General features: G+C 73.3%; 109 protein-coding genes, 1 pseudogene and 1 riboswitch (2 of these 111 running past the window's edge). Of the genes and pseudogenes, 48 read left to right on the top strand and 62 right to left on the bottom strand.

What is annotated here, in order from left to right; genetic code table 11:
- From GA0070623_RS15505 to GA0070623_RS15525, 5 genes are all read right to left on the bottom strand, one after another.
- A protein-coding gene (locus GA0070623_RS15505; protein WP_067315245.1) for a hypothetical protein crosses the window boundary here: on the bottom strand, positions 1-509 show its 5' portion. It extends 10 nt beyond the left edge of the window; only the first 509 of its 519 coding nucleotides appear in the window; its start codon is at positions 507-509; the stop codon falls past the left edge of the window.
- 132 nt (positions 510-641) lie between these two features.
- Positions 642-815, bottom strand: coding sequence for a CsbD family protein (locus GA0070623_RS15510; RefSeq protein WP_067315243.1), 174 nt, complete (start codon positions 813-815; stop codon positions 642-644).
- 166 nt (positions 816-981) lie between these two features.
- Positions 982-3,243 (bottom strand): heavy metal translocating P-type ATPase, encoded by a 2,262-nt coding sequence (locus GA0070623_RS15515; RefSeq protein ID WP_067315241.1) that lies wholly within the window; start codon positions 3,241-3,243, stop codon positions 982-984.
- On the bottom strand, positions 3,240-3,467 hold the full coding sequence (locus GA0070623_RS15520) for a hypothetical protein (RefSeq protein ID WP_067315238.1): 228 nt from the start codon (positions 3,465-3,467) through the stop codon (positions 3,240-3,242). Before GA0070623_RS15520 ends, GA0070623_RS15515 begins: the two co-directional genes overlap by 4 nt.
- 34 nt (positions 3,468-3,501) lie before the next feature.
- Positions 3,502-3,708: a heavy-metal-associated domain-containing protein gene (locus GA0070623_RS15525; RefSeq protein ID WP_067315236.1), complete on the bottom strand. Its 207-nt coding sequence runs from the start codon at positions 3,706-3,708 to the stop codon at positions 3,502-3,504.
- Between the two features lie 94 nt (positions 3,709-3,802).
- Here GA0070623_RS15525 and GA0070623_RS15530 point away from each other — a divergent pair, with 94 nt between their 5' ends.
- The 3 genes from GA0070623_RS15530 (at position 3,803) to GA0070623_RS15540 (ending at position 6,941) form a co-directional block, all read left to right on the top strand.
- Positions 3,803-4,102, top strand: coding sequence for a metal-sensitive transcriptional regulator (locus GA0070623_RS15530; RefSeq protein ID WP_067315248.1), 300 nt, complete (start codon positions 3,803-3,805; stop codon positions 4,100-4,102).
- A gap of 168 nt (positions 4,103-4,270) precedes the next feature.
- Positions 4,271-5,614, top strand: coding sequence for a YibE/F family protein (locus tag GA0070623_RS15535; RefSeq protein WP_089004077.1), 1,344 nt, complete (start codon positions 4,271-4,273; stop codon positions 5,612-5,614).
- 166 nt (positions 5,615-5,780) lie between these two features.
- Positions 5,781-5,912, top strand: a riboswitch (cyclic di-AMP (ydaO/yuaA leader).
- Between the two features lie 3 nt (positions 5,913-5,915).
- Entirely contained in the window at positions 5,916-6,941 is a 1,026-nt protein-coding gene (locus GA0070623_RS15540; protein WP_067311335.1) for a coiled-coil domain-containing protein, read from the top strand.
- Positions 6,942-7,119: 178 nt separating this feature from the next.
- On the opposite strand, the gene GA0070623_RS15545 is transcribed toward GA0070623_RS15540, so the two are convergent.
- The gene (locus tag GA0070623_RS15545) at positions 7,120-7,809 is read right to left on the bottom strand and encodes a carbonic anhydrase (protein WP_067311332.1); all 690 of its coding nucleotides are present in this window, start codon (positions 7,807-7,809) and stop codon (positions 7,120-7,122) included.
- A gap of 211 nt (positions 7,810-8,020) precedes the next feature.
- On the opposite strand from GA0070623_RS15545, the gene GA0070623_RS15550 reads away from it, so the two are divergent.
- Entirely contained in the window at positions 8,021-8,353 is a 333-nt protein-coding gene (locus GA0070623_RS15550; protein ID WP_067311324.1) for a helix-turn-helix transcriptional regulator, read from the top strand.
- Between the two features lie 200 nt (positions 8,354-8,553).
- Here GA0070623_RS15550 and GA0070623_RS15555 read toward each other — a convergent pair whose 3' ends face one another.
- The gene (locus GA0070623_RS15555) at positions 8,554-9,174 is read right to left on the bottom strand and encodes a lipocalin family protein (protein WP_067311322.1); all 621 of its coding nucleotides are present in this window, start codon (positions 9,172-9,174) and stop codon (positions 8,554-8,556) included.
- Positions 9,175-9,416: 242 nt separating this feature from the next.
- On the opposite strand from GA0070623_RS15555, the gene GA0070623_RS15560 reads away from it, so the two are divergent.
- The 5 genes from GA0070623_RS15560 to GA0070623_RS15580 all read left to right on the top strand — a co-directional run bounded on the left by GA0070623_RS15560 (position 9,417) and on the right by GA0070623_RS15580 (position 12,632).
- Complete coding sequence (locus GA0070623_RS15560) at positions 9,417-9,794, top strand: hypothetical protein (protein ID WP_067311319.1); 378 nt, start codon at positions 9,417-9,419, stop codon at positions 9,792-9,794.
- Positions 9,795-10,058: 264 nt separating this feature from the next.
- Positions 10,059-10,880 (top strand): hypothetical protein, encoded by an 822-nt coding sequence (locus tag GA0070623_RS15565; protein ID WP_084261436.1) that lies wholly within the window; start codon positions 10,059-10,061, stop codon positions 10,878-10,880.
- Positions 10,881-10,989: 109 nt separating this feature from the next.
- Entirely contained in the window at positions 10,990-11,355 is a 366-nt protein-coding gene (locus tag GA0070623_RS15570) for a YkvA family protein (RefSeq protein ID WP_067311316.1), read from the top strand.
- Positions 11,356-11,401: 46 nt separating this feature from the next.
- Positions 11,402-11,827 carry a pyridoxamine 5'-phosphate oxidase family protein gene (locus GA0070623_RS15575; protein WP_067311313.1) on the top strand — a complete coding sequence of 142 codons (426 nt, stop codon included), beginning with the start codon at positions 11,402-11,404 and terminating at the stop codon, positions 11,825-11,827.
- 178 nt (positions 11,828-12,005) lie between these two features.
- Entirely contained in the window at positions 12,006-12,632 is a 627-nt protein-coding gene (locus tag GA0070623_RS15580; protein WP_067311310.1) for a hemerythrin domain-containing protein, read from the top strand.
- Positions 12,633-12,682: 50 nt separating this feature from the next.
- On the opposite strand, the gene GA0070623_RS15585 is transcribed toward GA0070623_RS15580, so the two are convergent.
- Positions 12,683-12,913 (bottom strand): ferredoxin, encoded by a 231-nt coding sequence (locus GA0070623_RS15585; RefSeq protein WP_067311307.1) that lies wholly within the window; start codon positions 12,911-12,913, stop codon positions 12,683-12,685.
- Positions 12,914-12,932: 19 nt separating this feature from the next.
- Positions 12,933-14,141 carry a cytochrome P450 gene (locus GA0070623_RS15590; RefSeq protein ID WP_067311303.1) on the bottom strand — a complete coding sequence of 403 codons (1,209 nt, stop codon included), beginning with the start codon at positions 14,139-14,141 and terminating at the stop codon, positions 12,933-12,935.
- Positions 14,142-14,431: 290 nt separating this feature from the next.
- Between GA0070623_RS15590 and GA0070623_RS15595 the strand changes: the two genes are divergently transcribed.
- Positions 14,432-15,598, top strand: coding sequence for an AI-2E family transporter (locus GA0070623_RS15595; RefSeq protein ID WP_067311300.1), 1,167 nt, complete (start codon positions 14,432-14,434; stop codon positions 15,596-15,598).
- Between the two features lie 96 nt (positions 15,599-15,694).
- Here GA0070623_RS15595 and GA0070623_RS15600 read toward each other — a convergent pair whose 3' ends face one another.
- Positions 15,695-16,351, bottom strand: coding sequence for a dienelactone hydrolase family protein (locus GA0070623_RS15600; protein WP_067311298.1), 657 nt, complete (start codon positions 16,349-16,351; stop codon positions 15,695-15,697).
- Positions 16,352-16,475: 124 nt separating this feature from the next.
- On the opposite strand from GA0070623_RS15600, the gene GA0070623_RS15605 reads away from it, so the two are divergent.
- From GA0070623_RS15605 to GA0070623_RS15615, 3 genes are all read left to right on the top strand, one after another.
- Positions 16,476-16,868, top strand: a complete 393-nt coding sequence (locus GA0070623_RS15605) for a MerR family transcriptional regulator (protein WP_067311295.1) — start codon at positions 16,476-16,478, stop codon at positions 16,866-16,868.
- Entirely contained in the window at positions 16,838-17,185 is a 348-nt protein-coding gene (locus GA0070623_RS15610; RefSeq protein ID WP_067311291.1) for a thioredoxin family protein, read from the top strand. The genes GA0070623_RS15605 and GA0070623_RS15610 overlap by 31 nt, the downstream gene beginning before the upstream one ends.
- 88 nt (positions 17,186-17,273) lie before the next feature.
- Positions 17,274-17,453 (top strand): hypothetical protein, encoded by a 180-nt coding sequence (locus GA0070623_RS15615; protein ID WP_067311287.1) that lies wholly within the window; start codon positions 17,274-17,276, stop codon positions 17,451-17,453.
- A 139-nt stretch (positions 17,454-17,592) separates the two neighbouring features.
- On the opposite strand, the gene GA0070623_RS15620 is transcribed toward GA0070623_RS15615, so the two are convergent.
- From GA0070623_RS15620 to GA0070623_RS15665, 10 genes are all read right to left on the bottom strand, one after another.
- Positions 17,593-19,965: a glycoside hydrolase family 65 protein gene (locus GA0070623_RS15620; protein WP_067311284.1), complete on the bottom strand. Its 2,373-nt coding sequence runs from the start codon at positions 19,963-19,965 to the stop codon at positions 17,593-17,595.
- Positions 19,962-20,711 carry a beta-phosphoglucomutase family hydrolase gene (locus tag GA0070623_RS15625; protein WP_067311281.1) on the bottom strand — a complete coding sequence of 250 codons (750 nt, stop codon included), beginning with the start codon at positions 20,709-20,711 and terminating at the stop codon, positions 19,962-19,964. Before GA0070623_RS15625 ends, GA0070623_RS15620 begins: the two co-directional genes overlap by 4 nt.
- Before the next feature lie 49 nt (positions 20,712-20,760).
- Positions 20,761-21,228, bottom strand: coding sequence for a DUF4442 domain-containing protein (locus GA0070623_RS15630; protein ID WP_067311279.1), 468 nt, complete (start codon positions 21,226-21,228; stop codon positions 20,761-20,763).
- A 136-nt stretch (positions 21,229-21,364) separates the two neighbouring features.
- Positions 21,365-21,667: a hypothetical protein gene (locus tag GA0070623_RS15635; RefSeq protein ID WP_067311276.1), complete on the bottom strand. Its 303-nt coding sequence runs from the start codon at positions 21,665-21,667 to the stop codon at positions 21,365-21,367.
- A 149-nt stretch (positions 21,668-21,816) separates the two neighbouring features.
- Positions 21,817-23,124 carry an ABC transporter ATP-binding protein gene (locus GA0070623_RS15640; RefSeq protein WP_067311273.1) on the bottom strand — a complete coding sequence of 436 codons (1,308 nt, stop codon included), beginning with the start codon at positions 23,122-23,124 and terminating at the stop codon, positions 21,817-21,819.
- 131 nt (positions 23,125-23,255) lie between these two features.
- Positions 23,256-25,430: a bifunctional glycosyltransferase/CDP-glycerol:glycerophosphate glycerophosphotransferase gene (locus tag GA0070623_RS15645; RefSeq protein ID WP_089004078.1), complete on the bottom strand. Its 2,175-nt coding sequence runs from the start codon at positions 25,428-25,430 to the stop codon at positions 23,256-23,258.
- Between the two features lie 15 nt (positions 25,431-25,445).
- Positions 25,446-27,551, bottom strand: a complete 2,106-nt coding sequence (locus GA0070623_RS15650; protein ID WP_172898406.1) for a DUF5941 domain-containing protein — start codon at positions 27,549-27,551, stop codon at positions 25,446-25,448.
- Positions 27,548-28,291, bottom strand: coding sequence for an ABC transporter ATP-binding protein (locus GA0070623_RS15655; RefSeq protein ID WP_067315695.1), 744 nt, complete (start codon positions 28,289-28,291; stop codon positions 27,548-27,550). Before GA0070623_RS15655 ends, GA0070623_RS15650 begins: the two co-directional genes overlap by 4 nt.
- Positions 28,292-29,119 carry an ABC transporter permease gene (locus GA0070623_RS15660; RefSeq protein WP_067315698.1) on the bottom strand — a complete coding sequence of 276 codons (828 nt, stop codon included), beginning with the start codon at positions 29,117-29,119 and terminating at the stop codon, positions 28,292-28,294.
- A gap of 59 nt (positions 29,120-29,178) precedes the next feature.
- Complete coding sequence (locus tag GA0070623_RS15665; protein ID WP_067315701.1) at positions 29,179-30,549, bottom strand: L-serine ammonia-lyase; 1,371 nt, start codon at positions 30,547-30,549, stop codon at positions 29,179-29,181.
- Positions 30,550-31,422: 873 nt separating this feature from the next.
- On the opposite strand from GA0070623_RS15665, the gene GA0070623_RS15670 reads away from it, so the two are divergent.
- Positions 31,423-31,629, top strand: coding sequence for a PspC domain-containing protein (locus GA0070623_RS15670; RefSeq protein ID WP_089004079.1), 207 nt, complete (start codon positions 31,423-31,425; stop codon positions 31,627-31,629).
- Between the two features lie 492 nt (positions 31,630-32,121).
- On the opposite strand, the gene GA0070623_RS15675 is transcribed toward GA0070623_RS15670, so the two are convergent.
- The 7 genes from GA0070623_RS15675 to pdxH all read right to left on the bottom strand — a co-directional run bounded on the left by GA0070623_RS15675 (position 32,122) and on the right by pdxH (position 38,251).
- On the bottom strand, positions 32,122-32,889 hold the full coding sequence (locus tag GA0070623_RS15675) for a DUF4230 domain-containing protein (protein WP_067312542.1): 768 nt from the start codon (positions 32,887-32,889) through the stop codon (positions 32,122-32,124).
- A 100-nt stretch (positions 32,890-32,989) separates the two neighbouring features.
- On the bottom strand, positions 32,990-34,153 hold the full coding sequence (locus GA0070623_RS15680; RefSeq protein ID WP_067312540.1) for an acyl-CoA dehydrogenase family protein: 1,164 nt from the start codon (positions 34,151-34,153) through the stop codon (positions 32,990-32,992).
- Positions 34,154-34,174: 21 nt separating this feature from the next.
- Positions 34,175-34,489, bottom strand: coding sequence for a type II toxin-antitoxin system VapB family antitoxin (locus GA0070623_RS15685; RefSeq protein ID WP_067312538.1), 315 nt, complete (start codon positions 34,487-34,489; stop codon positions 34,175-34,177).
- A gap of 179 nt (positions 34,490-34,668) precedes the next feature.
- Positions 34,669-35,271, bottom strand: coding sequence for a nitroreductase family protein (locus tag GA0070623_RS15690; RefSeq protein WP_067312536.1), 603 nt, complete (start codon positions 35,269-35,271; stop codon positions 34,669-34,671).
- A gap of 2 nt (positions 35,272-35,273) precedes the next feature.
- Positions 35,274-36,203: an aldose 1-epimerase family protein gene (locus GA0070623_RS15695; RefSeq protein WP_067312533.1), complete on the bottom strand. Its 930-nt coding sequence runs from the start codon at positions 36,201-36,203 to the stop codon at positions 35,274-35,276.
- Positions 36,204-36,269: 66 nt separating this feature from the next.
- Positions 36,270-37,565, bottom strand: coding sequence for an MFS transporter (locus tag GA0070623_RS15700; RefSeq protein ID WP_067312531.1), 1,296 nt, complete (start codon positions 37,563-37,565; stop codon positions 36,270-36,272).
- Positions 37,562-38,251 carry a pyridoxamine 5'-phosphate oxidase gene (pdxH, locus tag GA0070623_RS15705; protein WP_067312529.1) on the bottom strand — a complete coding sequence of 230 codons (690 nt, stop codon included), beginning with the start codon at positions 38,249-38,251 and terminating at the stop codon, positions 37,562-37,564. Before pdxH ends, GA0070623_RS15700 begins: the two co-directional genes overlap by 4 nt.
- 211 nt (positions 38,252-38,462) lie before the next feature.
- On the opposite strand from pdxH, the gene GA0070623_RS15710 reads away from it, so the two are divergent.
- The 4 genes from GA0070623_RS15710 (at position 38,463) to GA0070623_RS15725 (ending at position 43,297) form a co-directional block, all read left to right on the top strand.
- Positions 38,463-39,569, top strand: coding sequence for a citrate synthase 2 (locus tag GA0070623_RS15710; protein WP_089004080.1), 1,107 nt, complete (start codon positions 38,463-38,465; stop codon positions 39,567-39,569).
- A 285-nt stretch (positions 39,570-39,854) separates the two neighbouring features.
- The gene (gene serC / locus GA0070623_RS15715) at positions 39,855-40,982 is read left to right on the top strand and encodes a phosphoserine transaminase (protein ID WP_067312524.1); all 1,128 of its coding nucleotides are present in this window, start codon (positions 39,855-39,857) and stop codon (positions 40,980-40,982) included.
- A 189-nt stretch (positions 40,983-41,171) separates the two neighbouring features.
- A complete protein-coding gene (gene sepH, locus GA0070623_RS15720; protein WP_067312522.1) occupies positions 41,172-42,251 on the top strand; it encodes a septation protein SepH in 1,080 nt (359 codons plus the stop codon).
- Positions 42,252-42,310: 59 nt separating this feature from the next.
- The gene (locus GA0070623_RS15725; protein ID WP_067312520.1) at positions 42,311-43,297 is read left to right on the top strand and encodes an aldo/keto reductase; all 987 of its coding nucleotides are present in this window, start codon (positions 42,311-42,313) and stop codon (positions 43,295-43,297) included.
- A 35-nt stretch (positions 43,298-43,332) separates the two neighbouring features.
- On the opposite strand, the gene thpR is transcribed toward GA0070623_RS15725, so the two are convergent.
- From thpR to GA0070623_RS15750, 5 genes are all read right to left on the bottom strand, one after another.
- Positions 43,333-43,905 carry an RNA 2',3'-cyclic phosphodiesterase gene (thpR, locus tag GA0070623_RS15730; RefSeq protein ID WP_067312517.1) on the bottom strand — a complete coding sequence of 191 codons (573 nt, stop codon included), beginning with the start codon at positions 43,903-43,905 and terminating at the stop codon, positions 43,333-43,335.
- Entirely contained in the window at positions 43,902-44,417 is a 516-nt protein-coding gene (locus tag GA0070623_RS15735; protein ID WP_089004081.1) for a hypothetical protein, read from the bottom strand. The genes thpR and GA0070623_RS15735 overlap by 4 nt, the downstream gene beginning before the upstream one ends.
- A 164-nt stretch (positions 44,418-44,581) precedes the next feature.
- The gene (locus GA0070623_RS15740; protein WP_067312515.1) at positions 44,582-45,886 is read right to left on the bottom strand and encodes an MFS transporter; all 1,305 of its coding nucleotides are present in this window, start codon (positions 45,884-45,886) and stop codon (positions 44,582-44,584) included.
- 66 nt (positions 45,887-45,952) lie between these two features.
- Complete coding sequence (locus tag GA0070623_RS15745; protein ID WP_172898407.1) at positions 45,953-46,402, bottom strand: MarR family winged helix-turn-helix transcriptional regulator; 450 nt, start codon at positions 46,400-46,402, stop codon at positions 45,953-45,955.
- A gap of 125 nt (positions 46,403-46,527) precedes the next feature.
- A complete protein-coding gene (locus tag GA0070623_RS15750; RefSeq protein ID WP_067312513.1) occupies positions 46,528-48,006 on the bottom strand; it encodes an NCS2 family permease in 1,479 nt (492 codons plus the stop codon).
- An 89-nt stretch (positions 48,007-48,095) separates the two neighbouring features.
- Between GA0070623_RS15750 and GA0070623_RS15755 the strand changes: the two genes are divergently transcribed.
- The gene (locus GA0070623_RS15755; protein WP_067312511.1) at positions 48,096-48,353 is read left to right on the top strand and encodes a DUF2530 domain-containing protein; all 258 of its coding nucleotides are present in this window, start codon (positions 48,096-48,098) and stop codon (positions 48,351-48,353) included.
- A gap of 64 nt (positions 48,354-48,417) precedes the next feature.
- On the opposite strand, the gene GA0070623_RS15760 is transcribed toward GA0070623_RS15755, so the two are convergent.
- Positions 48,418-49,380 carry a DUF3027 domain-containing protein gene (locus GA0070623_RS15760; RefSeq protein ID WP_172898408.1) on the bottom strand — a complete coding sequence of 321 codons (963 nt, stop codon included), beginning with the start codon at positions 49,378-49,380 and terminating at the stop codon, positions 48,418-48,420.
- On the opposite strand from GA0070623_RS15760, the gene GA0070623_RS15765 reads away from it, so the two are divergent.
- Both GA0070623_RS15765 and GA0070623_RS15770 read left to right on the top strand, forming a co-directional pair.
- Positions 49,379-51,082, top strand: coding sequence for an MFS transporter (locus GA0070623_RS15765; protein WP_089004327.1), 1,704 nt, complete (start codon positions 49,379-49,381; stop codon positions 51,080-51,082). The genes GA0070623_RS15760 and GA0070623_RS15765 overlap by 2 nt on opposite strands.
- Complete coding sequence (locus GA0070623_RS15770; RefSeq protein ID WP_067300226.1) at positions 51,079-51,729, top strand: futalosine hydrolase; 651 nt, start codon at positions 51,079-51,081, stop codon at positions 51,727-51,729. The genes GA0070623_RS15765 and GA0070623_RS15770 overlap by 4 nt, the downstream gene beginning before the upstream one ends.
- A 108-nt stretch (positions 51,730-51,837) precedes the next feature.
- On the opposite strand, the gene GA0070623_RS15775 is transcribed toward GA0070623_RS15770, so the two are convergent.
- On the bottom strand, positions 51,838-53,073 hold the full coding sequence (locus GA0070623_RS15775) for a chymotrypsin family serine protease (RefSeq protein WP_157517411.1): 1,236 nt from the start codon (positions 53,071-53,073) through the stop codon (positions 51,838-51,840).
- Positions 53,074-53,366: 293 nt separating this feature from the next.
- On the opposite strand from GA0070623_RS15775, the gene GA0070623_RS15780 reads away from it, so the two are divergent.
- On the top strand, positions 53,367-54,203 hold the full coding sequence (locus GA0070623_RS15780; protein ID WP_067300228.1) for a 1,4-dihydroxy-6-naphthoate synthase: 837 nt from the start codon (positions 53,367-53,369) through the stop codon (positions 54,201-54,203).
- Here the strand turns inward: GA0070623_RS15780 and GA0070623_RS15785 are convergent.
- Together GA0070623_RS15785 and GA0070623_RS15790 are read right to left on the bottom strand one after the other, a co-directional pair.
- Complete coding sequence (locus GA0070623_RS15785; protein WP_067300229.1) at positions 54,164-54,550, bottom strand: cold-shock protein; 387 nt, start codon at positions 54,548-54,550, stop codon at positions 54,164-54,166. The two genes, GA0070623_RS15780 and GA0070623_RS15785, sit on opposite strands and share 40 nt — an antisense overlap.
- Before the next feature lie 28 nt (positions 54,551-54,578).
- Positions 54,579-55,202, bottom strand: a complete 624-nt coding sequence (locus GA0070623_RS15790) for an HAD family hydrolase (RefSeq protein WP_067300231.1) — start codon at positions 55,200-55,202, stop codon at positions 54,579-54,581.
- An 84-nt stretch (positions 55,203-55,286) separates the two neighbouring features.
- On the opposite strand from GA0070623_RS15790, the gene GA0070623_RS15795 reads away from it, so the two are divergent.
- Positions 55,287-57,752, top strand: a complete 2,466-nt coding sequence (locus GA0070623_RS15795; RefSeq protein ID WP_089004082.1) for a helicase-associated domain-containing protein — start codon at positions 55,287-55,289, stop codon at positions 57,750-57,752.
- A 70-nt stretch (positions 57,753-57,822) separates the two neighbouring features.
- On the opposite strand, the gene GA0070623_RS15800 is transcribed toward GA0070623_RS15795, so the two are convergent.
- The gene (locus tag GA0070623_RS15800) at positions 57,823-58,071 is read right to left on the bottom strand and encodes a hypothetical protein (RefSeq protein WP_084260973.1); all 249 of its coding nucleotides are present in this window, start codon (positions 58,069-58,071) and stop codon (positions 57,823-57,825) included.
- Between the two features lie 142 nt (positions 58,072-58,213).
- Positions 58,214-59,116, bottom strand: coding sequence for a L,D-transpeptidase family protein (locus GA0070623_RS15805; protein WP_067300606.1), 903 nt, complete (start codon positions 59,114-59,116; stop codon positions 58,214-58,216).
- A 167-nt stretch (positions 59,117-59,283) separates the two neighbouring features.
- On the opposite strand from GA0070623_RS15805, the gene GA0070623_RS15810 reads away from it, so the two are divergent.
- Both GA0070623_RS15810 and GA0070623_RS15815 read left to right on the top strand, forming a co-directional pair.
- Positions 59,284-60,963 carry a DNA repair helicase XPB gene (locus GA0070623_RS15810; protein WP_067300233.1) on the top strand — a complete coding sequence of 560 codons (1,680 nt, stop codon included), beginning with the start codon at positions 59,284-59,286 and terminating at the stop codon, positions 60,961-60,963.
- Positions 60,964-61,159: 196 nt separating this feature from the next.
- Positions 61,160-61,456 carry a hypothetical protein gene (locus GA0070623_RS15815; protein ID WP_067300234.1) on the top strand — a complete coding sequence of 99 codons (297 nt, stop codon included), beginning with the start codon at positions 61,160-61,162 and terminating at the stop codon, positions 61,454-61,456.
- Positions 61,457-61,551: 95 nt separating this feature from the next.
- On the opposite strand, the gene GA0070623_RS15820 is transcribed toward GA0070623_RS15815, so the two are convergent.
- From GA0070623_RS15820 to GA0070623_RS15830, 3 genes are read right to left on the bottom strand one after another with little or no spacing between them, the layout of a single operon-like run.
- Positions 61,552-62,265, bottom strand: coding sequence for a PaeR7I family type II restriction endonuclease (locus GA0070623_RS15820; protein ID WP_067300237.1), 714 nt, complete (start codon positions 62,263-62,265; stop codon positions 61,552-61,554).
- Positions 62,231-64,003, bottom strand: a complete 1,773-nt coding sequence (locus GA0070623_RS15825) for an Eco57I restriction-modification methylase domain-containing protein (protein WP_231932384.1) — start codon at positions 64,001-64,003, stop codon at positions 62,231-62,233. Before GA0070623_RS15825 ends, GA0070623_RS15820 begins: the two co-directional genes overlap by 35 nt.
- Before the next feature lie 35 nt (positions 64,004-64,038).
- Positions 64,039-64,248, bottom strand: a complete 210-nt coding sequence (locus GA0070623_RS15830) for a winged helix-turn-helix domain-containing protein (RefSeq protein ID WP_067300238.1) — start codon at positions 64,246-64,248, stop codon at positions 64,039-64,041.
- A 539-nt stretch (positions 64,249-64,787) separates the two neighbouring features.
- On the opposite strand from GA0070623_RS15830, the gene GA0070623_RS15835 reads away from it, so the two are divergent.
- A complete protein-coding gene (locus tag GA0070623_RS15835; protein WP_407937934.1) occupies positions 64,788-65,063 on the top strand; it encodes a DivIVA domain-containing protein in 276 nt (91 codons plus the stop codon).
- Positions 65,060-65,317 carry a hypothetical protein gene (locus GA0070623_RS15840; protein WP_067300239.1) on the top strand — a complete coding sequence of 86 codons (258 nt, stop codon included), beginning with the start codon at positions 65,060-65,062 and terminating at the stop codon, positions 65,315-65,317. Before GA0070623_RS15835 ends, GA0070623_RS15840 begins: the two co-directional genes overlap by 4 nt.
- Positions 65,318-65,501: 184 nt before the next feature.
- Here GA0070623_RS15840 and GA0070623_RS15845 read toward each other — a convergent pair whose 3' ends face one another.
- The gene (locus GA0070623_RS15845) at positions 65,502-66,257 is read right to left on the bottom strand and encodes a TIGR03089 family protein (protein ID WP_067300241.1); all 756 of its coding nucleotides are present in this window, start codon (positions 66,255-66,257) and stop codon (positions 65,502-65,504) included.
- A 233-nt stretch (positions 66,258-66,490) separates the two neighbouring features.
- Here GA0070623_RS15845 and GA0070623_RS15850 point away from each other — a divergent pair, with 233 nt between their 5' ends.
- Positions 66,491-66,772, top strand: a complete 282-nt coding sequence (locus GA0070623_RS15850; protein WP_172898409.1) for an SCO0607 family lipoprotein — start codon at positions 66,491-66,493, stop codon at positions 66,770-66,772.
- Between the two features lie 355 nt (positions 66,773-67,127).
- Here GA0070623_RS15850 and ligD (GA0070623_RS15855) read toward each other — a convergent pair whose 3' ends face one another.
- Together ligD (GA0070623_RS15855) and ligD (GA0070623_RS15860) are read right to left on the bottom strand one after the other, a co-directional pair.
- A complete protein-coding gene (ligD, locus tag GA0070623_RS15855) occupies positions 67,128-68,039 on the bottom strand; it encodes a non-homologous end-joining DNA ligase (protein ID WP_067300243.1) in 912 nt (303 codons plus the stop codon).
- Positions 68,032-68,970 carry a non-homologous end-joining DNA ligase gene (gene ligD, locus GA0070623_RS15860; RefSeq protein WP_067300245.1) on the bottom strand — a complete coding sequence of 313 codons (939 nt, stop codon included), beginning with the start codon at positions 68,968-68,970 and terminating at the stop codon, positions 68,032-68,034. Before ligD (GA0070623_RS15860) ends, ligD (GA0070623_RS15855) begins: the two co-directional genes overlap by 8 nt.
- Before the next feature lie 83 nt (positions 68,971-69,053).
- On the opposite strand from ligD (GA0070623_RS15860), the gene ku reads away from it, so the two are divergent.
- Complete coding sequence (gene ku / locus GA0070623_RS15865) at positions 69,054-70,070, top strand: non-homologous end joining protein Ku (protein WP_067300247.1); 1,017 nt, start codon at positions 69,054-69,056, stop codon at positions 70,068-70,070.
- A 66-nt stretch (positions 70,071-70,136) separates the two neighbouring features.
- On the opposite strand, the gene GA0070623_RS15870 is transcribed toward ku, so the two are convergent.
- Entirely contained in the window at positions 70,137-70,529 is a 393-nt protein-coding gene (locus GA0070623_RS15870) for a PPOX class F420-dependent oxidoreductase (protein ID WP_067300249.1), read from the bottom strand.
- Positions 70,530-70,719: 190 nt separating this feature from the next.
- On the opposite strand from GA0070623_RS15870, the gene GA0070623_RS15875 reads away from it, so the two are divergent.
- The 7 genes from GA0070623_RS15875 to GA0070623_RS15910 all read left to right on the top strand — a co-directional run bounded on the left by GA0070623_RS15875 (position 70,720) and on the right by GA0070623_RS15910 (position 82,640).
- Positions 70,720-71,367, top strand: coding sequence for an FKBP-type peptidyl-prolyl cis-trans isomerase (locus GA0070623_RS15875; protein ID WP_067300252.1), 648 nt, complete (start codon positions 70,720-70,722; stop codon positions 71,365-71,367).
- A 140-nt stretch (positions 71,368-71,507) separates the two neighbouring features.
- A complete protein-coding gene (locus GA0070623_RS15880; RefSeq protein WP_067300618.1) occupies positions 71,508-72,332 on the top strand; it encodes an SCO6745 family protein in 825 nt (274 codons plus the stop codon).
- 312 nt (positions 72,333-72,644) lie between these two features.
- Entirely contained in the window at positions 72,645-74,420 is a 1,776-nt protein-coding gene (locus GA0070623_RS30380) for a hypothetical protein (protein ID WP_172898410.1), read from the top strand.
- Positions 74,417-77,905 carry an AMP-binding protein gene (locus GA0070623_RS15895; RefSeq protein WP_067300256.1) on the top strand — a complete coding sequence of 1,163 codons (3,489 nt, stop codon included), beginning with the start codon at positions 74,417-74,419 and terminating at the stop codon, positions 77,903-77,905. Before GA0070623_RS30380 ends, GA0070623_RS15895 begins: the two co-directional genes overlap by 4 nt.
- 28 nt (positions 77,906-77,933) lie before the next feature.
- The gene (locus GA0070623_RS15900; RefSeq protein WP_067300258.1) at positions 77,934-78,908 is read left to right on the top strand and encodes a hypothetical protein; all 975 of its coding nucleotides are present in this window, start codon (positions 77,934-77,936) and stop codon (positions 78,906-78,908) included.
- Positions 78,909-78,913: 5 nt separating this feature from the next.
- On the top strand, positions 78,914-80,848 hold the full coding sequence (locus tag GA0070623_RS15905) for an ABC transporter ATP-binding protein (RefSeq protein ID WP_067300260.1): 1,935 nt from the start codon (positions 78,914-78,916) through the stop codon (positions 80,846-80,848).
- 4 nt (positions 80,849-80,852) lie between these two features.
- A complete protein-coding gene (locus GA0070623_RS15910) occupies positions 80,853-82,640 on the top strand; it encodes an ABC transporter ATP-binding protein (protein ID WP_067300262.1) in 1,788 nt (595 codons plus the stop codon).
- Here GA0070623_RS15910 and GA0070623_RS15915 read toward each other — a convergent pair.
- Both GA0070623_RS15915 and GA0070623_RS30005 read right to left on the bottom strand, forming a co-directional pair.
- Positions 82,631-82,915 carry a hypothetical protein gene (locus GA0070623_RS15915; RefSeq protein ID WP_067300263.1) on the bottom strand — a complete coding sequence of 95 codons (285 nt, stop codon included), beginning with the start codon at positions 82,913-82,915 and terminating at the stop codon, positions 82,631-82,633. The genes GA0070623_RS15910 and GA0070623_RS15915 overlap by 10 nt on opposite strands.
- A 387-nt stretch (positions 82,916-83,302) precedes the next feature.
- Positions 83,303-83,473, bottom strand: coding sequence for a hypothetical protein (locus GA0070623_RS30005; RefSeq protein WP_157517412.1), 171 nt, complete (start codon positions 83,471-83,473; stop codon positions 83,303-83,305).
- Between the two features lie 174 nt (positions 83,474-83,647).
- Between GA0070623_RS30005 and GA0070623_RS15925 the strand changes: the two genes are divergently transcribed.
- The 4 genes from GA0070623_RS15925 (at position 83,648) to GA0070623_RS15945 (ending at position 87,014) form a co-directional block, all read left to right on the top strand.
- Positions 83,648-83,866: a helix-turn-helix transcriptional regulator gene (locus tag GA0070623_RS15925; RefSeq protein WP_231932387.1), complete on the top strand. Its 219-nt coding sequence runs from the start codon at positions 83,648-83,650 to the stop codon at positions 83,864-83,866.
- Positions 83,867-84,154: 288 nt separating this feature from the next.
- A complete protein-coding gene (locus GA0070623_RS15935) occupies positions 84,155-84,811 on the top strand; it encodes an HAD family hydrolase (protein WP_067300264.1) in 657 nt (218 codons plus the stop codon).
- Between the two features lie 42 nt (positions 84,812-84,853).
- On the top strand, positions 84,854-85,990 hold the full coding sequence (locus GA0070623_RS15940) for a glutathione-independent formaldehyde dehydrogenase (protein ID WP_067300265.1): 1,137 nt from the start codon (positions 84,854-84,856) through the stop codon (positions 85,988-85,990).
- Positions 85,991-86,000: 10 nt separating this feature from the next.
- Positions 86,001-87,014 carry an NADPH:quinone reductase gene (locus GA0070623_RS15945; RefSeq protein WP_067300268.1) on the top strand — a complete coding sequence of 338 codons (1,014 nt, stop codon included), beginning with the start codon at positions 86,001-86,003 and terminating at the stop codon, positions 87,012-87,014.
- A gap of 201 nt (positions 87,015-87,215) precedes the next feature.
- On the opposite strand, the gene GA0070623_RS15950 is transcribed toward GA0070623_RS15945, so the two are convergent.
- Complete coding sequence (locus GA0070623_RS15950; protein ID WP_067300270.1) at positions 87,216-88,865, bottom strand: fatty acid--CoA ligase; 1,650 nt, start codon at positions 88,863-88,865, stop codon at positions 87,216-87,218.
- 84 nt (positions 88,866-88,949) lie between these two features.
- Here GA0070623_RS15950 and GA0070623_RS15955 point away from each other — a divergent pair, with 84 nt between their 5' ends.
- Positions 88,950-89,441, top strand: coding sequence for an NUDIX domain-containing protein (locus GA0070623_RS15955; RefSeq protein ID WP_067300273.1), 492 nt, complete (start codon positions 88,950-88,952; stop codon positions 89,439-89,441).
- 316 nt (positions 89,442-89,757) lie between these two features.
- Here GA0070623_RS15955 and GA0070623_RS15960 read toward each other — a convergent pair whose 3' ends face one another.
- Together GA0070623_RS15960 and GA0070623_RS15965 are read right to left on the bottom strand one after the other, a co-directional pair.
- Positions 89,758-91,434, bottom strand: coding sequence for an MDR family MFS transporter (locus tag GA0070623_RS15960; protein ID WP_067300278.1), 1,677 nt, complete (start codon positions 91,432-91,434; stop codon positions 89,758-89,760).
- 211 nt (positions 91,435-91,645) lie between these two features.
- Positions 91,646-92,194 carry a type 1 glutamine amidotransferase domain-containing protein gene (locus tag GA0070623_RS15965; RefSeq protein WP_067300281.1) on the bottom strand — a complete coding sequence of 183 codons (549 nt, stop codon included), beginning with the start codon at positions 92,192-92,194 and terminating at the stop codon, positions 91,646-91,648.
- A 160-nt stretch (positions 92,195-92,354) separates the two neighbouring features.
- Between GA0070623_RS15965 and rfaE2 the strand changes: the two genes are divergently transcribed.
- Both rfaE2 and GA0070623_RS15975 read left to right on the top strand, forming a co-directional pair.
- Positions 92,355-94,193 carry a D-glycero-beta-D-manno-heptose 1-phosphate adenylyltransferase gene (rfaE2, locus tag GA0070623_RS15970; RefSeq protein WP_067300624.1) on the top strand — a complete coding sequence of 613 codons (1,839 nt, stop codon included), beginning with the start codon at positions 92,355-92,357 and terminating at the stop codon, positions 94,191-94,193.
- A pseudogene (locus GA0070623_RS15975) lies at positions 94,190-95,035 on the top strand (glycosyltransferase); the annotation flags it as partial. The gene rfaE2 and the pseudogene GA0070623_RS15975, both read left to right, overlap by 4 nt.
- Before the next feature lie 184 nt (positions 95,036-95,219).
- On the opposite strand, the gene GA0070623_RS15980 reads toward GA0070623_RS15975, so the two are convergent.
- Genes GA0070623_RS15980 through GA0070623_RS15990 form a run of 3 tightly spaced genes read right to left on the bottom strand, consistent with a single transcriptional unit; the run spans position 95,220 to position 97,387 of the window.
- The gene (locus GA0070623_RS15980) at positions 95,220-96,350 is read right to left on the bottom strand and encodes a glycosyltransferase family 9 protein (protein WP_067300286.1); all 1,131 of its coding nucleotides are present in this window, start codon (positions 96,348-96,350) and stop codon (positions 95,220-95,222) included.
- 6 nt (positions 96,351-96,356) lie between these two features.
- Positions 96,357-96,884: an Hsp20/alpha crystallin family protein gene (locus tag GA0070623_RS15985; RefSeq protein WP_067300289.1), complete on the bottom strand. Its 528-nt coding sequence runs from the start codon at positions 96,882-96,884 to the stop codon at positions 96,357-96,359.
- Positions 96,881-97,387 carry a DUF2231 domain-containing protein gene (locus GA0070623_RS15990; RefSeq protein WP_067300290.1) on the bottom strand — a complete coding sequence of 169 codons (507 nt, stop codon included), beginning with the start codon at positions 97,385-97,387 and terminating at the stop codon, positions 96,881-96,883. The genes GA0070623_RS15985 and GA0070623_RS15990 overlap by 4 nt, the downstream gene beginning before the upstream one ends.
- A 145-nt stretch (positions 97,388-97,532) precedes the next feature.
- Here GA0070623_RS15990 and GA0070623_RS15995 point away from each other — a divergent pair, with 145 nt between their 5' ends.
- The 3 genes from GA0070623_RS15995 to GA0070623_RS16000 all read left to right on the top strand — a co-directional run bounded on the left by GA0070623_RS15995 (position 97,533) and on the right by GA0070623_RS16000 (position 100,879).
- The gene (locus GA0070623_RS15995) at positions 97,533-98,153 is read left to right on the top strand and encodes a pyridoxamine 5'-phosphate oxidase family protein (RefSeq protein ID WP_067300291.1); all 621 of its coding nucleotides are present in this window, start codon (positions 97,533-97,535) and stop codon (positions 98,151-98,153) included.
- Positions 98,154-98,237: 84 nt separating this feature from the next.
- Positions 98,238-98,627, top strand: a complete 390-nt coding sequence (locus GA0070623_RS30385; protein ID WP_172898411.1) for a hypothetical protein — start codon at positions 98,238-98,240, stop codon at positions 98,625-98,627.
- Positions 98,624-100,879 (top strand): protein kinase domain-containing protein, encoded by a 2,256-nt coding sequence (locus GA0070623_RS16000; protein WP_067300294.1) that lies wholly within the window; start codon positions 98,624-98,626, stop codon positions 100,877-100,879. The genes GA0070623_RS30385 and GA0070623_RS16000 overlap by 4 nt, the downstream gene beginning before the upstream one ends.
- 54 nt (positions 100,880-100,933) lie before the next feature.
- Here GA0070623_RS16000 and GA0070623_RS16005 read toward each other — a convergent pair whose 3' ends face one another.
- Both GA0070623_RS16005 and GA0070623_RS16010 read right to left on the bottom strand, forming a co-directional pair.
- Positions 100,934-101,521: an HAD family hydrolase gene (locus GA0070623_RS16005; RefSeq protein ID WP_269458960.1), complete on the bottom strand. Its 588-nt coding sequence runs from the start codon at positions 101,519-101,521 to the stop codon at positions 100,934-100,936.
- A gap of 52 nt (positions 101,522-101,573) precedes the next feature.
- Complete coding sequence (locus tag GA0070623_RS16010) at positions 101,574-102,218, bottom strand: TetR/AcrR family transcriptional regulator (RefSeq protein ID WP_067300295.1); 645 nt, start codon at positions 102,216-102,218, stop codon at positions 101,574-101,576.
- Positions 102,219-102,337: 119 nt separating this feature from the next.
- Between GA0070623_RS16010 and GA0070623_RS16015 the strand changes: the two genes are divergently transcribed.
- Complete coding sequence (locus GA0070623_RS16015; protein WP_067300297.1) at positions 102,338-102,901, top strand: SRPBCC family protein; 564 nt, start codon at positions 102,338-102,340, stop codon at positions 102,899-102,901.
- On the opposite strand, the gene GA0070623_RS16020 is transcribed toward GA0070623_RS16015, so the two are convergent.
- From GA0070623_RS16020 to GA0070623_RS16045, 6 genes are all read right to left on the bottom strand, one after another.
- Positions 102,837-103,061, bottom strand: a complete 225-nt coding sequence (locus GA0070623_RS16020) for a DUF4926 domain-containing protein (protein WP_084260965.1) — start codon at positions 103,059-103,061, stop codon at positions 102,837-102,839. The genes GA0070623_RS16015 and GA0070623_RS16020 overlap by 65 nt on opposite strands.
- Positions 103,062-103,070: 9 nt before the next feature.
- Entirely contained in the window at positions 103,071-103,553 is a 483-nt protein-coding gene (locus tag GA0070623_RS16025; RefSeq protein ID WP_157517413.1) for a DUF6883 domain-containing protein, read from the bottom strand.
- Between the two features lie 172 nt (positions 103,554-103,725).
- Positions 103,726-103,944: a hypothetical protein gene (locus GA0070623_RS16030; RefSeq protein ID WP_067300301.1), complete on the bottom strand. Its 219-nt coding sequence runs from the start codon at positions 103,942-103,944 to the stop codon at positions 103,726-103,728.
- Between the two features lie 11 nt (positions 103,945-103,955).
- On the bottom strand, positions 103,956-105,206 hold the full coding sequence (locus GA0070623_RS16035; RefSeq protein WP_089004084.1) for a hypothetical protein: 1,251 nt from the start codon (positions 105,204-105,206) through the stop codon (positions 103,956-103,958).
- 48 nt (positions 105,207-105,254) lie between these two features.
- Positions 105,255-108,113: an ATP-binding protein gene (locus GA0070623_RS16040; protein ID WP_157517414.1), complete on the bottom strand. Its 2,859-nt coding sequence runs from the start codon at positions 108,111-108,113 to the stop codon at positions 105,255-105,257.
- Positions 108,110-110,125, bottom strand: a complete 2,016-nt coding sequence (locus GA0070623_RS16045; RefSeq protein ID WP_157517415.1) for a hypothetical protein — start codon at positions 110,123-110,125, stop codon at positions 108,110-108,112. Before GA0070623_RS16045 ends, GA0070623_RS16040 begins: the two co-directional genes overlap by 4 nt.
- A 241-nt stretch (positions 110,126-110,366) precedes the next feature.
- Here GA0070623_RS16045 and GA0070623_RS16050 point away from each other — a divergent pair, with 241 nt between their 5' ends.
- Positions 110,367-110,717, top strand: coding sequence for a hypothetical protein (locus tag GA0070623_RS16050; protein WP_067300309.1), 351 nt, complete (start codon positions 110,367-110,369; stop codon positions 110,715-110,717).
- A 110-nt stretch (positions 110,718-110,827) separates the two neighbouring features.
- Here the strand turns inward: GA0070623_RS16050 and GA0070623_RS16055 are convergent, their stop codons facing one another.
- Positions 110,828-111,117, bottom strand: partial view of a hypothetical protein gene (locus GA0070623_RS16055; protein WP_067300310.1) — the 3' portion only. It continues 208 nt past the right edge of the window; only the last 290 of its 498 coding nucleotides appear in the window; its start codon lies beyond the right edge, outside the window; its stop codon occupies positions 110,828-110,830.

The raw sequence follows: 111,117 nt of genomic DNA on the forward strand, positions 1-111,117 counted from the left end.
CAGTCGCGGGTGAGCCGGGGCGGGATGTCGACGAACTCCTTGCCCATCCAGCTCGCCGGGCTCTTGGCGGCCGCCCCGTCGTCGATCTTCGCGGCGGTGTCGTCGATCAGCTTCTTGATCCGGGCGTCCTGGGCCCGGCGGGCCTGCCCGCGCACGTCGTCGGCGAGCCGGCTCAACCGCCCCTTGAGTTTGCCGTTGAGCTGTTCCGGGGTGAGTTCCTCACGGGTTGCCGCGGTCGAGTCGGCGACGATCTGCCGACTACCGTCGATGATCAACTGGTCGACCGCGCGACAGACCTGTGTGGTGTTCAGGGCGCTGCCCGTGGTCGGGCTGGCGGTGGCGGTGGTGGGGACCACCGCGTCGGGCGTGGCCTCCCCGGTGGCGGTGACGGTGGCCGACGGACCGGGCGCGGCGTCGGTGTCGGTGTCGGTGTCGGTGTCGTCGGCACAGCCGGCGGCGAGGACGACGAGGACGGCGAGGGTGAACGCGGTGGCGGAGCTGCGGTGCATCGACTTCCCCGTTTCGATGTGGCGGCGGTACCCCGGACACGATGCCGTACGACCCGGCGGGCCGACGGCGCACCCCCGACGCGCCGCACGCCGGACCGACGGCTGTCGGTCCGGCGTGCGGAAGGGCGTGGGTCAGCTCTTGAAGGCGTCCTTGACCTTCTCGGCGGCCTGCTTGAGGCTGGACTTGGCCTGGTCGTTGCGACCCTCGGCCTCCAGGCGCTCGTTGTCGGTCGCCCGGCCCACACCCTCCTTGATCTTGCCGGCGGTGTTCTCGGTCGTGTTTTCGATCTTGTCGTCGAATCCCATGAGAGCCTCCCGTACGAGCATGTCTTCCAACACCACCTGAACTACCCCCGACCCCCACCCCCAAAACTCCCGACCCACCGTCTTGCCGGGTCGATCAGGAGGTCTGCGTCACCCACCGCGGACCGTGGGCGGCCGTGGACCGCCCGATCCGACACCGGCGGCCGGATCACCGCAGAACGGTCGCCGGGAACCGGCGGAGGCGGAGGCTGTTGGCGACCACGAAGACCGACGAGAAGGCCATCGCCGCCCCGGCGATCATCGGGTTGAGCAGTCCGGCGGCGGCCAGCGGCAGGGCGGCCACGTTGTAGGCGAACGCCCAGAACAGGTTTCCCTTGATCACGGCGAGCGTGCGCCGGGAGAGCCGGATCGCGTCCACCGCGGCGACCAGGTCGCCCCGGACCAGGGTGAGGTCGGACGCCTCGATCGCCACGTCGGTGCCGGTGCCCATGGCCAGCCCCAGGTCGGCCCGGGCCAGCGCGGCGGCGTCGTTGATCCCGTCGCCGACCATGGCGACCGTACGACCCTGCTCCTGGAGCCGGCGCACCTCGTCGACCTTGTCGGCCGGCAGCACCCCGGCGGTCACCCGGTCGATGCCCACCTCGGCGGCCACCGCCCGCGCGACGGTCGCGTTGTCCCCGGTGAGCAGCACCGGAGTGAGGCCCAGGTCGCGCAGCGCGCCGATCGCCGCCCGGCTGGTGGGCCGGACCACGTCGGCGACCGCGAGGACGCCCCGGGCCTGCCCGGCCCAACCCGCCACCACCGCCGTCCGACCGGCGGCCTCCGCCTCGGTCACCGCCCGGACCACCTCGTCCGGTACGTCCAGACCGCGCTCGCGGAGCAGCCTCGGCCGCCCGACGACCAGGTCGTGGCCGTCGACGGTGCCGGTGACGCCGAGCCCCTCGGCGGCGGCGAACCCGGTGACCGGCGGCAGTTCACCGGCCTCGGCGGCAGCGGTCGCCACCGCACGGGCGATCGGGTGCTCCGAGCCGGCCTCCACCGCCCCGGTGAGCCGGAGCAGTTCGGCCCGGTCCTGCCCCTCGGCGGGACGGACGTCGACCAGGGTCATCCGCCCGGTGGTGACCGTGCCGGTCTTGTCCAGCACCACCGTGTCGACCTGCCGGGTCGACTCCAGCACCTCCGGCCCCTTGATCAGGATGCCGAGCTGGGCACCCCGCCCGGTGCCCACCAGCAGCGCGGTCGGGGTGGCCAGGCCGAGCGCGCACGGGCAGGCGATGATCAGCACCGCCACGGCGGCGGTGAAGGCGGCGGTCGGGCCGGCGCCGGTCCCCAGCCACCAGCCCAGCGTGCCGACGGCCAACGCGATCACCACCGGCACGAACACCCCGGAGATCCGGTCGGCCAGCCGCTGCACGGCCGCCTTGCCGGTCTGCGCCGCCTCCACCAGCCGGGCCATCTGGGCGAGCTGGGTGTCCGCACCGACCCGGGTGGCGGTGACCACCAGCCGGCCGCCCGCGTTCACGGTGGCACCGGCCACCACGTCGCCGGGGCCGACCTCGACCGGGACCGACTCGCCGGTGAGCATGCTGGCGTCGACCGCCGAGGTGCCCTCCTCGACCCGCCCGTCGGTGGCGATCTTCTCCCCGGGCCGGACCACGAACCGGTCGCCCACCACGAGCTGGTCGACCGGGATCCGGGCTTCCACCCCACCGCGCAGCACGGCGACGTCCCGCGCGCCGAGTTCGAGCAGGGCACGCAGGGCCGCCCCGGCGGTCCGCTTGGACCGGGCCTCGAAGTAGCGGCCGGCGAGGAGGAACACGGTCACCCCGGCGGCGGTCTCCAGGTAGATGTTGCCGGTGCCGTCGGTGCGGGTCACGTCCAGCCGGAAGGGGTGGGTCATCCCGGGCGTCCCGGCGTCGCCGAGGAAGAGTGCCCACAGCGACCAGCCGAACGCGGCGAGGGTGCCGAGCGACACCAGGGTGTCCATGGTCGCCGCGCCGTGCCGCAGGTTGGTCCAGGCCGCCCGGTGGAACGGCAGTCCGCCGTACGCCACCACCGGGGCGGCCAGGGTCAGCGACAGCCACTGCCAGTAGGTGAACTGCCAGGCCGGCACCATCGCCAGCACGATCACCGGCACGGTCAGCACGGCCGACACCCGCAGCCGGGTACGCAGGGCGGCCAGCGCGTCCACCGGTTCGCCGGCCGGTTCCGCCCCGGCCGGGGCGGGCGGCGGCGGCACGACGGCGGTGTAGCCGGTCTTCTCGACGGTGGCGATCAGGTCGTCCGGGGTGATCCGGTCGGCGTACCGGACGGTGGCCTTCTCGGTGGCGTAGTTGACGCTCGCCTCGACCCCGTCCATCCGGTTGAGCTTCTTCTCGATCCGGGCGGCGCAGGACGCGCAGGTCATGCCGCCGATGGCGAGTTCGATCAGGTGCGGGGCGGTGGGCGGGTTGCTCGTGGTGGGGGTCATCGCGGCGCCTCCGGTCGACCGTGCGGGTGCCCGGGGCCGTCGGTGCCGGTCGGCGTCGGGCGGGGGACGTCGGTGACGGTGGGGGACGCCGGGGTGTGCGCGGGGTCGTGGCGGGTGTCGGCGGGTGGCGCGACGGGGCCGGCCAGCTGACCGCCCCCGTACGCCGCGCCGAACACCGCCGCGAGCAGGAGGGCGAAGCCGCCCAGCCTGGTCGCCGTGTTCATCGGTCCACCCCGGTCTCCCGCCGCGACCGCCCGGTCACGCCTCGACGAGGTCGTAGCCGGCCTCGTCGACGGCGGCCCGCACGTCACCGGTGTCCAACGGACCGGCGCTGGTGACGGTCACCCGGCCGGAGGCCAGGTCCACCTGCACCTCGGTCACCCCGTCCAGCGCGGCCAGTTCGGCGCTCACCGCACTGACGCAGTGCCCGCAGGTCATGCCCTTCACCTGGTAGTTCGTGATCATGGCGTGCTCCCTCCCTCTCCTCCAATATACCCCCCAGGGGTACCCTGCCCGACGACCGTAACATACCCCCCGGGGGTAGGCTATCGTGGTGGCCATGACCACACCGAGCAACCCCGTCCGGGGCTACACCGCCAGCAAGGACCAGCTGCTCGCGCGGCTGCGCCGCGTGGAGGGGCAGGTCCGGGGCATCGAGAAGATGGTCGACGACGACCGGTACTGCATCGACGTGCTCACCCAGATCTCCGCCGTCCAGGCCGCCCTGGACAAGGTCGCCCTCGGCCTGCTCGACGGCCACGCCCGGCACTGCATGCACGAGGGGGCCGCCGAGGGCCGGGCCGACGAGATGGCCGCCGAGATGATGGCCGCCGTCGGCCGGCTGATGAAGCGCGGCTGACCCGCCGCGGCCGGGGGTGAACGCACCCCTCGGCATACCGTGGGCAGGGCTAACCCGGCGGGCCGGGGTGGTGGCTACCATCGTCCGACGACGACCGCCGCCCGCGGGATGAACCGGTCGGCCGGCCGACCGGTATCCCGTCCCGGACCGTTGGGAGAACTCGCACGCATGGGCGCCGACCACACCCGTACCGCTCCGTCCACCCCGCCCCGGGTGCGGCGGATACTCGTCCTGACGGTGGTTCCGCTCATCGTCGTCACGGTGGTCGCCACGCTGCTGCTCTGGCCGGGCGAGACCCGGCGGATCGACCAGGGCGAGCAGGTGCCCCGCCACCACGGCACGGTGACCCGGGTGGTGACCGAACCCTGCCCGCCCGCGCCGGAGACCCCCGACGGGCCGTCCGGGGCGGACGCCGGCCCGTGCGGCACGGTGACGGTCGCCGTCGAGCAGGGGCCGGACAGCGGTGAGCAGGTCGAGACGCCGGTCCCGTCCGGGCCGGGGGCACCGACGGTGGCCGTCGGTGACGAGGTGGTGCTGGTCGCGCTGACCGACCCGACCGACCCGGTGGCGGTCAGCTACCACATCGCCGAGCACCAGCGGGGTACGCCGCTGCTCTGGCTGGTCGCCCTGTTCGCGGCGGCGATCGTGGCGTTCGGCCGGCTCCGTGGGCTGGCCGCCCTGGCCGGTCTCGGCGCCAGCTTCGCCATCCTGCTGACCTTCGTGGTGCCGGGCATCTCCGCCGGGGGCGCACCGCTGCCCATCGCGATCACCGGCGCCGCGCTGATCATGTTCGTGGTGCTGTACCTGACCCACGGGATCACCGCGCAGACCTCGGTGGCGGTCCTCGGCACCCTGGGCAGCCTGGTGCTGACCGGGGTCCTGGGCACGCTGGCCACCGCCGCCACCCACCTGACCGGGTACGGCAGCGAGGAGGCCACCACGCTGTCGATGTACCAGCGCGACGTGGACCTGCACGGCCTGCTGCTGGCCGGGATCATCATCGGCTCGCTCGGCGTGCTGGACGACGTGACCGTCACCCAGGCGGCCACCGTCACCGAGTTGGCCCACGCCAATCCCGGGCTCTCCCGGTTGCAGCTCTACCGGGCCGCCACCCGGGTCGGCCGGGCGCACATCGCCTCCACGGTGAACACCATCGTGCTGGCGTACGCGGGGGCTTCGCTGCCGCTGCTGCTCCTGCTCACCGCCGACAGCCGGCCGCTGGGGCAGATCCTCACCAGCGAGTTCCTGGCCCAGGAGATCGTCCGGAGCGCGGTGGCCACCCTCGGGCTGGTGGCGGCGGTGCCGCTGACGACCGGGCTGGCCGCGCTGGTCACCACCGCCGGCCGCGGCCCCGCCGACGCCGCCGCGGCCGGGCCGCCGCCCACCCCGCGCCCGGCTCCCGACCGGGCCGAGGCGTGGCAGGCGCTGGGCGCGCCCCGACCCGGCGGACCGTCCACCCCGGCCCCCGCCCGGTGGGCGGATCCGGAGGGGAACACGGAAGCGGCATGGTGACACTCCGCTTCGTGACCGGAGGCGGGGTCACCACTGTCGATCCCGCCGCTGGTCACCGGCCGCTATCGGGAAAATACGTATTTCGCCGGGTTGTGGCCGTAGATTCCTGCTACGACTCTCGGGTAACCTCGCTGCCGGTCACCGCCGAAGGCGCCCACCGGCGCCAGCGGGGCCACCGCCCAATCGCCGTACGGCGAGCCGGGGAACCGAGCACCTGGGGTGAATCCGCGCCAGCGGTAGGGGCCACTTCCGTCCCGAACCCGTCAGCTAACCCGGTCGGCGGTCGACGGAAGGGAAAACTGTGACGGCACCCCTACGCCGCTGGCTGACGCCGGCAGTGGCCGTGCTCGCCGCCCTGGCGATCGTCGCCGGGCCCACCGCCGCCCCCGCGACGGCGGCACCCAACGCACCCTCCCCCTCGGGCCACGAGGAGGACGAGGAGCCGAAGCTGCTCACCGACGTCATCGAGGCCACCAACCGGGAGTACTCGGCGGCGAAGAACCGGCTGGAGAAGTCCAAGAAGCGCCAGCTCGAGTACGCCATCGAGGTGGAGAAGGCCGAGCAGGAGCTGACCGCGCTGGCCCCGCAGGTCAACGAGATCGCCGCCCAGTCGTACCGGACGGGTCGGGTCGGCGCGGTCGCCGCCCTGCTGGAGAGCGACGCCCCGGACGCCTTCGTCCGGCGGGCCGCCGCCCTGGACGAGCTGAACATGGTCAACGCCGGCAAGCTGGCCGAGGTCAACGAGGTGAGGACCCGGGCCGAGAAGGCCAAGCTCGCCGTCGACGCCGAGGTCCGTGAGCAGCAGAAGCAGACCAACCTGATGGCCAAGAAGAAGACCGAGGCGGACAAGGCACTGGCCCTGGTCGGTGGCCGGGGCTTCACCGGCGGCCTGGTCGACGCCACCTCGCCGGTGGCCCGCATCGCGCCGGGCCAGACGGCCGACGGCGACTGGCGTGCCGAGTCGTGCAGCGAGAACGACCCGACCACGTCCGGTTGCATCACCCCGCGCACGTTGCACATGTACAAGGAGGTCAAGCGGGCCGGCTTCAACCGGTTCGTCGGCTGCTACCGTCCCGGTGGTCCCTGGGAGCACCCCAAGGGCAAGGCGTGTGACTGGTCGTTGCAGAAGAGCGGCTTCAGCCCGTGGCACAACAACGACACCCGGATGTACGGCAACAACCTCGCCGCGTTCCTGCTCCGCAACGCGGACCGGCTGGGCATCTACTACGTGATCTGGAACCGGCAGATCTGGTTCCCGGCCAACGGATGGAGTTCCTACTCCGGCCCGTCCAACCACACCGACCACGTACACGTGTCCCTGTTGTAGCGACGCGACGACGCGGCATCCGAATCCCGGACACCGCGTCCTCGACCCGGTGGGTCGAGCGAGCACTCACGGCGGAGGCCGCCCGGTCGAACCGGGCGGCCTCCGCCGTGAGCGGGTCTCGGCCGGACGGCCGTCGACGGGCGTGCCCCAGCCGGCGACGGCCGGCGACGGGCGTGCCTCAGCCGGCGACGGCCGCCGGAGCGGCGTCGGCACCCGCCGGCACCACGGCAGGCCCGGGGACGGCGGCGGTGAGGGCGGCCGGAGCGTGCGCCGGGGCCACCTGGCGGACCTCACCGGCGGCGAGCCGGTAGGACATGCCGACCACCGCGCACCGCCCGGCGGCCACCTCGGCGGCGATCACCGGCGAGTTGCCGAGCAGCACCTCGACGGTCTGCGCGATGTGGATGTCGACGATCCCGTCGATGTCGTGCACCCCCTGCTGGGCCGCCCGGCGCAGGCTCGGCCCGACGGCGGCGACCACCGAGTAGAGGTGCCCCGGGGGCTGGGTGCCGGTGCGGGCCGCCTCCCGGGCGGCCTGTACCGCACCGCAGGAGTCGTGCCCGAGCACCACCACCAGCGGCGTGCCCAGGACGGTCACCGCGTACTCGACGCTGCCGAGCACCTCGGGGCCGGCGGTGTGCCCGGCGGTCCGGACCACGAAGAGGTCACCCAGACCCCGGTCGAAGATGATCTCGGCGGCGAGCCGGGAGTCGGAGCAGCCGACGATGACCGCGAAGGGGTGCTGGCCGTCGGCGACGGCCGCCCGGTGGACCGCGCCCTGGTTGGGGTGGCGGGGCTCACCGGCGACGAAACGCCGGTTGCCGGCCTGCAACTCGGCCAGCGCCTGGGTCGGAGTGATCGGGCCCATTGCCTCACCTCGGTCCGGAATCGTGCCTGCTCACGCCGGCCGGCGGCACCGACGGCCGTGTTCCCACGGTCACACGCAGCTAAAGGTACGTCAAGATTTCGTGATACACGTTTCAGGCTTTGGTCGCAGCGATGTCGGCGGCGGGTCGACAGCCGGCCGGGACGGACGCGAACGCCGGCCGACGGCGGGTTCCCCGCGCTCGGGCCATACGATGACCGGTATGGCGAAGACCACGGACAGCGCCGGGAGCGCCCGCAACTGGACGTTCCTCACCAACCACGGTCACGTGCTGCTGGCCATCGCCCGCAACCCCACCGCCCGGCTCCGGGACGTCGCCGAGGAGGTCGGGGTGACCGAACGGGCCGCCCAGGCCATCGTCGCGGACCTGGAGTCCGGCGGCTACCTGCGGCGGACCCGGGTCGGTCGGCGCAACGAATACACCATCGACCCGAGCGGGCACTTCCGGCACCCCGCCGAGGCCGACCGTCAGGTCGGTGACCTGCTCGCCCTCTTCACCCCCGACCACGCCGACCAGGACGGCTGACCCGACGGCCCACCCCGCCCCGGGCATGCCCGGGCCGCCAGGGAGCCCGGCGGCCCACCGCGCCACCCGACCGGGTCGAGCCACCGGACCGAGCCGGTCCGGGACACCACACCGGGTCGAGGCACCGCATGCGGTCGGGCCGGGCCACCGCACGGGGCGGCGACCCGGCCCTGCGGACGACCGCCGGGTCGGCGGCCCGCTCAGCAGAAGCTGCCGGCCTGCCCGCCGCCGTCCTGCCGGGTGGTGCGGAAGTCGCAGAGGTCGTAGCCGTTGGCGGTGAGCGCCGCCTTCGCCGCCGTCGTCTGCGCCCCGGTCAGCGCGGGCTCGCGGGACAGGACGAAGCCGGTGCTGCGGTCCGGGTCACCGACGACCGCCCACCGGTAGTCGGGGTCGAGCCCGATCACCACGTAGTTCGGACCGCCCAGGTAGATCCAGCGGCTGCCGAGCTTGAGGAACGACACGGTCAGCGCCGAGTCGGCCGGCGGGTTCTCGCTGCGCGCCCGACCGGTCACCGCGCTGGTGGTGCCGACGATGGTCTGGCAGGTGTTGCGCACCCCGACGGTTCCGTCGGGCTGTACGTCGTAGCGGGCCCGGACGTTCTTGTAGCACTGGATCTCGAAGATCGCCGGAACGGCGGCGACCTGGTACCAGTCACCCGCGTACCGCTCGACGTCGACCTCGGCGACCGGGGTGAGCGGTCCGGTGTCGACGGTGGTCGGCGCGGCCTGCGCGGGTACGGCGGTGGCCAGCACCGTCGTGGTGGCGACGGCGGTGGCCAGCACCTTCGCGGTGGCGACGGCGGCCTGACGACGTACTCCCATTGGATGGTCTCCTCCGGTCTGTCGGTCCCGGCGCGGCGGGGCGTCGCGCCGTCGGGGAAGTTCCCGGACCGAGCGGGGGGAAACTGTCGGCCTTGTCATCCCTGTCGATGCATCCAGGAGCAGGTCGGCGTACGTATCCCGGGTGGGAACGGTCCGTCCACAGGGCACACCGTGGCCCGGGTCACCTGGCCGACCGGGTCGCCGACGCTGCGCGGACGGTCAGGTAGGGATAGGTTGGACGGGTGATCCGCGTAGCCTCCACCCGGCCCGTCTGGGTGTCGAGGCTGCGCGACCTGACCCGGCTGGCGGTCACCGCGCTGGTGCTCGCCGTCGGCCTCGGCGGCCTGTTCGCCGCCACCACCGACGGCCCGGCCGCCGCTGCCACCCGCCCGCCCGTGGTGACCTCCCGGGTGGCTGCGCTACCCACCGACACCCGGCCCGGTGACGACCGACCCGTGGACACCCGTCCCGGGTCCGGGCGGCCCGCCCCCGATCCCATCCGGCCGCTGCCGGCCGGGTCCGCCGCCGAGCCCACGGTCCGACCCGCCGCGCGGGTGGACGTGGCGACGCCGGACCCGCTCCGGGACGCCACCGGCCGGCGCGGCCCGCCCCGGAGCTGAGCGGGGCGGCACCCCTCGGCACCCCCGTGCCCGTCCGACCGGCGCGCCCGGACCGACCCGACCGCGCCCGGGTCCGAGCCCGAGCCTGAGCCGAGTCCGGCCCTGAGCCAGGTCCCGAGCCAGGTACGGGTCAGGCACCGGTCCGAGCCGGTCGAACCCGGCCCGAGCCCGATCCGGACCGGGCTGGACCGGGTCCGGTCCGCTCAGGACACGCCGCCCGCAGCTCCCGCCCCTACCGGCCAGGTTCCCCTTCCGTCCACGTCGATGTCCCACCGTGAGGTGCTGGTGATGCAGACCGTCTTCTCCGCCGTCCTACCCGACGTCCCCGCCGCCGCCGGAATCTGGCTGATCCTGCTCGCCGTCGCGGCCGTCGCCGTCGCGGTCCTGGTGGTCCGCCCCGACCGGTTCCGGCCGGCGGTGGGCGGCCGGTTCCGGGCCGCCGCCCTGCCCACCGACCCCGAGCGCGCCGAGCAGCTCCGGGAGCACACCCGGTACGCCGAGGAGGTCGCCGTGGCGGCCGAGCGGGCGGGCACCACCGCCGACCGGCTGCGCGCCGAGTGGCTGACCGCCCAGGAGGAGGTCGAGTCGGCCTGGACGGCGCTGGAGGGGGCCGAGGCGCACCTGCGCCGGCTCGCCGCCGCCGCGGTCATGCCGCTGCCGCACACCGGCCAGACCCCGGCCGAGTACGCCGACCGGGAGCGCTGGCTGCACCGGGCCGCCGTGGACGCGCACCGTCGGGGCGAGCTGTCGGACGCGCAGCTCGACGACGTCTTCGCGCACCGCGCCGGCTGGGATCCGCGCCGGCACCCGGTGGAGCAGGAGCTGGTGCTGCGTCGCGCGACGCGGGACCACCTGGCGGCCCGGCACCGGACGGCGGTCGCCCGGGAGCAGGCGGCCTGGCGGGCCGCCGACCTGGCCGGCGCGGCGGCCCGCAGCCTGCGGGACGAGGCGTTCGCCGCGCGCGACCGCCGACCGGAGCGGGCCGAGTCGGTGCTGCCGATGTCGGAGAGCCCGCGCCCGTCGGCGGAAACCACCCGGGAGAATCCCACCGTGGCCCGCGGCCGGGCCGCCGTGGCCGCCTACTGAACCGACCCGCCGTAGGCCCGCCCGCCGTAGGCTCACCGGTCATAGGCCCGCCCGTCGCATCGACCACGGACGGCGGCGCGGTGCCCGGTGCTCGGCTAGCGTTGCGGGCATGTCCGGGGAGATGTGGGCGCTCGTGGTGGTCGGTGGCGTCCTGGCGCTGGCGACGTTGGTCGGTGCGGTGCTGCTGGCGGTACGGGTGGTCCGCACCCGACGGTTGCTGGGCACGCTCGGCGTGGGCGGCAGGGTGGCCTTCTACGGCGCGTTGATCTACACGGTCCTCCCCGTCGACGTGTTGCCCGACCCGATCTACCTGGACGACATGGGTGTGCTGGCCGGCGCGCTGTTCTACCTGACCCGGCTGGTCCACCGGCGCCGGACGGCCGACCGCCGGGTGCCCGGCCAGCCGGACACCGCGCTCCCGGGCCGCTCCGGTGTCCCGCCAGAGCCGGGCCAGGCCCGCCGGATCGTGTCATGATCAGAGCCGAGCCGGGGCGACGTCGGCCACGAGACGGGGAACGGACATGGCCGGTAGGCATCGGTTGGACCGCTACGACGAGCGGGTTCTCGCGTTCTGCCGGGAACGGCACCTGGCCACGCTGACCACGCTGCGCGCCGACGGCACACCGCACGTGGTACCGGTCGGGGTGACCTACGACCCGGCGGCCGGGCTGGCCCGGGTGATCACGTCCGGCGGCTCGGCCAAGGCCCGGCTGGTCGCCGCCGCCGGCCCGGCGGGGGTGCCGGTGGCCGCCTGCCACGTCGACGGCCGTCGGTGGCTGACCATCGAGGGGCGGGCGGTGCTGCGCACGGACGCCGCCGCGGTGGCCGAGGCGGAGCGCCGGTACGCCGAGCGCTACCGGCAGCCGCGCCCCAACCCGGAGCGGGTGGTCATCGAGATCACCGTGACCCGCCTGCTCGGCGCCCTCCCGCCTCCGGTATCGGTCTGACGTCCGTCCCCACCGGACGGACCGGCCACCCACGCGGACCGGCCACCCACGCGGACCGGTCGGGACGGCTGCGGGTGCCGGCCGTTCACTCATCGACGGCGGCGGGTTCGGCCGACCCGGGATGGGTACAGGCCCCGGCAGGGAGCCGATCCGTCCGCAACCGGTAAGGGGCACCGAGATGAGCAACGCACAGGCCGGCACGGAACAGGACGTCGTCGATGTGCTGACCGCCGACCACCACGAGATAGCGACGATCCTGGTAGAGCTGGAGTCCCGGCAGGGCAGCGCGGAACACCGCCGCCGACTGGCCGACGTGCTGATCGCCGAGCTGGTCCGGCACGCGGTCGCCGAGGAGATGTACGTCTATCCGGCTGCCCGCCGGGCGTTGCCCGACGGTGACCAGCTCGCCGAACACGAGATCGCCGAACACGCCGCGGCCGAGCGGACGCTGAAGGAACTGGAGCCGCTGGACCCGTCCTCGGCCCGCTTCGAGCCGCTGATCAGCCATCTCACCAAGACCATCCGGCACCACGTGCGCGAGGAGGAGGCGGAGCTCTTCCCCCGGCTGCGGGCCGCCGTCGCCCATGAGGAACTCGTCGAGCTGGCCGAGCGGGTACAGGCGGCCAAGCGGCACCTGCCGACCCGCCCGCATCCCGGCACCCCGGACCACCCGCCGGCGAACCGGCTGCTGCACCCCGGCGCCGGTCTGGTCGACCGGATCAGGGACGCGCTGAGCGGGCGCCCCACCACCCTGGCCGAGCTGGCCGACCCGCAGGACTCCGAGCTGGCCGACCCGCGGGGCTGAGGGGGCGGTGGTCGCCGCCGGGTACCCCGCCGGAGGCGACCACCGCCCGGTCACGGTTCCGGAGCGATCCGGCTGTCGTCCGCCGCGTCGGACACCACGATCGCCTCCATCGGGCACGACTCGGCCGCGTTCAGCACCGGGTCCGCCGGGGCGATCCGCTCGGCCAGTGGTCGGGACAACCCGTCCACCAGTACGAAGTGGGCCGGGGCGTAGCCCGCGCAGATCCCCGCCCCGATGCACCGGGCCGGGTCCACGTGCACCCGCCAGCCCTGCTCCCCCATCTGCCCCACCTTCCTTCCGCTACCAGCCGACGGGCAACGCCGTCAGGCCCCGGACCAACAGACCGGTCTTCCAGGTCAGTGCCGACTCGGGCACGGCGAGCCGCAGGCCCGGCGTACGGTCCAGCAGCGTCTCCAGGACCACCTGGAGTTCCATCCGGGCCAGCTGGGCGCCGATGCAGTGGTGCGGGCCGTGCCCGAAGGCGAGGTGCGGGTTCGTCTCCCGGCCGAGGTCCAACCGGTCGGCGTCGGGGAACACCGTCTCGTCCCGGTTGGCCGAGGGGATGGAGACCAGCACCGGCTCACCGGCCCGGACCAGCACCCCACCGAGTTCGACGTCCACCAGGGCGTACCGGGCGAACGCGGCGGTGGCGCCCAGCGGGACGAAGCGCAGCAGTTCCTCCACGGCGGACGGCACCAGGGCCGGGTCGGCGCACAACCGCTGCCAGGCGTCCGGCTCGGTGAGCAGGACGTAGACCAGGTTGGGGATCTGGGTCACGGTGGTCTCGTGCCCGGCGGCCAGCAGCCCCGCCGCGAGGCGCACCATCTCCTCCTCGGTGAGCCGGTCGGCGTTCTCGTCCCGGGCCCGGACCATCGCCCCGATCAGGTCGTCGGTGGGCGTCACCCGCCGCTGGGCGATCAGCCCCGCCATGTACGACAGGAGCTGGTCGAGGTAGCTCTGCGCCACCTCCGGCCGCAGCGACGTGGTCGACACGATCGCCTCCGACCAGGTGTGGAACCGGTCCTGGTCGGCCACCGGCACCCCGAGCAGGTCGCAGATCACCCGGATGGGCAGCGGGGTGGCGAGGTGCGTGACGAGATCGGCGGGCGACCCGGCGGCGAGCATGCCGGTGACCAGCTCCTCGGCCAGCTCCCGGGTACGCGGACGCAGCTCCTCGACCCGGCGGGCGGTGAACGCCTTGGCCGCCAACCGACGCAGTCGACTGTGCTCGGGCGGGTCCATCCCGAGGATGCCGGCCTCCCGCTGGTAGGGGACGCTGCGCGGTTCGTCGCGCCCGACGGCGGCGGCCCGGCTGAACCGCAGGTCACCCAGGACGGTCCGCACGTCGGCGTGCCGGGTGGCCAGCCAGGCCGGCTCCCCGAACGGGAGCTGGACCCGGACCAGCGGCTCGTCGCGGCGCAGCTCGGCCAGGCGGGGGTCGACGTCGAGCCGGTGCGGATCGCTGAACGGATAGGGCCGGGCGATCGTGGCGTGCGTTGTCTCGGTCACCGGGGTGCTCCCTCTTGTCGACGGCCCGCGGTGCCGCGCGCCGACCCACTCCGCACAACTCCACGGTGAGTCATGCCCCGACTGCGGATAGTAGCGAGATCCGTCGATAGTTGCCAGGGGTGCTCCCTCGTCGACACCACCCTGCCGGTCCCTGACGACGTGCGGGTGTGGCCCGCCGTCCGGGTGGGACCGTCCTGAACGGAACCGACCCGCCGGCGCGGCGTTGAGTCACCGGGTGTCGCGGCCGACCGGGTCGGGTATCGACCCCGCCGACACCGAGGAGGATCGACGTGGTCGAGGACGATGCCGGGCGGACGCCCGAGGTGACGGCTGCGGGTGCCCGCCCGAGCCCACGGCAGGCCTGGGCGGCGCTGCCCTGGCTGGTCCGTACGGCGGTGGTGTGGAGCGCCTGCCTGGTGGTCGTGGTGGTCGGGCTCTACCTGCTGGGGAAGGTCGCGGTGCTGCTGGCCCCGCTGGCCATCGCGGTGGCGGTGACCCTCTTCCTCACCGCGTTGCTGGACCCGGTGCTGCTGGGCCTGCGTCGGTTGCGGGTGCCCGCCGCGCCCGCCGCGCTGCTGACCGTCCTGCTGCTTCTCGGGGTACTGGTCGGGGTGGGGGTGCTGGTGTGGAACCTGACCGCCGCCCAGTTCGGTGAGTTGAGCCAGCAGCTCGACGAGGGGCTGCAACGCTCCCGCGACGTCGTCACCGGGACGCTGCCGGTCAGTGACGCCCAACTCGACAAGCTGGTCGGGCAGGTCCGCGACGGTCTGGGCGGCGGCACCCCCGATCCGGTCGGCGGGGCGCGGACGGCCGCCGAGGTGTTCGGCTCCGCCCTGCTCGCCCTGGTGCTGCTGTTCTTCCTGCTCAAGGACGGCCGGTCGATGTGGCACTGGGTGTTGCGCCGGTTGACCGGTCCGAACCGTACGGTGACCGCCGAGGCGGGCCGGGTCGGCTGGCGCACCCTGGGCTCGTACAGCCGGGGCACGATGATCATCGCGGCCATCGACGCGATCGGCATCGGGCTGGCGCTGGTGCTGCTCGGGGTGCCGTTGGCGCTGCCGCTGGCGCTGATCACCTTCCTGGGCGGCTTCGTCCCGATCATCGGGGCGACGGTGGCCGGGGCGGTCGCCGTGCTGGTGGCGTTGGCCGCCAATGGTCCGACGACCGCGCTGCTGGTGCTGGCGGCGGTGATCGCCGTGCAGCAGGTCGAGGGCAACCTGCTGGAGCCGTTGATCATGAAGCGGCAGGTGCAGCTGCACCCCGCGGTGATCCTGGTGGTGGTCACGGCGGGCACGCTGATCGCCGGCGTCGCCGGCGCGTTCGTCTCGGTGCCGATCGCGGCGGTCGCCTACCGGGTGGTCGACACCGTTCAGCGGCACCGCGAGCGGGCCGCGTCGACCCCGCCGGAGGACCGGCCGCACCACGGCCGCGACGACCCGCCCGCCGCCCCGGCCTGAGCCCGCCCCACGATCGTCACCAGGGGGCGACGTCGTGGTGTCCAAAGCCCGGACACCACCACGTCGCCCCCGTCGCGCGTCGCCCTCCCGGCGCGGTCAGGCCGGGACGGGGAGGTGCCGGGTGAACCACTCGGCGGCGGCGTCCGCGACCTGGTCGAGGGTGCCCGGCTCCTCGAACAGGTGGCCGGCACCGGGCACCATCCGCAGTTCGTGCGGGGCGGCCAGCCGCTCGGCGGCCTGCTCGTTCAGCGCGATCACCTGGTCGTCGCGGCCACCCACCAGCAGCAGCGTCGGCGCGCGTACCCCGGCCAGGGCCGGACCGGCCAGATCCGGCCGGCCGCCCCGGGACACCACCGCGGCGATCCGCTGCGGGCGTCCGGCGGCGGTCACCAGGGCGGCGGCGGCACCGGTGCTCGCCCCGAACAGGCCGACCGGCAGCCGACCCAGCGCGGGTTCGGCGGTGAGCCAGTCGACGGTCCCGGCGAGCCGACCGGCCAGCAGGTCGATGTCGAAACGCTGAACGGCGGTCCGGGCGTCGATCGCCTCCTCCTCCGCGGTGAGCAGGTCCACCAGCACGGTCACCAGCCTGCGGCGCTGGAGCACCCGGGCCACCGCCACGTTGCGCGGGCTGTGCCGGGAACTGCCGCTGCCGTGGGCGAAGAGCACCACCCCCGTCGCGTCGTCCGGCCCGTCGACGTCCGCCGGCAGCCTGGCGTCCCGCAGCGACACCGTCGCCTCGGCGCGTACCCCCATGGTGCCGCCCCCTCCCGGTCGTGCGGTCGGCCGTGGTTACCCGCCCGGTGGACGCTCTCACCCGTTGCCTTGACACCGGCGACAAGGTCTAGCGTGACCTCGGGAACGCCGCCGAGGAGGTCGGATGCTGATCGGTGAGCTGGCGGAACGGGCCGGCACGAGCACCCGGACGCTGCGCTACTACGAGACGCACGGACTGGTCCGGCCGCGCCGCTCGGCCAACGGCTACCGGGTGTACGACGAGGCCGAGCTGCGGGTGGTGCACGAGATCCGGGCACTGCTGGCGGTCGGTTTCGGCCTGGACGACATCCGGCCGTTCGTGGCCTGCCTGCGGGCCGGTCACCCCTCGGGGGACGCCTGCCCGGACTCGGTCGCCGTGCTGCGCCGCAAGCTGGCCGAGGTGGACGCCTACCTCGACCGGCTGGGCACGGTACGCCGGCACCTGCACGAACAGCTCACCCAGGCCATCACGCAACGGGAGGAAACATGCCTCAGGACACGGCAGCGGGAGCACTGACCGCCGTCACCGACGCCACCTTCGCCGCCACGGTGCTGGCCGCCGACCGGCCGGTGGTGGTCGACTTCTGGGCGGACTGGTGCCCGCCCTGCGTCGGCACCTCCCGGCACCTGGCCGAGCTGGCCGAGGAGTTCGGCGACCGGCTGAGGGTGGTCACCGTGGACACCGACGCGAATCCCGCCACCGCCCGCGCCTACGGGGTGATGTCGCTGCCCACCATGCTGGTCTTCGTCGGCGGCACGGTGGTCGGCTCGATCGTCGGCGCCCGGCCGAAGAACCACCTGCGGCTCGCCTTCGCCCGCCACCTCGACGGCTGAACCTCCGTTTGCGGTGGCGACGGGCGGGAAGACGCGGGTGACGTCGGCACCGGCGCATCCGCGCCCCGCACGGATCACGAGGTTCGCCATGGCCAAACGGAAGGCACGCCAGCAGACCCGGACCATCACCCAGGAACGCCCCGAACAGGACGCCGAACGCGCTCCCGACTGGGCGGACGAGGCGGCGCAGGCCCGTACCCCGGAGGATCCGCGGGCCGTCGCGCCGCGCGACGCCGGTGGCCGCCCCTCCGACGGCCCCCAGTTCTAGCGCCGGCCGACGGCCGGCAGATGGTGGGAGGGTCGCCGTCGCGGCAGCGGCCCTCCCCACCGTGCCCGGCCGTCCCGGGCAGGGCGGGCAGCCGACCCACCACGACCGGCCACCCCGGGCCGGTGACCGGGGCCGGCTGTCACGTGCGGGGCTCCGGGAGGCGCAGCAGCGGCGACCGGCCGGCCGGCTGCTCCGGTTCGGGGCCGCGCCCACCGGCCTGCGGCACGGGGACGGTGACCGGCGCGGCGGAGGTGACCCGGACGGGCTCGCCGTGGTGGCGCAGCTCCACCACCGTGTCCGGGCCGCCGTTGCGCAGCGAGTAGGTCGTCTGGTGCGGTCGGACGTCCACCCGCAGCCGCATCGACCGCCACTGCAACGAGAACTCCAACCGGCTCAACCCGCTGGACAGCCGGGGGGCGAACGACAGCGCGCCGTCGTGGTCGCGCAGCCCGCCGAAGCCGGCCACCAACGCGATCCACGCCCCGGCCAGCGACGCCATGTGCACGCCGTCGCGGGTGTTCTCGTTCAGGTCGTGCAGGTCCATCAGCGCGGCTTCCCGCAGGTAGCTGTGGGCCAGTTCGGGGTGGCCCACCTCGGCCGCGAGCACCGCCTGGGTGCAGGCCGACAGGGACGAGTCCCGCACCGTACGCCGCTCGTAGTAGAGGAAGTTGCGCAGCTTCTGCGCGTCGGTGAAGGCGTCCCCCCGCCAGTGCATCGCCAGCACCAGGTCGGCCTGCTTGACCACCTGCTTGCGGTACAGGTCGAAGTAGGGGTAGTGCAGCAGCAGCGGGTACTTCTCGGTCGGGGTGCGGGCGAAGTCCCACTCCTGGAGCCGGGTGAAGCCCTCCACCTGCTCGTGCACGTCGAGGTCCTCGTCGTACGGGAGGTGCATGGCCTGGGCGGCGTCGCGCCACTCGGCCGCCTCCTCGTCGGTCACCCCGAGGTCGCGCGCCTCGTCGCGCAGGCGCATCGCACAGTCGGCGGCGGCGAGCAGGTTCCGCTGGGCCATCAGGTTGGTGTAGATGTTGTCGTTCTTGACCGCGGTGTACTCGTCCGGGCCGGTCACCCCGTCGAGGTGGAACCGGCCGTTGCGGTCGTGGTGGCCCAGCGAGCGCCACAGCCGGGCCGTCTCCACCAGCAGCTCCAGGCCGATGTCGCGTTCGAGCTGCTCGTCGCCGGTGACCAGGACGTAGCGGCGCAGCGCGTCGGCGACGTCGGCGGCGATGTGGAAGGCGGCGGTGCCGGCCGGCCAGTACGCCGAGGACTCCGGCCCCTCGATGGTGCGCCACGGGAACGCCGCGCCGGCCAGGTTCAACGTGCGGGCCCGTTCCCGGGCCTGGTCCAGGGTGGCGTGCCGCCAGTACAGGGCGTCGCGCACCGCGCCCGGCTGGGTGTACGTCAGCACCGGCAGGACGAACATCTCGGTGTCCCAGAAGGCGTGCCCGTCGTAGCCGGGGCCGGTGAGCCCCTTGGCGGAGATCGGTCGCCGTTCGGCCCGCGCCCCGGCCTGGAGCACGTGGAACAGTCCGAACCGGACCGCCTGCTGCACCTCCGGGTCGCCCTCGACCCGGACGTCGGCGGCGTCCCAGAACCCGTCGAGGTAGGTGCGCTGTTCCCGGTGCAGCCCGTCCCAGCCGGTCAGTCGGGCGGCGGCGAGCGCCGCGCCGACCTGGTCGCGCAGTGCGGGCAGCGAGCGCCGGCTGGACCAGCCGTAGGCGAGGTACTTGACCACCCGCAGCGTCTCGCCGGGCTGGAGCACGCAGCCGATCGTGGTCCGGACCCAGTCCTCGTACCCCTCGGACTCGATGGTGGTCTTGCCGGGGGCGGTCACGTCGTGGCCCATCCCGGCGGCCACCCGCAGCCCGCTGACCTTGGTGCGGTGGATGAGCAGGCCGCCGTCGCCGGTGGTCAGCTCCTCCTCGGCCTGCAGCGGCGACTCCAGCACGGCGGCGACCCGGGGATCCCGGCTCTGCGCGGGCAGGTTCTCGTTGGCGACCAGCTCGGACTGGAGGATCAGCCGCAGCGGGCCGCTGACCGCCTCCACCTCGTAGTGGATCGCGGCGACCGAGCGCTGGGTGAAGGAGACCAGCCGGGTGCTGCGGACCTTCACCTCCCGGCCGGCGGGTGAGCGCCAGTGCATCTCCCGCTGCAGGGTGCCGGCCCGCAGGTCGAGGACCCGTTCGTGGCTGAGCAGCTCGCCGTACCGCAGGTCGAGGGGTTCGTCGTCGACGAGCAGCCGGATCAGCTTGCCGTTGGTGACGTTGACGATCGTCTGTCCCGACTCGGGGAAACCGAAGCCGGCCTCCGCGTACGGCAGCGGACGCAGCTCGTAGAACGAGTTGAGGTAGGTGCCGGGCAGGCCGTGCGGCTCGCCCTCGTCGAGGTTGCCGCGCAGCCCGATGTGACCGTTGGAGAGCGCGAAGACCGACTCGGACTGGGCCAGCACGTCCATGTCGAGGCGGGTCTCCCGGACGTGCCAGGGCTCGACCGGGTAGGCCCTTTCCCGGATCACGCGGCCGGCCCGGTGAGCAGGTCGCCGAGGTCGGTGACGACCACGTCCGCCCCGTGGGCGCGCAGCTCGTCGGCCTGGCCGACCCGGTCGACACCGATCACGTACCCGAAGCCGCCGGCCCGGCCGGCGGCCACCCCGGCCAGCGCGTCCTCGAAGACGGCAGCGTCGGCGGGGGCCACCCCGAGCAGCTCGGCGGCGGCGAGGAAGGTGTCCGGGTGCGGCTTGCCGCGCAACCCCTCGGCGCGGGCGACCAGCCCGTCGACCCGGACCTCCAGCAGCGGTTCCAGGCCGGCGGCGGCGACCACGTCGCGGCAGTTGGCGCTGGCCGAGACCACCGCGCGGCGCAGCCCGGCCCGCGCGGCCGCCTCCAGGTAGGCCACCGAGCCGGGGTACGCCGCGACGCCGTCGTGGCGGATCCGGTCCAGCAGGACGACGTTCTTGCGGTTGCCGACGCCGTTGACGGTCTCCGCGTCCGGCGGGTCGTCGGGGCTCCCCTCGGGCAGGGTGATGCCCCGGGAGGCGAGGAACGAGCGCACCCCGTCGGCGCGCGGTCTCCCGTCGACGTAGCGGCGGTAGTCCGGGCCGGGGTCGAACGGCCGGAACGGCTCGCCGTCGGCCTCGGCGTGCCGGCGCAACAGGTCGTCGAAGGTCTGTTTCCAGGCGGCGTTGTGCACCGTGGCGGTCGGGGTCAGCACGCCGTCGAGGTCGAAGAGGCAGGCGGTCACATGACCAGGTAGGCCCAGCACGCTACGAATCTATCCAGCGCCCCACCCGGGCAAACCCCCGCCACGCGGGTCAGCGGTTGGGGCGCAGCGTCCACAGGACGGTCATGGTGGCGGTGACGGTGCCGTCGGGGGTGCCGATCTCCACCACCACCGGGAACTCCGGGCGCTGCCCGGCGTCCAGCTCGGCGAGCACCTCGGCCGGGGTGCGACCGAGCCGTGCGGTGGCCCGCACCTCCCCCATCGCCACCTTCCGGTACGCGATGTCGGCCCGCACGGCGAGCGGCGTGGCCCGGTCGAGCACCTGCCCGAACGCGGCCATCACCACCGCGCCGGAGGCGGTCTCGCCGAGGGTGAACAGGGCGCCGGCGTGCGGGCCGCCGACGTGGTTGTGGGTGGCCGGCGTGTCGGGCAGCCGGACGACCGCCCGGACCCCGCCCTCGGCCTCGGGCGCGACCTCGACGATGTCGAGCGCGAGTGTGCGGGCGAACGGCACGGCCCCGAGGACCTCGGCCGCCACCTGGCGCGAGTCGATGAGCATGCCTTGACGTTACTATTCAGTAACTTTAGGGACAAGGCCACCGGGTCGCGCTCCGGCAGCCGGCGCGGGAAGCCACCCGGGGCGGGGGCCGACCGACCGGCCGATGCGCCCCCGCCGCACTCGGTGTGGGGTGGGTTCAGCTGGCGTTGGAGCAGAGGAACTGGACGTTGGCGGTGTAGTAGTAGTCGCTGATCTTCGTGCTGGAGCTGAAGATGGTGTGGCAGTCGATGATGGGGTTGAAGCCGCCCAACTGGGCCTTCCACTTGGCGTCGTTCTCCGCCGACCAGACGGCGAACGTGGACGAGGAGCCCGACCCGTAACCCGAGTAGTAGCCGACCCCGTTGGCGACGGCGGACGCGGGGGCCGCACCGGCCAGCAGGGTCACCGCGGTCGCGCCGGTGACGGCGGCGGCCGCGAGAATCTTGTGGACCAAGCGCATGACAGCTCCGTTCTGTGTGAGGGGTTCCCTCGAACCTCGCACAGACACCCAGAGTAGGCAATCGATTACCGAATAGTCGACCGCCGTTTGACGGCACGGGTGGGAACCGGCCGGCAGGCCCCGGTTGGACGGAAACGGGGCCGGCCGGGTCAGCGCCAACCGACGTCGATCCGGTCGCCGCGCTCGTCGAAGAAGTGCAGGGCGTCCATCCGCACCGCGACCGCCATCGGGTGGCCCGCCGAGATCGCCGGGTACGGCGCGAGCCGTACCGCCAGCTCGGCGGGGCGTCGGTGGTGCCGGCCGGGGTCGTTGAGCACACTGCCCCGGTTGCCGCCGGGGGTCGTCGGGGCGGGCTGCTCCGGTTCCCCGGCCCGCCCGGTGAGCCGGGACATGACCTGGCCGAACCGGCGCAGTCCGCGCTGACCCGGGGCGTCGTCCTCGGCGGGGGCGCTCATCTCGTCCACCATGATGGCGGTCGCGCCGATGTCGAGGAAGGCCAGCGACTCGTGCCCGTGGTGCTCCAGGTAGCGGACCCGACCCTGGAGCACGTCGCCGGGGGTGTCCGGGGCGACCGGGGTGAGCGCCTCGGCCCGCATCCCGACGACGATCCGCTCACCGTGGTAGTGCGCCACGGCGCGGCTGCGGATGTCGTCCCACGGCAGGTAGAGCGCCTGGTCACCGAGGGTGAGCGTGACGTACCGGTCGAGGTGGACGTAGACCGACGCCTCCAGCAGGTTCATCCGGGGGCTGCCGAGGAAGGCGGCGACGTACAGGGTCGCCGGGCGGCCGTACACCTGGGTGGGGGTGCCGACGTCCTGGAGCACGCCCTTGCGCATGATGGCCACCCGGTCGGCCATGGTCAGCGCCTCGGCCTGGTCGTGGGTGACGTAGATGGTGGTGACCCCCAGCTCGCGGGTCAGCGCGGAGATCTCGGCGCGCAGCTCGGCGCGCAGGCCGCTGTCCAGGTTGGACAGCGGCTCGTCCATCAGGAAGAGCCCCGGCCGGCGGACGATCGCCCGGCCCATCGCGACCCGCTGCCGCTGGCCGCCGGAGAGCTGGCTCGGCTTACGGGCGAGCACGTCGCCGATGCCGAGCGCGCTGGCCACGTCCTGCACCCGCTCACCCCGCGGCACGGGCTCGACCCCGGACAGCTTCAGCGGGAAGCCGATGTTGTCGCCGACCGACATGTGCGGGTAGAGCGCGAAGTCCTGGAAGACCATGGCGATCCGCCGGTCGCGCGGCGGCAGGTCGTTGGCGACCTCGCCGTCGAGCATCACCGCCCCGGTGGTCGGTTCCGCCAGGCCCGCGATCATCCGCAGAACGGTCGATTTCCCGCACCCGGACGGGCCGAGCAACACCATGAACTCACCGTCGACGACGTCGAGACTGACGTTGTCGACGGCGACTGTCCCGTCCGGGAACACCTTTGTGACGTCCTTCAGCGCGACGGTGGTCACCGTCTCCTCCCCCAGCTTGGCCGAACCCCGGGTTGACTGTGACGAGCATCATCGGGTTAGCACATCGGGTAAACGTGCCATGTTCGACTGATGACAGCCCTATTACGGGCCAGTACGGCGATCCGCCCGGATCACCCATGTTCCCCGAGGAAGACCCGCCTGACCACCCGCTCGGCGGCGTACCCGTCGTCCCAGCCGCAGAACCGCTCCCGGAACGCCCGCCGCGCCCCCTCGGCCGCCGCCCCGGTCACCGCACCGGACCGGAAGAGCGCACACAGCTCGTCGAAGGTCACCGCGACCGCGCCCGGCGCCTCGGCAGTGACGTCGAAGTAGACCCCCCGGGCCAGCCGGTAGGCGTCCCGGTCCGGCGCGTAGATCACGATCGGCCGGTCCAGCACCGCGTAGTCGAACATCGCCGACGAGTAGTCGGTGACCAGCACGTCGGCCGCCAGATAGAGATCCTCGACAGCGGCGACGTCGCTGACGTCGCGCACCCGCCCCCCGGTACGCCGCCGGCCCCGACCCTCCCGGTCGTGGAAGTAGTGGCTGCGCACCAGCAGCCGCCCGGCCGGCCCGAGCGCCGCCAGCAGCCGGTACGGATCGAACGGCGGCCGGTAGCCCGGCAGGTGCTCCCGGTGGGTCGGCGCGTAGAGCACCACCCGGTCACCCGGGTCGACGCCGAGTCGCGCCCGCACCGCCCGCACCTCCTCGGCGGTGGCGGTGACCAGCCGGTCGTTGCGCGGGTAGCCCACCTCCAGCCGGACGTAGTCCGCCGGGTAGGCGCGGTCCCACATCTGGGTGGAGAAGGCGTTCGAGGTGATGCTGTAGTCCCAGCGGTCCACCCGGCGCAGCAGGCCCGCGAAGTCCGTCCCGACCGCGCCGAGCGGGTACCGCTGCTGGTCCAGCCCCATCACCTTGACCGGGGTGCCGTGGTGGGTCTGCACGTGCACCTGGCCGGGGCGCTTGCGGACGAAGTCCGGGAAGTTGACGTTGTTGACCAGCCACCGCGCCCGGGCCAGCACCCGCTGGCAGTCACGGGTGCCGGCGACGACGTACTCGGTGCCGGGCGGGAGGGTGTCGATCCGGTCCCGCCGGACGATCCACACCCCCCGTACGTGCGGGGCCAACCGGCGGGCGGCGGCGGCGATCGCGGCCGGGTTACAGGCGCACCCGCGGTACCAGTAGGCGGCGTAGACGGCCAGCGTCGGGTCGATCGGCCGGCGCAGCTCGGCCCGGTAGTACTCGTGCAGCAGCGCGTCCCGGGCCAGCCGGGCGGTCCGCCGGACCACCGGCCGGGCCTGCCGGTCGGCGCTTCGGGCGCGCTCCCGGGCCTGGTGGGCGGTCCGCAACGCGCGGAAGGTACGCCACCGGCCGGCGGCGACCAGCCGGTGCTTGAGCCCCTCCAGCCCGTCCGGCACCGGGTACCCCCCGGCCGGGCGGAAGCGCCGGTAGTCGGCGGTGATCCGCCGGAAGAACGCCGGCCGTAACGCCGGGGCGATCCGGTCGCCGTTGCCGAGCACTGTCAGGTAGTGCCAGATCATCCGCTCGAAGACGACCGGTCGCAGCCCGGCCAGCTCCGGCCGCTCGTCGAGGAAGCCGAACACCCGGTGCCACTGGTCGAAGACCTCGAAGTGCCGGTCGTCGAGGGTCCGGGTGATCGCCCCGGAGCGGCGCTGCCGGTAGTTGACGCAGACCCGGTCGAGCACCCCGATCCGCCCGGCGGCCAGCAGCACCGGGTAGCTGAACGCGACGTCCTCGTACCAGCCGGGGGCGAACCGCAGCCCGAGGCCGGTCAGGAACTCCCGGCGGACCAGCCGGTTCCAGGCGGTGTGCAGCAGGCGCACCGTCTCCGGCCGCTCCGCCAGCCGGAAGGTCGCCGCGTCCGGCGGTTCACCGAAGACGTCCGACAGGGCGCTGCGGGTGGCGCGTTCGTCCCAGTGCACCCGTACGTGGTCGACCAGCAGCACGTCCGGGCGGGTGGTGGTGAGCCGGTCGGCGACCTCGGGCAGGCAGTCGGGGGCGAGCCAGTCGTCGCCGTCGAGGAACCAGACGTACTCGCCGGTGGCCCGGTCCAGCCCGGCGTTGCGGGCCGGACCGAGCCCCACGTTGGCCGGCAGCCGGACCGCCCGGACCCGGGGGTCGCGGGCGGCGTACTCGTCGAGGATGTCGCCGCAGGCGTCCGGGGAGCCGTCGTCGACCCCGATCACCTCGATCTCCCGGTACGGCTGGCCGAGCAGCGAGTCCAGGCACTCGCGCAGGTAGCCCTGCACCCGGAAGGCCGGTACGACGAAGCTGATCAGCGTCATCCGGCCGCCCCCGTCTCAGCCCGGCGAACCGCCCCGCACGGGTACGGCCGCCGCGCGGCCCGCGCGGGCCGGCAGGACGACCCAGGCCAGCACCACACTCGCCACGAAACCCACCAGAAGGTACGCACCGAGTGTAGCCATGACAGGGCTGGCAAATCCGGCGATCGCCGCCACCGCCAGCAGCACCGAACGCCCCTCCCAGCCCAGCGTCCACCGGTGCAGCGGCGGGGCCGCCTGCCGCTTCTCCAACCGGGCGGTCAGGTCGTAGTGGTGCACGGTCAGCACGAAGACGTACCCGAAGACCAGCCAGGCCGGCACCCCGCCGACCACCCCGACCACCGCGGCGAAGAGGTACTCCCCGGCCCGCAGCGCCGCCGGCACCAGCCAGTCCAGCGGTCCGTTGTGCGCCGCGCCCGCGCCCAGCCCGGCCACCAGCAGCACCAGCAGCGCCACCGGCAGCCACCAGCGCAGACCGCCCGGGTCCCCGTCGCCGGCCACCCGCAGCAGCCCCACCACCAGCAGCACCGCCGGGCCGAGCGCCCCGAGCACCGCCAGGGTCAACGGACCCATCGGGCGGACCACCGGCAGCCGGGCCGCCACCGGCCCGTCGTCGCGGTGCAGGGTGGCATCCACGGTGTCCAGCACCGGCACCCACATCCAACGCGCCCGCAGGGTCCGCAACGCGCCCGTGTACCCGAACGCCAGCACCCCCCACACCAGCACCGAGACCAGGCTGACCAGCGGCCCGAACAGCGCGGCGGTGACCGCGATCAGCGCCCACCGCTCGCCGATCGGGAAGACCACCGTCCGCTTCAACCAGTACGACACCGAGCCGGTGTCCGCCTGCACCCGGGTCGACGCGGCGTTCAGCTTCCCGCCGATCCCCCCGGCGGCCGGGGTGACCGGGCGGGGACGCCGGGCCGCCTCGTCGTGCAGCACCCCGTACCAGGCGTCGGTCATGTGCCGGACGGTCTGCAACGTCATTGCGGCGATGGCCAACGCCCAGCCGTACCGGAACCCGGCGTGCGTCGCGCCGTAGCCCAGCCCCGCATAGACCAGGTACTCCTTCGCCCGGTCGGCCATCGTGTCCAGCCAGCCGCCCCAGGCGCTGAAGTGCCGGGTGTAGCGGGCCAGCTGCCCGTCCACACAGTCGAGCACGAACCCCAGGTAGAGCAGGACCCCGCCGGCCACCAGGGCGGGCCGCCCGCCGGCACCGAAGAGCACCGCCGCGACCACCGCGAAGAGCACCGAGACCATGGTCACCCCGGTCGGCGTCAGGCCCAGCCGGGCGCACGCCCTGGTCACGTACGGCGACCAGGTGCTGACGAAGTAGGTGGTGAAGAAGTCGTCGCGTTCCTTCACCGACAGCCGCAGCTCCGCCCGGTCCTCGTCCACCCCGGCCAGGGCCGCCTCGGCGGCGGCCAGCCCGGCCGGGTCGGTGACCCGGTGCGCCACGAGCAGCCGTACCCGGTGGGCGAAGGTCAGGGTGCCGAGGTCGGTGAACGCGGCGAACAGCCGGTCCACGGCGGACCCGGCCGCCGGGGCGCCGGTCGCGCCCCCCGCCACCGCGTCCCCCGCCGCAGCGCCGCCCGTCATCGCGTCCCCCGCCGCAGCGCCGCCCGTCATCGCGCCGCCCGTCATCGCGTCCCCGGCCACCGTGCCCGGGGACAGCCGGGCCGCCACCGGGGCGTGCGCGGCGCGGGCCGCGGCGGCCAGCGCCGGCAGGTCGTCCGCGCCGACCCGCAGCGCGCCGCCGAAGACGCCGGTCGCGTCGGGCAGCTCCGGGCCGGCGTCGACCACCTGCCCGCGCTCCTCGCGGACCACCGTCCGGCCGGCGGCCGGCGGGTCGGTGAGCACCAGGGCCACCGTCGGGCCGACCGGGCTGGTCGCCAGGTGCCGCAGTACGGCCGTGTGCGCGACCAGGTCGGCCCCGGTGACCAGGACCGGGCCGGTGACCGTGTCCACCAGGGCGGCCAGCTCGGCCAGGCCGGTGACGGTGTGCACCCGCTCCGCCCCGGCCCCGCGCAGCTGCCCGGCGAGCCGGTCGGCCAGCGGTGCGCCGGTCCCGGTGGGCAGGCCCGCGGCCGGCGCACCGGCGGCGAGCACGATCGCCACGGTCACCGCGGCACCGCGGCGTGGTACGCGTCGAGCGCCTCGGCGACCGTTCCGTCCACGGTCAGCCGCCCGCCGTCGAGATACAGCCCCCGACGGCAGAACCGGGTCAGGTCCTTCTCGTTGTGTGACACCAGCACCAAGGTGCGCCCCTCCGCGAGCAGTCGGTCGATCGTCGAATAACACTTCCGGCGGAACTCCGCGTCGCCCACCGCGGTCACCTCGTCCATCAGCAGGATCGGGTGCGGCAGGTGCGAGATGATCGCGAACCCGAGCCGGACCTTCATCCCGGACGAGTAGTGCCGCACCGACGTGTCGATGGCCCGTTCCACCTGCTCACCGGCGAACGAGACGATGTCGTCGAAGTGCCGCCGCAGGTAGCCCGTGGAGAGTCCGTGCAGCCCGCCGACCAGGTAGAGGTTCTCCCGGCCGGTCAGGTCGTTGGAGAACCCGGCGGAGAGTTCCAGCAGCGGCGCGACGTCACCGCGGACGGTGATCCGCCCCTCGTCGGGGATGAGCACCCCGGCGATCAGCCGCAGCAGGGTGCTCTTGCCGGTGCCGTTGCGCCCGATCACGCCGAGCGTGTCGCCCGGCGCGACGGTGAACGAGACGTCCCGCAGCGGCCAGAACTGGCCGGCGGTGGTGGCCCGGCCGCCCCGGTGGATGAACAGCTCCCGCAGGCGCAGCTGCCGCCGCCGGTTGCGGACGAAGCGGATGCCGAGACCCTGCGCCTCGATGATCGGCGGCACCTAGAGTTCCTTCAGCACGGCCGGTTCGAGCCGGCGGAACGCCCACCAGCCGACCATCAGCACCAGCAGGCTGCCGACGATCGTGGTGGTCAGCAGCCGGGCGTCCGGGAACTCGTCCGGGTACCAGATGGCGTGCTGGAGCTGGAAGATGCCGACCAGCGGGTTCAGCTCGTACGCCACCTTCACCCAGCCCGGCATGCCGGACTCCCGGACCAGGCTCAACGGGTAGATGATCGGGGTGGCGTAGAACAGCACCCGGATGACCAGCCGCATGAACCGCTCCACGTCGCGCATCAGCACGTTGACCGCCGACAGCAGCAGGGCCAGGCCGATCAGCAGGGTGCCCTGCACGGCGACGGCCAGCGGCAGGCTCAGCAGCGACCAGCCCAGGTCGATCCGGCCGTGCGCGGCGTAGACGGCGGCGACGGCCAGGAGGATCGGCAGGCCGGCGACGTACTCGGCGAACCGGCCGGTGACCCGGCCGATCGGGAAGACCTGCCGGGGCAGGTTCATCGTAGTGATCAGGCGGGACTGCCCGGTCAGCGCGTTGGTCGCCTCGCTCAGCGCCGAACTGGTCCACATCCAGGCGAAGATGCCGGTGATCAGGAAGAGCGGGTACGACCCGGCGGCCTCGCCGAGGTGCCGGTTGGTCGGCCCGGAGTAGAGCACCCCGAAGACGAAGAAGTAGATCGCACCCATCCCCAGCGGCTCGATCAGCGACCAGAGGTAACCGAGCACGGACTGCTGGTACTTCACCGCGAGGTCACGCCGGACCAGGATGCGCAGCGAGGTGCGGTGCGACCACAACGCCGTGACGCCTGCGGTCACCGTCGCCTCCCGCCTGACAACAACGGACGACAGGTTAGCAGTCGGTGAACGAACGCCCCTCAGCACTCGATCACGTTGACGGCCAGGCCGCCGCGTGCCGTCTCCTTGTACTTGACCTTCATGTCCGCCCCGGTCTCGCGCATGGTCTTGATGACCTTGTCGAGCGAGACGTGGTGCACCCCGTCGCCGCGCAACGCGAGCCGGGCCGCCGTGATCGCCTTGATGCTAGCCACCGCGTTGCGCTCGATGCAGGGGATCTGCACCAGCCCCCCGACCGGGTCGCAGGTGAGCCCGAGGTTGTGCTCCATGCCGATCTCGGCGGCGTTCTCCACCTGGCCGGGGGTGCCGCCGAGCGCCTCGGCCAGCCCGGCGGCGGCCATCGAGCAGGCCGAGCCGACCTCGCCCTGGCAGCCCACCTCGGCCCCGGAGATCGAGGCGTTCTCCTTGAACAGCACCCCGATCGCCCCGGCGGCCAGCAGGAACCGGACCACCCCCTCGTCGGAGGCCCCCGGCACGAACCGGGTGTAGTAGTGCAGCACCGCCGGGATGATCCCGGCCGCGCCGTTCGTCGGCGCGGTGACCACCCGGCCACCGGCGGCGTTCTCCTCGTTGACCGCGAGCGCGAACAGGGTCACCCAGTCCATCGCGCGCAGCGGGTCGGTCGAGCCGGCGTCGGCCTCCAGGCTGCGGCGCAGCTCGGCGGCCCGGCGGCGGACCCGCAACCCGCCCGGCAGCACCCCGGCCCGCTCGCCGCCGCGCGCCACGCACTCCCGCATCACCCGCCAGATGTCCAGCAGCCCGGCCCGGACGTCCGCCTCGCTGCGCCAGGACAACTCGTTGGCGAGCATCACCGCGCTGATCGACAGCCCGGTGCCGGTGGTGACGTCCAGCAGCTCGGCCCCGGTCGAGAAGGGGTGCCGCACGGTCGTGGTGTCCGGCGTGATCCGGTCCGCCCCGGCCGCCGCCTCGTCCACCACGAACCCGCCACCGACCGAGTAGTACGTCCGGCTGCGGACCTCGGCCCCGGCCGCGTCCCAGGCCACGAAGGTCATCCCGTTCGGGTGGTACGGCAGCGACCGGCGGCGGTGCAGCACCAGGTCCCGGTCCGGCGCGAAGTCGATCTCCTGGGCGCCGAGCAGGGCGAGCCGGCCCCGGGTGCGGATCCCGGCGACCCGGGGACCGACGCTGTCGGTGTCCACCGTCTCCGGGCTCTCGCCGGCCAGCCCGAGCAGCACCGCCCGGTCGCTGCCGTGGCCGTGGCCGGTCGCGCCCAGCGAGCCGAACAGCTCGGCCCGGACCCGGGTGACGGTGTGCAGCAGCCCGTCGGCCTTCAGCCCGGCGACGAAGGTGCGCCCGGCGCGCATCGGCCCCACCGTGTGCGAACTGGACGGGCCGATGCCGACACTGAAGAGGTCGAAGACACTGATCATCGCTGCGCTTCCTCGCCGTCGCCCCGGTGGTGCCGGGTCCGGGCCGGGTCCGTGGCCGCCCGGGTCCGCCGGTGACCTGCTGATTCCGCCCGGGGGTGGGGGCGGTGTCGACCGGCGAGCCTACCCGCCCACCCCACCCCACCCCACCCCACTCCTTCCCGTCCCCGCACCCCGCACCCCGCACCCCGCACCCCGCACCCCGCACCCCGCACCCCGCACCAAGATCGTGCTCGATCCTGGTTGTAGTGGCATCCCTGCGCGGCGAGGCCACTACAACCAGGATCGAGCGTGATCTTGGTGCCCGAACGGCCGGGGTAGGCGGCGCGGGCTGTGGGCAGGGCCACGCCAGGCGCGGGCAACGGCCAGGCAGCGCGGGCAACGGCCAGGCAGCGCGGGCAACGGCCAGGCAGCCCGGGCAACGGCCAGGCAGCCCGGGCAACGGCCAGGCAGCCCGGGCAACGGCCAGGCAGCCCGGGCAACGGCCAGGCAGCCCGGGCAACGGCCAGGCAGCCCGGGCAACGGCCAGGCAGCCCGGGCAACGGCCAGGCAGCCCGGGCAACGGCCAGGCAGCCCGGGCAACGGCCAGGCAGCCCGGGCAACGGCCAGGCAGCCCGGGCAACGGCCAGGCAGCCCGGGCAACGGCCAGGCAGCCCGGGCAACGGCCAGGCAGCCCGGGCAGCAGCGGGCAGCGCGGGCAACCGCGGGCAACGGCCAGGCAGCGCGGGCAGCGCCCGGGGCATCAGCCGGGGCTGACTCGGGTAACCACCTACGGGTACGGGGTCACCGGATCACTCTCGGGACGGAGGGCAAGGTGGCCACCCCTTCCTACCGTGGAATGCAGCGCGGCGGATCGCCGCAGAGTGGAGTTAGACGATGAGTCGCAAACTGGTCCGACCCCGCGAGGGGCGCATGCTCGCCGGTGTCTGTGCCGGCCTGGCCCGCCGGTTCAACACCTCAGCCACCCTGGTCCGGCTGCTGTTCCTGCTCTCCCTGCTGCTGCCCGGCACGCAGGTGGTCGTCTACCTGGTGCTGTGGATCCTGATGCCCAACGAGGACCGCTACGCCACCACCACCTACTGACCGCACCGGGCCAATCGGCGAAGACCGCAACGCCGCCGCCCGACGAGGCGCATCGCTGCCGCCGCGCCGCCCGACGAAGATCGCATCGCTGCCGCCGCGCCGGGCGTCGCCCGGTCACCGTGGATGCCGCCTCCCGTCCCAGGGAGGCGGCATCCTGGCGTTCCCACCCCCTGACACCAACCCCATCGACATCCACAAGCCCCCACCCGATCAATCACCCGTCGACAGCGTGCAGGTGGGGTTACACGCGGTGATCAAGAGGTTTACGTCAACTTGAAGATCAAGAATGACACAAACCTCTTGATCACCGGGAGCAGCCGGGACGCCGGGAGCAGCCGGGACGCCGGGAGCAGCCGGGACGCCGGGAGCAGCCGGGACGCCGGGAGCAGCCGGGACGCCGGGAGCAGCCGGGACGCCGTTGGGCGTGGTGCTGTGCGCTTGCGGTGAGGGGCTGCGGGTTGGCCGGGGCGCGGACGGTGGGGGCGCTGCGGGTCAGGGGGCGGTGTAGGTGATGGTGACCTTCTCGTAGCCGAGCGAGCGGAGCAGGCCCTCCAGCATCTTGCGGGTGTTCTCCTCGGCGCGCTGGGCCAGCCCGCTGTCCCGGGCCGCCGCGGTGATCCGCTCCTCGGCCATCCGGTAGACCTGCTGCTGCCGGTTGGGGTCGCCCTTGACCAGGTCGCCGATCCGGTTGAACAGGCCGCGCTCCTCGGCGAAGACGTAGCTCTTGTCCAGGTCGAGGTTGGTCTGGCCGAGCTGCGGCGCGGGCAGCTTGACCTCGACGGACTTGCCGTCGGCGGACGGTACCACCGCCCCCTCGGCGATCTTGCCGAAGTCGACGTACGCCTCGACGCTGCCCGCTCCGACGAAGAGGGTCCGCTGGTTGAGCAGGAACTCCGGCACGTTGTTGCGGTCGTTCTGAAGGTCCACCACGACCTGGAAGTTGCCCTCCGCCGCGACGTAACGGCTGAGATCCTGGATCGACTTGAGCAGCGGCGGCTGACTGCGGTCGGTCTGCTCCTTGGCGAACGGGTTACGGAAGTCCGGGAAGATCCCGGTCACCTGGGTGCCGAGCAGCACCACCACGACCAGCGCCGCCGCGCCGAGCACCCAGAGCAGGCCCCGGGCCGGGCCGCCGCCGGTGCGGGGCGGGTCGGCCGGTGGGGTCGCCGGGTCGGCCGGGTCAGCCGACCGGGTACGCAGTGTGTCGGCGGTCGGGTAGCCGGGGAACTCACTCTGCGGGGTCTCACCGTCGTGGGCCATCGCCCTCACCGTCCTCGTCAGACACGTGCCTCTGTCGATGACGGTACGGCCACCGTGCGACGCCCGCGCGGCGAGCGCCCCGAACGGGTGACGGCCGGTCTCAGCCGAACGCGGACAACCCGGTGAGCCGCTGCCCGACGACCAGCTGGTGGATCTCGGAGGTGCCCTCGTAGGTGAGCACGCTCTCCAGGTTGTTGGCGTGCCGCATCACCGGGTACTCGCCGGAGATCCCGTTCGCGCCGAGGATCGTCCGGCACTGCCGGGCGATGGCCAGCGCCTCCCGGACGTTGTTCAGCTTGCCCACGCTGACCTGCTCCGGTCGCAGCGTGCCCGCGTCGGCCAGCCGGCCCAGGTGCAGCGCGAGCAGCAGTCCCTTGTTCCACTCCACCGCCATGTCGGCGAGTTTGGCCTGGGTGAGCTGGAACCCGGCCAGCGGGCGGCCGAACTGGGTCCGGGTGGTGGCGTACGCCAGGGCGGTCTCCAGGCAGTCGCGGGCCGCGCCGAGCGCGCCCCAGACGATGCCCTGCCGGGCCTCGGTCAGGCAGCTCAGCGGCGCCCGGAGCCCGACCGCCTCCGGCAACCGGGCGTCCGCCGGCAGCCGGACCCCGTCGAGGACGATCTCGCCGGTCACCGAGGCCCGCAGCGACATCTTGCGGCGGATCTCGCCGACCGTCACCCCGGGGGCGTCCATCGGCACCAGGAAACCCCGCACCCCCTCGTCGGTACGCGCCCAGACCACCCCGACGTCGGCGACCGGCGCGTTGGTGATCCACATCTTCGCGCCGTCGAGGATCCAGTCGTCGCCGTCCCGGCGGGCCCGGGTCACCATCGAGGCCGGGTCGGAGCCGTGGTCCGGCTCGGTCAACCCGAAGCAGCCGATCGCCTCGCCGGCCGCCATCGCGGGCAGCCAGCGCCGCTTCTGCTCCTCGCTGCCGAAGCGCCAGACGGCGTACATGGCCAGTGAACCCTGCACCGACACCAGGGACCGGACGCCGGAGTCGCCGGCCTCCAGCTCCAGGCAGGCCAGCCCGTACGCCACGGCCGAGGCGCCGGCGCAGCCGTACCCGGTCAGGTGCATGCCGAGCAGCCCGAGCCGGCCGAACTCGCGGGCCAGCTCGCGCGCCGGAACCCGGCCGTCCTCGTACCAGCCGGCGACGTGCGGGCGGACCCGGTCGTCGACGAGCCGGCGGACCACGGCCCGGATCTGCCGCTCCTCCTCGCTCAGCGAGGCGTCGACGTCCAGCAGGTCCAGCGCAGCACCCATGGCCGCCACCCTAACGACTGCTCAGGCGGACGTCTCGGGCTGCCCGTTGTAGACCAGCACCCGGGCGTGGATCTGGTTGCGCTGCTGTAACGCCGCCCGCAGCGCCCGGTGTAGGCCGTCCTCCAGGTAGAGACCGCCGCCCCACTCCACCACGTGCGGGAACAGGTCGCCGTAGAAGGTGGAGTCCTCGGCGAGGAGCTTGTCCAGCGCCAGCTCGCGCTTGGTGGTGATGAGCTGGTCCAGCCGCAGCGGACGCGGTGGGATCTCCGCCCACTGCTTGAGAGTCAGGTGGTGTTCCGGGTAGGGACGCCCGTCCCGGACCGCTCTGAAGATCACGGCACGCTCCCCTCCCCGTGGCCAGGCCGACCCTCGGCGTGGTGCCGGGTCACGCCGGGATACCGCACTGTGCGGCACCGATGACGGTGCCAGCCTATCCGCCCCTGCCACACCGCGTTTTGCTCCCCGTTGTCGGTTTCGGTCGCCCCGTCATCCACCGCGCAGGGTACGAACCAGCATCAACTCCACCGACCGCGGCGCACCACCTCGTCCACCGGTCGACGCCCCCGCCGCAGCGACGGTGACCGGTGGTCCACCGCCCGGTAACCCACCGTCAACGCGCCGATCGGATGGTATTCCGCCGGCACCCCGAACGCCTCCCGGTACGCCGGCAACCGGTCGGGCGGGATGCCGAAGAAACACGCCCCCAGCCCCTCGTCCACGGCGGTCAGCAGCATCAGCAGCGCGGCGAAACCCGTGTCGACGTACCAGTACGGCACCGGCCAGCGGTCCTCGGAGCGGTCCGTCCAGCCCTTGTCCGGCTCGGCGTACCGCTCCAGGTAGGCCGCCCGGTTGGCGTGCGGCACCACGATCAGCGGGGCCCGGCGCATCCCCGCCAGCCACCGTCGGCGGCCACCGCCGTCCGGGGTCGCCGCCGTCCAGAACCGCTCCCGGTCCGCCGGCTCCTCCAGCACCAGGAAACCCCAGCCCTGGGCGAAGCCGGCCGACGGCGCCCGGACCGCGTGGTCGAGCAGCCGGTCCACCACCTCCGGCGGCACCGGCCGGTCCGGGTCGTAGTTGCGCACCATCCGGCGTCGCCGGACCACCTCGGCGAACTCCATGCTCAGGCCCCGGGCCGGATGCCCCAGCTGCCCCGCCAGGTCTGCCCCGCGCCCAGCTCGATCACGTCCCGGCCGGACCGGAAGGCGTCCGGCGGGCAGGTCATCGGCTCCACCGCCACCGACCGGCGGTGCCGTTCCCCGGTGAGCGCGTCGCCGGTGAAGACCTGCCACCAGCCGAACTCGCGGTCCGCCCAGAGCCGCACGCCATCCGCGTCGTCGGGGGCGGCCAGGGTCACCGACGAGCCGCCGTCGTCGTCCCGGATCACGTCGCCGAAGCAGAGGTCGAGCTGCGCCTGGCCGATCGGGCGGGGGGTGGTCCAGTCGTACTCGGTGCCGGCCACCGGGGTCGCCCCGATCGGCAGCAGCCGGGCGTCGACCTGGAGCCGGCTGCGGGCCGGCAGCCGCATCGTGAGGTCGTCCACCGCGACCCCGGCCAGCCGCAGGTACGGGTGCACGGAGAACCCGAACGGCGCGGTCTCGACCCCGGTGTTGGTCACCTCGTGCTCGGCACGCAGCCCGTCCGCCCCCACGCTCCACCGGCTGCGCAGCCGCAACGGCCACGGGTAGCCGGGGGTCGGCGGCAGGTCGTAGCCGAGGGTCACCGCGTCGGCCGACTCCTCGACCAGCTCCCAGCGCACCCAGTTGACCAGGCCGTGCAAGGCGACCCCGCGGGCCGGCTCGGTCAGGTCGAGCTGCAACGACCGGCCGCCGAAGGTGTACTTCCCGTCCCGGATCCGGTTCGGCCAGGGGGCCAGCACGTGCCCGGCGCTACCGGGACTGATCTCGTCCTCGGCGTAGCCGTCGAGGTAGTCCACCCCGTTCCGCCGGAACGTGCGTACCCCACCGCCGACCTCGACGATGACGGCCTCGTGGCCGTCGGCGGCGATGGTCCACTGTGTCCCCGAGGCGGGGCGCCGTGCGGTGTTGTCCATGCCGTGACCTTAGTCGGTGCCCTGCTCGGCCCGCCGGACCCGGCGCACCGTCCCACCGGGCGGTGATCAGCGGCGCTGCTCCGGAGGCGCGGTGCCGGCCCGGTAGCGCAGCAGGGCCGGGAAGCTCACCACCAGCAGCACCGCCAACGCCGCCGCGAGCAACCCGCCACCGACCCAGGCGACACCGGGGCCGAACCCGGCCGCCACCGCCCCCGCCCGCAGGTCGCCGAGGCGCGGGCCACCGGCCACCACCACCGTGTTCACCCCCTGGAGCCGGCCGCGCATCCGGTCCGGCGCGTAGACCAGCAGCATCGACTGCCGCAGCACCGCGCTGACCAGATCCGCCGCGCCGGCCACCGCGAGCAGGAGCACCACCAGCCAGAGCTGGCGGGCCAGTCCGGCCGCCGCGATGGCCAGCCCCCAGCCCACCACGGCCACCACCAGGGCGAGCCCCTGCCGGCGCAGCCGGCCGATCCACCCGGAGGTCAGGCCGCCCAGCATCGCGCCGATCGCGATCGCGCTGTAGAGCCAGCCCACCACCGCGCCGCCGCCGAACCGCTCCTGCGCCACCTCGGGGAAGAGCGCCCGGGGCATGGCCAGGATCATCGCGATCAGGTCGATGGCGAACGAGGAGAGCAGCACCGGGGTGGCGGCGAGGTAACGGAATCCGTCGAGGATGCCGGCCAGGCCGCCCCGCCGGGCCTCGCCCTCGGCGGGTGGGGCCGGCGGCATCGCCGGCAGCCGCAGCGTCGCCACCACCAGCGCGGTGAACAGCAGCGCGTCGGCGGCGTACGCGACCGGCAGCCCGGCACCGGTGCCGAAGGCGGCGAAGACCAGGCCGGCGGCGAGCGGGCCGGCCACCGCCGCGGCGGTGAAGGTGGTGTAGTTCAGGGTGCTGCCGGCCGGGACCAGCTCGGGCGGGAGCAGCCGGGGCAGGATCGCCGACCGGGCCGGCGAGCTGATGGCGAACGCGATCGAGTGCACGGTCACCAGCGCCAGCAGCAGCACCGGGCTGCCCAGGCCGGACAGCGCGTGCCCGAGCAGGCCGAGCACCGACACCCACAGCAGCGCCGAGCCGACCAGCAGCACCCGCCGCCGGTCCCGGGCGTCGGCGACCGCCCCGCCCCACAGGCCGAAGACCAGCAGCGGCAGGAAGCCGGCCACCCCGAGCAGGCCCACCCAGAAGGAGTTCCGGGTCAGCGCGTACATCTCCACCGGCACGGCGACCGCGGTGAACTGGAACCCGAACATCGCCACCGTGTTGCCGAGCCACATCCGGCGGTACGCGGGGATCCGCAGCGGGCGCAGGTCGATGGCCCAGCGGCGGACGCCACCCGGTCGGGCCTGCTGGACGGCGGTCACGGTGCCAGCCGCTCGACCACCCAGTCGTCCCCGCCGACCCGACGGAACCGCAGCCGGTCGTGCAGCCGACCGGCCCGCCCCTGCCAGAACTCCACCGACTCCGGCCGGACCCGGAACCCGCCCCAGTGCGGGGGCGCGGGGACCGGCGTGCCGTCCGGGAAGCGCTCCACCGCCACCCGGTACGCCTCCTCCAGCGCGGCCCGGTCCGGCACCACCTCGGACTGGGTGCTCGCCCAGGCGCCGAGCTGGGAGCCGCGCGGCCGGGTGGCGAAGTACGCCTCGGTCTCGGCCCGGTCGACGGGCGCGACCCGGCCGGTCACCACCACCTGCCGCTGCATCGGGAACCAGGGGAAGACCAGGCTGGCCCACGGGTTGGCGGCCAGCTCGGTGCCCTTGCGCGAGCCGTGGTTGGTGTAGAAGACGAAGCCCGCCGGGTCGTACTCCTTGAGCAGCACGGTCCGGCCGCTGGGCCGACCGGCGGCGTCGGCGGTGCCGAGGACCATCGCGTTCGGCTCGGGCAGCCCGGCCGCGACCGCGTCGGCCAGCCAGTGGCCGAACTGGGTGGGCCAGTCGGCGGCCAGTCCCCGCTCGGTGAGGCCCCGGTCGGCGGCGTACTCGTTGCGCATGCCCGCCAGGGCGGGTGTGTCGCCCGTCACGTCATTCTCCCCTCGCCGGGCGTGCCGCATCCTGTCGACGCTGGTCAGCCCACCGATCAGTCTCACGCCAGGTGCCCCGGCGTCCAGCGGCGGGGATGTCGCGTGCGGCACAGTGGCAGCGGGTCGCGCGCCTGGTTACTCACCAGGCAAGATGGCACGAACACATCCCTGAGGGTCGCCTAAGGTACCGGGCCGGACCGAGCCCGTGGCGGGCGTACCGAGCCAGAAGCCAGGAGACGACATGGCCGACTTCAAACCGGGTCTCGAGGGCGTCGTGGCCTTCGAGACCGAGATCGCCGAACCGGACCGCGAGGGTGGCGCGCTGCGCTACCGGGGCGTGGATATCGAGGATCTGATCGGCCAGGTCTCCTTCGGCAACGTCTGGGCGCTGCTGGTCGACGGGCGGTTCGGCCCCGGCCTGCCGCCGGCCGAGCCGTTCCCGGTGCCGGTGCACTCCGGCGACATCCGCGTCGACGTGCAGTCCGCGGTCGCCATGCTCGCCCCGTACTGGGGGCTCAGTCAGCTGCTGGACATCTCCGACTCCCAGGCCCGCGCCGACCTGGCCCGGGTCTCGGTGACCGCGCTCTCCTTCGTCGCCCAGTCCGCCCGCGGCCTCGGCCTGCCGGCGGTGCCGCAGAAGGAGATCGACAAGGCCGAGACGATCGTCGAGCGCTTCATGAAGCGCTGGCGGGGCGAACCGGATCCCCGGCACGTCAAGGCCGTCGACGCGTACTTCATCTCGGCCGCCGAGCACGGTCTGAACGCCTCCACCTTCACCGCCCGGATCGTCGCCTCCACCGGTGCCGACGCCGCGGCCTGCATCTCGTCGGGCATCGGTGCGCTCTCCGGCCCGCTGCACGGCGGCGCCCCGTCGCGGGTGCTCACCATGCTGGAGGCCGTCGAGCGCAGCGGCGACGCCGAGGGGTACGTCAAGGGCGTCCTCGACCGGGGCGAGCGGCTGATGGGCTTCGGCCACCGGGTCTACCGGGCCGAGGACCCGCGTGCCCGGGTGCTCCGGCGGACCGCCCGGGAGCTGGGCGCCCCGCGTTTCGAGGTGGCCGAGGCGCTGGAGAAGGCCGCGCTGGCCGAGCTCCAGGCCCGCCGCCCGGACCGGGTCCTCGCCACCAACGTCGAGTTCTGGTCGGCCGTGGTGCTGGACTTCGCCGAGGTGCCGGCGCACATGTTCACCTCGATGTTCACCTGCGCCCGGATGGGCGGCTGGTCCGCGCACATCCTGGAGCAGAAGAAGCTCCAGCGGCTGGTCCGGCCGTCCGCCCGCTACGTCGGGCCGGAGACCCGCAAGCCGCAGCAGGTCGAGGGCTGGGACGCCATCCCGCACGGCGTCTGACCAGGCTCAATCCGCGAGGGGCGTCGACCGGCCGGTCGACGCCCCTTCCGCGTGCCCGCCCGCCCGTCCCGGTGGGTCCGCCCGCCCGCTCCCGGTGTGTCGGACGCCTCAGCCCCGGGCCTGGGACCAGCCCGCAGCCGGGCCGCCCCGGGTGCGAGGATGAAGGCCGGCAGTGTCGCCGGACCAGGCCCGGACCAGGCCGTGGCGTGCCCCAGTGCGCGTCCCGCCGCAGGTCCGCGCCGTCGAAGGGCCCGCCCTCGCCCATGCGGAAGGATCGAGAGAACCGTGGCTGACGCACCGACCATCCGGATTCCCGACGACATCAAGCCCGCCGACGGGCGGTTCGGCTGCGGGCCGTCCAAGGTCCGTCCCGCGGCGGTCTCCGCGCTCGCCGACGTGGCGACCAGCTACCTGGGCACCTCGCACCGGCAGCAGACCGTCCGCGCCGAGGTCGCCCGGCTGCGCCGGGGCATCGCCGAGTTCTTCTCCCTCCCCGAGGGCTACGAGGTGGTCATCGGCAACGGCGGCGCCACCGCCTTCTGGGAGGTCGCCACCTTCGGCCTGGTCCGCGACCGGGCCCAGTTCGCCAGCTTCGGCGAGTTCGGCGCGAAGTTCGCCAAGTCGGTCAAGGATGCGCCGTTCCTCGGCGAGCCGACCGTCCGCAAGGCCGAGCCGGGCAGCGCCCCGGGCCTGCTGGCCGAGGCCGGGGTGGACGTCTACGCCACCCCGCACAACGAGACCTCCACCGGTGTCGCGGTGCCGATCAACCGGGTGGCCGACGCCGACCCGGGCTCGCTGCTGCTGGTCGACGCCACCTCCGGCGCGGGCGGCCTGGACGTCAACGTCGGCGAGACCGACGTCTACTACTTCGCCCCGCAGAAGTGCTTCGGCTCCGACGGTGGCCTCTGGCTGGCCCTGATGTCGCCGGCCGCGCTGGAGCGGGCCACCGAGATCAAGTCGTCCGGCCGGTACATCCCGGCCTTCCTCGACCTGGTCACCGCGATCGACAACTCCCGGCTGGAGCAGACCTACAACACCCCGGCGCTGGCGACCGTCTTCCTGGCCGCCGAGCAGACCGACTGGATGAACTCGCAGGGCGGCCTGAGCTGGGCGGCCAAGCGCACCGCCGAGAGCGCCGAGATCGTCTACGGCTGGGCCGAGCGGGCCGACTTCGCCACCCCGTTCGTCACCGACCCGACCCTGCGCTCCAACGTGGTCGCCACCATCGACTTCGCCGACGGGGTGGACGCCGCCGCGATCGCCAAGGTGCTGCGCGCCAACGGGATCGTCGACACCGAGCCGTACCGCAAGCTCGGCCGCAACCAGCTGCGGGTCGCGCTCTTCCCGGCGGTGGAGCCGGCCGACGTGGAGGCGCTCACCGCCGCCGTCGACTACGTGGTCGAGCGGCTCTAGTCACACCCGTCACGGTGGGTGGTCACAGCGGCTGCCGCGGCCACCCACCGTGATCATCGCCGCAGCTCAGTCGCGACATGCGCAAGTCGCATCCCCCACCTGTGGGCAGATGAGCGTACGGTGGTGCGAGGACGCCCGGGTGGCCGGCTCGTGGCGTGACGGCCAGCGAAGCGGGACGGAGGCTACGCCATGCGCCCAGTACGCTTCGTCGCCCTCTCCGAGGACGGCCAGGCGCTGGTGCTCGCCGACGAGGTGGGGCGCCTGCTCGCCCTCCCCATCGACGAACGCATCGCTACCGTGCTGCACGCGGAGCCCGGTACGCCGCCGCTCGCCGTGGTGCCCGCCAGCGCCGACCCGACCCCGTCGCTGTCCCCCCGCGACATCCAGGCCCGGATCCGCTCCGGCGAGTCCGCCGAGGACGTCGCCCGGATCGCCGGTGTCCCCGTCGACCGGGTGCTGCGCTATGCCGGCCCGGTGCTCCAGGAGCGGGCCATGCTCGCCCAGCACGCCCGGCGCACCCGGCTCAAGGGGGCCGAGAAGGCCACTCCGCTCGCCGAGGTGGTCAACGGCCGGCTGGCCCAGCACGGCATCGACACCGAGAAGATCTCCTGGGACGCTTTCCGGCGCGACGACGGCACCTGGCGGATCATCGCCACCTGGCCGTCCGGGAAGGCCACCGCCCAGGCCGTCTGGGATCTCGACAAGCTCCGGCAGAACGTCGCCCCGCACGACGACATGGCGCAGTACCTGTGCGCCGAGCGTCCCACGCCGATCCTCGGCCAGGAGCCGGCACCGGAGCGGAGCGGTCACGCCCTGCCCGGTCCGTCGCGCGGTGAGCCGAGCCGGGGCGGGCACGGCCTGCCGGCCGCCGGCGACCAGGCCCGTCCGGGCCGGGATCCGATCCGGGCCGGGCGGGACGCCCTGCTCGCGTCCCTGGACCGTCCCCTCGGCGGCACCTCGGGGCGGGGGCTCGAACCGCGTTCCCCGGCCGCCTCGGTCGGCTCCGACGCGCCCCGTCAGCGGGTCGTCGGCGGCGGGGCCGCCGCCCTGCTCGGCGGTGGTCAGGGCTCCGCGTTCGACGACGACTCGGACGCGCCGAAGGAGGTCCCGGCCGTACCGTCGCTGGCGGTGCTCCGGCCCCGACGCACCGGCCCGGCGGCAGCGGCCGGCGGTGAGTCGACGGACGCCTCGGGCAAGCCGCGCAAGCGCCTGCCGAGCTGGGACGACGTCCTCTTCGGCAGCGGCCCGGCCGCCCGCGAGTCATCCTGATCGATGGACCACCCTGACGTCGACCGGCACACCGGGCCGGCACGTGTCAGGGTGGTCCGATGGAGTACACCAATCTGGGACGCACCGGCCTGTCGGTGAGCCGGCTCTGCCTCGGCACGATGAATTTCGGGCAGCAGACCGACGAGCCGGCCAGCTTCGCGGTCATGGACCGGGCGCTCGACCACGGGATCAACTTCTTCGACACCGCCAACGTGTACGGCTGGCAGACCGGTGAGGGGATCACCGAGCAGATCATCGGCCGCTGGTTCGCCCAGGGTGACGGCCGGCGGGACCGGGTCGTCCTGGCCACCAAGGTCTACGGCACCATGGGCGAGTGGCCCAACGAGCGGGGCCTGAGCGCCCGGCACATCGTCCGGGCCTGCGAGGACTCCCTGCGCCGGCTCCAGACCGACGTGATCGACCTGTACCAGATGCACCACGTCTCCCGGACCACCCCGTGGGAGGAGATCTGGCAGGCGATGGAGACGCTGGTCGCCCAGGGCAAGGTGATCTACGTTGGATCGTCCAACTTCGCCGGCTGGCACATCGCCCAGGCACAGGCCGCCGCCGCACAGCGCAACTTCCTCGGCCTGGTCGCCGAACAGTCCATCTACAACCTGCTCACCCGGCATGTGGAGCTGGAGGTGATCCCGGCCGCCCAGCACTACGGGCTGGGGGTGATCCCGTGGTCGCCGCTGCACGGCGGGCTGCTGGCCGGGCTGCTGCGCAAGATGGCCGAGGGCAGTGCCGCGCGGGGCACCGGTGGTCGCGCCGCCGAGGGGCTCGCCGTACACCGGTCCACCATCGAGGCGTACGAGAAGTTCTGCGCGGACCTGGGGCACGACCCGGCGAACGTGGCGCTGGCCTGGTTGCTCTCCCGTCCCGGGGTGACCGCCCCGATCATCGGCCCGCGCACCGTGGAGCAGCTCGACAACGCCCTCGGCGCGCTCGCGGTGGAGATCGACGGGGCGACGGAGCAACGGCTCGACGAGCTGTTCCCGCCGGTCGGCAACGGCGGTCCCGGGCCGGAGGCCTGGGCCTGGTGACCGGTCACTGATCCCCGGCGGGCGGGACGAGGAGCTCAGAGGGGCCAGCTGGCGAGGGGGGTGTGCCGGGGACCGGGACGGCTGTGCACCAGCACCAGCTCGGTCGCCGGCCACTGCGGGCCCGGGTGACCGTCGAGGGCGAGCCGGTCGGCGTCCACGTCGGACGGGTCGAGCCGGTCCCCGGGGCGGGCCACCGTCAGGTGGGGGCGGAACGGTCTCCGGTCGTACGGCAGGGCGGCCCGGCCCAGCGCGGCGCGGATCCGTCGGGCCAGCGTCCGCAGGGCGGCCACCTCCCCCTGGACGTCCACCCACAGCACAGTGGACCGGCCCTGCCCGAAACAGCCACCGCCGCCGAGCCGCAGCCGGGGCGGGTGGTTCCAGCCGGCGCGGGCTTCCCCGGCGGCCGACCCGAGGGCGTCGGTCACCTCGGGCAGCCGGTCGGGACCGACCTCGCCGAGGAAGGCCAGCGTGACGTGCAGGTGGGCCGGCGCGGTCAGGCGTACGTCGAGACCGGCGGCGGTGGCCGCGCCGACCCGCAGCCGGGCCGTCCGGGCGGTGATCTCCGCGACGGCGGCCGGCGGCGGGTAGACCGCGACGAAGAGTCTCACGCCCGCCGGTCGCGGGGGCGGCGGTCGGCGTCGACGGTCGGCAGCCCGAGCCCCGCGGCGGCCAGCAGCCCCTCGACCCGGACCCGCTCGATCTCCCGGTCGACCCCGGTCAGCTCGGCCAGGTGCTCGACCGTCCCCAGCGCCCGGCAGGCGGCGCGAAGCCGGTCGTCGTACGCCTCGATGACCGAACGGTGCCAGACCACCGAGCGGCCACCGGCGGCGAGCCGGTGGCGGCCCAGCCGCCGCAGGTCGGCGGCGAGGAGTTCGAGTGGCCGCCGGTCGGGCCGGTCCAGCTCGGTCAGGTCGACGTCGCGGGTGGACGGGCCGGCGGCGAAGTCCCGGTCGAGCCGGGCGATGGTCCGGCGTTCCCGGCGACGGTCCCGCCACTCGGACCAGCCGCAGGCCACCCGGTCGGCGATCTCGTCGAAACAGAGGAACAGGGCGAACACCACCGGCAGGCACGCCATGCCCAGGAGTGCCAACACCAGCACCAGCGTCCTCCCGCCTGCCACACCTCGACGCTACGACCCTTCGCGGCCGTCCGCCACCGCATTGTCACGGTCCGGAACCGGTCCGGGTCGACCGGCGCGGCGGCCGGGCGGTGACCCCGACCGCCCGGCGCGGCGGCCGGTCACGGTCCGGAACCGACCCCGCCCGGCGCGGCGGCCGGTCGGGGTCACCGCCCGGTCGGGGTGAGCAACCGGGGGCGGGAGACCACGTAGAAGCGGGGCATCGGCAGCACCCGGAAGCGCAGCCGGGCACCGGAGCGGCGGAGCTGCCAGGCGAGCGCGAGCAGGGCGGTGGCCAGCGAGACGAGTCCACCGATCCAGATGCTCGCCCCGGCGCCCCAGGTCTCGGCGACCCAGCCGACGATCGGTGCGCCGACCGGGTTGGTGCCGAGGAACACCAGCACCCACAGGGACATCACCCGCCCCCGGAACGCGGCGTCGGTGCCGAGCTGGACCCGCTGGTTGGCGGCCTGGGCGAAGAAGACCATGAAGAACCCGGTCGGCAGGAGCAAGGTCACCACCAGCCAGTACGCCGGGGCGAAGCCGACCAGGGTGCCGAAGACGGCGCAGCCGACCGCCGCGCCGAGCACCAGCCAGACCGAGGGGCGGCTGCGCCGTCCGGTGCCGGCGAGCGCTCCGGCCAGCGCGCCGACCGCCAGTGCGGTGCTGAACAGGCCGAACGAGGCGGCCCCGGTGTGGAAGACCGTCTTGGCGAGCGCCGCGAGGGTGAGCTGGAAGTTGAAGAGCGACATCCCGACGACCGACATGACCACCATCGGCAACAGCAGGTCGGGGCGACGCCGGACGTACCGCAGCCCGTCGACGATCTTCGCCGAGTCCCGTTCACCGATCGGCGGGAGGTCCTTGCGGTACAGCTCGGCCGGGCGCATCCGGACCACGTTGGCCAGCGGCGCGATGGAGCTGACCGCGGTGAACAGGAAGACCGGGCCGACGTCGAAGGCGGCGATGGCGAGCCCGGCCACGGCCGGGCCGATGATCCGGGCCGAGTTGAACACCGCCGCGTTGAGGGAGAGCGCGTTGGGCAGCAGGGTGGTGCCGACCAGTTCGCTGACGAACGCCTGCCGGACCGGCGTCTCCACCGCGTTGGCGGTGCCGAGCAGGGCGGCGAACGCGAAGACGTGCCAGAGCTGGACGAGGTCGGTGAGCACCAGCAGGCTCATCCCCAGCGCCAGCACCGTCCAGAAGGCGTTGGCGACGAAGAGCAGCATCCGCTTGTCGTAGCGGTCGGCGAGGCGGCCGGAGAGCAAGGTGAGCAGCAGCACCGGGGTGAACTGGAGCGCGGTCACCACGCCGAGCGCGGTGGCCGAGTTGTCGGAGAGCTCAAGGACGAGCCAGTCCTGGGCGATGAACATCATCCAGACACCGATCAGTTTGACCAGTTGTCCGGTGGCGAAGAGTCGGTAGTTGCGGACTCGTAGGGACTGGAACATCGTGCTCAGCTTCGCCTGCACTCTCGGTGCGCCTCCTCGGGTCGCGTACGCGTCATCGACGGCGGACGGCGCGGACCCGGTGGGGCATCAGTCGCGGGCGAGCTGCTGGAGGATCTCGGCGGCCCGCCGTAGCGTGTCGCGGTCGTCCTCCGGGAGCGCGGCCAGCCGGCTGGCCAGCCACTCGTCGCGGACCCGCTCGAACTGGTCGAGCACGGCCCGGCCCCCCTCGGTGGCCGCCAGGATGACCTGCCGGCCGTCGGTCGGGTGGGGGGTGCGCCGCACCAGGCCACGGTCCTCCAGCTTCGCGACGATCTTGGTCATCGTCGGTGGCTGGACCCGTTCGACGTCGGCCAGCTCCCGGGGCGTCAGCGCGCCCGCCAGCCGGAGGCTGGTGAGCGCGGAGAGCTGGGTGACCGTCAGGTCGCCGACCGGACGGGCCTGCCGGACCCGCCGGTTGAGTCGGGTGATCGCATCACGCAACTGGGGTGCCAGTTGCGCCGGTGGCACGCGGTTCGCCGTCACCGTCCGCTCCGTCACAGTCGTTAGCCTAACTAATGAGCCTGGCTAACGACACGCGATATGACCATGCTCACGAGGAGGAATTCCGCCGTTCCGGGCCGGGTGTCCCGACGGGTCGCCCGACCCGGAGGCGACGGGTGGGGCTACTGCACCGCGGCCTCGATCGGGCCACGCAGGAAGTACAGCACGAACAGCACCGCCACCGCGTAGAGCAGCGGGTGGATCTCCCGCGCCCGACCCTTGGCCAGCTTGAGCAGCACGTAGCTGATGATGCCCGCGCCGATGCCGTTGGAGATCGAATAGGTGAACGGCATCAGGGTGATGGTGAGGAACGCCGGAATGGCGATCTCGTAGTCGGTCCAGTCGATCGTCCGCACCGCGGTCATCATCAGGAAGCCGACCACCACCAGCGCCGTCGAGGCCGCCTCGAACGGGACCACGGTGGACAGCGGCGACAGGAACATCGCCAGCAGGAACAGGCCGCCGGCGACCAGGTTGGCCACCCCGGTCCGGGCACCCTCCGCGACCCCCGACGCGCTCTCGATGTACGACGTGTTACTGGACACGCTCGCCGCACCACCCGCCGCCGCGGCGATCGAGTCGACCAGCAGGATCTCCTTCGCCCGGGGCGGGGTGCCCTGCTCGTCGAGCATGTCCCCCTCCTGGCCGATCGCGACCATCGTGCCCATCGTGTCGAAGAAGTCCGTGATCAACAGGGTGAAGACGAACATCAGCGGGATCAGCCAGCCGGCCCGCTCCCACGCGCCGAGCACGTTGAAGTTGCCCAGCAGGGAGAGGTCCGGCACGTCCACGATCCGCTCGGGCAGCTTCGGGACGTTCAGCGACCAGCCCTCGGGGTTGGGCTTGCCGTCGACGAACGACGGCCCCACCTTGGCGACCGCCTCCACCACGATCGCCAGCACGGTCGAGGCCAGGATCCCGATCAGGATCGCGCCCCGGACCCGGCGTACCACCAGCACCAGCGTCACCAGCAGGCCCACCACGAAGACCAGCATCGGCCAACTGACGATCTTGCCGTTGATGCCGAGGCCCACCGGCACGGTGCTGTTCGCCGCGTCCGGCACCCGGCGGACGAAACCGGCGTCGACCAGCCCGATGATGGTCAGGAACAGCCCGATACCGACACCGATGGCGGTCTTGAGCTGGGTGGGCACCGCCCGGAACACGGCCGTCCGCAGGCCGGTGAGCACGAGGATCGCGATCAGCACACCCTCGATCACCACCAGCCCCATCGCGTCCGCCCAGGTCATCTCCGGGGCGATCTCGAACGCGACGAGCGCGTTCACGCCCAGACCGGCGGCGAGCGCCATCGGGAACCGGCCGACGACCCCCATCAGGATCGTCATCAGGCCGGCCACCAGCGCGGTCGCGGCGGCCAGCGCGGCAATCGAGAGCGTCTCGTCGTCACCGTCGACGGCCCCGCCCAGGATCAGCGGGTTCAGCACCACGATGTACGCCATCGTGAAGAAGGTCGCCAGCCCGCCCCGCACCTCGCGGGTCATCGTCGAGCCACGGGCGGAGATCTCGAAGAACCGGTCGAAACCGTTCCGGGGGTGGGCGGGATCAGGTGGGATGCCGTTGTCCGGCGGCGCAATGGCCATCAGGTCCTCGCAGGTGATCTTCCGTTGTCGCGCGCATCGTCGCAGATCAGCGGCGGGCCGGGAAAGTGCTTCGCGGTACGCTTCTGCCCGTGCCGCAGGAACAACCACCCCGACCCGAGCCGCTCGACCCGCCGATGGTCCCGTTCGCGGTGGCCGGGCTGGTCGCCTGGGCGGTCGCCGGCCTGTTCCTGCTGGTCTTCTTCCGTGACTGGCTCACCGAACACGGCCACCGGGACTGGCTCTGGACCTGCCTGGCCGGGTTCCTCTGGGGCTTTCCCGGTCTGGCCGTGATGATGCGGCACGACGCCCACCGTCGTCGCCGTCGACAGGCCGGCCGTCAGGGCTGACCGCCCGGCCGCCACGCCGACACCACCCGCCGCGCGGACCACCCCGCGACGGACCGCCCTGCGCTCAGGAGGGGTCGACCGGCTCCACCGACCCGGCCTGCTCCGCCGACACGGACGCCTCCACCGGCACGGACGCCTCCACCGGGCCGGAAGCGACGCCGACCGTCATCGACTCGACCGCGCTGTCGTCGTACACCGTCGGAAGCTCGTCGATCGCCGGCTCGGCGGTCTCCACCAGGGTCTCCGAGTGTGCGCCGCAGCCGTGGTCGGCGCTGACCACCCGACCGTCGTCGGGGGCGTAGAAGTTGCCGCAGGCCCCGAAGGCCTGCCGGAGCGCGCCGGCCAGCGGCAGGTAGAAGCCGCAGGTGCCGCAGCGGGCCGAGGCCGGGGCGGCGGTGGAGATCGGCGCGGACGGGCCGTGGTCACCGTCGTACCAGCGCTGGGCCGCCTCGGCGCGCCCCTCGCGGGAGAGCACCCGGGGGCGACCGAGGCCCAGCTCCCAGCTGGTCTCCTCGACCGCCGGGTCGTCGGAGAGCAGGTAGCCGGGGGCCAACCGGTCGTCGTCCGACGGGGTGAGGATCAGGTCGCCGGGGCCGAGGTCGCCCGGCTTGAGGCGTTCCTGCCAGGGCAGCCAGCCGGGCGCGAGCAGCGCGTCGGAGCCGGGGAGCAGCACCGTCTCACAGACGGTGACCTGCCGGCTGCGCGGCACCCGGGTGACGGTCACCGCCCAGCGCCAACCCCGGTAACCACCGAGCAGACACTCGAAATAGTGGGTGACCACCCGGTCACCCTCGGCGACGGCCCGCAGATGGTCCCCGATGTCGGCGGGCTCCACCTCGGTGATGGCGTCACGGGCCACCTCGACGGCGGCGGCGCAGACCTGGTCGAGGCGGGCGGCACGGGCGGGAGCGGGCCTGGTCACCCGACCATTGTTCCCCATGCGCGGCAGACGCCGACAGGCACTCCCCGAGTGAGTCTTCCCCGTGGTGCGGCGTACCTGGACCAGATGGGCGAGGATGGTGCACATGCCGCTGTTCTCCCGCTCCGGTCGGTCCGTGCTGGGCCGGACCGTCGGCACCGGCATCCGCGCCACCCGCCTGCTGCTGCGGGGCTCCGCCAACGGCGGACGCTGGGTGACCCGACGGGCCGGGTCGGCCCGCGCCAGGGGGGCCGGTGGCGAGGTCGGTATGGTCCGCCTCTTCGACCTGCACGCCCTCTCCTGCGCCGGGGACACCCTGATCGCCATCGGCCTGGCCGGGACCATCTTCTTCGACGTCCCGCTCGGCGAGGCACGCAGCAAGGTGGCCCTCTACCTGCTGGTCACGATGGTGCCGTTCGCGATGCTGGCCCCGGTGGTCGGCCCGCTGCTCGACCACTTCCGGCACGGCCGCCGGTACGCGCTGGCCACCACCATGCTCGGCCGCGCCTTCCTGGCCTGGCTGATCTCCGACTACCTCGGCAGCCTGGGGCTCTATCCCGCCGCGTTCGGCGTGCTGGCGCTCTCCCGGGCGTACGGGGTGGCCCGGTCCGCCGCGGTGCCCCGGCTGCTGCCGGAGGGCATCGGACTGTCCCAGGTGGGGGCGCGGGCCAGCGTCTACGGCACGGTGGCCGGGGCGTTGGTGGTCCCGCTGGGCCTGGCGGCGTTCTGGTTCGGGCCGCAGTGGCCGCTCCGCGTCGCCTCGGTCATCTTCCTGGCCGGCATGGTGATCGCGCTGCGGCTGCCGCCCCGGGCCGACTCCGAGCCGCCCGAGCGGGTACCCCGCCCCCTGCGGGCGCTGCGCCGCAAGGGCGACCGCCCGTTGGGCCGGGGACGCCCGGCGGGCCGGCTGGTGATCGCCACCCTGGTCGGCGCGGCGGGGCTCCGCGCGCTCTACGGTTTCCTGCTGCTCTTCCTGGCCTTCGCGCTGAAGAAGGGCGACCTGACCAACGACTTCCTCGGCTGGCGGCTCAACGACCAGACGTCGCTCGGCATCATCGGCGGGGCGCTGGCCGTCGGCGGTTTCCTGGCCACCGCGGTCGGCACCCGGCTGCGGATCCACCGCCCGGCGGCCATCCAGTCCAGCACGATGATCATCGTGGCCGGGGTGGGGATCCTGGCCGTGCTGAAGTTCTCGCTCCCCATGGTGGCGCTGTTCTGCCTGGTCGCCGCCCTGTCCAGTGGCATCGCCAAGCTCGCCGTCGACGCCTCTATCCAGGAACGGATCCCGGAGCGGCTGCGGGCCAGTTCCTTCGCCCACTCGGAAACCGTCCTGATGCTCGCCTTCGTCGCCGGTGGGGGGCTCGGCCTGGTCCCCTTCGAGGGTCGGGCCGGCATCGCCGTCGCCGCCGGGGTGGGCGTCCTCGCCGCCGCCCGGGGCGTCGTCGTCGCCGGCCGGCTGCGCACCGAGCGGCTGCTGGGTCGGCCGCTCACCGACGAGGAGTTGGCCGCCCAGGACCGGGCCGCCGCCGCGGCCGCCGACCCCACCGGCCGCCCGACCGGCGACGCCGCCGCCGACCCGGTCACCCCCCGGGCCGACCCGCCGGGCGACAGTGCCGACGACGCGGCGACCGAGGCGGCGGCGCGGGCCGCCCCGACCTCCCCCGCCCCGCGCGGGGCGGCCGGTCCCGAACGCCACGGCGACGGGCTGGCCCCGCCGGGCTACCACATCTACCGGCCGTCCTCGGCCGTCCCGGGCAGCGGCAGCGGTGCCGACGAGCAGCGGCGGGAGTCGCCAGGGCCGGTGTCGTGACGGGTCTGCTGGTGCTGACCGCGGTACCGGCCGAGGCGGAGGCAGTCCGGGCCGGGCTGGCCGACCCGACGGTGACGGTCCGGGCGGTCGGCGTGGGTCCGGCCGTGGCCGGTGCCACCACCGCCCGCCTGCTGGCTCTCGCCGAGGCCGCCGGCCGCCCGTACCGTGCGGTGGTCAGCGCCGGGATCGCCGGCGGCTTCGCCGGCCGGGCCCCGGTCGGCGGTACGGTGCTCGCCTCCCGCAGCGTCGCCGCCGACCTGGGAGCGGAGTCGCCCGGGGGCTTCATCCCCCTCGACGAGCTGGGGATGCCGGCGGAACTCCTCGGCGCCGGCCCCACCATCGAGGCCGACCCGGCGCTGCTGGGCAGGCTGCGCGCCGCCCTCCCGGAGGCGGTGGTCGGGGCGGTGCTCACGGTCAGCACGGTCACCGGCACCACCGCGAGCACCGCCGCCCTGGCGGACCGGCACCCCGACGCGGTGGCCGAGGCGATGGAGGGGTACGCGGTGGCGGTCGCCGCCGCGCAGGCCGGCATCCCCTTCGCCGAGCTGCGGACGATCTCGAATCCGATCGGCCCCCGCGACCGCGACGGCTGGCGGATGCGCGAGGCGATCACCGCCCTGACCGGGGCGGCCCGGACCCTGTCCTGACCGGGGCGGCCCGGACCCTGTCCTGACCGGCGTGGCCGGTCCAGGCGTCCCGGGGCAGGGGTCAGGTCTGCCCTGACCCCTGCCCCGGGACGTGTCGCCGGCCCGGGGTCAGCCCAGGTCGTAGTTCATGGTGTTCCAGAAGTTCGGCACCGCGCTGAACCATGCCTTCTTCTTGGTCGAGGCGGTGTTGTTGCACCCCACGATGCTGCGGCTGTGCAGGCCGAACGCGTGCCGCTCGCCGGACGACGGCAGCCAGTAGACGCCGCCCCCGCTGTCACCGGGGCACGGGTCGTACCCCTCGTACCGGGTCAGGCCGTTCTGGGCGGCGTCGCTGACACTGGCGATGACACCGCACGGGTTGCCGCTCGTGGCGGGTGCCTGGTACCGGGACGAGATGCAGACGACATCGCCGGCCCAGATGAACGACATGTGGTGCGCCCGACCCCTGACCGGCACCCAGGACGAGGCGGAGATGGCGATCCGCCCCACGGTGTCCGCCGCGTACGTGGAGTTGGTGACCTGGATGCGCCCCGCGTCGACCGGACCGGAGTTGATCGCGTTGGCCGCGGTCATCGTGCCGATCAACGTACCGGCGGTGTACCAGGTGGTCGACGCGCCGATGTTGCAGTGGCCGGCGGTGAGCGCATAGCGCACACTGCCGCTGCGGGCGGTGAAGCCCATCGAGCAGGCACCACCGGAGTGGCGGATCGAGAGCCCGGAACGCAGGCTGTCGTTGCAGGCGGCCCGGGAGGAGCAGATGTCCAGCTCGACGAGGTCCGCGCTCGCCGGCACGATGGTCACCCAGCCCGGAATCGCGCTGCTCGGCAGGCTGGCCACCTCCTGGGGGGTCAGGGCGACGGTCACCGTGTTGCTGGCCACCTCGATGCCCACCCGGCCCTTGGCCGCCACGGCGAGCTGGTCGGTGCCGGTACGCACCGACGCGGCGAGCCGCTCCAGTTCGTCGTAGCTGCGCGCCACCACCTTGGCGGACACGGTGAGCCCGAGCGCCCGACCGGCCGCGACCGCCCGCTCGGCGCTCGCCTGGGTGGTCAGGGCCACGTGGGTGACGCCGGACGGTGGATCGAAGTAGCCCCCGCCGTACGTCTGGGGCTCCGCGGCCAGCTTGTCGTGCAACTGCTTACGGGTGTCCTGCTGGGCCGCCGCGAGCTGGGCGGCGCTGTCGCTGATCGTCGGGTACACGGTCCGGTACGCCAGCATCGCCGCCTGGGTGCCGTCGCGTCCCGTGTCGGCGGCGACAGGATCCGCGGCGTGCGCGGGCGCGGACAGCGTCGCAGCGGCCACCACCGCAGCGGTGACACCGGCCAACAGCCGAATTCTCCTCATAGCGTTCCCTCCCTGGAAAGGTGACTACCACTAGTGAGGAGTCGGTGACGCCGAGAAAAATACCGGGGCGCCAGGAACGATGTCGACAGCTTCACCTCCGGCTGTGGACAACCCTGTGGAAAACCGGTGCAGCTGGGGACAAGTCGGTGGGGTCGCGTCCTGCGGAGCTGACGGTCGGGTGCCGGGTCAGCCGGCTCCGCCCGCTCCGGCCCGCCGGGCCGGTTCCCCCGGGCCGGCGTCACATCGGGGTGGGGACGGCGGAGCGGTGGCCGGGGCGGGGTTACCGTGGGCAGGTGGCGCTCTCCCTGGCGATCTCGCCCTGCCCCAACGACACGTTCGTCTTCGACGCCCTGGTGCACGGCCGGGTGCCGGGGGCTCCGCCGGTCGAGGTGACCTTCGCCGACGTCGACGTCACCAACACCGCCGCCGAACGGGGCGCCTTCGATCTGGTGAAGGTCAGCTACGCCGCGCTCCCCTGGCTGCTCGACGCCTACCACCTGCTGCCCTGCGGCGGCGCGCTCGGCCGGGGCTGCGGCCCGCTCGTGCTCACCCGGGGGCGGGCGGACCGGCCCGACCTGAGTGGGGCCACGGTGGCGGTGCCCGGCGACCGGACCACCGCGTACCTGCTGTTCCGGCTCTGGTCGGCGGGTCGGCCGCCGGCCCGGATCGAGGTGGTGCCGTTCCACGAGATCATGCCGGGCGTGGCGGCCGGTCGGTACGACGCCGGTCTGGTGATCCACGAGGCCCGGTTCACCTACCACCGGTACGGCCTGACCGCGCTGGTGGACCTGGGCGAGTGGTGGGAATCCGACACCGGCCTGCCCATCCCGCTCGGGGCGATCCTGGCCCGTCGGGGGGTGGTCGACCCGGTGGCCGCCGCCGGCTGGATCCGGGAGTCGGTGCGCCAGGCCTGGGCCGACCCGGCGGCCAGCCGGGGGTACGTGCTCGCGCACGCGCAGGAGATGGAGCCCGACGTGGTGGACCGGCACATCGGCCTCTACGTCAACGAGTTCACCGCCGACCTGGGGGACGCGGGGTTCGCCGCCGTGCAGGCGCTGCTGGGCCGGGCCGCCGACGCCGGGCTGGTGCCTCAGACCTCCAGCTCGCGGGCCACGGCGTGGACCAGTTGAGCGATCTTCTGCGCGGTCTTCCGGTCGGGGAAGCGACCCCGGCGCAGGTCCGGCTGGACCTTCGCCTCCAACACCTTGATCATGTCCTCGACCAGGCCGTGCAGCTCCTCGGCGGGCCGTCGACGCAGCTCCGCCATGGACGGCGGCGCATCCAGCAGCTTGACCCCCATCGCCTGGGTGCCCCGCCGGCTGTCCACCACACTGAAATCGACCCGCTGACCACCCTTGAGGTCGGTGACACCGGCCGGCAGCGCGCCCTTCGGCAGGAACACGTCGCCACCCTCGTCACTGGTGACGAACCCGTATCCCTTGGCCGCGTCAAACCACTTCACTCGCCCCGTCGGCACCTTGGAACCCCTGCTTCGCTCGATACGTCTACTGCTCCAAGGCTAGCCCGATGATCCGACCGAGCGCCGCCGGGAATCCGGTGAGGTCGTCGAGCACCACGTGTGCTCCGGCGCCCCGCAGCTCGTCCGCCCGGCAGGGGCCGGTGGCCACCCCCACCCCGGGGACACCGGCCGCCGCGGCCGCCACCATGTCCGCCACGTGGTCACCGACGTAGAGCGCGGCACCGTGCTCCCGCAGCGCCGTCGCCTTCTCCTCGGCGAACAGGTCACCGGCCAGCTCGTCGACCGCCAGCCCGAGGTGGTCCAGGTGCAGCCGGGCCAGCCGGCCGATCTTCGAGGTGACCACCATCACCCGACCGCCGTGCGCGTGCACCGCGTCGACCGCCTCCCGCGCGCCGGGCATCGGTACCGTCGGGGTGATCGCGTACGCCGGGTAGAGCTCCCGGTAGGCCGTCACGGCCTCCTCGATCCGCTCCGCCGGGAACCAGTGGGCGAGTTCGGTGCGCAGCGGCGGGCCGAGCCGGGAGACCGCCAGCTCGGCGTCGACCGGCACGCCCGTGCGGGCGGTGAGCGCCCGGTAGGCGGCGGCGATGCCGGGACGGGAGTCGATCAGGGTCATGTCGAGGTCGAACCCGACCATCAGCGCGGACATCCTGCGAAGGTACCCGGACAGGTCGGTCCGAGCTGGACGTCCGGCGGGCGCGATCGCCCGGCAGCGGGCTAGCGTGGAACGACGATGACCACCTCACTCGCCGACCACCTGCGTGCGCTGCCCGACGAGGCCCTCGCCGCGCTGCTCCAGCTGCGGCCCGACCTCGTCGTGCCGGTGCCGGCCGACGTCTCCGCGCTCGCCCTGCGGGTCGAGTCGCGGGTGTCGGTCGCCCGCGCGCTCGACGGGCTGGACCAGTTCACCCTCCAGATCCTCGACGCCGCCCGGCTCACCCGGCACCCGTCGGAGGGCACCACCTCCGCCGACGCGGTGCTCGCCCTGGCCACCGCCGGCCCGCACCCGCCCGCCCCGGCCGCCGTCCGGGGCGCGGTCGACCGGCTGCGTGCCCGGTTCCTGTTGTACGGCCCGGAGCAGGCGCTGCGCATCACCGGCAGCGTGGACGAGCTGGCCCCGTACCCGGCGGGGCTGGGCCGGCCCGCGGAGGAGCTGGACCTGCGGGCGGCGGCGCTCTGCGCGGACGCCGCGAAACTGCGCCGGACGCTGCTCGCCGCGCCCCCGTCGGCGCGGGCGGTCCTGGACCGGCTCGCCGCCGGCCCGCCGGTCGGCAGCGTGCCGCCGGGCTCGTTGCGGGCGCCCGCGCTCGGCGCGGAGGACGCCCTGCCCCCCGACCCGACCAACGGCGGGCCCGCGACCGGGTCGCCGGTGCGGTGGCTGGTCGAGGCCCGGTTGCTGGTGGCGGTCTCCGCCGGGACGGTCGAGCTGCCCCGCGAGGTCGGGTTGCTGCTGCGCCGGGACACCGGCCCGCTCGGTCCGCTGCGGGCCGACCCGCCGCCGGTCGACGCGCCGCCCCGGGAGGCGAAGGCGGTCGACTCGGCCGGGGTGGGCCAGACCATGGAGGTGGTACGGCACACCGAGGCGCTGCTGGAGGCGTTGACCGCCGAACCCGCGCCGGTGCTGCGTTCCGGCGGAATCGGGGTACGCGACCTGCGCCGCCTGGCCCGCTCGGTGACCCTCGACGAACCGACCACCGCGTTGCTGGTCGAGGTGGCGTACGCGGCCGGGCTGCTCGGTGAGCTGGAGCTGCCCGCCGCGGCCAGCCGGTACGGCGGGGAACAGCAGGTGCTGCCGACCGGCGCGTACGAGGTGTGGCGGGCGGTGTCGCCGGCCCACCGGTGGGAGCAGTTGGCCCGGGCCTGGCTGACGATGAGCCGGCAGGCCGGGCTGGTCGGGCAGCGCGACGACCGGGACCGGCCGATCAGCGCGCTCTCCCCCGAGGCGGAACGGGCCGGTGCGCCGGCCGCCCGTCGGGCGGTGCTCGCGGTGCTGGCCGAGCTGGAACCGGCCACCGCCCCCACCGTCGAGGAGGTGCAGGCGCTGCTCGACTGGCGGGCGCCCCGGCGCAGTCGGGGGCGGGAGGCCGCACACCGGGAGGTGCTGACCGAGGCGGCCCGGCTCGGGGTGACCGGCCTCGGCGCGCTCACCTCGTACGGGCGGCTGCTGCTCGCCGACGTCACCGCCACCGACGAGCAGGGTGGGGACGACCCGCTGGGGCTGCGCGCCGACGCCGAGGGTGGCGACCCGTCGAGCACGGTGCGGGCGCTGGACGCCCTGCTCCCCGCCCCGGTCGACCATTTCCTGGTGCAGGCCGACCTGAGCGTGGTGGTGCCCGGTCCACCGGATCCGACGCTGGCCGCCGAGCTGGAGGCGGTGGGCGAGCCGGAGTCGGCGGGCGGGGCCAGCGTGTACCGGGTCACCACGGCCAGTGTCCGGCGGGCGCTGGATTCCGGCTACACGGCCGACGACCTGCACGAGCTGTTCCGCCGCCGGTCCCGTACCCCGATCCCGCAGGGGTTGACCTACCTGGTGGACGACGTGGCCCGTCAGCACGGCGGGTTGCGGGTCGGCTCGGCCGGCGGGTACGTGCGCAGTGACGACGAGGCGCTGCTCGCCGAGGTGCTGGCCGACCGGCGGCTGACGCCGTTGGCGTTCCGCCGGCTGGCCCCGACGGTGCTCTGCACCTCGTACCAGGTGGGACGGATGCTGACCGCGTTGCGGGACGCCGGGTACGCCCCGGTGCCGGAGGACGCCAGCGGCACGATGGTGCTGGCCCGGCCCCGGGTCCGGCGGGCACCGACCCGGGCGCCGTCGACCGGCCGGGCGCATGATCCGCTGGGCACGCCCCGGCTGGCGCTGCCCCGGCTGATGGGGGTGGTGGAGCAGATCCGGCGGGGTGAGGCGGCGGCGCGGGCGGCCCGGCGGGCCCCGGCGGTGGTCCGCGGCGGCGCGGCCCGTACGGCGGCCGGGCCGCTGCCCGCGCACGGTCACGCCGAGGCGCTGGCGGTGCTCCAGCAGGCGGTCCGGGACAAGGCGCTGGTCTGGGTGGGTTACGTCGACGCGCACGGGGCGACGCTGTCCCGGCTGCTGCGGCCGGTGTCGATCGGCGCCGGTTACCTGCGGGCCGAGGACGAGCGGACCGAGATGCTGCACACCTTCGCCCTGCACCGGATCACGGCGGCGGTCCGGCAGGAGTGACCGCCGGGCCGCCACGCCACGCCCCGGTGGGCGGCGTGGCGTGGCGGCCCGGCGGTGTGCGGGTCGCCGGTCAGCGGCGGCTGCGGCGTACGGTGCCGATGACGGAGACGATGAGGAGCAGGCCGAAGCCGGTGCCGGCGGCCTCGCCTACCGAGTCGATGAAGCCCTGCCGCTGCACCAGCCAGCCGAAGAGGAACCAGCCGACGACGGCGGTCCCGGCGACGGCGTACCCGACCATGGTGGCCGTGGAGACCTCGGTCGGTGGCACCCGGTCGCCGTTCGCCGCGTCCTCGGAGATCATCTCGTGATCGACGGTCATCCCAGCCCTCCCACCCCATCCGGCCCCCGACCTCCAGGGTGGCACCCGGTGGCCAGGACGGACAGGGGGAAATACCCCCGATCCGGCCCCTATGGACAACTACCGACGGGCCGGAGGCGAGACGGGCGGGGTGAGCAGAGGATCAGGTGCCGGGGCGACGGCCCACCAGGACCACCCGGGAGCCGACCTTACCCAGCTCCCACCAGCGCACCGCGTCGGCGTGCAGCAGGTTGACGCAGCCGTGCGAGCCGATCGCCGCGTTGTGCAGGTAGGTGGTGGTCTCGTGGAAGCCGATCCCGCCGTTGAAGCGCTGCCAGTAGGGCAGCCAGACCTCGTAGGGGTTGGACCACTCCTTGAGGTTGCGCAGGTTCACCTTGTACGTGCCGGCGGGGGTGGCGTAGCCGGCCATGCCGGTGCGGGTGACGGTGGGCTTGGCGACCACCTTGCCGTCGCGCATCACCCAGGTGGTCTGCCGGGTCAGGTCGACGCAGAAGGTGGTGCCGGAGCCGGCGGAGCAGCGCTTGACGTCGGTGGTGGCCAGCCGCTTCGCCACGTCGAGTGTCGTCGGGCCGGCGCGTCCCTCGGCGGGTCGGATGTCGTACCGCTGCTGGAACTTCTTGATCGCGGCGCAGTCGGCGTCGGTCTGCCGGCCGTCCACGGTGAGCGTGCCGAACCCGCCCAGCCGGGCCAGGTACGTCTCCACCTCGCGCTGGTGTTCGCCCTGCTCGCAGCGGGTCAGGTTGGCCTTCGTCGGGCTGGGCTGGCGGCGTCCGCTCGACGGCTTCGGGGCCTTGGTGGTGCGGGTCGGCTCGGCGGCGACCTTCGGCTGTAACTTCCGGGAGCGCGGCTTGCTGGTGGACCCGGTCAGCCGGTCGGGCAGGGTGGCGGCACCCGCCCCCGTTACCTGCTCCGCACTGCCGACCGGGGCGATCCCTGCACCGACGCCACCCGGGTCGGCCTGCCGATCGGGCGCGCAACCCCCTGCGCCGACCAGCGTGACCATGGCCAGGGCGACGACCCGGGCTCGGTAACGGACCTGCATGATGTGCCTCCCCAGATCGGTCGTCCCACTGGTAGACGTGTGTCGCCGGGGAATAGTTGCACCCGATGCGAGGATTTTCTGGCACCGCCCCGCCCGCGTGCAACACTGGATGGTCGGCCTGCGGGGGATTCGCCACGGGTCGGGGATTCCGGCCGAGGAGAGGACCTGGCGTGAGCGGTGGACCACTGATCGTGCAGTCGGACAAGACCCTGCTGCTGGAGATCGACCACCCGGACGCCCAGTCCTGCCGGATGGCCATCGCCCCCTTCGCCGAGCTGGAACGTTCCCCGGAGCACGTGCACACCTACCGGCTCACCCCGTTGGGGCTGTGGAACGCCCGCGCGGCCGGGCACGACGCCGAGGCGGTGGTCGACGCGCTGCTGAAGTACTCCCGCTATCCGGTGCCGCACGCGCTGCTGGTGGACGTGGCCGACACGATGGACCGGTACGGCCGGCTCCAGCTCGTCAACGACCCGGCGTCCGGGCTGGTGCTGCGGGGGCTGGACCGGATGGTGCTGATCGAGGTCGCCAAGAGCAAGAAACTCGCCGGGATGCTCGGCGACAGGATCGACGACGACACGATCCGGGTGCACCCGTCGGAGCGGGGTCGGCTGAAGCAGGCGTTGCTGAAGCTGGGCTGGCCGGCGGAGGACCTGGCCGGCTACGTCGACGGCGAGGCGCACGAGATCGCGCTGGCCGAGGACGGCAAGGACGGCGGGAGGCCGTGGACGCTGCGGTCGTACCAGCGGGAGGCGGTGGAGGCGTTCTGGGCCGGCGGGTCCGGGGTGGTGGTGCTGCCCTGCGGCGCGGGCAAGACCATGGTCGGCGCGGCGGCGATGGCCGAGGCGAAGGCGACCACGCTGATCCTGGTCACCAACACGGTCGCCGGCCGGCAGTGGAAGCGGGAGCTGATCGCCCGCACCTCGCTCACCGAGGAGGAGATCGGGGAGTACTCGGGTGAGCGCAAGGAGATCCGGCCGGTCACCATCGCCACGTACCAGGTGCTCACCTCGCGGCGCGGTGGCGCGTTCACCCACCTGGACCTGTTCGGCGCCCGCGACTGGGGCCTGGTCGTCTACGACGAGGTGCACCTGCTGCCCGCGCCGATCTTCCGGTTCACCGCCGACCTCCAGGCCCGCCGCCGGCTGGGCCTGACGGCGACCCTGGTCCGCGAGGACGGCCGGGAGGGCGACGTGTTCAGCCTGATCGGCCCCAAGCGGTACGACGCGCCGTGGAAGGACATCGAGTCGCAGGGCTGGATCGCCCCGGCCCAGTGCACCGAGGTACGGGTCACCCTGACCGACGCGGAACGGATGTCGTACGCGACGGCCGAGGCCGAGGAGCGCTACCGGATGGCGGCGACCGCCCGCACCAAGCTGCCGGTGGTCCGCGCCCTCGTGCAGCGGCACCCCGACGACCAGGTGCTGGTGATCGGCGCGTACATCGACCAGTTGCACGAGCTGGGCGATTACCTGGACGCGCCGATCATCCAGGGGTCCACCACCAACAAGGAACGTGAACGGCTGTTCGACGCGTTCCGCTCCGGCGAGTTGCGCACGCTGGTCATCTCGAAGGTCGGCAACTTCTCGATCGACCTGCCCGAGGCGGCGGTGGCGATCCAGGTGTCCGGGACGTTCGGCTCCCGGCAGGAGGAGGCCCAGCGGCTGGGTCGGGTGCTCCGCCCGAAGTCCGACGGCCGGCAGGCGCACTTCTACACGGTGGTCTCCCGGGACACCATCGACACCGAGTACGCCGCCCACCGGCAGCGCTTCCTCGCCGAGCAGGGGTACGCGTACACCATCGTGGACGCCGACGACATCCTCGGCCCGAAGCTGCCCACGGTCGACTGACCCGCGCCGCCGCATCCCCGTCGGCCGGGCCGCCGTCGTTCCGCCGCGCTCTCATGGGCGGGGCTGCTCTCGTTCCGCCGCGTTCTCGTCGGCGGGATGCTCTCGTTCCGCCCGAACAGCGGGTGTCCGCCGCGACGGCTAGTCTGTCCACAGTCGACGGTCGACCGTCGATGTCGGCACGTCGAAGGGAACCAGAGTGAAGCGCCGGATTCTGCACGTCCTGACGATCGCGGTCGTCGCCATCCCGGGCACCGCCGTGGCCGCCGCGCCGGCCTCGGCCAGCGACGCCCCCGGCTTCGTCTGCAACCTCACCCAGAACACCTGGCTGCGGACGGCACCGCACGGCCAGGTGCTGCGCACCCTGACCGCCGGGCGCGGGTTCCGCTGGCACGGCCAGGGCTGGTCAGAGGACAACGACACCTGGATCTACGGCCACGGCGCCGAGGACCCGTCCATCGACGGCTGGGTTCCGGCCGGCAACACCACCTGCTGACCCCACCCGCCGGGTCATGATCGTCTCAGGGGGCGGGGTAGCGGTTTCGGACACCGCCACCTCGCCCCCACTGAGTTGATCAGAGGGCGAAAGGCTCAGTTCCGGGGCAGGAGGCCGATCTCCTCGATCCGGGCCAGGATGGCCGCGCCGAAGGCAGCGAATCCCACTTCCGGATCCGGCTGCCGAACAAACGCATCGCCTTCCCGCGAGGAGGCCAGCAGACAGGTCGCGTCATAGAGACCCGCGTTCCGGAGGCGCTTGCAGAGGAGCACGTACCGGTCGAGGTACGACGTCTCGCCGAAGGCCGGGTCGACAGGGAACGTGCCGCTGCGAGGCGTACTCCTCCGCAGGGAACGCGGCTCCTCCTCCACCAGCAGCAGGTAGCCGAGCCACGGTCGCACCGCCCCGAGCAGACCATGGTCGTACGCCTGCCGGAGGTCGACCGCGCTGCCGACCGCTTCTTCACTGCGGTTGTTGGAGTTGTTGCCGAACGAGGGGCCGAAGTGCGACTTGAGTTCGATCGCGGCGACGAGTGCACCCTCGTGGATCACCACGAGATCCCACTTCTTGGCTGCCCGGAAGTAGCCGGGAAGTGTCACACCCGATTTGCAGCGGACCGCATCGGGAGCAAACCCGGCAGCACGGAAGACATCGGCGAGGAGTTCCGTGATGGCGTCGAGATGGCCGCCGCCGGTGACCGCCCCCCGCAATCCGGTGTCGGTCCGACCCGACAGCACCTTCTTGGCGGCCTGCGATTCTCGCACCAGCCAGGAGCTACGCACCGCCTCCTCGAGCGAGTGCTGATCCATCGATCACCTCTCCGAACTCTTCGATCCCGTACACGCGTAGCGCCACCCTCGTCGCCGCACGGGTGTCCCGCCGATCGAAGGCGCTGGTGAGAGCAGCCCGGTCGGCAGCCGAGATCACCTCAGGCCGTGGGACACGGATCCGACGCAGATACTGGGCCTGGAAACGAAGGGTGCCGCCCCGCATCCTAACGGCATAGGCCTCCACAAAGGCCTGTGCGACACCCGAGAGCAGGAGTCCACCGAGGACCCGCAGGTCCCAGGAATCGGAGACGATGTAGTAGAGATTGTGGTGCGGATAGAAGCCACCCTCGTCCAGGACGGGGTGAATCGTGGTCTTCATATCCGGAAAGAGCAGCTTGGGGCGCTCGACCAGAGAATGGTCGACCTTGTCGATGGTTCGATACCACTGCTCGGGACGCCGACCGGCCACGTACCGACGCCTGAGGACCGCCGAGTGTCGCTGGTAGTAGGCCCTCAGTCGAGGCAGCGCCGCCAGGTCCACAAGCTGACCGTCCGCGTCCCAGGGGTTGACCAGATAGTGACCCGACCAGGAGTGACATCCCGACGTCGTGTCCCTGACCATCGACAATGGCAGCAACCGCCGTGGCTCGACATCGGCACCCGTCGTAATGAAGACGCTGTCGGCACCGGTGGCCACGCCGATGCCGACCCTGGTCCCCGTGCGGGCGTCCTCCAGCGGCGGGAAGCGATCGTTCAGCTCTTCGATCAGCGCCAGCCGGGACGGTGAACCCGCTGGCCAGGACTCGCCCCCGGTGAACCAGTGCGGCAGCCGGGCAACCTCGTACCTGCTGCTCACCCCGGCCGCCGGCACCGGCCGTAACCCCGGGGCAGACATCGCCTCCGCCAACCCGGGGGCGTCCTGCGCCCCGAACCCCCGCCGGGTCTCCACCACCACCGCCTCGCCCTGGCCGGCCCGACGGATGACCGTGACGGCCGGATAGGCCGACACCTGCCTCTCGAACGCGTCGACGTCGTGCATGTTCACGGTGACATCGACGCTGTAACCGGCGGCGATCAGCTCCCGTAGCTGCCGGCCGTACTGGTTGCGCATCCACCGGTCGGCACAGATGAACGCGAGGACCCCACCCGACGCCAGGGAACGTAACCCCTGCTCGAAGAAGCCGACGTAGAGATCGGAGCGGCCGGTCATGGTCGGGCAGGCGGCACGGTAGGCGAGCATGCGGTCCGCCGGCACGTCCTCCAGTCGGACGTACGGGGGATTGCCCACGACGAAGTCCACGCCGTCCGGAACGTCCGGGTCTAGCAGGTAGTCCCCCTGCCGAACCCACGCCGTCGCCACCTCGCGTGCCTCGGGAAGCGGCCAACCCTCGTCGACCAGAACCTCCCGCACCAGTCTTCTGCTGGCCGTCACGTTCGAGGTCAACAGGTCGAAAGCGTGAACCGCCCGCCTGGCGTCGAGCAGCGGCCGGTCGTGCTTCCGGCACGAGTCACTGACCCGGGCGGCCATCGCGGCCAGGAATGCTCCACCGCCGCAGGCCGGCTCGACCACCGTCAGCGGCGCGAGGTCACGGTCAGGGGTGTAGCCAGCCAGGTCGAGGATCAGGTCGACCACCCAACGGCGGGTGAAGACCTCGCCGTGCTCGACCGACTCCGCCGGGATGGCGGTCAGTGACGACAGCATCTCGCCGAGCATGAGCTGCCGCGTCTCCCCTGCCACCGCCTTCACCCGACGAGCATAGGGCAGCAGGCCCGCCACGGATCAGACCAGCACACCGACCACGCGGCGACCGGTCACCGCCGGGTGGACTCCGCCACGAACACGCCGCGCCCCGGCCGCCCCACCAGCACACCCTGCTCCCGCAGCGTGGCTACGGCGCGCTGGATCGTCGAGTGCGAGACATCGTATAAGCCGGCGAGCACCCGGCCCGCCGGCAACTGACTACCCGGCGGATACGTGCCGTCCTTGATCCTCTTTCGGAGGTCATCGAGCAACTCGTCCATGGTGGGCGGGATAGGCACAGCGCGGCCCCTTGCAGTCGGTTGGCCCACCCAGTATCGATCCACCTCCCCGATGTAGGCAACGCATCTACTGAAAGAGGTGATTATGGTGATGTAGCTGAAGGTGCTGCTAGTTCAGCAGAAGAGGTCAGCGAGGTACTTGACGTAGGTGAAGCCGCATCGGTAGCGTCACTGTCGGTGATGCGGTGCTGTTGCGGTCGGTTGGCACCTCTCGTACCGGTCTCGCATCGCCGCCGGAACCTTGCCCCCGCGCTCCCCCGGCGCGGCGCTGCCACCTGCGCGACGGGTGGCGGCAGGGGTGGCCCCGCCGATCGCAAGCGGCGGGGCCACCCCTCCCCCGACGACCTGCGGCCTCTCCGAAGGGCGGTCACCTCGTGCGCCACCTGCTCCGCCGGCTGACCCGCCGGCACCACGCCCCACGACCACGGAAGCGGATCGACGGACCACCGACCCACTCCATGATCAAATTGCCAAGAGAGACACGACACGCTGGGGAGAGTGCTTCTCATGACCATTTGATCTTGACGCCCCTGACAGTCCCGCCCCCGGACGGGTGGGGTGCGGAGCAGCCGGTGCGCCCGTCCCCGCTGCGCCCCTGGCAGATCCGCGAGCGCTGCTTCAACCATCGTCGGCGTGGCGTCGACCCCGCCGAGATCCGCGCCTTCCTGCACCGGGTCGCCGACGAACTCACCATCGCGCAGACCGCGCTGGTCGCGGTGCAGGAGGAGAACGTCCGCATCCGAAGGGCACTACGTGCATGGCAGAGCGCCCAGTCGGCGAACCACCGGTACCGATGACCGAGCGTTGGGTGATCCACCTGCCGGTCAGCGCGCCCGACCTGCTGCGCGCCCGGATCTTCGCCCGGACCGCCGCCCGGGTACTGGCCCGACTCAGCGCCCGCGTCGAGCCCGGCGGCGTAACGGTGTCACCCGAGGACCACCAGGACGTACACCACTGGGTCTTCTGCGACCGCCCCCTACCCGGCGGAACCCGCTGCACGCTCCCACCCGACCACACCACCCCCTGCACCCGCCGCCCCCTCCCCCACTAACCCCACCCCACCCCACCCAGCCCCCACCACCCGAACCGCCCCGGTGATCAAGAGGTTTGCGTCAACCTGAAGATCAAAATTGACGCAAACCTCTTGATCACCGGGGCGCAGCGGGAGCGGAGAGCGCAACGCGGACGCGGAGCGGAGGCGGGGCGGGGCGGGTGGGGGCGGGGGGCGGGCAGAGTCAGAGCACGCGGGTGATGTGTTCGGTGGTCATCCGGTCGGCCGAGCCGGCGGGGTCGAGGTTGGCGCAGATCACCACGGACGCGCCGGCGGCCAGGGGGGCGAGCAGCCACTTCACCGGTTGTTCGTGTTCGGCGGCGTCGACCAGCAGGCGGTCACCGGGGTGGAGGTCGAGTTGGGCGGCGACCTCCTTGGCGAGGCGTCCCCAGACGGCGTAGCTCGTGCCGTCGGGGGTAGCCGGGGCGGCCGGGTGGACGGCCGTGTAGTCGGGTGGGGTGTCGGTGTGCCGGAGCACCTCGGCGGACCAGTCGAGCCAGCCCACCGGCACGTCGGCCAGCGTCCCGGGGCCGGTACCGACGAGGTAGCGGTGCACCCCGTCGGGCACGTCCTCCAGCCAGTCGTCGAGACGTTCCGGGGTGACGAACACCGCGTCGTACGGTCGGTCGCCGCCCGGTTCGAGGACCGGCAACCCGGCGGTAGCGCGCGGCCGGAACGACACCGCCATCCCCACCGACCAGGCCCCGAGCAACACCGCAGCGGTACGCCAGTGCGGCGGCAACAGCACCGCGACCCGGCTGCCCGGCCCCAGCCCGCACCCGTCGCGCAGCAGCCCGGCGGTGCGCGCCGCCCAGCCACCGAGCTGGCTGGCGGTCAACGCGGTCCGCTCGCCGGTCGCGTCGTCGTAGTAGGTCAGTAGCGGCTGCCCGGCCTGCTCAGGCGCATCGGTCGACGTGCTGACGGTGAGGTGCGCAACCATCGGGCCTCCTGTCCGGACGCAACGCTCCACCCTACCGAGCCGAACCGAGCCGAACCGAACCGAGAACAGCCCAATCGAGCCCAGAACAGCCGAGCCGAGCCGACCTGACCGAGCTGAGCTGAGCTGAGCTGAGTCGAGCTGGCCGAGGCACGCTGAGCTGAGTCGAGCTGGTTGAGCCGAGCTGAGTACGCGTGCACATGACAGCTTCGGTCGCCACGACCAGACTCGACCCCATGCGAACGAAGATCAAGGTCGTCCTGGCCGGTGTGGGTCTGAGCGGGCTGCTGTTGACCGGTGGCTGCGGCTTCCAGGAAGACATCTGCGGCGATGGCGAGTACCCGGCGATCGCCGTGGGCGGGCAGGGCGGCAGTGCCTGCTTCCCGGAGGGTCAGGAGCCCACCGCCCCCTACGTCCGCTACCCGGAGGGCAAGGTCCCTCAGCATGTCGACGACGAGTGGGACGTCTACTGGCGGGACCACGGCATCGACGCGAACGGCACCATCATCGACAGGTGACCGGAAAGGTCCTGCCCGGTCACCGCTTCGACCGGGCAGGACCAGCCGAAACGACGAGGCCCGCGAGCCAGCTCACCGCGGCCGGCGGGGGAGTTCCTGGAGCACTGCTCCCCGTGTATGCGGGGGTAATCCCACGCTGCGAGAGTTGTCGCGGCTCTGCTATGCCTGATCCCCGAACATGCGGGGTGATCCATCCGCATACGCGTCGCTCTGGCCGACGTCGACCTGCTCCCCGCGCATGCGGATCCACAATGTAATCTCCTCCCCCGCATTCGGGTAGTGATCCCGCCAGGCGTCTACCAGCCGACGACCGCCAGGCATCGGCAGATGCCAGTGTCGGTGCGACTCACCGCATCTACCTCTCGGGCAGCGCCGGACCCGCGTCGAGCAGAGGCGCGAGCAGGTCGCCCGACTTCTCCACCCGCCGCAGCACCTCCCCCGCCGTGTACGGCTTCGCCGAAGGCCGCTTCCCGGCCGCCCCCGCCTCCACCTCGTCCCAGGTCAGCGGGGTGGACACCGCCGGCATCGACTGTGCCCGCAGCGAGTACGGCGCGACCGTCGTCTTCGCCGCGTTGTTCTGACTCCAGTCGATGAAGACCTTGCCGGGCCGCAGGTTCTTCGCCATCTTCGACACGATCAGATCGGGGTGTGCCTGTTCCAGCTCCTGCGCGATCCGCCGGGCGTAGCCGGAGACGACCTCGGCGTCCTGGGTGGCGCTGATCGGGCAGCAGAGCTGCATGCCCTTCTTGCCGGAGGTCTTCGGGTACGCCGCCACCCCGTCGCGGGTGAGACGGTCGCGCAGCAGCAGCGCCACCCGGCAGCACTGCCGCAGCGTCGCCGGGGGGCCGGGATCGAGGTCGACGACCATCAGGTCCGGGTGCGCGCCGATCCGCCACTGCGGGGTGTGCAGTTCGAGGGCGGCGAGGTTGGCCAGCCAGACCAGGGTGGGCAGGTCGTCGGCGACCACGTAGTCGATGGTCTCCCGCCCCCTGCTCGACCCGGGGACGGGCAGCGTCTCGGTGCGTACCCAGTCGGGGGTGGCGGCGGGGGCGTTCTTCTCGAAGAACGAGCCGCCGGTGACACCGTTGGGGAACCGGATCCGGGTCAGCGCCCGGTCGGCCAGGTGCGGCAGCAGCACCGGGGCGATCCGGGTGTAGTAGTCGATCACCTCGCCCTTGGTGAACCCGACCTCCGGGTAGAGCACCTTGTCCAGGTTGGACAGCTCCAGTGCCCGGCCGTCGACCTCGACCTTCACCCGGTCAGGCATCCTCGACCTCCCCGGGCGGCTTGTCGGGGCGCAGCCGTAGCACCCGGGGGAACCGCAGCCGCCCGTCCGGGGTGCGCTGGCCGTACTTCACCTCCACCACGATCCGGGGGGTCACCCAGAGCGCACCCCGGGCGTCCTCGCGCGGCAGGTCTCCGGCGAACGGCGGGCCGTCGACCCGTAGCGGTTCGAGTTCGCGCAGCAGTTCCCGTTCCAGGGCCGCGCCGATCCCGCCGCCGACCCGCCCCCGGTAGGTGAGCCGCCCGTCCGGACGCGGCACCCCGACCAGCAGCCCGCCGATCTTCCGCGCGCCGGGCCGCCAACCGCCGATGACGAAGTCACTGGTCACCTCCAGTTTGACCTTGATCCAGTCCGGCGACCGCACCCCGGGCCGGTAGGCGGCATCGACCCGCTTGGCCATTACCCCTTCCAACCCGTGCTCCCCGGCCGCCTGGTAGGTGGCCGCGCCGTCGGCGAAGCAGGGCGGCACCGCCCACCGGGCCGCGCCCAGCCCCAGGCCGTCGAGCGCCGCCCGCCGTTCGTGGTACGGCCACCCGGTGAGATCCTCGCCGCGCAGCCGCAACAGGTCGAAGATCATGTACGTGACGGGGATGGTCGCCGCCAGTCGGGCCGCCTTCGCCCGGTCCCGCACGTGCATCCGCTCGGCGAGAGCGGTGAACGAGGGCTGCCCGGCCGGGTCGAAGAGGACCACCTCGCCGTCGAGCAGCGCGTCGTCCACCTGTTCGGCCAGGGTCACCAGCTCGGGGTACGCGGCGGTGATCTCCGCGCCGGAGCGGGCGTACAGGTGCGGGTGTCCACCGGTCAGGTCGGCGAGCGCCCGTACCCCGTCCCACTTGAACTCGTAGGCCCAGCCGGCACCCACCGGGAGCGGCCCGGTCATCGCGAGCATGGGCTTCAACGGCGCGCCGGGCACTCTCCGAATGTAGTTGCACACGGAAGGTGATGCGGGGGCTTCGATCGTTTGCGATCCTGGTCAGGTCGGCGAGAGGAGCGGGGATGCGGGCGATCTGGAAGGGAGCGGTGTCGTTCGGGCTGGTCTCGATCGGGGTGAAGCTCTACTCGGCCACCGAGGAGAAGGACATCCGGTTCCACCAGGTGCACCGGGACGACGGCGGCCGGATCCGCTACAAACGCACCTGCTCGGTCTGCGGGGAGGAGGTCAGCTACGACGACATCGCCAAGGGGTACGACCTGGGCGGCGGCGAGCTGGTGATCCTGACCGACGCCGACTTCGCCGACCTGCCGCTGACCAGCTCCCGGGCGATCGACGTGCTGGAGTTCGTCCCGGCCGAGCAGGTCGACCCGATCCTCTACAACAAGGCGTACTTCCTGGAGCCGGAGGGGACCGCCACCAAGCCGTACGTGCTGCTGCGGGACGCGCTGGCCGACTCGGAGCGGGTGGCGATCGTCAAGGTGGCGCTGCGCCAGCGGGAGCAGCTGGCCACCCTGCGGGTCCGTGACGGGGTGCTGCTGCTCAACACGATGCTCTGGCCCGACGAGGTGCGTACCCCCGACTTCGGTTTCCTGGACGAGGACCTGAAGGTCCGCCCGCCGGAGTTGGCGATGGCCGCCTCGCTGATCGACTCGATGGCCGGGGAGTTCCAGCCGGACGCCTTCACCGACGACTACCGGGCAGCGTTGCAGGAGGTCATCGACGCCAAGGTGGAGGGGCGTGAGGTGGTCCAGCCGGCGGAGGAGGAGGCCGCGCCGGCCGCCGCGGTGGACCTGATGGCGGCGTTGAAGGCGTCCGTCGAGCGGGCCCGGGTGGCCCGGGGCGAGGCACCGGCCGGCGAGCCGACGCCGATCTCGTCGGCCCGGTCGGCCCAGCGGGCGGCGAAGACCCCGGCGGCGAAGGCCGGGCCGACGAAGAAGACCCCCGCCCGCAGGACCCCGACGAAGAAGGCGGAACCAGCGAAGAAGACCGCCGCGAAGAAGACCACGGAGAAGAAGGCCACCAAGGCCCCGGCGAAGAAGACCGCCGAGAAGAAGACCGCTCCGCGAAAGAGCGCCTGACCGGGCGGGTCGCGACGGTGCCCCCGGCGTGACGGGGAGCCATTTCGCCGGGGTGCACCCCGGCGGTCAGCCCATGCCGAGCTTCCGGGTGGGCGTGATCCGGACGATCACCCGCTCCTCGCCCGGCCGCCGGAACGGGTAGGTGTCCTGCCCGAGGTACTTCTTCGCCAGCCGGTCGATGTGCGCGTCGGCGCCCTCGGTGACGAACTCGGCGGTACCCCGGACCCAGAGGGTGCGGAAGTCGTCGGCCCGGTCGACCACCGACACCGCGACCTCCGGGTTGCGGGCGATGTTGAGGTACTTCTGCCGTCCGAGGGCGGTGTTGAACAGGATGTGCTCGCCGTCGACGTCCACCCAGACCGGGGTGACGTGCGGCGCGCCGTCCGCCTCGATGGTCGCCACGTGGGCGAGCTGGGGTTCGGAGAGCAGGGCCTTGTCTTCGTCGGTGAGGATCGCCATGGTCGAGAACCTACCGCCGGACGGCCCCCGGCACCCGCTGGAAGACCCCGGTGGAACGGGACGCGGTGTCGAATCCGGGGACACGGTGGCGGCCGACGGCCCACCCACGGCATCGATCCGGGTACCGTGTGCGCTGGCCACGGCACCGGGTCGCCGGGCCGGCCACCCACATCAGCAGGGAGTCGAGGACGTGAGCGAGCGTACGGAGAACCGTCCGGCGGGCGAGGGCCAGGGCAAGGAGACGAAGGCACAGCGGCGGCTCGCCGACCAGCTGGCGGCGAAGAAGGCCGCCGAGGCGCGTAAGCGCCGGCAGGCGTGGCTGGGCGCGGTGGCCGGCGTCGCCGTCATCGCGGTGATCGTCGGGGTGTTCGTGGTGGTCCGCAACGGGGAGAAGGACGACCCGAAGCCGGCCGCGGCTCCCGCCGGCTGCGCGGGCGACTTCCCCAAGCTGCCCGAGGGGGCCGACCAGGCGCTGTGCACCAAGCCGCAGGCCACCAAGGGCGAGGGCGAGCTGACCGGGTTGAAGGCCACCCCGCTGATCCGGGGCACCGGCCCGGCCGCCCAGGCCGGTCAGCAGATCACCGTCAACTACGTCGGCGTGTCGTACAAGACCGGTGAGGAGTTCGACGCCTCCTGGAAGCGGTCCGAGCCGTTCTCCTTCGGCCTCGGCCAGGGCAACGTCATCCCGGGCTGGGACCAGGGCATGCAGGGTCAGACCGTGGGCAGCCGGGTCCAGCTCGACATCCCCGCCGACCTGGCGTACGGCGACAAGCCGCAGCGTCCGGGCGCGCCGTCCGGTCCGCTGCGGTTCATCGTCGACGTGCTGGCGGTGCAGTAGACCACAGGGGTCTTCCGGCCCGACACCTACCGGCAGTAGGTTCGGGGTCACCGTGAGCGGCCGGTCCGCCCACGGTGACCCCCACCGAACCGGAGGTGCGCGTGCCGGCGCTGGACGTTCCCGGGCCGACAGCCCGGCTGATGTGGACGCACGTCGAACCCCTGCACGCGATCACCTACTTCCATCCCCGGGCCCGCGCCGCCCACGAGGCGATCGGGTTGCGCGGTTACTGGCGGGGCTACTTCGCGGGCCGCGCCGCTCCCCTCGGCCCGGTCGACGCGGCTCCGGTGATCGCGGCCTTCTTCAGCTTCGCTCCGCCGATGGTCAGCCGGGCGCTGCCGGCGGTGTGGCAGCTCGCCAGCCCCGAGGAGGCGTTGCGCTCCCGGCTCACCGGGGCGGTGCAGGCGCTCGCCGAACTCACCTACGAACTCCCCGAGGCGCACCTGGCCGAGGCCGCTGAGCTGCTGGAGGTGGCGGCCGTCGCGGCCGACACCGCCGGCCGGGTGCTCGGCGCGGCCAACGCCGCCCTGCCGCGCGGCGACTACCCGCTGGCCCGGCTCTGGCAGGCCGCCACCACGCTGCGCGAGCACCGCGGCGACGGGCACGTGGCCGCCCTGGTCGCCGCCGGTCTGGACCCGGTGGAGACGTTGGCCTTCCGGGTCGCCGGGGGCCAGCCGCCGGAGCACCTGCTCGGCCGGGGCTGGACGCCGGAGCAGTGGGACGCGGCCCGGGGCCGGCTGGTCGCCCGGGGCTGGCTGACCGCCGACGGGGCGCCGACCGAGGTGGGACGCAGCGGCTTCCGGGCCGTCGAGGCGGCCACCGACCTCGCCGCGGCCCGCCCCTGGCAGGCCCTCGGCCCGGACCGCGCGGACCGGCTCTGCGAGCTGCTCGACCCGGTCGCCCGGGCCTGCCACACGATCCTGCCCCCGGACAACCCCATCGGACTGCCCGCCCTGCACTCCTGACCGCGCGCCCCGCGACCTGCCCGGCGACCCGGGCGTGTCCCACGACCTGCCCGGCGACCCGGTACCGCGTGTCCCACGGCCTGCCCGGCGACGCGATATTGACACAACTATTAACGTCGACCAGACTGCGGCGACGGGAGCGCTCCCACGTCGAGGTGGGAGGCCGTCTCTCCACCGTGGCACCGCTACGGTCCCGCACTCTCCAGGTCGGCTACCGGTCGCCGCACGCCCATCGAGCACCACGACGGTGGTCGTCGCGCGGGCCGGCTCCCGCGTACGCCGCGGCCTGCCCGGTCGCGAAAGGTAGTGAACGTGCGACGTACGAAGACCGACCAGTGGAGCCAGGAACTACGCACCGTACGCGACCCCGAGCAGCTGTTCGGCGACAGCGCGCAGACCGGCGTCCTGCGCCTGCTCACCATGGCCGGCAAGGTGCCCTTCCGGTCCGCCTTCGACGGGCTGACCCTGCGCGAGCAGGCGATCGTCCGGCACCTGCTCGGCCGGCAGCACCTGCGGCTGACCCCGCCCGGCGTCGACACACCGCCCGCCCCGTTCGTGCTGGCCCACTCGACGCTCGGCAAGCTGACCATCCACGAACCCGCGCGGGACGACCTGCCGACCGAGGAGGTCGTCGCCGAACTCACCCTGCCGCAGTGGCAGGTGGAGATGCTCGACGAGGAGTGCCTGCCGGCCGAGGCCGAGGAGGAGCAGCACCGTTACGAGATCGACCACACCCTGTCCACCTGGCACGCCGACGGCACCCTGGCGGAGCGGCTCGAAGAGGTCATCGACTGGGTGGAGCGCGTGGAGACCGTCCTGGTCCACATCGAGCGCCGGGTGTTCTCCCGGTCCGACTCCGGCTCCAGCACCCTGATCCGCGACGGTGTGCTGCCCGCGCTGCGTGACCGTCCACCGGCGGACTGGAGCGCCGAGGAGCGGTTGTTCGTGGGCGCGATCCAGCTGCTGTTCCGCACCGGCCGGGCGGTCCGGTTCGAGGAGTTCAACGGCCGCCAGCTCAGCGCCGTCAGCCTGCGCCGGGTGCTGACCACCCGCTGTGCGACGTACCTGCGGGCGCTCGGCGAGCCGGTCACCGGGCAGCTCAGCACCGCCACCCTGACCGAGCTGGCCGCGCTCGCCGGTGACCTGGTCGAACGGGTCGACGGCAGTGACCACATGCGGTACCGGCGGGTCAACGGACTCACCTACGCCAAGGACGAGTACCTGGTGCCGTGGGCGCAGCAGGAGCGCGACCACGCGGAGCTGCCCCGGACGCTGCACGCCCTGACCGGGCCGTTCGACGGGGACGACCCGGCGGCCCGGGTGCGGCAGGCCACCGCCGCCGCCCTGCGGACCGCGCACCGCGACGGCGACGAGGGCGACCTGACCCGGATCCTGGAGAGCATCGTGCTGGGTGCGGTCGTCGACGCCCGCGCCGACTACGGCATGTCGAGCGGCGTCCGGGACCTGTCCCGGCTGAACGGACCGGCCGGGCGGTACGGCGAGGACGTGGCCGGGCTCCGGAAGCCGGACTTCTTCTGCTGTGTGCTGCCCAGCCCGCAGATGGCCGCCGAGCTGCCCGCCGATGCCGTCACCGACATCCTGTGGCAGGTCGCTCAGCGGATGATGTACAACCGGTGGCACTTCGTGCCCGGCAACTTCGACCGGATCGAGGTGCCCCGCCAGCGGCACTACTTCTTCCCGCCGTTGGTCCCCGACATCGGCGAGTGGGGCGACCTGCGCCACGGTGGACACAGCACCGCCCGGGTCCGCTACACCCTGCGCGCCCCCGGCGCGGCGATGTGGAAGCAGCCGCTCACCGTCTCCGGGCGGCAGTACCGGGGCGCCTTCGACATCCGGCTGGTACGCATGGACGGGCCGCCGTTCACCCTGGCGGACCTGCGCATCGCCTGCCGGTACTCGGCGCTGGTGGACGTGCTCTGGCGGGAGATCGCCGGCTACGCCGAGGAGCACGACGGCTGGACCCCGACGATCACTGCGTTCGGCGGCGACTGGTACACCGGGCACGCCTGGCGCACACCGGTCGAGCGGCTGGCCGGGGACGCGCAGATGGTCGGCGGGCCGGCGTGAGCGCCGACCCGCGCCACGTCGTGGTCAACGACGAGGGGCAGTACTCGCTGTGGCCGGCGGACCGGACCGTGCCGGGCGGCTGGACGCCGGTGTTCACCGGACCGGTCGAGCGGTGCCTGGAGCATGTCGCCGGGCACTGGACCGACCTGCGGCCCGCCTCGCTGCGGACCACCGCGGGCGGTGCGGAGCACGACGTACGGCCCGAACCCGCCACGGTAGGCGTCGCGGACCGCGACCTACGGCCCGAACCCGCCACGGTGGACGCGGCGCGGTCGGTCGCCACCGGACCGCGCCGTCCGTTCGGCCGGACGCCGCTGCACGTGCTCGTCGACGAGGCGCTGGCCGCCGACCCCGGGCGGATCGCGGTGCGCTTCGCGGGGGTCGAGGTCACCGCCGGTGACCTGCTGGCCCGGGTCCGGCACACCGCGCGGGTGCTGCGGGCGCACGGCGCGGGGCCGGAGACGCCGGTCGCGGTGCTGCTGCCCCGGTCGGTGGACGCAGTGGTGGCGATCCTCGCGGTGCTGGCCGCCGGGTCGGCGTACCTGCCGTTGTCGGTCCACGATCCGGTGGACCGGCGGGCGCGGATCCTGGCCGACGCGGGCGACCCGCTGCTGCTGACCGGGCCGGAGTACCGGGGGCACCTGCCCGCCGGCTACCCGGCGACCGTGCTCGACGTGACCGACCTGCCCGACACCCTCGGCGACGACGGCGACGGTGGCTGCCGGGTGGAGAACCTGGCGTTCATCATGTACACCTCGGGCACCAGCGGAGCCCCCAAGGGGGTGCTCGGCACCCACCGCCAACTGGTCAACTACGTCGACTGGTGCGCCCGGGAGTTCGCCTTCCAGCCGCGGGAACGCGCGGTCCTGCACGCCCCGCTGTACTTCGTCGGCTCGGTGATGACGCTGTTCACCGCCCTGGTCGCGGGCTGGGAGCTGGAGGTTGCGCCGGAGCCGGTCGCCTTCGACGACCTGATCACGCTGACCGCCGCCGCGCCGTGCGGTTTCCTGAAGCTCACCCCGTCGCACGTGCGGGCGATGACCGCGCTGGGCGGGGTGGACGACGTCGCCCGTCAGGTCATGATCGGCAGTGAACCGCTGTACCTGACCCCCGAGTTCGACAGGTGGATCAGCAACAGCCCGAAGTCCGGCTTCGGCAACCACTACGGCATGAGCGAGACCGTGGGCGCCACCTGGTACTGGATCGGCACGGACCGTACGGTCGGCCGCCGGCTGCCGGTCGGGGCGCCCATCCCCAATGCCGAGGTGCACATCCTCGACGAGGACGGGCTACCGGTGCCGGTGGGCCGGACCGGGGAGATCTGCCTGGGCGGGGCGGTCATCGGCCGTGGCTACCATGGCCAGCCGGTGCTGACCGCCCAGCGGTGGATCCCCCACCCGGCGGGCGGCGGGGCGCGGCTGCTGCGCACCGGTGACCTCGGCCGGTTGGCCGCCGACGGGGTGCTCGACGTGCTCGGCCGCGCCGACCGTCAGGTGAAGATCCGTGGCCAGCGGGTCGAGCCGCCGGCGGTCGAGGACGCGTTGCGCCGCTGCCCCGGCGTCGCCGAGGCAGTGGTGATCGCCGAACCCGACGGCCACGACCTGCGTCTGGTCGCCTACCTGCGGTCCGACGAGGAGCAGCGGCCCACCGAGGCGCAGCTCCGCGCGCACGCCGCCGGGTTGTTGCCGGAGGCGTCCGTTCCGAGCCGGTTCCGGTACGTGGCGCAGTACCCGCTCACCCCGAACGGCAAGGTGGACACCCGCCGGCTGCCCACCGTGCCGACGGTACGGCCCGAGCTGGACACCCCGTACGCCGCGCCCTCCGGCGACCTGGAGACGGCGGTGGCGGCCGTGGTCGCCGGGGTGCTGCGGGTGGACCGGCTCGGTGTCGACGACGACTTCTTCGCGCTGGGCGGCGACTCCATGCAGGTCGTCGAGGTCGTCACCCGCCTCGACGAGGAGCTGGGCCTGCCGGTGGGCATCGCCGACCTGTTCGACAGGCGCACGGTCCGGGCGCTGGCCGCCGGCATGGACGGTCACCACCCGACGACCGCCTCGACCCCGGTGGCCCCCACCGTGGAGCCGGCGGACCGACCCGCCCGTACCGACGTCGGGCCCGCTGTCGTCACGGACCCGGAGATCCAGGCACGGTTCGCCGGGGCGTCCACCGGGTCCGCGCCGCTGACCTGGGGTCAGGCGGCCATGTACCGGCCCATGCAGTGGTTCGGCGAGGCCAGCCGGGACTTCAACATCAGGCGGGTGCTGCGGCTGGCCGCCCCGGTGCCGGTCGAACGGGTCACCGCCGCCTGGTCGGCGCTGGTGCTGCGGCACCAGGTGCTGCGGACCCTGACGACCGACGACGCCGACGGTCCCCGGCAGCACCTGCGCGCCGACGGGACGTACCCGCCGCTGGTGCGGGACACCACTGCGGAGGCGCTGCCGGAGGCGGCCGAGGCCGCCGCCGTCGAGCTGGCCGGCAGCGCGTTCAACCTGGATCGGGAGTGGCCGGTCCGGTGGGCGCTGCTGCGTGTCGACGGCCTGGTCGAGGCGGTCGCCGTGGCCGCGTCGCACGTGTCGTTGGACGGCTGGTCGCTGGAGTTGCTGCTGGCCGAGCTGCGCACCCTGGTCGAGGGCGGGCGCACCCTACCCGCGCCGGGCTGGCAGCCGCTGGACCAGGCCGGCTACGAGGCCTCACCGGCCGGGCAGCGGCGGGCACGGCAGTCCCTGGCCTACTGGCGGGACCGGCTGCCCATGGTGCCGCAGCGGATCTTCGACGGGCCGGAGCAGGACGCGGCGGCGCTGCCCGTCGTCACCTGGCGGATGGAGTCCAGCGCGGTGGCCGTCGCCGCCGCCGTGCTGGCCCAGCGCACCGGGGCGTCGTCGTCCACGGTGGTGCTGACCGCCGCGCTGCTGATCCAGGCGGCGCTGACCGGCCGGGACCGGGCCGTGGTCAAGTTGATCGCGGGCAACCGGAACACCCCCCGCCAGCGGGAACTGGCCACCGGCATCGCCCAGAACGCGCTGCTGGTCTTCGACGTCGGGGACGGCGACGTCGAGGACGCCGTCCGACGCTGCTACCGCGACTCGACCGAGTCCTACTTCCACGCCACCTACCCGCCGGACGCGCTGGACGACCTGATCCGGGCCGAGGGCGCGCAGGCCGACCTGTCGGTGTACTTCAACGACTCCCGGATGGGCCGGGACTTCGACGTGCCGGCGGACCCGCCCGACCGCGCGACGCTGAGCGACCTGGCCGCACAGACCACCGTGCGGCAGATCGCCGCCGTCGCCCGGCACGACATGACGTTCTTCCTGGCCATGCCCCATCTCGCCGACGGCTGCGCGCTGCACCTGCTGGCCGATACCCGGCGGATACCCGAGGCCACCTGCGTACGGGCGTTGCGGGGCGTCGAGACCCTGCTGTGCGAGGCGGTGCTGCGCCCGGTGCCGGTCCGGGACGTCGCCACGCTGCTGGACCTCGGTTGACCCGCCCATCCCACCGCAAGGAGCCCCGATGACCGACCTCTACCCGCTGCTGCACCGGTTGGCCGCCGCCGACGACGCCGCGCTCACCGGCACCCCGTTGCCGCCCGACGGCCGCTACCAGGTCGTCACCACCACCGTCGACGAGGTCACCGCCCAGATCGTGCACACCCTGCGGGACGGGTTCGCCGGCCGGAGCCCGGCCGACTACCCGCTGCTGGTGCTCGGTTGGGGGCGTTGCCGGGTCGGCTCGACGGCGGTGACCAACCTGTTCGGCATGGCCCGGGCCGCCGCCTACTACCAGCCGGTCAAGACCATCGGCCGGTTCGCGCTGACCGGCGGCGAGGGCTCGCCGTGGAAGCTGCCCGACGGTGAGCCGGTGCTGTTCGCCAAGGAGATGGCCGGGCCGTACGTGCCGTTCGAGGCGCTGTTCAACCCGGCCCGCTGCCTGATCGAGGCCGGCTGGCCGGTCGACCGGCTGCGCCTGCTGGTGCTGGACCGGCAGCCGCGGGCCTCGCTCGACTCGTGGATGGCCAAGTGGGAGGGCAGGATCGGGCGGGAGCGGGTGGTGGAGAACTTCGTGCTCAGCACCCTGAACTACGCCCGGATGCGCCGTTACGCCGCGGCCGAGGGGCTGGCGGTGACGCACTTCCCGTACGAGTGCAGCCGGTTCCCGCAGGAGACGGTCTCCCGGTTGTTCGCCCGCCTCGGCATCGACCACCTGTACCGGCCGGAGATGCTCACCGGCTGGGGTGCGGCCGGCGACCTCAACTCCGACCAGTCGAAGATCCACAACCCGGTCGAGCCGGAGCCGTACGTCGTGCCCGGCCTGCACGGCAACGCCGACGAGTACCGCTTCCGGGAGCGGCAGGTGACCGCCCTGACCGAGGAGGAGCTGGCGGTGGCGGACAGCGCCGAGGTGGTGGAGTCGTACCAGGTGTCGGTACGCAGTTGCGGGCAGGAGCTGGAGCTGCCCGCGCCGCTGCGGGAGAAGGTCTTCGGCTGACCCCGATGGCCGCCCCCTCCACCGGCACCGGGCAGGTACGCCAGGCCGCGCTCGCCCGGCTACGGATCGCCCGGCAGTGGCCCGCCGCCGGCCCCGGCTGGAGTGCCGTCGCGCTCGCGCTCAGCGTCGTCCGGGGGGTGCTGCCGGTCGTCTTCGCGGTCGCCGTCAGCGCCACCGTCGGCCGCATCGGGCCGGTGCTGCACGGCACCACCCCGCCGGCCCGGGTGTGGTGGCCGCTGGCTGTCGCCGGGGCGGCGCTGATCGTGCTGCACCTGGCCGAGGCGGCCCAGAAGGCGGTCGCCGAGCAGCTCGCCCGGCGCGTCGACGGGCACATGTACCGGCGGCTCATCGCCGCGTCGCTGTCGACCCGGGAGATCACCCCGCTGGAGGATCCGGCGGTCCTGGACGAGCTGGGTGAGGCCGGGCACGAGCTGCGGTTCGCGTTCCGTACCCCCGGCGCGGCGTACGCCGGGCTGATCGCGCTGGTCGGGCCGTACACCCAGGTCGTCGGGTTCACGGCGGTGGTCGCGGTGGTGCTGGGGCCGTGGGCGGCGCTGGCGATGCTGGTGGTGGTGCTGCTGTTCCGGCACGGGCAGCGCGGCGGGCTGCGCCGCTATGCCCTGGTCATCCGCGACGTCGCCGACCTGCGCCGGGAGAGCCGCTACCTGCGCGGGCTGGCGATGGGTCCGGCCGCGGCCAAGGAGCTGCGCGTCTTCGGCCTGACCGACTGGCTGACCGAGCGCTACCGGCAGGTCTACCGTCGCGCCCTGGCCCCGGTGTGGGCCGAACGCCGACGCATCTACCTGTGGCCCTACCTGGGGTACACGGCCGTCGGGCTGACCGGCGTCGCCGCCGTGCTGGCGCTGGCCGGGGCACGCGCCGCCGACGGGGTGATCGACCTGGCCGGGCTGGCGCTGGTGCTCCAGGCGGTGCTGGCGTTGATCCGGCTGGGGGAGTTCTATCCGGACTCCGACACCCAGACCCAGTACGGCATGAACGCCGAGACGGCCGTCACCGCGTTCGAGCGGTCCATGGCCCGCTACGCCGAACCAGCCGACACCGGCCGGGCCGGGCCACCCGCCGACACCGGACGGGCCGAACCAGCCGACACCGGACGGGCCGGGCCACCGGCCGCTGCGGCTCCGGCGATCGACTTCTCCGGCGTCCACTTCGGCTACCCCGGGGCGGCCCGGCCGGTGCTGGACGGCCTGGACCTGCACATCCCCGCCGGGAAGTGCACCGCCCTGGTCGGGGTGAACGGCGCCGGCAAGACCACCCTGGTGAAGCTCCTGGCCCGGCTCTACTCACCCGGCGCCGGCACGGTGCGCGCCGACGGCGTCGACCTCGCCGACCTGCCGGCCCGGGACTGGCAGCGCCGGATCGCCGTGGTGTTCCAGGACTTCGTACGCTACGAACTCTCCGCCGCCGCCAACATCGGCTTCGGTGCGGTGGAGCACCTCGACGACCGGGCCGGGATCCGGCGCGCGGCCCGGGAGGCGGGGCTGCTCGACACCCTCGACGCGTTGCCGGACGGCCTGGACACGTTGCTGTCCCGGGCGTACGAGGGTGGTCTGGACCTGTCCGGCGGGCAGTGGCAGCGGATCGCCATCGCGCGGGCGCTGTTCGCGCTCTACCACGGCAGCACCGTGCTCGTGCTGGACGAGCCCACCGCGGCGTTGGACGTCCGCGCCGAGGCCGAGTTCTTCGCCCGGTTCGCCGAGCTGACCCGGAGCCGGACCACCATCCTCATCTCGCACCGGCTGTCCAGCGTCCGGCGGGCCGACCGGATCGTCCTGCTCGACCAAGGGCATGTCGTCGAGCAGGGCAGCCACGACGAGCTGATGGTCGCGAACGGCCGCTACGCCGCCATGTTCACGCTCCAGGCGGAACGCTTCGCCGACGAGGCCGACAGCGAACCACTGACCCAGGTACCGGGGTGAGGCGATGTTGACGGCGATCACCGGGCTGCTGCGGCTGTCGTGGCGGCAGGACCGGCGCAAGATGGCCGTGGCGTTGGCGCTGATGGCGGGCAACGCGGTCGCGCTGCCGCTGGCGGCGGTGGCGCTCCGGCAGCTCACCAACGCGGCGGCGGCCGGTCACGCCGCGTCGGCGGCCTGGGCCGGGCTGGCCGTCGCGGTGGCCGCGATCGCGGCGCTGACCTGCGCGCACTTCGCCCACATCGGGTACTTCGAGGTGTCCGAACTCAACGTGCTGAGCACCGACGAGCAGCTCATCGAGATCAGCAACGGCACGCCGTATCTCGATCACCACGAGCGGCCCGACAGCGCCGACCGGATGGCGCTGGCGCAGGACGAGTTGCAGCGCGTCGGCGAGGGGTTGCAGGCGCTGCTGACCGGCGGCTCGCTGGCGGTCAGCCTGCTGCTGACCACCGTGCTGCTCACCCTGGTCCACCCGGCGCTGGTGGTGCTGCCGCTGCTGGCCGCGCTGCCGGTGCTGGCGGGCCGGCGGGCGCAGGCCGCCGCCGACCGGGCGCGCGAGGAGAGCATCGTCGACACCCGGCAGGCCCGGCACCTGTTCGAGCTGACCACCGACGCGGCCTCGGCCAAGGAGCTGCGGCTGCTGGGCCTGGTCGGGCACCTGCAACAGCGATACGCCGGGCACTGGCAGCGGGCCACCGCCCGGATCTGGCGGGGCGAGCTGGCCGCCGGGTGGTGGCGCGCGGCCGGGCAGGGCGTGTTCGGTCTCGGCTACGTCGCCGCGCTGGTGCTGGTGGTCCGCGACGCGATCCGTGGCCACGCGGACGTCGGTGACGTGGTGTTGGCGGTCCTGCTCGCCTCGCAGCTCAACCAGCAGGTGGCCGCCGCGGTGACGATCACCCAGCAGCTCGCGCGCAGCGGCCGGTCGCTGCGCCGGCTGGACGAGGTACGCGACCTGGTGCCGCAGCCGGCCCCGGCACCCGACGCGCCGGCCACTGCGCTGCGCCCGCCCGCCCGTCTGCTGGAGGGCATCCGCCTGCGGGGTGTCACCTTCAGCTATCCCGGCGCGGCCGGGCCGGTGCTCCAGGACGTCGACCTGTTGCTGCCCGCCGGCAGCACGGTGGCGGTCGTGGGCGAGAACGGCGCCGGCAAGACCACGCTGGTCAAGCTGCTCAACCGGTTCTACGAACCCGACCGGGGCACGATCGAGGTCGACGGGGTGGACCTGCGGCACCTCGACCTCGCCGCCTGGCGGGAGCGGACCACCGCCGTGTTCCAGGACTACGCCCGCCCGGAGCTGACCGCCCGGCTGGTGGTGGGCATCGGCGACCTGCACCGGGCCACCGACGACGACGCGGTACGCACCGGTCTGGCCCGCGCGCACAGCAGCGTCCTCGACAAGCTGCCGGACGGGCTGGACACCCGGCTGGGGCGCAGTCACGCCGACGGTGGGGTGGACGCCTCCGGCGGGCAGTGGCAGCAGCTCGCGCTCGGCCGGGCGATGATGCGCGACGCTCCGCTGCTGATGGTGCTGGACGAGCCGGCGTCGGCGCTGGACGCCGAGGCCGAGCACCGGCTGTTCGCGCGGTACGTCGACGGCGCGGCCCGGGTCGCCGCCGACAGCGGCGGGGTGACGGTGTTCGTGTCGCACCGGCTCTCCACCGTCCGCAGCGCGGACCTGATCGTGGTGATCGGCGACGGCGGGGTACGCGAGCTGGGCACCCACGACGAGCTGATCCGCCTCGACGGGGTGTACGCCGCCCTCTACGCCACCCAGGCCGCCGCCTACCGCTGAGTTCCCGGCCGTACGTCCGAGCCGGACCGCCGCTGCTGCCGGACCGGCACGGGGGCGGTCCGGCGGTGGACGACCAGCCCCGCCGGCTGCACGTAGATGGACCGTCGGGCCACCGCGTCGCCCCTGTCGTCCAGTTGGTAGACGTCGAGCCAGCACCAGCCGTCGTAGGTGATCCAGTCCAGCACCCGGATGACCCGGCACCGGATGGGCCTGACGAACTGCACGCTGGCCGCGCGGGTCACCTGGATCAGGTCACCCGCTCGGAGTGTGGTCATCGCAGGTCCCTTAGCTGCCCGGTCACGACTCACGGCCCGCCCAGGTAGAGGCCGAGGGACACCGGAGGGCGGTCGCAACACCGTTGCGTCAACGCCGTGGGCGGCCGGTCAACCAAGCGCCCGATCGGGCAGCAGGGCAGGCCTGCTTGGCGATCATGGAGTTGTGGTGCCGATTTTGGGGGTTTTACGGGCGTTTTGTTACCCACCACAACTCCATGATCGGCGAGGCAGCGCTGGTTGACGAACAGTCGATCCGCCTGGCGCGGCGGTGTTGAGCGCGGTCGTACTCCGCGATCAACTCGCGTCGGCGGGTGGGACACGGCCGGGGCGATTCACACCAGGCACACGTCCAGGCAGGCAGAACGGGCCGCAGGTCGTAGCGCCCCATCAGCGCCAACCGAACACACTGCGGTACCTGCGCCACGCCCTGATCCGGGTGCGGGCGGCCTCCAGCGCCGAGCAGAAGCCACTGTCGGTGCACTTCTCGCACCGTTCGTAGCGGTGGCACTCCAGACAGCACCACGCCAGCTCCACCAACAACGGCACCTCGCGCGTCACGGTCGTCTCCCAGGCCTCAAGTCACTGCGGCACCCCGCCCCGCCGAGCCCAGCTCCACCAGGGCAGGGGCACCGCGTCACCGATTCCACACCGTGAGGTACGGGGGTGTCAAATTGGAGAGCCCCAATTGGGGATCCCCGATCGGGGAGATAAAACCGTGCATACGTTCGGGACATGGACCGAGGGCCGGGCGACCTGATGGGGCCCTACGAGATCGCCCAACGCCTGGGCGTCTCCCGGTCGCGGTTTCAGCAGATCGCGAACCGGTCCACCTTTCCGAGGCCCTACCGGGAGCTACGGGGCATGAAGGTGTGGCTGACCGAGGACGTCGAAGAGTGGATCAGGGAACACCGCAGCCCCAAGCCACCATCGGACGAAGATGATCAAAGCTGACCGAACGGGCATGGGTGAGCCGGAGGTTCCGGGACCGCTCGTTGGTCCGGGCGAAATCATCGACATGCTCGGCGTGAGCCGGTCGCGGTTCAGGCAGTTCATCTTGCAGCCGTACTTCCCGCGCCCGTTCGGAGATCCTGCAGGCCGGTGCGATCTGACTACGGTCGGACGTCGAGGCGTACATCCGCGACTACCGCCGCCCCAGGCCGCCAGCCGACGAGGACGAGCAGGGCTGACTCCATCGGGGCCACCACCAGACCGGCGGGTGGGGTCGGGGAGGATGGCGGGGTGACGGTGGATGCGGTGGTGTTCGACCTGGACGGCGTGATCGTGGACTCGGAGCCGGTCTGGGAGGAGGTGCGCCGGGCGTACGTGGCGGCGCGGGGCGGCACCTGGCAGCCCGACACCCAGCGGCGGCTGATGGGGATGAGCACCGGCGAGTGGGCCGAGTACCTCAGCGGTGAGCTGGGCGTCGACCGGGGCGCCGAGCAGGTCGCCACCGAGGTGGTCGAGGAGATGGCCCGGCGGTACGCGGTGCGCGTACCGCTGATCGACGACGCCGACCTGGTGGTACGCCGGTTGGCCGCGCGGTGGCCGCTGGGGTTGGCCAGTTCCTCGCCGACCCGGCTGATCGCCGCGGCGCTGGCCGCCGCGGACCTCACCGCCGAGTTCCGGGTCACCCTGTCGACCGAGCGGACCGCCCGGGGCAAGCCCGCGCCCGACGTGTACCTGGCCGTCGCCGAGCGGCTCGGGGTCGACCCGGCCCGGTGTGCCGCCGTCGAGGACTCCTCCAACGGGGTCCGCTCGGCCGCCGCCGCCGGGATGCGGGTGGTCGCGGTGCCGCACGGGTCGTACCCGCTGGACCCGGACGCGGCGGAGCTGGCCGCGGTGGTGCTCTCCTCGGTGCACGACCTCACCCCGGAGGTGGTGGACCGGCTCGGCTGAAACCGCCTCCGCGACCCGGCCGGGCCGCCTAGCGTCGGGACCATGAGAGCTGTGGTGTACCAGGGGCCGCACGAGGTGGCGGTCAACGACGTCGAGGACCCGCGCATCGAGCACCCGGACGACGTGGTCGTGCAGATCACCACGACCGCGATCTGCGGCTCGGACCTGCACATGTACGAGGGGCGCACGCTCGCCGAGCCGGGCATCGTCTTCGGCCACGAGAACATGGGCACGGTGGTCGAGGCCGGCACGGGGGTACGCGGCATCAAGGTCGGCGACCGGGTGTCGATGCCGTTCAACGTGGGGTGCGGGTTCTGCCGCAACTGCCGTGAGCAGAAGACCGGCTTCTGTCTCACCGTCAACCCCGGCTTCGCCGGTGGCGCGTACGGCTACGTGGCGATGGGGCCGTACCGGGGTGGGCAGGCGGAGTACCTGCGGGTGCCGTTCGCCGACTTCAACTGCCTGAAGCTGCCGCCCGGCACCGAGCACGAGAACGACTACGCGATGCTCGCCGACATCTTCCCCACCGGCTACCACGGGGTGGCGATGACCGGGTTGCGGCCCGGTGAGCGGATCACCGTGATGGGTGGCGGGCCGGTCGGGCTGATGGCCGCGTACTCGGCGGTCCTGATGGGTGCCGCCGAGGTGTTCCTGGTGGACCGGGTGCCGGACCGGTTGCGGCTGGCCGAGTCGATCGGCGCGACCCCGATCGACTTCTCGGCCGGCGACCCGGTGGCGCAGATCCTCGACCGGACCGACGGGGTGGGCACCGACCACGGGGTGGACGCGGTCGGCTACCAGGCCACCGGGGAGGGTGACACGGAGCAGCCGGCGGCGGTGCTGAACAGCCTGGTCGAGGTGGTCCGGGCGACCGGCGCGATCGGCGTGGTCGGCCTCTACCTGGCCAACGACCCGGGTGCGCCCGACGAGCACTCCGGCAGGGGCGAGCTGCTGTTCAAGATGGGCAAGCTCTTCGAGAAGGGCCTGCGGATGGGGACCGGGCAGGCCAACGTGAAGACCTACAACGAGTACCTGCGGAACCTGATCATGGCGGGCCGGGCCACCCCGAGCTTCGTGGTGAGCAAGGAGTTGCCGTTGGACGCGGCACCGGACGCGTACCGACGTTTCGACCGCCGCGAGGCGGGCTACTCGAAGGTGGTGCTCAAACCGGCGGCCTGAGGGGACGGCGATGCAGACGATCGTGTACGAGCGGACCGGTGACCCGTCGGTGCTCCAGCTGGTCGACCGGCCGGTGCCCGAGCCGGGGCCGGGCGAGGTGCTGGTCCGGCTGGCGGTGGCCGGGGTGAACCCGACCGACTGGAAGGCGCGGCGGCAGTGGCCGTTGCCGACCGGCTGGCAGACCCCGGGGCAGGACGGCGCGGGGGTGGTGGAGGCGGTCGGCGCGGGGGTCGACCGGGGCCTGACCGGTGAACGGGTGTGGATCTGGGAGGCCGCCTGGCAACGTCCGTGGGGCACCGCCGCCGAGTACACGGTGGTGCCCGTCCGGCAGGTGGTGCCACTCGGGGACGCCTCCTTCGAGCTGGGCGCGTGCCTGGGCATCCCGTTCCTCACCGCGCACCGCTGCCTGACCGTCGGCGAGTACGTGCCGGACGCGCTGCACGCCGGGGCGCTCGGTGACCACGTGGTGCTGGTGCAGGGCGGGGCGGGTGCGGTCGGCAACGCGGCGATCCAGTTGGCCCGCTGGGCCGACGCCTGTGTGATCGCGACGGTGAGCAGCCCGGAGAAGGCCCAGCTCGCGGCGGCGGCCGGCGCCTCCTTCGTGATCGACTACCGGGAGCAGGACGTGGTCGAGGAGGTCCGCAAGATCGCCCCCGACGGGGTGCACACGGTCGTCGAGGTCTCCGCCGCCCGCAACGCCGCCGTCGACGTGCAGGTGCTGCGGGCCGGCGGGGCGGTCTGCGTCTACGCCGACGACGGTGGCGACGAGCTGACCCTGCCGATCCGGCCGCTGATGGTGCCGAACGCCCGCTGGCAGTTCGTGCTGGTCTACACCGAGCCGAAGGCGGCCAAGGCGCAGGCGGTGACCGACGTGGCGGCGGCGGTCGCCCAGGGGGCGGTACGGGTGGGCGAGGAGGCCGGCCTGCCGCTGCACCGCTATCCGCTGGCCCAGGCCGCAGCCGCCCACCAGGCGGTGGAGGGCGCGGTGGTGGGCAAGGTCCTGCTGGACACCACCGGACAGTAGATCCGGACGACGCCGGCCGGTGAATCCGAGGACATTTCGCAATCACCCGGACAGAGGCCAGCAGGTTTCGCAACAATGACATAGCGGGTCAACCGCAAGGAAGGGCGGCCCCGGCGCGGTGCGAACGCCGGGGCCGCCCCTGGGGAGGGATGTTTCAGGAGTGACGTCCCTACCCCATCGGCGACGAGTCGCCGAAAAGTGTTACGGCCCCGCCAGCTCCCGTACCTCCAGGTCGCCGTCGGCGTACCGCGAACGCACCACCTTCTTGTCGAACTTGCCGACGCTGGTCTTCGGCACCGCGTCGATGACCGCCCAGCGCTCCGGCACCTGCCAGTGTGCCACCGAGCCGGCGAGGAAGGTACGAAGCTGCTCCACACTGGTCGCCGCGCCCTCGCGGACCACGACGGTCGCCAACGGACGCTCACCCCAGCGCTGGTCCGGCACCCCCACCACACAGGCCTCCTGCACGTCCGGGTGGGCCATCAACGCGTTCTCCAGCTCCACCGAGGAGATCCACTCCCCACCCGACTTGATCACGTCCTTGGCCCGGTCGGTGAGGGTGAGGAACCCGTCCGGCGAGAGCATGCCGACGTCGCCGGTACGCAGCCAGCCGTCGTGGAACTTCTCCGGGTCGGGGGCGTCGTCGCCGACGTACCGCGCGGTCACCCACGGGCCACGCACCTCCAGCTCGCCCACGGACGTCCCGTCGGCGGGCAGCGGCTCGCCCAGCGGGCCGACGATCCGGGCCGCCACCCCGGCCGGAACCCGGCCCTGCGTGTAGCGGTACCGCCAGGCGTCCTCCCCGGTCACCCCGGCCGGCGCCCGGGACACCGACCCCAACGGGGACATCTCGGTCATCCCCCAGGCGTGGATCACCTCGATGCCGTGCCGCTCGGCGAACGCGTGCATCAGCGCCGGTGGGCAGGCCGAACCGCCGACGATCACCTCCTTGAGTGAGGAGGTGTCCACGTCGTGGGTGTCCAGGTAGGCCAACAGGTCGTTCCAGATGGTAGGCACCGCGCCGGCCAGGGTCGGCCGCTCGGCGGCGATCATCTCGGCGATCGGCGCGGCCTGGAGGAACCGGTCCGGCATGATCAGCGACGCGCCGGAGAGGAACGCCGCGAACGGCAGCCCCCACGACATCGCGTGGAACATCGGCACGATGGCCAGCTCACGGTCGCCCGGGGCGAGCCCGAACCCCTCCGGCAGACACACCTGCAACGAGTGCAGGTAGATCGACCGGTGCGAGTAGGCGACCCCCTTGGGATGGCCGGTGGTGCCGGAGGTGTAGCAGAGCGCGGCGGCGTCCCGCTCGTCCACCTCGGGCCAGTCGAAGTGCTCCGGGCGACCCGCCAGCAGCTCGTCCCACCGGTGGAAGGTGACCCCGTCCCCGGCGACCGCCCGCAGCGGCCCCGGGTCGGTGCCGCCGACCACCACCACGTGCCGCACCGTGGTCAGCTCACCGAGCACCCGGGCCAGCAGCGGGATCAGCGTCGAGTCGACCAGCAGCACGTGGTCCCGCGCGTGGTTGGCGATGTAGGCGACCTGGTCGGGAAAGAGCCGGATGTTCAGCGTGTGCAGCACCGCGCCCATGCTCGGCACGGCGAAGTACGCCACCAGGTGCTCGGTGTTGTTCCACATGAAGGTGGCGACCCGTTCGTCGCCGGTCACCCCGCACTCGTCGCGCAGCGCGTGGGCGAGCCGGGCCGCCGTGCGACCCACCTCGGCGTACGACATCCGGCGCGGCTCGGCCCCGGTCCAGGTGACCACCTCGGCCGTGCCGTGCACGGTGACGCCGTGTTCGAGGATCCGGGCCACCTGGAGTGGGGCGTCCATCATCGTGCTCCGCATGGGTGACAAGCTAGTGTCGCCGGTCACACGTTGGGAACCCCCGGAACGTCCGAGCGTCCCCGGGATGCTGCGTAGATTGTCCGGGTGAGTATCTCCTGGGCCGACTCGTACGTGGGACAACTCCGCGCCCTGGCCGGCGACCGGACGCTGATGTTCGTCGGAGCGCGGGCCGTGGTGCGCGACAACGCCGGCCGAGTGCTGCTGATCCGGCGCTCGGACAACGGCCAGTGGGCCCTGCCGGCGGGCGCGATGGAACTCGGCGAGTCGATCGCCGACTGCGCGGTCCGCGAGGTCCGCGAGGAGACCGGGCTACGCGCCCTGCGGGTCAGCGCCTTCGCCCTCTACACCGGCCCCGACCGCACCCACACCAACATGTACGGCCACACCTACCAGATCTTCACCACCGCGTTCCGGGTCGACGACTGGGACGGCGAGCTGGCCCGGGTCACCGACGAGACCACCGACGCCGCCTTCCTGCACCCCCACGAGTTCCCCGCCCCGCTCTCCCTCTCGGTCCCGGAAACCCTCGCCGACCTCGCCGTCTTCGAGCAAACCAACCGCCTGATCCTCAAGTAACCCTCGCCCACTCCACCCTCCCCCGCTTCCTCCCCGCCGGCCCGCCGGCCGCCCGCCCCCGCCGGCCCGCCGCCCGCCCCCGCCGGCTCGCCCGCCCGGCTCCCGCCCGGCCCCTGACCCGCCGCCATTCCCGTTGATCAAGAGGTTTACGTCAATCGATCAAGAGATTTGCGTCAACCCCCCGCGCGATTCTTGACGTAAACCTCTTGATCACCGCGGCGAGAGGGGCGGGGCGGTGGAGGGAGGGCGAGGCGCGGCGGGGCGGTGGAGGGCGGGCGGCGGGGCGGGTGGGGTGGGGCGGGTGGGGTGGGTGGGGTTAGAGCATGGTTTGGGACTTGGCGTTGAGGTCGGCGGCGGCTTCCTCCTTGGACTCCCTGGTCAGGGGCTTGCCGCCAGGGGCGGGAGCCGTGCCGCCGAGCGGGTCGGCACCGCCGGTGGCGCCCTGCGGGCCGGCACCCCGGAGCTGGTCGTTCGGCAGGGCCAGGGTGACCAGCACGGCGACCAGGGCGATCAGGCCGGTGGTCAGGAAGACCAGGTGCAGCGACTCGACGAAGGACGCCTGGATGGCCGCCCGCACCGGGCCGGGCAGGGCGAGGATCGTCGCCGGATCGTTGATCGAGATGTCCGTGCCGCCGCTGGCCGCCACCGCCGCCCGCTGCTCGGCGGGGAGCTGGGCGATCGCGCCCGGCAGCCGGTCGGCGAGCCCGCTGGCGAGCCGGGTGGAGAGCACCGCGCCCAGGATAGCCACCCCGAACGAGCCGCCCAACGACCGGAAGAACGTCGCGGCGGAGGTCGCCGCGCCGAGGTTCCGCACGTCCACGGCGTTCTGCACGCCGAGGATCAGCGACTGCATGCACAGGCCCAGCCCGACGCCGATCACCACCATGTAGCCGAACGCCGCCCAGAGCGAGCTGTCCACCTGGAGCCGGGTGAACAGCAGCATGCCGACGACCAGCACCCCCGAACCGGCCACCGGGAACCACTTGTACCGGCCCATCCGGCTCATCGCCCGGCCGGTCACGATCGAGGTGACGATGATGCCGGCCATCATCGGCAGCATCAGCAGGCCGCTGCGGGTGGGCGACGCGCCCTTGACGATCTGGAGGTAGAGCGGGATGAAGATGATCGACCCGAACATCACCAGACCGAGCACGAAGCCGGCCGAGTTGGCCAACGCGAACGTCGCGGAACGGAACAGCCCCAACGGCAGGATCGGCTCGGCGACCCGGGCCTCCTGCCACACGAACGCCGCCCCGAGCACCGCGCCGGCCACGAACAGCCCGATGATCGTCGCGGAGCCCCAGGGGTAGGAGTTGCCGCCCCAGCTCAGCGCCAGCAGCAGCGCGCTCACCCCGGCGACCAGCAGCCCCGCCCCCAGCCAGTCGACGGTGTGCTCCCGCCGCTCGAACGGGATCAACCGCAGCACGTGGTAGCAGACCACGATCGCCAGGATCGCCAACGGCACGTTCAGGTAGAAGATCCACCGCCAGTTGGTCTCGGCGAAGTAGCCGCCGACCAGCGGCCCGGCCACCGAGGAGACCCCGAACACCGCCCCGAACAGCCCCTGGTAGCGGCCCCGCTCCCGGGGGGAGACCACATCCGAGATGATGGTGAACGCCAGCGTCATCAGGCCGCCCGCGCCGATGCCCTGCACCCCCCGGGTGACGATGAGCTGGGTCATGTCCTGCGACAACCCGGCCAGCAGCGAGCCGAGCAGGAACGTGCCGATCGAGAAGAGGAAGACCGGCCGCCGGCCGTACAGGTCGGCCATCTTGCCGTACAGCGGGGTCGAGGCGGTCGAGGCGAGCAGGTAGGCGGTGACCACCCACGAGTAGTGGTCGATCCCGCCCAACTCGCCGACGATGGTGGGCAGTGCCGTACCGACGATGGTCTGGTCCAGCGCGGCCAGCAGCATGCCGGTCATCAGGCCGAACATCAACAGGCGGAGCTGGCGGGCCCGGAGCACCGGGCGGCCGTTGGTCTGGGCGGTCATCCCGCCTTCTTTCCCGCTTCTGGGCGAACATGCCTGCCCGCACCGGGAAAACCGCCCCGATCGTGATGGCCGGGCCGGTCGGCCCCGCCGCCGACAACCCGGTCGTCGCCGGGGAAACGGCGACCCGTCCCCCCGGCGACGTCCACCCGTCGTGGATCGTGCCGACACCCGCCAGATCAGCGGTAACAGCGAACCGGTCGACGCCGCCGGGTCAGCCGGCGGTGGCGAACCGGTCGACGATCGCGGCGCAGAAGGCCGGCAGGTCGTCGGGGTTGCGGCTGCTGACCAGGCCGCCGTCGGTCACCACCTGCTCGTCCACCCAGGTCGCGCCGGCGTTGGTGAGGTCGGTACGCAGACTCGGCCAGCTCGTGATCCGCCGGCCCGACACCACGCCCGCCTCGATCAGCGTCCACGGCCCGTGGCAGATCACCCCGACCGGCTTGCCGGCCGCGAAGAACGCCTGGACGAACCGGACCGCGTCCGGGTCGGTGCGCAGGAAGTCCGGGTTGGCCACCCCGCCGGGGAGCACCAGCGCGTCGTAGCCGTCGGCGTCCGCGTCGGCCGCCGTCACGTCCACGTCGTACGTCTTGGCCTGGTCCAGGTGGTTGAACGCCTGGATGGTGCCGGACTCGAGCGACACCAGTTCGGCGGTCGCCCCGGCGTTCTCGACCGCCTCGCGCGGCTTGACGTACTCGACCTCCTCCACCCCGTCGGTGGCGAGGAACGCGATCCGCTTGCCCTGCAGTGTGGTGGTAGCCATGTCGTTTTCTCCTCTCCGGATACCTCTGGTCGGTTCCCGGGGCCGGTGGCCCGAAACGTGACGGTGCTCGCCCGATCCCCGCAACGGCCACCCCCGGCACCGGCCCCGACCCGCCGACGGACCGGGTTTGACCAGGCCAGGCCGGGGGATCCCGGTGGGCATGGCAGGAGCAGCAGCGGAACAGCGCAGGCTCGCCACGGTCGTGGAGAGCTGGCGGGACCGGGCCGTCCTCGTCGTCGGCGACGCCATGCTCGACGAGTGGCGCTTCGCCGACTCGGAGCGGCTCTGCCGGGAGGCACCCGCGCCGATCCTCACCCTGCGTCGGCGGATCACCGCCGCCGGTGGGGCCGCGAACACCGCCGTCAACGTCGCCGCCCTCGGCGGGCGGGCGCTGTTGGTCGCCCCGGTCGGCGCGGACGTGGCCGGCGACGAATTGCACGACTGCCTGGACCGGGCCGGTGTCTGGGACCGTACCGTCAGCGAGCCGCACCGGCCGACCCCGGTGAAGCGCCGGATGCTGGCCGGCAACCAGATCCTGCTCCGGGAGGACTCCGGCGACCCCGACGAACCGCTCGACGACGACGGGGTCTCCCGGCTGCTCACCGCGCTGAGCTGCGCCACCGAGGAGCTGCGGGCGGTGACCGGCGGAGCCGCGCCCACCCTGGTCGTCTGCGACTACGGCCTGGGCGCGTTGCCCGCCGCGGTGCGCGCCTGGCTGGTGGCCCACCGGCACCGGTACGCCACCGTCGCCCTGGACGCCCACGACCTCGCCGACTGGCGGGGGCTGAACCCGACGGTGGTCACGCCCAGCTTCGCCGAGGCGACCCGGCTGCTGGCGCGGGCGGCGGCCGGCTTCGGCGCACCGCCCGCCCCGACCCGTACCGGCGGCACCGACCTGCACCTGGACCACCCGCCGAACGACCCGGCGGACGGGCCGTCGGAGCTGGTCGTCGGCACCGCCCCGGGCGGGGTCGGCCGGGCACCGACCGGCCCGACCGGCGAACCGACCCCCGCCGAGGGCCGGGTCGCGCTGACCGGTGACGGGCTGAGCGTGACCGGGGCCGGGGTGACCGTCAACGCCACCGTCGGCGCGGGCGTCGACCGGGCCGTGCTGGCCCAGGCGCGGCTGGCCGAGCTGCGGGAGCACACCGGCGCGGACGTGGTGGCGGTGACCCTGGACACCGAGGGTGCCATCGTCGGCGGCGCGGACGGGGCACCCCGACGCAGCCACAGCACCCCGGTGCCGGCCAGCCATGCCGTCGGCGCGGGGGACGCCTACCTGGCGGCGATGACCCTGGCGCTGGCCGCCGAGGCGTCGCTACCCACCGCCGCCCAACTGGCCCAGCTCGCCGCCACCATCACCGTCTCCGACACCGGCACCTGCGTGTGCCGCCGGGAGGACCTGCTCGACGCGCTCGGCGGCGCACCCGACGGCACCGCGCACCCGCCCCTGGTCGGCACCGGCGAGCTGGACGCGATCGTCGCCGACCACCGCCGGGCCGGCCGGTCCGTGGTGTTCACCAACGGCTGCTTCGACGTGCTGCACCCCGGTCACGTGCGCTACCTGGAACAGGCCCGGGCCCTCGGCGACCTGCTGGTGGTCGCGGTCAACTCCGACGCCAGCGTCCGCCGGCTCAAGGGTGCCGACCGGCCGGTCAACCCGGTCGAGGACCGGGTCACCCTGCTCGCCGCGCTCTCCTGCGTGGACCACGTGGTGGTCTTCGAGGAGGACTCGCCGGCCGGGCTGATCGAGGCGGTCCGACCCGACGTGTACGTCAAGGGCGGCGACTACCCGCCGGAGATGGTCCCGGAGGCGCCGCTGGTCCGCCGGCTCGGCGGTCAGGTGCGTACCCTCGGTTACGTGCCGGACCGGTCCACCTCGGCGATCATCGACCGGATCCGCGCCCAGGCCACCCTCGACCCGCCGGCCGCACCCGGCCCGGCGAGCATGCCGGCCGCCCCGGCCACGACCGCGGAGCGGATCGGCGGGACCACGTGAACCGACCGCTCGACCTCGGCACGACCGGGGAGTTCCGCCGACCCCGGCGGCTCGACGTGCTGATTCCCACCCGCAACCGGCCTGCCGAACTGGCGGTCACCCTGGCCGGGCTGGCCGCCCAGGGCGGGGTGCCCGGTTTCGGGGTGGTGGTCAGCGACCAGTCCGACGACGAACCGGCCTTCGCCCACCCGGCGGCGGCCACCATGGTCCGGGCGCTGCGCCACCGGGGGCACCCGGTGCTGCTCACCCGCCGGCTGCCCCGACGCGGGCTGGCCGAGCACCGGGCGTACCTGCTGGGCCGGTCGGCGGCCCGGTACGTGCTCTGCCTCGACGACGACGTCTGGCTGGAACCGGGCACCGTGCAGCGGCTGGTCACCGCGATCGGGGAACTGGGCTGCGGGTTCGTCGGCAACGCGGTGCACGGCCTGTCGTACGCCGACGACGTACGCCCGGACACCCACCGGCACTACGAGGAGTGGACCGGGCCGGTCGTCCCGGAAGTGGTCCGCCCCGGAACGCCCCAGTGGCGGCGGTCGGAGATCCACCCGGCCGCGAACCTGCTGCACATCCAGCAGCAGGTGGACCTGCCGCCGGGGGCCTGGCGGGCGTACAAGGTCTCCTGGATCGGCGGCTGCGTGCTCTACGACCGGGCCGCGCTGGTCGACTCGGGCGGCTTCGAGTTCTGGCGGCGGGTTCCGGAGAACCACCAGGGCGAGGACGTCGCCGCCCAGCTCGCGGTGCTGGCCCGGTACGGCGGCGCGGGCGTGCTGCCCAGCGGCGCCTACCACCTGGAGTCACCGACCACGGTCACCGACCGGGCCGTCGAGGCCTGGGAGGTCGTCGCCGCCGACACCGGACAGCCGACACCGGCCGACCCGGCCCGGCGGACCACCACCGACACCACACGACCGACCCACGCCGAAACCGCACAACCGGCCTGAGCCAGCCCGACGCCGCACAACCGGCCTGACCAGGCCCGACGCCGCACCCCTGCCCGTCCGCCGGTCGGGTGGGGGCACGGCACGGTCAGCGGGCGGTCGCCGCGCCCGGTTCGGGGCGGAGCAGGTCGGCGGCGGCCTCCAGCACCTCCGCCACCGGCACGTCGGCGACGAACGAGTCCCGGTGCGGGCAGGTGCCGTCGCCCGGCCGGTGCGGATAGATCCCCGGCGTGCAGTCGACCCCGCAGACCGGGCAGCGCGTCGTCCAGGCGGCGATCGGGCGGTGCCGGGCGCGCAGCGGCGTCGCTCCGTTGATCATGTTGCCGACCCAGTAGACGCCCACCGTCGGGGTGCCCACCGCGCCCGCCAGGTGCAGCGGGCCGGTGTCGTTGGAGACCACCAGCCCACAGCCTTCGTACGCGGCGGCCAGCCCGCCGAGGCTGAGCGTGCCGACCTGCGGGCGGACCGGCACCCCGGCCGCCGCCACCACCTCGTCCACCACCGCCCGCTCGGCGGGGGTGCCGGTGACCAGCACCTCGTACCCGTCGTCGTGCAGCACCCGGGCCACCTCGGCGAACCGCCGCGCCGGCCAGCGCCGCCGGGTGTCGGTGGCCCCGGGGTGCAGCGCCACCCGGGGCCGGTCCGGCTCGCCCAGCACCGCACGCGCCTCGGCCCGGTCCGCGTCGGTCACCGCGAGCGTCGGCACCACGGTCACCGCGTCCGCCCCGACCAGCGCCACCACCTCCAGGTAGCGGATCACCTCGGGCTGGTAGTAGACGTAGCGCAGCCAGCGGTCCAGGGGCGGGGCGTCCTCGGCGCGCAGTCCGGCGGTGACCCTGGCCCCCAGCCGGCTCATCACCGGGTTCGAGTTCGCCCCGCCGCCGTGCACCTGCAACGCCAGGTCGTAGCCCTCCCGGGCCGCGTCGGCGAGGAAGTCGTCCAGCGACCCCGGCGGCTCGTCGGGGCCGGGGTCACGGATGCCGGGGGCCGGCGGGACGACCAGCACCCGGTCGACGGGGCCGGGGCGGTCGCGCCACAACGCCGCGTGCCAGGGCGCCCCGAACAGCACGATCTCCGCCGAGGGGTACGCCGCCCGCAGCGCGTCGAGGGCGGGCAGCAGGAAGACGAGGTCGCCGAGCGCGTTGGCCCGCAGCACCGCGATCCGCGCCACGTCGGGCACCCGCTCGCCCACCGGGCCGCCCAGGGTCGGGGTGCCCACCGTGGCCTACGGCCGGTCGAGCGGGTCGACGGTGGTACCCGGCCGGTGCAGCTCCCGGTCGGCGGCCGGGTCCACGCCGGTGGGCGTACCGCTGCGGGTCGGGTCGGGCGGCGGGTCGGTGCGGCCGACGGTGATGGTGCGCGGCGCGGGCCGGGCCGCCCGGGGCAGGTGGATCCGGAGCAGGCCGTGGTCCATCACCGCGTCGATGGTGTCCGGATCCACCCGGGACGGCAGGTCCACCCGGTAGTCGAAGCCCCGGGTCTCGACGCCACCGGGAATGCCCTGGTCGGCGTTGACCTCGGCCTCCGACCGCGCCCGGACGCAGAGTTCGCGCCCGTCCAGCTCGACGGCGACCTCCTCCGGCGCCACCCCGGGCAGCCGGACCACCGCCTCCCAGCCGTCGGCCACCTCGGTCAGCTCCACCTCCGGCGCGGCGCCCCGGCCGCTGGCCAGCCGGCCCAGCTCGGCGCGCAGCGACTGGGGTTCGCCGCCGGGATCCCGGCTGCGCCGACCCCGGTCCGGCTGCTCGGTCATCGCACCTCTCCCATCGGTCGGCCGGCCGTGGCGGGCCGCAGTGAGCTGGCGGCGTCCAGGCCGGCGTCCCGGTCGACCCCGACGCCCAGCCGGTCGACCAGCTCCCCGCCGAGCCAGGCGCTGACGCCCAGGATGGCCAGGCCGACCACCTCGATGGCGATCAGCGCGCCGCCGGCCGCCCGGGAGCCGGCGTTCATCCGGACCGCCCAGACGGCCGCGAAGAGCAGGATCACCGCGACGTTCGCCGCCGCGTGGGTGAGCGCCACCCGTTTGGCCCGGGTGCCGGACGGGATGGCCAGCAGGTCGACCGTGCCGGCCGCCGCGGCCAGCAGGCCGCCGACCAGCCCGACGGTGATGTTCCAGTACGCCACCTCGGCGAGGAAGTCGGGCCCGCCGACGGTGTCGACGACGTCGAAGAGGGTGCCGGTCACCAGCAGCGCCACCGGGAACATCACCAGCATCGGGTGCACCGGGTGCCCGAGCACCTTCAGTCGGCTCTCCATGGCGGCCCTCCACGGCTTCGTCGGGGGGCGGGGTGAGCCGGAACCGCCGCCGACGGGGGCCGGTCTCGCCACGCCCGCCTAGGCTGACGGACGGCGGCCGGTGTGCACCGCCCGCCACCGAGATCAACGGACGGGGGAGGCGGACGTGACGGCGGAGATCACCTCACACGAGGAGTTGCGGGCGCTGCTGGGGGCGCCGATGCCCCGGGCGGCCGTCAAGGAACGTGCCACGCTGCACGAGCGGGACCGGCAGTGGTTGGCCGCCTCGCCGTTCTGCCTGGTCGCCACGGCCGGCGCGGACGGTAGCTGCGACGTCTCCCCCAAGGGCGACCCGGCCGGTTTCACGGTGGTGCTGGACGACCGGACGATCGCCGTTCCGGAGCGGCCGGGCAACCGGCGGGCCGACGGTTACCGCAACATCCTCGACAACCCGCACGTCGGGCTGATCTTCCTGATCCCGGGCCGGACGGACACCCTCCGGATCAACGGGCGGGCGAAGCTGGTCCGTGACGCGCCCTACTTCGACGAGATGGTGGTCCAGGGGCACCGGCCGGTGCTGGCCGTCGAGGTCGCCGTCGAGCAGGTCTTCTACCACTGCGCGAAGGCGTTCCTCCGGGCCGACCTGTGGCGGCCGGAAACCTGGCGGCCCGACGTGCTGCCCTCCCGGGCCCACCTGATCAAGGAGGTGGAGGCCCCGCCGGAGAGCCTGGCCGACCTGGAGCGCTACTACGGCCCCGGGTACGCGGAGAAGCTGTACCGCGGCTGACCACCCAGTCGACTTTCCGACGGTGATCGCCGTGGTCGGGGTCGCCGCACCCCCCTACGGTGGAACCGTCGAGAGGGGACGGTCGTGGCACAGGTCGACATCCGGTGGGGTATTCCGGGGGTGGCGGAGCAGGCGCAGGTGCTGCCCGACTCCACCCCGGCGGTTATCGGGGCGTTGGAGGCCGCCGGGCTGACCGTCGAGGTGCCGCCGTACACGGTCGACGACCTGGGCCGCAGCAAGGACCCGACGACCGCACTGGTGCTGCCGGTCCTGGTCAGCACCAGCACGGTCGTCACCGGCATTCTCGTCGACGTGCTGGTGGACCTGGTCAGGAAGCGGTTCGCCGAGCCGGCTCCCCCGTCGGCGAAGGCCCGGATCACCGTCATCCTGCCCACCGACGACGGCGGCAGCCGGGAACACCGGCTGGACGGCACGGTCGACGACGTCCTCGCCGACCTCGACAAGCTGCGTTGACCGCCCCGGCAGCCGCGACGACGGCCGCGCTGCTGGTCGGGATCGCCGCCTATCCGGACGAGCCACTGCTCAACCCGGTCGTCGACGTGTCGCTGATGACGGCCGCCGTCACCGCCATCGACCCGGCGGCCAGCATCACCCCGCTGGTCGACGAGCAGGTCACGCTGGCCCGGTTGCAGCTCGCCATCCGGCAGCTCCGCGACCATCCGGCCCCGTTCAAGATCTTCTACTTCAGCGGGCACGGCCGCACCGCCGACGACCGGATCAACGTGCTCGCCACCGTCGACGGGGAACCCGGCAACGAGGGGCTGCCGATCCAGAACTTCCCCGACATCATCCGCCAGCCCCGCTACGACCGGGACGAGCGGTGGCTCATCCTGCTCGACTGCTGCCACCCCGTACCCCTCGACCGGCGGGCCACCGGGATGGACGCCCGGGCGGCGGTGCAGATGTTCGGCGACGTGGTGCAGCGGCGGGCCGTCATCGCCGCCTGCGACCCGCTCGCCGAGGCCGCCGACGTCGGCCGCTCCGGCAGCCCGTTCACCCGGGCCGTGGTGGCCGGGCTCGCCGCGCGGGACACCCGTGGCCAGACCACGGCGAACAGCCTCTTCGACGCCGTCTGCGCCGACCTGGCGGCCCGGCACCTGCCCACCCCGCTGATGTCCACCGACCATCTCGGGCCGTTCGTCATCGTCGACGGCGGCCAGCCGCCCACGGTCATCCCGTCGGTCGAGGGGGCCGCCCGGGAGGAGATCGTGGCCGAGGCGCAGCGCTGGGCCGACGAGGCGTGGGAGCTGATCAGCCCGTCGTCGGCCGAGTGGGACCGCACCGGCTGGCAGCGGATGCAGGGCACCCTGGTCCAGACCACCGACTGGTTCCGCCGGCAGGAGGCCTCCCAACCGGACCTGCTCCGCGACGAACGCTTCCAGCGCGCCCGGCTGATGGTCCGGTCCCGGTTCACCGACCTCGCCGCGGTGCGCCCCGGCATCCGTACCGCCCGCGGCACCATCGGTCGGGAGCTGGGCCGGGGCGGGTTCGGCGTGGTGTGGGAGCTGATCAGCCCCGGGTCACGCGGGCCGGACCTGGCCTGGAAGGCGTACCACTCGGACCGGCTCGACGAGTCCGAGCGGCTGGCCCGGTTCGCCAGGGGGTTCCGGGCGATGGCCCGGCTGAAGCACCGCAACATCGTGGCCGTCCAGCAGTACCTGGAGGTGCCGCCGGCTATCGTGATGGAGCTGGTCACCGGGGGTGACCTGACCAACTACTGGGTCGACGACGCGCGCGACCGGCTGCGGCTGCTCGCCGACGTGGCGTCCGCCCTGGAACACGCGCACGAGCGGGAGACCACCCACCGGGACATCAAGCCCTCGAACGTGCTGCTCCGGCCGACGCCGCACGGCCCCGAGCCGGTGCTGACCGACTTCGACCTGGCGTACTTCCCCAAGGCGACCCGGTCGACGAGGCTGATCATCGACGAGAGCGGCTACACCGCGCCGGAGCTGGCCGACAACGACGACCCGCAGTTGCGCAAGGCCGCCTCGGCCGATGTCTACGGCCTCGGCCAACTGCTCTTCCACGTCTTCACCAGCGCCGACCCGCGCCGGGACGACGCCACCGGCAACCTCCGCCGGCTCCGCAAGGCCATCGCCGGCCAGGAACTCGACCCGGCCCTCGTCGCGGCGGTCACCGGCCTCTACGCCGAAGCCACCCAGCCGAAGGCCAGCCGGCGGCCCACCGTCACCGAGGTACGCCAGGCGCTGCTCGCCGCGCTCGCCGACACCCCCGGGTCCGCCGAGGTCCGGCGCAACGACGGGGCGTTCATGCACCAGGTGCTGGAGCACGCCCGACTGAGGTACGTGACCAGCCGGGTCGTCACCCGGCGGGTGGCCGGCGAGTGGCCGTACGAGTTCGATGCGGAGAGCCGGACCGGGTTGACCCTGCTCCGGCTGCGGGTGGACGCCCCGAACGGCCAACAGCCGGAGGGCGCGCTCTCCGTCGCCCTGAAGCTGGTCGTGCCGGCCAGCCACCAGCACCGCCGGTTCCACGGACGCTGGCTGCTGGCCTGGGAACGGGTCGGCCGGATGACCAGGGTGGACCCGGAGCTGGTCGTGCTGCATCCCCGTAGCCGGGTCGAGCAGAGCAAACGGATACCCACGCTGCGCCGGGTCTTCCCGCTCGACGGCCCCACCGACAGCGAGGCCCGCCGGATCGGGGAGCTGCTGCGCCGGACCATCTCGGCCGGGGAGCGCTGACCGGTCGGGCGCTGACCGGCCGGCGGCGGGCTCAGCGTTGCCAGGGCGGCGGGGTCAGCGTTGCCAGGGCGGCGGGACGCGGACCGAGGCCATGCCCGCCGCCGTCGCCGCCGCGACCCCCAGGTCGGTGTCCTCGAAGACCAGGCACTGCTCCGGCGGTACGTCGAGCAGCCGGGCCGCCAGCAGGTAGCACTCCGGGTCCGGCTTGGCCCGCGCGTAGTCCTCCGCGCACACCAGCGCGTCGAACCGGTCGAGCAGGCCGAGCGCGGTGAGCGAGGCGGTCACCGACTCGCGGGTGCTGCCGGAGACCACCGCGAACGGCACCCGCCGGTACGCCTGCTCGATGTGCGCCAGCACCCCCGGCACAGCGGTGAGCTGCGGCAGGAAGCTCTGGTAGGCGTCCTCCCGACGACGGGCCACCAGCTCGACCGGCATGCTCAGCCCGTGCCGCGCGTTGAGGTCGACGACGATGTCGGCCACCGGGCGGCCACCCCAGGCGTAGAAGAGGTCCTCGGGCAGGTCGCAGCCCCACTCGTCGAGCGCCGCCCGCCAGGCCAGGTGGTGCACCGGCATGGAGTCGACGATGGTGCCGTCGCAGTCGAAGAGGTAGGCCCGGAAGTCACCGGGCGGCAGGGGCAGCACCGGCCCAGGATAGCCAGGCCGGTCGGCGTCCCGCCGTGGGCGAGGTGGGCTGTCAGTGGCGCAGGAGGTCGTCGATCTCGTCGTCGAACAGCAGGCCGGGGTCGAAGCCCATCCCGGCGAAGTGGCCGGCGAGCTCCAGCGACAGGACGCCGTGCACCCGCGTCCAGAAGGCCAGGGCCTGACGGAGTGCCGCGGCCGGCAGCGTCGGGTCGGCGGCCCAGCCGCGGTGCGCGTCGAGGTGGGTCTCGAACCGTCGCCCCGACGGCGGGACGTCGCGCCGGCGGTACCCGTCGAGCACCGTCGCCATGATCTCGCCGGAGATGGCGGTGGTGTCGTCGGGGGCGTGGTAGCCGGGCACGGGTGTGCCGTAGATCAGCAGGTAGCGCTGGGGCTCGTCGAGGGCCCAGGCGCGCACGGCGCGGGCCAGCCCGGCGATGTCCGCTCCGGCGTCGGCGGCGGCCCGCAGCGCGTCGGCGAGGCTGCGGTAGGCGTCGCGGATCAGCGCGGTGATGAGCTCGTCCCGGCTGGCGAAGTACCGGTAGAGGGCCGGGCCGCTCATGCCGAGCTGCTCGGCGATCGCCTTGAGGGACAGCGCCGACACGCCGGTGGTGGCGAGCTGCTCCCACGCCCGTTGCTTGATCTCCGCCCGTACCTGGGCGCGGTACCGCTCCCGTGGACCGGTCGTCTCGGTGCCCATCCACCCCTCCACCGTCACTGTTGTTACAGGCTATCACGATCGCTATTGACGCCAGCGCGATGATAGTTATAGCCTCTAACTAGAGCGACACCAGATAGCCAGGACAAAGGAGATACGCCATGTCATCGACCACGCACCCGGTGATCAGCTGCGACGGGCAGGGGGTCGACCCGGCCGCCCGCATCCGCTACCGCTCCGAGACGCTGATCCACGCGCCGCTGCACACCGTCTGGCACCTCCAGACCGACGTCGAGCGCTGGCCCACCTGGCAGGCGCCGGTCACCGGCATCGAGCGCCTCGACGCCGGTGAACTGCGCGCCGGGTCGGCCTTCCGCTGGACCACCCCGGTCCCGGAAACCCCCATCACCCCGGCCGCCACGCTGGTCATCACCTCCACCGTCACGCACCTGACGCCGTACCGGTGCATCCGGTGGGCCGGTCCGGCGATCGGCGACGGACTGCGCATCGACAACGGCGTGCACGTCTGGACCTTCACCGAGGTCGCCGACGGGGTGCTGGTCCGCACCGAGGAGACCTGGACCGGCGACCAGGTGGAGGCCGACACCGCGACCTCCACCGCCTACCTCGGGTACGGGCTGGAGGCGTGGCTCACCGACCTCAAAACCGCCGCCGAGAAGGCCGCGACCGACCCCGGCGGGGACGCGCCGACCAGCGGGGACTGAGCAGCTCCGGCAGGACGGCGGCCGTGGTGCCGTCGGTGAACTCCACCTCGTACGCGGGCTCGGGCTTCTCGTACACCTCGATGATCGTGCCCTCGGCCCCCCGCAGCAGCCCCTCCTCAGAAAGGTCACTGTCGAGCCGCACCACGTCGAACAGCTTCACGGCCTCTCCTCACCTACCCGTCGGCAGGAGCGAAACGGTGGTCAGGCGTGGTTGATCGCTGCCGGGCTCGACGATCCATCCGGTCCGCACCGTCATGGCGCCGGCCGGCCCGGTCACCGGCACGTCGACGCTCCAGCGCTGACCGTGCTCGTCGCTCTTGCCGGCGACCGGTGTGCCGTTCCTGACGCCGGCCCTGATCTGCGCCTCGATCTGGTCGGCGTCCCCGGCCGTCAACCCGGTGGCCGAGTTGATCACCCGGAACGTGTGCCGCCCGTCCGGATGCCCGGCGTTCATCACGTACTCGGAGATCTTGCGCTTGTCGATCTCCACGTTCTCGAACCCGGGCTTCTTCTCGACATCCGCCTCGCCACTCGGTGGTTCGTACCGCTTGCCGAGCGCGTCGGCGTACTCGCGGGCGACCACCCGGCGCATGGCCGCGTGCTCGTCGACCTGCGGCCCCACATCACCCGCATCGGCCGTCGGGGCGGGCACCTCACGCGTCGGGCGGGGGCGCTCCGCCGCAGTCTCACGAACGTCCTCGACCACGGCAACCGCCCCCATCCACACCCGGCAGGGAACCCATCATCCCGCACGGACGCTCTCCGTGCGGGATGCCCCGGCGGCGGCCCGACCCCGCCGCCGAGGTTACGGCGCGACGGTACGGCTAGCTCTCGGGTAGGTGGCGGGCGCGGTGCATCGCGACGACGGCCGCCATGATCGGCCGTGGATCGCCGTAGTCACCGGACATGAACGGGTCCGGCTGCACACTCACGCCGGGCACCCCACTGGACATGTCCACCGTGCAGAGCACCGTCGACGGCTCCACGGTGCCGTCGAACACGACCTCGTAGGTGTCGTCCGCGACGGCGGTCAGTTGCCTCATCCGCGATGGGCTCACCGGAACACCCCTCCCGCTACGTATTTCTCGACCCAGGCACCGTCGACATCGTACGAGCTGCCATCGAAGGGATCGCGTACGGTGAACGATCCGTTCTCGCCTGGTTCCAACAGGACCATGTGCGCAGGGCCGCGGGGCGCCTGCACCTGCGCCGCCATCGGACCCTCCGCCGCCCGACGGACGGCATCGCTGCCGTCCACGAAATAGTGACCGGTCCAGGTGCCGTCGCCGTCGCGGTTGTTCAGCTCGTTACGCAGCGCGGTCAGGTTGGACCAGTCGCCGAGCTTCGTCAGCAGCTCCGACTGGGTGATCCGCCCGTCGGTGAGCATCTCCCCGGACGCCGACACGCACGATCCCCCGGTCTCCTGCTGGACCGCGCCACCCTCCCGGTGGTTGGTGCCGGCGTCGTACCACGGTCCCGAGCTGTCCCCGACCCTGGTGAGGTCACGGGCCTCCGCAGCGGTCTCGGCGGCCGTCGACTCGTCCCCCGGCGGGGGGCCGACCCCTTCGGTGCCCGGTTCCGACGTGTCCGGAGGCAGATCCGACGTGTCCGGAGGCAGATCGGCGGCCGGATCGTGCTGCGGGGCGGTGTCCCGGCCGCGCTCCGGGTCACCGGCGGAGTCGCCCGGAGGAGCGGTCGGATCGCCGCCCGTGTCGTCGGCGGTCTCCACCAGCGGTCGCGTCCGCCCCTCGTCGGGCTCCGGCCGATCAGGCTCCGGGTTGGACCGTGGTCCGGCGGCGTCGTGGGGTCCATCCGTGTCCCCCACGGCCTCGGCCCGCTCGGCGGCGGCAGCCTCCCGGACGGCGGCAAGTTCTCCGGCCTGCTCCCCGGCGGGCGGAGTCCCGTCCCGCTCCACGGGAGCGGCATCCTGCGATTCCCGCACACCCTGCGGCTCGTCCGGACGCTGGCCACCGTGCGGCTCGTCCGGACGCTGGCCACCGTGCGGCTCGTCCGGACGCTGGACGTCCTGCGGCTCGTCCGGGCGCTGCCCGGCGTCGGTGTCGCGGGGCCGCTGTGCCGGCTCCTCCGGCGTGGACCGTGGCCCGTCCGGCTCGCGCCCGTCGGTCGCCGCCGCGTGCTCGGACCGGGCGGCGTCGCGCGCGTCCTGCTGGGCCGACAGCTGCGACTCGGTCGGTCGACCCGGATCCCGGGCCTCCGCGCGTTCCGACTGGGCGGTCGGCTTCGGCACCTCCTGCGGCTTCGCCGGTGGCTCCGGCGGCCTCGTCTCCTGGACGCTCTCCACCATCAGCGCACCAGCTCCCCGCGCCCCGTCCCGGGCTCCCCGGGCCGCATCTCAGGCATGGGACGCCACCAGGTAGCGCTCGGGCCAGTGGCACCTGACGAAGTTCTCGGCCAGCACCGATGTGATCCGCTCGGCCCAGGCCTCCGCCTCGAACACCCCGCCCACCGCCCGTTCCAACGTCCCGGGCGTCCGCGTCCCCAGCGCCACGGTCCGCCGTACCGCCGGATCCGCGATGTCGTCGTCGAGCCACCGGCGTACCGTCGCCGCCTGCGCGCCGACCGTCTCGCCGGGGATCTCCCGGCCGTAGACCGAGGCCCACGAGGTGGACAGGGGATGGCGTGGGGCCGACGGGTCCGCCGTCGACGCCGCGTGCAGGATGTCGGCGAGCCGGGACCACCGGTAGGGGCGGGCCAGGAACGCCAACTCCTCGTCCGCGCAGACGAACACCCCGTCCAGGTAGCCGGCCATCGCGTCCAGCACGTGCCGGGCGACCGACGCCGGATCCGCCCGGGTCGACAGCACCGGCGAGCGCGCCGCCACCGCCTCGTCCACCGCGTGCGACATCGCGCACTCCCGCAGCCGGGGCGGCAGGTCGAGGAGCTGCCGGATCCGGTGCGCCCGCAGGGCCGGCGTGGGCCAGCCGGTCAGGTGGCCGAGCACCCCGAGTTCGGCCCACACCGCCAGCCAGGGCTCGTCCTCCAGGTAGCGCTGTGCCGTCCGCATGTCGCGCAGCGTGCACGCCGTGCCCCGGCAGGACGCCCCGCACGTCCCGCTCCGGCGGCCGATGACCGCGGTGACCGGGGCGGTCGGCGTCCGGCCACCCCGCTCCCGGGAGGCGCCGTCGGGCATGCGTACCAGGACGGGTTGGTCCATCCCGTCGGCGAACACGGCCGCAGTGCCCGGCGGGAGGGTGACCAGGAACTGGGACTGGCGGTCGGTGAGGTTGACGGTGGCACCGACCGCCGCACGGTCGTCGGCGGCCGGCAGCCGGTGCATGATCTTGATGGCGGTGTTCTTCACGACGTCCGGTACGAGCTTGGCGGGGATCTGCTCGGCGATGACCAGCCCCTCGCCGTACGCCCGGATCTCGGCCAGCAGCGCGGCGAACAACTCCACCGCGTGCGCCGCCGGCCCCGGCTGCTCGGTGCGCCGCAGCAACCGGTGCGCCTCCTCGAACACACTGAGATGGCGCAACCCCTGCCCGGCCAGCGACGGATCCCGGCGGTGCAGCACCCGCAGGTGTTCGGTGAGCTGGATCAGCAGGCCACCCATGAGGAACGCCTTGTCCCGGTCGTCGCCGACGTCCTCGATCTCGAAGACCACGTTGTGCCGCATCAGGCCGGCGAGGTCCAGCGGATGGCCGCCCTCGAAGAACCGGCCGGTGGTGCCGAGGCGCAGGCTGGAGAGCCGGACCCTGATGAACCCCCGGACGTTGTCGGTGATCTCCTTGCCGTACCCGATCTGGTCGACCACGACCTCCGCCGTGCGTTGCAGGTCGCCCAGCGTCGGGTAGCGCGGGTGGTGACCGGGCACCCGGGCCTCGCCGAGCGCCAGGTCCCAGCCCAGGTCCTCGTAGCAGCGGGTCAGCGCCGCACTGAGGACCTGCGGGAACGGCTCGTCGGCCGCGAACGCGGCGAGGAACAGCGCCCGGGTCAGATCCAGGTGGGTCTGCAACGGGAAGCCCTCGGCCGGGCGCAGCGGGTTGAAGCCGGCCGGGGGTGCCTCGGTGTCGCCGGGACGGACGACGATCACCCGCGGCCCGCCGATCCGGTCGGCCATCTGCCGGTACTCCGCCTTGGCCGGCTCCACCACCAGCCACGGCAACCCGTGGGCGGTAACGCCCTCCAGCAGGTGCCGCACGGTCTGCGACTTGCCGGCGCCGGTCGCCCCGCAGACGAAGACGTGCCGGTTCAGGCTGCCGCGCGGGAGTTCCAGGGCACCGACCGGTGTTCCGGTACGGTCCAGGACCGCCCCGACGGACACCGCGCCCACGCCCTGACCGGCGGTCTCCGGGGTGACGTCGAACTCGGGGCGCATCGCGAACCGCAGGCCGGACACCTCCTCGACCGGTGCCACCGCCAGCGAGGCGAGCAGCGGGGAGCCGGCCAGCACCGGGGAGTCGGGTACGTCGTCCAGGGCGAGGATTTTGTCCAGGTCGCCGGTGACCCCGGTGGGTGCCAGCGCGTACGGCTGGCGGCCCAGGTCAGCGGAGGCGCAGAGGAGCCCGGCGACCGCGCCGGCCGCTGCCGGCGAGTCGCCGCCGGCCAGCAGGTGGACCCGCCACATCCCGGTGGACCGGCCCTGTTGCAGCTCCCGGTGCCGGCGTTGCAGCCGGGCCGCGGCGATCGCCTGCTCCGGCGACTGCGCCTTGGACTGCGCCTGCCGCTCCTCCAGCGCGACCTGCCGGGCGACGGTGCCGATCTCGGCCGGCGGGACCGGTTCGGCCAGCACGAACCAGGTGAACCCGGGATGCCAGACGTGCAGCAGGCACTCGTCCAGCGTGGGCCGGACGTCCTCGTCGCGCAGCGTCGGGTCGTCGGTCAGGAGACCGTCGCTCAGCCCGGCCACCCGGGTCCAGCACGGCACCGCGCGTAGCTTCCCGAGCAGGTCCGGGCCGGTGTACGGGCGGCCGAGCGCACCAGGTGGCAGGGACAGCGGGGTCAGCCCGCGCGGGTCCGGCCCACCGCTGATCCCGCCGGCCGCGAACACCTCGACCGGCTCGGCGGCGGCGGCCCGGTGCCAGCCGAGCAGCAGAGCCTCCCCGGCGTGGTAGGCCGAGACGATGCCGGCCAGCCGTTGCCGCCGGGAGACGTCCGTTCCCGCGTCGTCCCGGGCGGACGGTGGCCGGCGCGGCAGCTCGACGACCCGGCTGACCGCGAGCCGTGCGAGCAGCGGACCGGCACCGGTCACCGGGGCCCACCCCACGGTCCCTGGTAAGGCTGCTGCCGGTACTCCGGCTGGGGCTGGTGGGTGGGTGCGGCCCCCCAGCCCGGGAGGACCGACCCGGCGACCTGCTGCGGGGTGGTCTCCGCGGCCGCCAGCGGTTGCGGCTGCGACACGGTGACCTGGCTGGGTTGCCGGCTGGCCGGGATGACCGCCTCGGTGGGGTCCGGCAACGGTTGCAGGTCGACCGGCGTCATCGACACCCGGGGGAGGGTGACGATCGCCGGGTCGACCTCGACGGCCTGCACGACCGAACCCCGACCCTCGGCCTTGACCAGGAGCATCGCGTACTCGGGCAGGTCCTGGAGCACCCGTGGCTCGACGGTGTACTCGTACACCCGCTGGGCCGCCTGGGCGTCGCTCCAGTTCGTCCCCTGGGCGAGCGACTCGGTCTGGCTCCAGTTCCGGGTCTTGTTCCAGTTGCTGCCGCGCTGGCTGCTGAACGCCATGAAGCTGCGGCTGGTGCCGGAGCTGCCGCCCTGCGACTCCGACTCGCCGTACGTGTCGGCGAGCGTGTGCGTGTCGTTGCCCCCCAGGGTGCGGGTGAGCTGGCTGAGCACGAAGCGGTGCCCCTTGCCGATGAAGTCCGCGGCCTGGGCGGCTTCCTGGTGGTTTCCGAGCCGCATCAGCGCGACCTCACCGCCGCCGATGGTGTGCAGCGACTCCTCCCGCAGGTGGCCGAAGAACAGCACCAGCCGGATGCCCCGCCGCTCGCAGAGGGTGCTGAGCTTCTCGATCGCCCGGTGGTGCACCTCGTCCGCCCCGATGATCACCAGGGAGCCCAGCGGGGCGGCATCCCGCAGCACCCGCCGCGCCAACCACTGCACGAGCAGGTCCTTGAGCAGCTCGCTCTGGGCGTTACGGCCGTCGCTGTCGGCGACCAGACAGGTCAGCTCGGCGCTCCCGAGGTCACCCGCTTCGGCGCCCATCGCCTCCAGCGGGTGCAGGAAGGCCTCGATCCGGCGCAGGTGCTGGTACATCTGCCGGCGGCTGTCGTCCGGTTGCAGGTCGAGCAGGCGCTCGCTCTCCTCCGGCGTGAGCGCGGCCTGCACCGGCCGGTCGGTGAGCACCCGCAGGGCGGCCAGCAGCCGGGCCATGCTGAGATTCGGGGCCAGCACGTCGCAGACCTCGCGCAGCAGCATCGAGTCCTGCGACCGCTCGGCCCGGCTGGGGCCCTGCGCGTCGCCGTACATCGCCTCGACCAGGCAGTCGACCAGTTCGTTCGGGGCCAGCCCGCCGACCAGGTCGAGCTGGGCGAGCTGGGACGGCAGCCGGCACTCCTGCACGGAGCGGTCGGTCGAGACGCCGAGCCCCATGAGTTCGCCGCAGAGCGCCTCGCCGGTGAAGTCGACCAGGGTCATCGGGCCGCGGGTGGCGAGCAAGGATCCACCGAAGACGGTCAGGACCGCCTCCCAGCCGTACGTCGTGCCGCCGATGATGTCGACCCGTCGGGTGCTCGCCGCCGGGGTGGCGGCGGACCACTCGTACAGGGTGTCGACCTTCGCCTTCTCCTGCTGGTCGTGCCATTGCCGCCGGGCGTCCCACGCGGCGTACGCCTGGTGGTACTCGTGCTGGGCCTGCTGCCGGGCGTTGTCGATCGCCTTGCGGGCCATCGAGGGCGCCAGACCGGCCAGCACCGCACCGCCGACACCGGCGACGAACGCGAGGAAGGCCAGGAGGGTGAAGACCAGGCTGCCGCCGTCGTTGCTGCCGCCGCTCATGCTCGTGAGGCCGCCACAGCAGAAGAACAGCACGGCCAGGCCGGTGCCCACGCCGAGCGACCAGAGCACCCCCCTGGTCGTCCACTGCTGGGCCCGCGCCAGGCGCTCGTGCAGGTGGGTCGACACCTGGCGGGGCTGCGGTGGAGGTTCCGGATAGCGACGCAGGTAGAGGTGACGATCGTTGAAGATCCAACCCAGACGTTCGCCGGGGGTGGCGAGCTTCGGCAGCGGGTCGGAATATGAAGCAACTTCGGTCATCGTTACGACTTCTGCTTTCCGAGGCGGGTAATACTGGCCAGGCGAGCAGTCAACCAACAACCGAACGAATTGAAAAGGGCACACATAGCAACGTCGTGTTTTTGTCGGCGACCAACGACGATCCCCGGCCGAACGTCGACCGGAGTCGACCGGACAGCCCCGGCGGCCTCCACTGTGTCTGCCGGGCGGCCGACCATCGTGCCCGGCATGGCTTCAGCCGCCCGGTGGGAGGATGGGACACATGGAGCGGCGTCAGCTCGTGATCGTGGTCCTGGTAGCGCTGGCCGTACTGCTGGTGCTCGCCGTGCTGGCGCTGGTGGTCAACGCGGTGAGCAGCCTATGGTCGGCGACCCGTTCCCTGACCCGGAGAGAGCGGGAGCCGGAGCCGGAGCTGCACCTGCCCGCCCGGCGCTGCCTGCCCTGCCGGGGCACCGGCTGGCTGAACCGTGAGCCGGAACGGACCCACACCTTCACCGGGGACGGTTTCGAGGACCGGCGGACCCCGGCCCGCATCTGCCCGGACTGCGGCGGGACCGGTACGAATCCGCAGGGACGAGCCGGTGGGCCACCGGGAAACAGATCGCCGCGATAGCACCCTGACCGCCCACCGGAAGTACGCGGTGGCAGGCCTCTCCTTTCCCGCCCCGCCGGTGACCGGAAAGCCCGCACCGAATGGTCGGCCCGCGTCGGGCCGACGGGCGGTCAGGAGGTGCAGAACGGTGCCGGCCGGGTGAGGCCCAGCTCCGCACAGTCCCATTCGGCGCCCTGTCCGTAGTACCGCCACCCCGTGTCGGTCGCGTAGTGGAACAGGTAGCGGACGTTGCCGCCGGCCGGGCGCGTGACGTCGGCTGCCGCCCAGGTCTGCGCGCACTGCACCCCGGTGGCCGTGAAGGACCAGCCTTTCGGCAGTTCGACCAGGGCACCGAGGGCGTCGACCGACGGGCAGTCCGGGTTCCCCGGCCCGGCGCCGCCGGGGGTGGCCGCTGGTGTCC

This window comes from Micromonospora rifamycinica (assembly GCF_900090265.1).
GTDB classification, from domain to species: domain Bacteria; phylum Actinomycetota; class Actinomycetes; order Mycobacteriales; family Micromonosporaceae; genus Micromonospora; species Micromonospora rifamycinica.

Excerpts from the sequence above, each read along its gene's own strand:
- GA0070623_RS15510 (WP_067315243.1), bottom strand. The coding sequence starts at position 815 with ATGGGATTCGACGACAAGATCGAAAACACGACCGAGAACACCGCCGGC.
- GA0070623_RS15515 (WP_067315241.1), bottom strand. The coding sequence starts at position 3,243 with ATGACCCCCACCACGAGCAACCCGCCCACCGCCCCGCACCTGATCGAA.
- GA0070623_RS15520 (WP_067315238.1), bottom strand. The coding sequence starts at position 3,467 with ATGAACACGGCGACCAGGCTGGGCGGCTTCGCCCTCCTGCTCGCGGCG.
- GA0070623_RS15525 (WP_067315236.1), bottom strand. The coding sequence starts at position 3,708 with ATGATCACGAACTACCAGGTGAAGGGCATGACCTGCGGGCACTGCGTC.
- GA0070623_RS15530 (WP_067315248.1), top strand. The coding sequence starts at position 3,803 with ATGACCACACCGAGCAACCCCGTCCGGGGCTACACCGCCAGCAAGGAC.
- GA0070623_RS15535 (WP_089004077.1), top strand. The coding sequence starts at position 4,271 with ATGGGCGCCGACCACACCCGTACCGCTCCGTCCACCCCGCCCCGGGTG.
- GA0070623_RS15545 (WP_067311332.1), bottom strand. The coding sequence starts at position 7,809 with ATGGGCCCGATCACTCCGACCCAGGCGCTGGCCGAGTTGCAGGCCGGC.
- GA0070623_RS15550 (WP_067311324.1), top strand. The coding sequence starts at position 8,021 with ATGACCGGTATGGCGAAGACCACGGACAGCGCCGGGAGCGCCCGCAAC.
- GA0070623_RS15555 (WP_067311322.1), bottom strand. The coding sequence starts at position 9,174 with ATGGGAGTACGTCGTCAGGCCGCCGTCGCCACCGCGAAGGTGCTGGCC.
- GA0070623_RS15565 (WP_084261436.1), top strand. The coding sequence starts at position 10,059 with ATGTCCCACCGTGAGGTGCTGGTGATGCAGACCGTCTTCTCCGCCGTC.
- GA0070623_RS15570 (WP_067311316.1), top strand. The coding sequence starts at position 10,990 with ATGTCCGGGGAGATGTGGGCGCTCGTGGTGGTCGGTGGCGTCCTGGCG.
- GA0070623_RS15575 (WP_067311313.1), top strand. The coding sequence starts at position 11,402 with ATGGCCGGTAGGCATCGGTTGGACCGCTACGACGAGCGGGTTCTCGCG.
- GA0070623_RS15580 (WP_067311310.1), top strand. The coding sequence starts at position 12,006 with ATGAGCAACGCACAGGCCGGCACGGAACAGGACGTCGTCGATGTGCTG.
- GA0070623_RS15585 (WP_067311307.1), bottom strand. The coding sequence starts at position 12,913 with ATGGGGGAGCAGGGCTGGCGGGTGCACGTGGACCCGGCCCGGTGCATC.
- GA0070623_RS15600 (WP_067311298.1), bottom strand. The coding sequence starts at position 16,351 with ATGGGGGTACGCGCCGAGGCGACGGTGTCGCTGCGGGACGCCAGGCTG.
- GA0070623_RS15605 (WP_067311295.1), top strand. The coding sequence starts at position 16,476 with ATGCTGATCGGTGAGCTGGCGGAACGGGCCGGCACGAGCACCCGGACG.
- GA0070623_RS15610 (WP_067311291.1), top strand. The coding sequence starts at position 16,838 with ATGCCTCAGGACACGGCAGCGGGAGCACTGACCGCCGTCACCGACGCC.
- GA0070623_RS15615 (WP_067311287.1), top strand. The coding sequence starts at position 17,274 with ATGGCCAAACGGAAGGCACGCCAGCAGACCCGGACCATCACCCAGGAA.
- GA0070623_RS15630 (WP_067311279.1), bottom strand. The coding sequence starts at position 21,228 with ATGCTCATCGACTCGCGCCAGGTGGCGGCCGAGGTCCTCGGGGCCGTG.
- GA0070623_RS15635 (WP_067311276.1), bottom strand. The coding sequence starts at position 21,667 with ATGCGCTTGGTCCACAAGATTCTCGCGGCCGCCGCCGTCACCGGCGCG.
- GA0070623_RS15645 (WP_089004078.1), bottom strand. The coding sequence starts at position 25,430 with ATGACGCTGATCAGCTTCGTCGTACCGGCCTTCCGGGTGCAGGGCTAC.
- GA0070623_RS15665 (WP_067315701.1), bottom strand. The coding sequence starts at position 30,549 with ATGATCAGTGTCTTCGACCTCTTCAGTGTCGGCATCGGCCCGTCCAGT.
- GA0070623_RS15670 (WP_089004079.1), top strand. The coding sequence starts at position 31,423 with ATGAGTCGCAAACTGGTCCGACCCCGCGAGGGGCGCATGCTCGCCGGT.
- GA0070623_RS15675 (WP_067312542.1), bottom strand. The coding sequence starts at position 32,889 with ATGGCCCACGACGGTGAGACCCCGCAGAGTGAGTTCCCCGGCTACCCG.
- GA0070623_RS15680 (WP_067312540.1), bottom strand. The coding sequence starts at position 34,153 with ATGGGTGCTGCGCTGGACCTGCTGGACGTCGACGCCTCGCTGAGCGAG.
- GA0070623_RS15690 (WP_067312536.1), bottom strand. The coding sequence starts at position 35,271 with ATGGAGTTCGCCGAGGTGGTCCGGCGACGCCGGATGGTGCGCAACTAC.
- GA0070623_RS15695 (WP_067312533.1), bottom strand. The coding sequence starts at position 36,203 with ATGGACAACACCGCACGGCGCCCCGCCTCGGGGACACAGTGGACCATC.
- pdxH (WP_067312529.1), bottom strand. The coding sequence starts at position 38,251 with ATGCGGCACGCCCGGCGAGGGGAGAATGACGTGACGGGCGACACACCC.
- GA0070623_RS15710 (WP_089004080.1), top strand. The coding sequence starts at position 38,463 with ATGGCCGACTTCAAACCGGGTCTCGAGGGCGTCGTGGCCTTCGAGACC.
- sepH (WP_067312522.1), top strand. The coding sequence starts at position 41,172 with ATGCGCCCAGTACGCTTCGTCGCCCTCTCCGAGGACGGCCAGGCGCTG.
- GA0070623_RS15725 (WP_067312520.1), top strand. The coding sequence starts at position 42,311 with ATGGAGTACACCAATCTGGGACGCACCGGCCTGTCGGTGAGCCGGCTC.
- GA0070623_RS15750 (WP_067312513.1), bottom strand. The coding sequence starts at position 48,006 with ATGGCCATTGCGCCGCCGGACAACGGCATCCCACCTGATCCCGCCCAC.
- GA0070623_RS15765 (WP_089004327.1), top strand. The coding sequence starts at position 49,379 with ATGCCGCTGTTCTCCCGCTCCGGTCGGTCCGTGCTGGGCCGGACCGTC.
- GA0070623_RS15760 (WP_172898408.1), bottom strand. The coding sequence starts at position 49,380 with ATGTGCACCATCCTCGCCCATCTGGTCCAGGTACGCCGCACCACGGGG.
- GA0070623_RS15775 (WP_157517411.1), bottom strand. The coding sequence starts at position 53,073 with ATGAGGAGAATTCGGCTGTTGGCCGGTGTCACCGCTGCGGTGGTGGCC.
- GA0070623_RS15790 (WP_067300231.1), bottom strand. The coding sequence starts at position 55,202 with ATGTCCGCGCTGATGGTCGGGTTCGACCTCGACATGACCCTGATCGAC.
- GA0070623_RS15795 (WP_089004082.1), top strand. The coding sequence starts at position 55,287 with ATGACCACCTCACTCGCCGACCACCTGCGTGCGCTGCCCGACGAGGCC.
- GA0070623_RS15800 (WP_084260973.1), bottom strand. The coding sequence starts at position 58,071 with ATGACCGTCGATCACGAGATGATCTCCGAGGACGCGGCGAACGGCGAC.
- GA0070623_RS15820 (WP_067300237.1), bottom strand. The coding sequence starts at position 62,265 with ATGGATCAGCACTCGCTCGAGGAGGCGGTGCGTAGCTCCTGGCTGGTG.
- GA0070623_RS15830 (WP_067300238.1), bottom strand. The coding sequence starts at position 64,248 with ATGGACGAGTTGCTCGATGACCTCCGAAAGAGGATCAAGGACGGCACG.
- GA0070623_RS15840 (WP_067300239.1), top strand. The coding sequence starts at position 65,060 with ATGACCGAGCGTTGGGTGATCCACCTGCCGGTCAGCGCGCCCGACCTG.
- GA0070623_RS15845 (WP_067300241.1), bottom strand. The coding sequence starts at position 66,257 with ATGGTTGCGCACCTCACCGTCAGCACGTCGACCGATGCGCCTGAGCAG.
- GA0070623_RS15850 (WP_172898409.1), top strand. The coding sequence starts at position 66,491 with ATGCGAACGAAGATCAAGGTCGTCCTGGCCGGTGTGGGTCTGAGCGGG.
- ligD (WP_067300243.1), bottom strand. The coding sequence starts at position 68,039 with ATGCCTGACCGGGTGAAGGTCGAGGTCGACGGCCGGGCACTGGAGCTG.
- ku (WP_067300247.1), top strand. The coding sequence starts at position 69,054 with ATGCGGGCGATCTGGAAGGGAGCGGTGTCGTTCGGGCTGGTCTCGATC.
- GA0070623_RS15870 (WP_067300249.1), bottom strand. The coding sequence starts at position 70,529 with ATGGCGATCCTCACCGACGAAGACAAGGCCCTGCTCTCCGAACCCCAG.
- GA0070623_RS15880 (WP_067300618.1), top strand. The coding sequence starts at position 71,508 with ATGTGGACGCACGTCGAACCCCTGCACGCGATCACCTACTTCCATCCC.
- GA0070623_RS15900 (WP_067300258.1), top strand. The coding sequence starts at position 77,934 with ATGACCGACCTCTACCCGCTGCTGCACCGGTTGGCCGCCGCCGACGAC.
- GA0070623_RS15905 (WP_067300260.1), top strand. The coding sequence starts at position 78,914 with ATGGCCGCCCCCTCCACCGGCACCGGGCAGGTACGCCAGGCCGCGCTC.
- GA0070623_RS15910 (WP_067300262.1), top strand. The coding sequence starts at position 80,853 with ATGTTGACGGCGATCACCGGGCTGCTGCGGCTGTCGTGGCGGCAGGAC.
- GA0070623_RS15915 (WP_067300263.1), bottom strand. The coding sequence starts at position 82,915 with ATGACCACACTCCGAGCGGGTGACCTGATCCAGGTGACCCGCGCGGCC.
- GA0070623_RS15925 (WP_231932387.1), top strand. The coding sequence starts at position 83,648 with ATGGACCGAGGGCCGGGCGACCTGATGGGGCCCTACGAGATCGCCCAA.
- GA0070623_RS15940 (WP_067300265.1), top strand. The coding sequence starts at position 84,854 with ATGAGAGCTGTGGTGTACCAGGGGCCGCACGAGGTGGCGGTCAACGAC.
- GA0070623_RS15945 (WP_067300268.1), top strand. The coding sequence starts at position 86,001 with ATGCAGACGATCGTGTACGAGCGGACCGGTGACCCGTCGGTGCTCCAG.
- GA0070623_RS15950 (WP_067300270.1), bottom strand. The coding sequence starts at position 88,865 with ATGCGGAGCACGATGATGGACGCCCCACTCCAGGTGGCCCGGATCCTC.
- GA0070623_RS15960 (WP_067300278.1), bottom strand. The coding sequence starts at position 91,434 with ATGACCGCCCAGACCAACGGCCGCCCGGTGCTCCGGGCCCGCCAGCTC.
- GA0070623_RS15965 (WP_067300281.1), bottom strand. The coding sequence starts at position 92,194 with ATGGCTACCACCACACTGCAGGGCAAGCGGATCGCGTTCCTCGCCACC.
- rfaE2 (WP_067300624.1), top strand. The coding sequence starts at position 92,355 with ATGGCAGGAGCAGCAGCGGAACAGCGCAGGCTCGCCACGGTCGTGGAG.
- GA0070623_RS15985 (WP_067300289.1), bottom strand. The coding sequence starts at position 96,884 with ATGACCGAGCAGCCGGACCGGGGTCGGCGCAGCCGGGATCCCGGCGGC.
- GA0070623_RS15990 (WP_067300290.1), bottom strand. The coding sequence starts at position 97,387 with ATGGAGAGCCGACTGAAGGTGCTCGGGCACCCGGTGCACCCGATGCTG.
- GA0070623_RS16010 (WP_067300295.1), bottom strand. The coding sequence starts at position 102,218 with ATGGGCACCGAGACGACCGGTCCACGGGAGCGGTACCGCGCCCAGGTA.
- GA0070623_RS16015 (WP_067300297.1), top strand. The coding sequence starts at position 102,338 with ATGTCATCGACCACGCACCCGGTGATCAGCTGCGACGGGCAGGGGGTC.
- GA0070623_RS16030 (WP_067300301.1), bottom strand. The coding sequence starts at position 103,944 with ATGAGGCAACTGACCGCCGTCGCGGACGACACCTACGAGGTCGTGTTC.
- GA0070623_RS16035 (WP_089004084.1), bottom strand. The coding sequence starts at position 105,206 with ATGGTGGAGAGCGTCCAGGAGACGAGGCCGCCGGAGCCACCGGCGAAG.
- GA0070623_RS16045 (WP_157517415.1), bottom strand. The coding sequence starts at position 110,125 with ATGACCGAAGTTGCTTCATATTCCGACCCGCTGCCGAAGCTCGCCACC.
- GA0070623_RS16050 (WP_067300309.1), top strand. The coding sequence starts at position 110,367 with ATGGAGCGGCGTCAGCTCGTGATCGTGGTCCTGGTAGCGCTGGCCGTA.